The organism is Aliiroseovarius sp. B-4, assembly GCF_056857795.1.
The window spans coordinates 1-115343 of record NZ_JBSXNV010000032.1 but is presented as its reverse complement, the minus strand read 5'-3'; the positions used below and the strand labels follow the sequence as shown (position 1 = coordinate 115343).

At 59.8% G+C, this 115343-nt stretch carries 99 protein-coding genes (1 of these 99 running past the window's edge); 31 read left to right on the top strand and 68 right to left on the bottom strand.

Annotated elements, in window-relative coordinates; all coding sequences use genetic code 11:
- Both AC13C8_RS06850 and AC13C8_RS06845 read right to left on the bottom strand, forming a co-directional pair.
- Window positions 1-952, bottom strand: partial view of an oxidoreductase gene (locus tag AC13C8_RS06850; RefSeq protein ID WP_091432884.1) — the start only. 1094 nt of this gene lie to the left of the window's left edge; only the first 952 of its 2046 coding nucleotides appear in the window; its start codon is at window positions 950-952; the stop codon falls past the left edge of the window.
- Between the two features lie 10 nt (window positions 953-962).
- On the bottom strand, window positions 963-2537 hold the full coding sequence (locus AC13C8_RS06845) for a trimethylamine methyltransferase family protein (RefSeq protein ID WP_482846826.1): 1575 nt from the start codon (window positions 2535-2537) through the stop codon (window positions 963-965).
- Window positions 2538-2619: 82 nt separating this feature from the next.
- On the opposite strand from AC13C8_RS06845, the gene AC13C8_RS06840 reads away from it, so the two are divergent.
- On the top strand, window positions 2620-3249 hold the full coding sequence (locus AC13C8_RS06840) for a TetR/AcrR family transcriptional regulator (RefSeq protein WP_091432889.1): 630 nt from the start codon (window positions 2620-2622) through the stop codon (window positions 3247-3249).
- A 151-nt stretch (window positions 3250-3400) separates the two neighbouring features.
- The gene (locus AC13C8_RS06835; protein ID WP_482846825.1) at window positions 3401-4234 is read left to right on the top strand and encodes a bifunctional allantoicase/(S)-ureidoglycine aminohydrolase; all 834 of its coding nucleotides are present in this window, start codon (window positions 3401-3403) and stop codon (window positions 4232-4234) included.
- Here the strand turns inward: AC13C8_RS06835 and bhcR are convergent.
- A complete protein-coding gene (gene bhcR, locus AC13C8_RS06830) occupies window positions 4231-5040 on the bottom strand; it encodes an HTH-type transcriptional regulator BhcR (RefSeq protein ID WP_482846824.1) in 810 nt (269 codons plus the stop codon). The two genes, AC13C8_RS06835 and bhcR, sit on opposite strands and share 4 nt — an antisense overlap.
- A 199-nt stretch (window positions 5041-5239) precedes the next feature.
- Here bhcR and bhcA point away from each other — a divergent pair, with 199 nt between their 5' ends.
- From bhcA to AC13C8_RS06800, 6 genes are all read left to right on the top strand, one after another.
- Window positions 5240-6427 (top strand): L-aspartate--glyoxylate aminotransferase BhcA, encoded by a 1188-nt coding sequence (gene bhcA / locus AC13C8_RS06825; protein WP_482846823.1) that lies wholly within the window; start codon window positions 5240-5242, stop codon window positions 6425-6427.
- 10 nt (window positions 6428-6437) lie between these two features.
- Complete coding sequence (gene bhcB, locus AC13C8_RS06820; protein ID WP_482846822.1) at window positions 6438-7391, top strand: beta-hydroxyaspartate dehydratase BhcB; 954 nt, start codon at window positions 6438-6440, stop codon at window positions 7389-7391.
- Between the two features lie 15 nt (window positions 7392-7406).
- Entirely contained in the window at window positions 7407-8570 is a 1164-nt protein-coding gene (bhcC, locus tag AC13C8_RS06815) for a 3-hydroxy-D-aspartate aldolase BhcC (protein WP_482846821.1), read from the top strand.
- A 59-nt stretch (window positions 8571-8629) separates the two neighbouring features.
- On the top strand, window positions 8630-9595 hold the full coding sequence (bhcD, locus tag AC13C8_RS06810) for an iminosuccinate reductase BhcD (protein WP_482846820.1): 966 nt from the start codon (window positions 8630-8632) through the stop codon (window positions 9593-9595).
- Between the two features lie 153 nt (window positions 9596-9748).
- Complete coding sequence (locus tag AC13C8_RS06805) at window positions 9749-12025, top strand: NADP-dependent malic enzyme (protein WP_482846819.1); 2277 nt, start codon at window positions 9749-9751, stop codon at window positions 12023-12025.
- Window positions 12026-12106: 81 nt separating this feature from the next.
- On the top strand, window positions 12107-13603 hold the full coding sequence (locus tag AC13C8_RS06800; RefSeq protein WP_091432908.1) for a nucleobase:cation symporter-2 family protein: 1497 nt from the start codon (window positions 12107-12109) through the stop codon (window positions 13601-13603).
- 142 nt (window positions 13604-13745) lie between these two features.
- Here the strand turns inward: AC13C8_RS06800 and AC13C8_RS06795 are convergent, their stop codons facing one another.
- The 7 genes from AC13C8_RS06795 to puuE all read right to left on the bottom strand — a co-directional run bounded on the left by AC13C8_RS06795 (window position 13746) and on the right by puuE (window position 23926).
- Window positions 13746-14498, bottom strand: a complete 753-nt coding sequence (locus tag AC13C8_RS06795) for a sulfite exporter TauE/SafE family protein (protein WP_482846818.1) — start codon at window positions 14496-14498, stop codon at window positions 13746-13748.
- Window positions 14499-14621: 123 nt separating this feature from the next.
- The gene (gene lpdA / locus AC13C8_RS06790) at window positions 14622-16361 is read right to left on the bottom strand and encodes a dihydrolipoyl dehydrogenase (RefSeq protein ID WP_482846817.1); all 1740 of its coding nucleotides are present in this window, start codon (window positions 16359-16361) and stop codon (window positions 14622-14624) included.
- 13 nt (window positions 16362-16374) lie between these two features.
- Window positions 16375-17637: a dihydrolipoyllysine-residue acetyltransferase gene (gene aceF / locus AC13C8_RS06785; protein ID WP_091432917.1), complete on the bottom strand. Its 1263-nt coding sequence runs from the start codon at window positions 17635-17637 to the stop codon at window positions 16375-16377.
- A gap of 23 nt (window positions 17638-17660) precedes the next feature.
- Entirely contained in the window at window positions 17661-20318 is a 2658-nt protein-coding gene (gene aceE / locus AC13C8_RS06780; protein ID WP_482846816.1) for a pyruvate dehydrogenase (acetyl-transferring), homodimeric type, read from the bottom strand.
- Window positions 20319-20527: 209 nt separating this feature from the next.
- Window positions 20528-21964, bottom strand: coding sequence for a uracil-xanthine permease family protein (locus AC13C8_RS06775; RefSeq protein WP_091432923.1), 1437 nt, complete (start codon window positions 21962-21964; stop codon window positions 20528-20530).
- A 58-nt stretch (window positions 21965-22022) separates the two neighbouring features.
- Window positions 22023-22514 (bottom strand): ureidoglycolate lyase, encoded by a 492-nt coding sequence (locus tag AC13C8_RS06770; protein WP_091432925.1) that lies wholly within the window; start codon window positions 22512-22514, stop codon window positions 22023-22025.
- Window positions 22511-23926 carry an allantoinase PuuE gene (gene puuE, locus AC13C8_RS06765; protein WP_091432927.1) on the bottom strand — a complete coding sequence of 472 codons (1416 nt, stop codon included), beginning with the start codon at window positions 23924-23926 and terminating at the stop codon, window positions 22511-22513. The genes AC13C8_RS06770 and puuE overlap by 4 nt, the downstream gene beginning before the upstream one ends.
- A gap of 144 nt (window positions 23927-24070) precedes the next feature.
- On the opposite strand from puuE, the gene uraH reads away from it, so the two are divergent.
- Window positions 24071-24424: a hydroxyisourate hydrolase gene (gene uraH, locus AC13C8_RS06760; RefSeq protein WP_091432930.1), complete on the top strand. Its 354-nt coding sequence runs from the start codon at window positions 24071-24073 to the stop codon at window positions 24422-24424.
- A 9-nt stretch (window positions 24425-24433) separates the two neighbouring features.
- On the opposite strand, the gene AC13C8_RS06755 is transcribed toward uraH, so the two are convergent.
- Window positions 24434-25339: a LysR family transcriptional regulator gene (locus AC13C8_RS06755; protein ID WP_482846815.1), complete on the bottom strand. Its 906-nt coding sequence runs from the start codon at window positions 25337-25339 to the stop codon at window positions 24434-24436.
- Between the two features lie 102 nt (window positions 25340-25441).
- Here AC13C8_RS06755 and AC13C8_RS06750 point away from each other — a divergent pair, with 102 nt between their 5' ends.
- The 4 genes from AC13C8_RS06750 to AC13C8_RS06735 all read left to right on the top strand — a co-directional run bounded on the left by AC13C8_RS06750 (window position 25442) and on the right by AC13C8_RS06735 (window position 29146).
- Complete coding sequence (locus tag AC13C8_RS06750; RefSeq protein ID WP_482846814.1) at window positions 25442-26701, top strand: urate hydroxylase PuuD; 1260 nt, start codon at window positions 25442-25444, stop codon at window positions 26699-26701.
- 90 nt (window positions 26702-26791) lie between these two features.
- Complete coding sequence (locus AC13C8_RS06745) at window positions 26792-27463, top strand: SDR family oxidoreductase (RefSeq protein ID WP_482846813.1); 672 nt, start codon at window positions 26792-26794, stop codon at window positions 27461-27463.
- Window positions 27464-27821: 358 nt separating this feature from the next.
- The gene (locus tag AC13C8_RS06740; RefSeq protein WP_091432947.1) at window positions 27822-28511 is read left to right on the top strand and encodes a transglutaminase-like domain-containing protein; all 690 of its coding nucleotides are present in this window, start codon (window positions 27822-27824) and stop codon (window positions 28509-28511) included.
- Between the two features lie 14 nt (window positions 28512-28525).
- Window positions 28526-29146 (top strand): GyrI-like domain-containing protein, encoded by a 621-nt coding sequence (locus AC13C8_RS06735; RefSeq protein WP_091432952.1) that lies wholly within the window; start codon window positions 28526-28528, stop codon window positions 29144-29146.
- A 92-nt stretch (window positions 29147-29238) separates the two neighbouring features.
- On the opposite strand, the gene AC13C8_RS06730 is transcribed toward AC13C8_RS06735, so the two are convergent.
- Window positions 29239-30387, bottom strand: a complete 1149-nt coding sequence (locus AC13C8_RS06730) for a M20 aminoacylase family protein (protein WP_482846812.1) — start codon at window positions 30385-30387, stop codon at window positions 29239-29241.
- 18 nt (window positions 30388-30405) lie between these two features.
- On the bottom strand, window positions 30406-31608 hold the full coding sequence (locus AC13C8_RS06725; RefSeq protein WP_482846811.1) for a diaminopropionate ammonia-lyase: 1203 nt from the start codon (window positions 31606-31608) through the stop codon (window positions 30406-30408).
- A gap of 87 nt (window positions 31609-31695) precedes the next feature.
- On the opposite strand from AC13C8_RS06725, the gene AC13C8_RS06720 reads away from it, so the two are divergent.
- On the top strand, window positions 31696-32157 hold the full coding sequence (locus AC13C8_RS06720) for an Lrp/AsnC family transcriptional regulator (protein ID WP_482846810.1): 462 nt from the start codon (window positions 31696-31698) through the stop codon (window positions 32155-32157).
- Here AC13C8_RS06720 and AC13C8_RS06715 read toward each other — a convergent pair.
- Window positions 32154-33065 (bottom strand): LysR family transcriptional regulator, encoded by a 912-nt coding sequence (locus AC13C8_RS06715; RefSeq protein WP_482846809.1) that lies wholly within the window; start codon window positions 33063-33065, stop codon window positions 32154-32156. The genes AC13C8_RS06720 and AC13C8_RS06715 overlap by 4 nt on opposite strands.
- A 169-nt stretch (window positions 33066-33234) precedes the next feature.
- Between AC13C8_RS06715 and xdhA the strand changes: the two genes are divergently transcribed.
- The 5 genes from xdhA to guaD all read left to right on the top strand — a co-directional run bounded on the left by xdhA (window position 33235) and on the right by guaD (window position 40916).
- Entirely contained in the window at window positions 33235-34698 is a 1464-nt protein-coding gene (xdhA, locus tag AC13C8_RS06710; protein ID WP_482846808.1) for a xanthine dehydrogenase small subunit, read from the top strand.
- A 12-nt stretch (window positions 34699-34710) separates the two neighbouring features.
- Entirely contained in the window at window positions 34711-37029 is a 2319-nt protein-coding gene (gene xdhB, locus AC13C8_RS06705) for a xanthine dehydrogenase molybdopterin binding subunit (RefSeq protein ID WP_482846807.1), read from the top strand.
- Between the two features lie 3 nt (window positions 37030-37032).
- Entirely contained in the window at window positions 37033-37929 is an 897-nt protein-coding gene (gene xdhC, locus AC13C8_RS06700) for a xanthine dehydrogenase accessory protein XdhC (RefSeq protein WP_091432970.1), read from the top strand.
- A 30-nt stretch (window positions 37930-37959) separates the two neighbouring features.
- Window positions 37960-39543, top strand: coding sequence for a permease family protein (locus AC13C8_RS06695; RefSeq protein ID WP_482846806.1), 1584 nt, complete (start codon window positions 37960-37962; stop codon window positions 39541-39543).
- A 71-nt stretch (window positions 39544-39614) separates the two neighbouring features.
- Window positions 39615-40916, top strand: coding sequence for a guanine deaminase (guaD, locus tag AC13C8_RS06690; protein WP_091432977.1), 1302 nt, complete (start codon window positions 39615-39617; stop codon window positions 40914-40916).
- Window positions 40917-41020: 104 nt separating this feature from the next.
- Here guaD and AC13C8_RS06685 read toward each other — a convergent pair whose 3' ends face one another.
- The 6 genes from AC13C8_RS06685 to AC13C8_RS06660 form a co-directional block, all read right to left on the bottom strand.
- Window positions 41021-43018 (bottom strand): OmpA family protein, encoded by a 1998-nt coding sequence (locus AC13C8_RS06685; RefSeq protein WP_482846805.1) that lies wholly within the window; start codon window positions 43016-43018, stop codon window positions 41021-41023.
- 148 nt (window positions 43019-43166) lie between these two features.
- A complete protein-coding gene (locus tag AC13C8_RS06680) occupies window positions 43167-44717 on the bottom strand; it encodes a TRAP transporter large permease (protein ID WP_177179392.1) in 1551 nt (516 codons plus the stop codon).
- On the bottom strand, window positions 44717-45211 hold the full coding sequence (locus AC13C8_RS06675; RefSeq protein ID WP_482846804.1) for a TRAP transporter small permease subunit: 495 nt from the start codon (window positions 45209-45211) through the stop codon (window positions 44717-44719). The genes AC13C8_RS06680 and AC13C8_RS06675 overlap by 1 nt, the downstream gene beginning before the upstream one ends.
- A gap of 62 nt (window positions 45212-45273) precedes the next feature.
- The gene (locus AC13C8_RS06670) at window positions 45274-46359 is read right to left on the bottom strand and encodes a TRAP transporter substrate-binding protein (protein ID WP_482846803.1); all 1086 of its coding nucleotides are present in this window, start codon (window positions 46357-46359) and stop codon (window positions 45274-45276) included.
- A gap of 125 nt (window positions 46360-46484) precedes the next feature.
- Complete coding sequence (locus AC13C8_RS06665; protein WP_245744789.1) at window positions 46485-47609, bottom strand: acyl-CoA dehydrogenase family protein; 1125 nt, start codon at window positions 47607-47609, stop codon at window positions 46485-46487.
- A gap of 8 nt (window positions 47610-47617) precedes the next feature.
- Window positions 47618-48796: a CaiB/BaiF CoA transferase family protein gene (locus AC13C8_RS06660; RefSeq protein WP_091433219.1), complete on the bottom strand. Its 1179-nt coding sequence runs from the start codon at window positions 48794-48796 to the stop codon at window positions 47618-47620.
- Window positions 48797-48876: 80 nt separating this feature from the next.
- Here AC13C8_RS06660 and AC13C8_RS06655 point away from each other — a divergent pair, with 80 nt between their 5' ends.
- Both AC13C8_RS06655 and AC13C8_RS06650 read left to right on the top strand, forming a co-directional pair.
- The gene (locus AC13C8_RS06655; RefSeq protein WP_091432995.1) at window positions 48877-49770 is read left to right on the top strand and encodes a LysR family transcriptional regulator; all 894 of its coding nucleotides are present in this window, start codon (window positions 48877-48879) and stop codon (window positions 49768-49770) included.
- A 98-nt stretch (window positions 49771-49868) separates the two neighbouring features.
- Window positions 49869-50558, top strand: a complete 690-nt coding sequence (locus tag AC13C8_RS06650; protein ID WP_091433222.1) for a GntR family transcriptional regulator — start codon at window positions 49869-49871, stop codon at window positions 50556-50558.
- Between the two features lie 85 nt (window positions 50559-50643).
- Here the strand turns inward: AC13C8_RS06650 and hutU are convergent, their stop codons facing one another.
- The 4 genes from hutU to hutI are packed head-to-tail and all read right to left on the bottom strand — an operon-like array spanning window position 50644 to window position 55851.
- On the bottom strand, window positions 50644-52311 hold the full coding sequence (gene hutU / locus AC13C8_RS06645; protein WP_482846802.1) for a urocanate hydratase: 1668 nt from the start codon (window positions 52309-52311) through the stop codon (window positions 50644-50646).
- On the bottom strand, window positions 52308-53108 hold the full coding sequence (gene hutG, locus AC13C8_RS06640; RefSeq protein WP_482846801.1) for an N-formylglutamate deformylase: 801 nt from the start codon (window positions 53106-53108) through the stop codon (window positions 52308-52310). The genes hutU and hutG overlap by 4 nt, the downstream gene beginning before the upstream one ends.
- Window positions 53105-54643 carry a histidine ammonia-lyase gene (gene hutH, locus AC13C8_RS06635; RefSeq protein ID WP_482846800.1) on the bottom strand — a complete coding sequence of 513 codons (1539 nt, stop codon included), beginning with the start codon at window positions 54641-54643 and terminating at the stop codon, window positions 53105-53107. Before hutH ends, hutG begins: the two co-directional genes overlap by 4 nt.
- A complete protein-coding gene (hutI, locus tag AC13C8_RS06630; RefSeq protein ID WP_482846799.1) occupies window positions 54640-55851 on the bottom strand; it encodes an imidazolonepropionase in 1212 nt (403 codons plus the stop codon). The genes hutH and hutI overlap by 4 nt, the downstream gene beginning before the upstream one ends.
- A gap of 93 nt (window positions 55852-55944) precedes the next feature.
- On the opposite strand from hutI, the gene AC13C8_RS06625 reads away from it, so the two are divergent.
- Window positions 55945-57303, top strand: a complete 1359-nt coding sequence (locus AC13C8_RS06625; RefSeq protein ID WP_482846798.1) for a formimidoylglutamate deiminase — start codon at window positions 55945-55947, stop codon at window positions 57301-57303.
- On the opposite strand, the gene AC13C8_RS06620 is transcribed toward AC13C8_RS06625, so the two are convergent.
- Window positions 57300-57848 carry a HutD/Ves family protein gene (locus tag AC13C8_RS06620; protein WP_482846797.1) on the bottom strand — a complete coding sequence of 183 codons (549 nt, stop codon included), beginning with the start codon at window positions 57846-57848 and terminating at the stop codon, window positions 57300-57302. The genes AC13C8_RS06625 and AC13C8_RS06620 overlap by 4 nt on opposite strands.
- A gap of 64 nt (window positions 57849-57912) precedes the next feature.
- Here AC13C8_RS06620 and AC13C8_RS06615 point away from each other — a divergent pair, with 64 nt between their 5' ends.
- Window positions 57913-58818: a bestrophin family protein gene (locus AC13C8_RS06615; protein WP_091433012.1), complete on the top strand. Its 906-nt coding sequence runs from the start codon at window positions 57913-57915 to the stop codon at window positions 58816-58818.
- Window positions 58819-58824: 6 nt separating this feature from the next.
- Here AC13C8_RS06615 and AC13C8_RS06610 read toward each other — a convergent pair whose 3' ends face one another.
- The 17 genes from AC13C8_RS06610 to AC13C8_RS06530 form a co-directional block, all read right to left on the bottom strand.
- A complete protein-coding gene (locus AC13C8_RS06610) occupies window positions 58825-60801 on the bottom strand; it encodes a CocE/NonD family hydrolase (protein ID WP_482846796.1) in 1977 nt (658 codons plus the stop codon).
- Between the two features lie 238 nt (window positions 60802-61039).
- The gene (locus tag AC13C8_RS06605; RefSeq protein WP_091433018.1) at window positions 61040-61606 is read right to left on the bottom strand and encodes a fasciclin domain-containing protein; all 567 of its coding nucleotides are present in this window, start codon (window positions 61604-61606) and stop codon (window positions 61040-61042) included.
- Between the two features lie 151 nt (window positions 61607-61757).
- Window positions 61758-62453 carry an anti-sigma factor gene (locus AC13C8_RS06600; RefSeq protein ID WP_091433021.1) on the bottom strand — a complete coding sequence of 232 codons (696 nt, stop codon included), beginning with the start codon at window positions 62451-62453 and terminating at the stop codon, window positions 61758-61760.
- The gene (locus AC13C8_RS06595) at window positions 62450-62992 is read right to left on the bottom strand and encodes a sigma-70 family RNA polymerase sigma factor (protein WP_091433023.1); all 543 of its coding nucleotides are present in this window, start codon (window positions 62990-62992) and stop codon (window positions 62450-62452) included. The genes AC13C8_RS06600 and AC13C8_RS06595 overlap by 4 nt, the downstream gene beginning before the upstream one ends.
- A gap of 135 nt (window positions 62993-63127) precedes the next feature.
- Entirely contained in the window at window positions 63128-63433 is a 306-nt protein-coding gene (locus AC13C8_RS06590; protein ID WP_482846795.1) for a type II toxin-antitoxin system RelE/ParE family toxin, read from the bottom strand.
- Window positions 63423-63662, bottom strand: a complete 240-nt coding sequence (locus tag AC13C8_RS06585; protein ID WP_091433029.1) for a type II toxin-antitoxin system ParD family antitoxin — start codon at window positions 63660-63662, stop codon at window positions 63423-63425. The genes AC13C8_RS06590 and AC13C8_RS06585 overlap by 11 nt, the downstream gene beginning before the upstream one ends.
- 89 nt (window positions 63663-63751) lie before the next feature.
- The gene (gene nadC, locus AC13C8_RS06580) at window positions 63752-64600 is read right to left on the bottom strand and encodes a carboxylating nicotinate-nucleotide diphosphorylase (protein ID WP_482846794.1); all 849 of its coding nucleotides are present in this window, start codon (window positions 64598-64600) and stop codon (window positions 63752-63754) included.
- Window positions 64597-66165 (bottom strand): L-aspartate oxidase, encoded by a 1569-nt coding sequence (locus tag AC13C8_RS06575; protein WP_482846793.1) that lies wholly within the window; start codon window positions 66163-66165, stop codon window positions 64597-64599. Before AC13C8_RS06575 ends, nadC begins: the two co-directional genes overlap by 4 nt.
- A 6-nt stretch (window positions 66166-66171) precedes the next feature.
- Window positions 66172-67218: a quinolinate synthase NadA gene (gene nadA / locus AC13C8_RS06570; RefSeq protein WP_482846792.1), complete on the bottom strand. Its 1047-nt coding sequence runs from the start codon at window positions 67216-67218 to the stop codon at window positions 66172-66174.
- A gap of 92 nt (window positions 67219-67310) precedes the next feature.
- Window positions 67311-67934: a class I SAM-dependent methyltransferase gene (locus tag AC13C8_RS06565; RefSeq protein ID WP_091433039.1), complete on the bottom strand. Its 624-nt coding sequence runs from the start codon at window positions 67932-67934 to the stop codon at window positions 67311-67313.
- A gap of 1 nt (window position 67935) precedes the next feature.
- Window positions 67936-68700 (bottom strand): CDP-diacylglycerol--serine O-phosphatidyltransferase, encoded by a 765-nt coding sequence (gene pssA / locus AC13C8_RS06560; protein WP_407639082.1) that lies wholly within the window; start codon window positions 68698-68700, stop codon window positions 67936-67938.
- Entirely contained in the window at window positions 68697-69410 is a 714-nt protein-coding gene (locus AC13C8_RS06555; RefSeq protein ID WP_482846791.1) for a phosphatidylserine decarboxylase, read from the bottom strand. The genes pssA and AC13C8_RS06555 overlap by 4 nt, the downstream gene beginning before the upstream one ends.
- A 155-nt stretch (window positions 69411-69565) precedes the next feature.
- Complete coding sequence (scpB, locus tag AC13C8_RS06550) at window positions 69566-70186, bottom strand: SMC-Scp complex subunit ScpB (protein WP_482846790.1); 621 nt, start codon at window positions 70184-70186, stop codon at window positions 69566-69568.
- A 2-nt stretch (window positions 70187-70188) separates the two neighbouring features.
- On the bottom strand, window positions 70189-71079 hold the full coding sequence (locus tag AC13C8_RS06545; protein ID WP_482846789.1) for a DUF1403 family protein: 891 nt from the start codon (window positions 71077-71079) through the stop codon (window positions 70189-70191).
- A 149-nt stretch (window positions 71080-71228) separates the two neighbouring features.
- Window positions 71229-72017 carry an ATP-binding cassette domain-containing protein gene (locus tag AC13C8_RS06540; RefSeq protein ID WP_091433047.1) on the bottom strand — a complete coding sequence of 263 codons (789 nt, stop codon included), beginning with the start codon at window positions 72015-72017 and terminating at the stop codon, window positions 71229-71231.
- 1 nt (window position 72018) lies between these two features.
- Complete coding sequence (locus AC13C8_RS06535; RefSeq protein ID WP_091433050.1) at window positions 72019-73131, bottom strand: ABC transporter permease; 1113 nt, start codon at window positions 73129-73131, stop codon at window positions 72019-72021.
- Window positions 73132-73228: 97 nt separating this feature from the next.
- Window positions 73229-74179: a sugar ABC transporter substrate-binding protein gene (locus AC13C8_RS06530; RefSeq protein ID WP_482846788.1), complete on the bottom strand. Its 951-nt coding sequence runs from the start codon at window positions 74177-74179 to the stop codon at window positions 73229-73231.
- 190 nt (window positions 74180-74369) lie between these two features.
- Here AC13C8_RS06530 and AC13C8_RS06525 point away from each other — a divergent pair, with 190 nt between their 5' ends.
- Complete coding sequence (locus AC13C8_RS06525) at window positions 74370-75371, top strand: LacI family DNA-binding transcriptional regulator (RefSeq protein ID WP_482846787.1); 1002 nt, start codon at window positions 74370-74372, stop codon at window positions 75369-75371.
- Between the two features lie 90 nt (window positions 75372-75461).
- Here AC13C8_RS06525 and AC13C8_RS06520 read toward each other — a convergent pair whose 3' ends face one another.
- From AC13C8_RS06520 to AC13C8_RS06510, 3 genes are read right to left on the bottom strand one after another with little or no spacing between them, the layout of a single operon-like run.
- Complete coding sequence (locus tag AC13C8_RS06520) at window positions 75462-76595, bottom strand: Gfo/Idh/MocA family protein (RefSeq protein WP_482846786.1); 1134 nt, start codon at window positions 76593-76595, stop codon at window positions 75462-75464.
- Window positions 76596-76608: 13 nt separating this feature from the next.
- Window positions 76609-77502 (bottom strand): TIM barrel protein, encoded by an 894-nt coding sequence (locus tag AC13C8_RS06515; RefSeq protein WP_482846785.1) that lies wholly within the window; start codon window positions 77500-77502, stop codon window positions 76609-76611.
- A gap of 19 nt (window positions 77503-77521) precedes the next feature.
- A complete protein-coding gene (locus AC13C8_RS06510; RefSeq protein ID WP_177179401.1) occupies window positions 77522-78625 on the bottom strand; it encodes a Gfo/Idh/MocA family protein in 1104 nt (367 codons plus the stop codon).
- 122 nt (window positions 78626-78747) lie between these two features.
- Here AC13C8_RS06510 and iolD point away from each other — a divergent pair, with 122 nt between their 5' ends.
- From iolD to iolG, 5 genes are read left to right on the top strand one after another with little or no spacing between them, the layout of a single operon-like run.
- Window positions 78748-80616, top strand: coding sequence for a 3D-(3,5/4)-trihydroxycyclohexane-1,2-dione acylhydrolase (decyclizing) (iolD, locus tag AC13C8_RS06505; RefSeq protein WP_482846784.1), 1869 nt, complete (start codon window positions 78748-78750; stop codon window positions 80614-80616).
- Window positions 80617-80621: 5 nt separating this feature from the next.
- Window positions 80622-81596, top strand: coding sequence for a 5-dehydro-2-deoxygluconokinase (iolC, locus tag AC13C8_RS06500; protein WP_482846783.1), 975 nt, complete (start codon window positions 80622-80624; stop codon window positions 81594-81596).
- A 29-nt stretch (window positions 81597-81625) separates the two neighbouring features.
- A complete protein-coding gene (locus tag AC13C8_RS06495) occupies window positions 81626-82468 on the top strand; it encodes a 5-deoxy-glucuronate isomerase (protein WP_091433070.1) in 843 nt (280 codons plus the stop codon).
- Window positions 82465-83295 (top strand): class II fructose-bisphosphate aldolase, encoded by an 831-nt coding sequence (locus AC13C8_RS06490; RefSeq protein ID WP_482846782.1) that lies wholly within the window; start codon window positions 82465-82467, stop codon window positions 83293-83295. Before AC13C8_RS06495 ends, AC13C8_RS06490 begins: the two co-directional genes overlap by 4 nt.
- 1 nt (window position 83296) lies before the next feature.
- Complete coding sequence (gene iolG, locus AC13C8_RS06485; protein ID WP_482846781.1) at window positions 83297-84286, top strand: inositol 2-dehydrogenase; 990 nt, start codon at window positions 83297-83299, stop codon at window positions 84284-84286.
- A gap of 124 nt (window positions 84287-84410) precedes the next feature.
- Here the strand turns inward: iolG and AC13C8_RS06480 are convergent, their stop codons facing one another.
- From AC13C8_RS06480 to AC13C8_RS06440, 9 genes are all read right to left on the bottom strand, one after another.
- Window positions 84411-85496: an ABC transporter ATP-binding protein gene (locus AC13C8_RS06480; RefSeq protein WP_482846780.1), complete on the bottom strand. Its 1086-nt coding sequence runs from the start codon at window positions 85494-85496 to the stop codon at window positions 84411-84413.
- Between the two features lie 3 nt (window positions 85497-85499).
- Window positions 85500-86285 carry an ABC transporter permease gene (locus AC13C8_RS06475; protein ID WP_091433239.1) on the bottom strand — a complete coding sequence of 262 codons (786 nt, stop codon included), beginning with the start codon at window positions 86283-86285 and terminating at the stop codon, window positions 85500-85502.
- A gap of 14 nt (window positions 86286-86299) precedes the next feature.
- Window positions 86300-87286 carry an ABC transporter permease gene (locus tag AC13C8_RS06470; RefSeq protein ID WP_482846779.1) on the bottom strand — a complete coding sequence of 329 codons (987 nt, stop codon included), beginning with the start codon at window positions 87284-87286 and terminating at the stop codon, window positions 86300-86302.
- Window positions 87287-87359: 73 nt separating this feature from the next.
- A complete protein-coding gene (locus tag AC13C8_RS06465; protein WP_482846778.1) occupies window positions 87360-88469 on the bottom strand; it encodes an ABC transporter substrate-binding protein in 1110 nt (369 codons plus the stop codon).
- A 56-nt stretch (window positions 88470-88525) separates the two neighbouring features.
- A complete protein-coding gene (locus AC13C8_RS06460; RefSeq protein ID WP_482846777.1) occupies window positions 88526-89635 on the bottom strand; it encodes an NAD/NADP octopine/nopaline dehydrogenase family protein in 1110 nt (369 codons plus the stop codon).
- Between the two features lie 40 nt (window positions 89636-89675).
- Window positions 89676-90266 (bottom strand): peroxidase-related enzyme, encoded by a 591-nt coding sequence (locus tag AC13C8_RS06455; protein ID WP_482846776.1) that lies wholly within the window; start codon window positions 90264-90266, stop codon window positions 89676-89678.
- On the bottom strand, window positions 90263-90742 hold the full coding sequence (locus AC13C8_RS06450) for a hypothetical protein (RefSeq protein WP_482846775.1): 480 nt from the start codon (window positions 90740-90742) through the stop codon (window positions 90263-90265). Before AC13C8_RS06450 ends, AC13C8_RS06455 begins: the two co-directional genes overlap by 4 nt.
- A complete protein-coding gene (locus tag AC13C8_RS06445; RefSeq protein WP_482846774.1) occupies window positions 90742-92208 on the bottom strand; it encodes an NAD(P)-binding domain-containing protein in 1467 nt (488 codons plus the stop codon). The genes AC13C8_RS06450 and AC13C8_RS06445 overlap by 1 nt, the downstream gene beginning before the upstream one ends.
- 75 nt (window positions 92209-92283) lie before the next feature.
- Complete coding sequence (locus tag AC13C8_RS06440) at window positions 92284-93744, bottom strand: aminotransferase class V-fold PLP-dependent enzyme (RefSeq protein WP_482846773.1); 1461 nt, start codon at window positions 93742-93744, stop codon at window positions 92284-92286.
- 101 nt (window positions 93745-93845) lie between these two features.
- Between AC13C8_RS06440 and AC13C8_RS06435 the strand changes: the two genes are divergently transcribed.
- On the top strand, window positions 93846-94310 hold the full coding sequence (locus AC13C8_RS06435; RefSeq protein ID WP_091433098.1) for an Lrp/AsnC family transcriptional regulator: 465 nt from the start codon (window positions 93846-93848) through the stop codon (window positions 94308-94310).
- 9 nt (window positions 94311-94319) lie between these two features.
- On the opposite strand, the gene tdh is transcribed toward AC13C8_RS06435, so the two are convergent.
- From tdh to AC13C8_RS06395, 8 genes are all read right to left on the bottom strand, one after another.
- Window positions 94320-95348: an L-threonine 3-dehydrogenase gene (gene tdh, locus AC13C8_RS06430; RefSeq protein WP_091433246.1), complete on the bottom strand. Its 1029-nt coding sequence runs from the start codon at window positions 95346-95348 to the stop codon at window positions 94320-94322.
- A gap of 14 nt (window positions 95349-95362) precedes the next feature.
- Window positions 95363-96550, bottom strand: coding sequence for a glycine C-acetyltransferase (locus tag AC13C8_RS06425; RefSeq protein ID WP_482846772.1), 1188 nt, complete (start codon window positions 96548-96550; stop codon window positions 95363-95365).
- 63 nt (window positions 96551-96613) lie between these two features.
- A complete protein-coding gene (locus AC13C8_RS06420; RefSeq protein ID WP_482846771.1) occupies window positions 96614-97201 on the bottom strand; it encodes a helix-turn-helix domain-containing protein in 588 nt (195 codons plus the stop codon).
- A 1097-nt stretch (window positions 97202-98298) separates the two neighbouring features.
- Entirely contained in the window at window positions 98299-99798 is a 1500-nt protein-coding gene (locus AC13C8_RS06415; RefSeq protein WP_482846770.1) for a multicopper oxidase family protein, read from the bottom strand.
- 106 nt (window positions 99799-99904) lie between these two features.
- Complete coding sequence (gene merA, locus AC13C8_RS06410; protein WP_482846769.1) at window positions 99905-101335, bottom strand: mercury(II) reductase; 1431 nt, start codon at window positions 101333-101335, stop codon at window positions 99905-99907.
- Window positions 101332-101721: a mercury resistance system transport protein MerF gene (merF, locus tag AC13C8_RS06405; protein WP_091433114.1), complete on the bottom strand. Its 390-nt coding sequence runs from the start codon at window positions 101719-101721 to the stop codon at window positions 101332-101334. The genes merA and merF overlap by 4 nt, the downstream gene beginning before the upstream one ends.
- A gap of 57 nt (window positions 101722-101778) precedes the next feature.
- Window positions 101779-102084, bottom strand: coding sequence for a heavy-metal-associated domain-containing protein (locus AC13C8_RS06400; RefSeq protein ID WP_482846768.1), 306 nt, complete (start codon window positions 102082-102084; stop codon window positions 101779-101781).
- 15 nt (window positions 102085-102099) lie between these two features.
- Window positions 102100-102507: a mercuric transporter MerT family protein gene (locus AC13C8_RS06395; protein WP_091433120.1), complete on the bottom strand. Its 408-nt coding sequence runs from the start codon at window positions 102505-102507 to the stop codon at window positions 102100-102102.
- A 76-nt stretch (window positions 102508-102583) separates the two neighbouring features.
- Between AC13C8_RS06395 and AC13C8_RS06390 the strand changes: the two genes are divergently transcribed.
- On the top strand, window positions 102584-102997 hold the full coding sequence (locus AC13C8_RS06390) for a MerR family transcriptional regulator (RefSeq protein WP_177179394.1): 414 nt from the start codon (window positions 102584-102586) through the stop codon (window positions 102995-102997).
- 533 nt (window positions 102998-103530) lie between these two features.
- On the opposite strand, the gene AC13C8_RS06385 is transcribed toward AC13C8_RS06390, so the two are convergent.
- The 6 genes from AC13C8_RS06385 to glgX all read right to left on the bottom strand — a co-directional run.
- The gene (locus AC13C8_RS06385) at window positions 103531-104718 is read right to left on the bottom strand and encodes a cation:proton antiporter (RefSeq protein WP_482846767.1); all 1188 of its coding nucleotides are present in this window, start codon (window positions 104716-104718) and stop codon (window positions 103531-103533) included.
- A 522-nt stretch (window positions 104719-105240) separates the two neighbouring features.
- A complete protein-coding gene (glgB, locus tag AC13C8_RS06380; RefSeq protein WP_482846766.1) occupies window positions 105241-107463 on the bottom strand; it encodes a 1,4-alpha-glucan branching protein GlgB in 2223 nt (740 codons plus the stop codon).
- A complete protein-coding gene (locus AC13C8_RS06375; protein WP_482846765.1) occupies window positions 107460-109865 on the bottom strand; it encodes a glycogen/starch/alpha-glucan phosphorylase in 2406 nt (801 codons plus the stop codon). Before AC13C8_RS06375 ends, glgB begins: the two co-directional genes overlap by 4 nt.
- 46 nt (window positions 109866-109911) lie before the next feature.
- Window positions 109912-111543, bottom strand: a complete 1632-nt coding sequence (locus AC13C8_RS06370) for an alpha-D-glucose phosphate-specific phosphoglucomutase (RefSeq protein ID WP_482846764.1) — start codon at window positions 111541-111543, stop codon at window positions 109912-109914.
- A complete protein-coding gene (malQ, locus tag AC13C8_RS06365; protein ID WP_482846763.1) occupies window positions 111509-113512 on the bottom strand; it encodes a 4-alpha-glucanotransferase in 2004 nt (667 codons plus the stop codon). Before malQ ends, AC13C8_RS06370 begins: the two co-directional genes overlap by 35 nt.
- Window positions 113509-115343, bottom strand: a 1835-nt coding sequence (glgX, locus tag AC13C8_RS06360) for a glycogen debranching protein GlgX (RefSeq protein ID WP_482846762.1), incomplete at its 5' end; no start/stop codon positions are given. The genes glgX and malQ, both read right to left, overlap by 4 nt.

The window sequence follows — 115343 nt, the reverse complement described above, 5'->3', positions numbered from 1 at the left end:
TATCCAGAAGCCCAGCCTGCACCGCATGGCGCGCCGTCGCCACATCGGGAATTTTCGCGGCGTGGAAGGTCGGCATTCCAGTGGCTTTCCGGACTTCACCTGCAAAATCCAGATGCGGGGCATTTTTCATCCCCTGCACCGGGATAACGTCGGTCATCGCCGGATCGGTGTGAATGCGCCCACGGATCACGTTCAGGAAATCGACCTGCCCGGTGACGGCGAGCCGTCTGGAAATCTCGATCCCATCCTCGGCGGTGATGCCTCCTTTTTGCGCCTCGTCCGCCGTGTAGCGGAAGCCGACGATGAAGTCGTTGCCCACGCGTTTGCGGATTGCGTCAAGAACATCCATCGGAAAGCGCAACCGGTTCTCAAGCGTATCGGCACCGTATGGCCCGATCAGATCGTTGGTCAGCGGCGACCAGAACTGATCCAGCAAATGGCCATAAACCTGCAATTCGATCCCGTCCATGCCGCCCACCTGCATCCGTTCGGCGGCGTCGGCAAAATCGGTGATGATGCGGTCGATGTCCCAATCCTCGATCAGTTTGGGAAAGGCGCGGTGCGCAGGTTCGCGATGCTTTGACGACGAAACCGAGGGCAGCCAATTACCCTTGTTCCACGCGGTGCGACGACCCAGATGGGTCAGTTGGATCATCACCGCGCAACCATGGTCGTGGCAGGCATCGGTCAGGTTTCTGATCCACGGCACCACCTCGTCCTTATACGCCAGAATGTTATTGAACACCGGTGGGCTGTCTTTCGACACCGCAGCCGATCCTGCGGTCATGGTCAGCGCCACACCGGCCTTGGCGCGTTCGGCGTGATAGGCCGCATAGCGCTCCTTCGGCATCCCGTCTTCGGGGTAAGCAGGTTCATGACTTGTGGTCATGATCCGGTTCCTGAGCGTCAGGTGCTTGAGTTGATAGGGCTGGAGCAACGGATCCTTTGACATAGGCTTAACCTCAATACCACGCGTCTGGCATCGACGCTTTCTTCTTCGCCATGAACTCCTGAAGAGCTTCGTCTTTTCCGGGGTCAAGCGGGGGTGTCTGATAGGCGTTCAGTTGTTCTTTCCAACGCGAATTGGCGCGGGTGGCGGCGTCAATCCCACCTTGTTCATCCCAAGTTTCCCATGGCTGGTTGTCGTCCATTGCGCTGTCCCAATAGGCGGTCTTGTAGTGCCGCATCGTGTGCGCGGTCGAGAACAGATGCTCGCCCGGACCTTTTTCCGCCAAGGCGTCGAAGGCAAGCGTGTCCTCGTTCACCTCGACCCCTTTCAGATAGGCGTGAAGCGCGCCGCACAGGTCGGTGTCCATGATAAATTTCTCGTAGGACATCGACAACAGCCCATCGAGGAACCCGGCTGAATGCAGAACGTAGTTCGCGCCGCATTGCACCGCCGACATCATCGACATCATGGATTGCTGCATCGCCTGCGCATCGGGCAATTTCGAGGTCGAGAAATTTCCCGCACAGCGCAGCGGCATGTTCAGGCGACGGGCCAATTGCCCCATCACCAGCGACCCCAGCGCGGGTTCCGGCGTGCCGAAGGTGGGCGAGCCGGACCGAAGTGACATTGAACTGAGGAAAGATGCCAGCACCGCAGGCGCGCCGGGGCGCACAAGTTGGGTCAGCGCACAGGACACCATGCTTTCGGCAAGACATTGCGCGACGGACCCCGCCATCGTCAGCGGCGACACCGCACCGCCCAGCAGGAAAGGCAAGTGGATCGACCCTTGTCCGGCCCGTGCATAGGCGCGGATGCCTTGAGTTGTCACGCCATCAAGCACCAAGGGCGACGTCGTGTTGAAATTGCCCATTATGACACAGTTCTGGTCAACGAAGTCCGCACCGAACAGGATGCGGCACATCTCGATGCTGTCTTCGGCCCGTTCCGGCGCGGTGATCGAGCCAAGAAACGCGCGGTCGGAATAGCGGATATGGGAATAGACCATATCCAGATGCCGCTTGTTCACCGCGATGTCTGTCGGTTCGCAGATCGTCCCCCCGGAATGGTGCAGCCACGGGCTGGACTGGCCCAGCTTGATGAAATTGCGGAAATCCTCGATCGTGCCATAGCGGCGGCCTTTGTCGAGGTCCATGACGAAAGGCGAGCCATAGGAGGGTGCGAACACCACCGCTTCGCCACCAATTTCGACCGAGCGCGCGGGGTTTCGGGCATGTTGCGTGAACCGGGCCGGTGCGGTTTTCAGGATATCGCGGATCATGCCCGGTTCGAATTTGATGTTCCAACTGTCGGCGGTCAGGTCGTTGACGTGACCACCGGCGGTGCGGAACAGACGCACGGTTTCGGGATCGTCGCGAAACTCGATTCCGATCTCGGCAAGGATGCGGTCGGCTGTCGCTTCGATCTGCGCCAGACTGTCGTCGCCCAAAAGGTCATAGGTCGGAATGCCGCGGGTGATGAACGGCACCTCAAGCTGTGGGTTCTGGCCGGGAGCACCGCTGCGTGCCGCTTGATCGCCGCCCCGAGAACGCCGCCGGGCTTTGCGTGCTGTTTCTGGCACATGACCCATTGCTGTTGCCTTTCGACTCACTGTATTGACATATCTGTCCGCAGAATTGACATACCTGTCAAGCAAATCTATAACTCTGACTATGAATATCGTTGACCCCTCTCGGCCAAGCGCCACCGAAGACATCTGGCTGAAAGCGGCCTATGACGTGTTGACCGAAAGCGGGGTCGAGGCGGTGAAAATCATGCCGCTGGCCAAACGGCTGGGCCTGACCCGCACCAGTTTTTATTGGCATTTCAAAGATCGTGAAGCGCTGTTGGAGGCGATGATCCGCTATTGGGAAGACACCAACACCGGCAACCTTGTGACCCGCTGCGAAGCCTATGCCGAAAATATTTTCGAGGCGATCTTCAACCTGTTTGACTGCTGGCTTGACGACACGCTGTTCGACTCCCGTCTGGATCTGGCGATCCGAAATTGGGCCCGCAATGATCCAGCCCTGCAAATCCGGCTGGATCAAGCGGACGCGCGCAGGAAAGAAGCGATGGAGGGCATATTTCTGCGCTTCGGGTTCGACCCCGCCGAGGCCGAAATCCGCGCTCTGACCATGATCTATACGCAAATCGGCTATATCTCGATGCAGGTTACGGAAAGCCGCGCGCAACGATTTGCCCGGATGCCCGGATATGTTGAAGTATTCACAGGGCAGAAACCAACAGACGCCGATATTGAACGTTTCGTGTCGCGTCACGCCATGGGCGCGCTGGCTTGACCCCACAAACCTTTTGTCGTTTTTTGATCCGGCGCTACGACTTTCAAAAATTTGCTAATAATCCTTCATGGACAATGGGAAAGATTAATCTGTCCGTTGGCGGCATTATGGGGGAAAGCCAACCCCGAAACCCTTTGCAGAAAGCCTTGGCATGTCGAAATCGAGCTATTACGCCCCGAACGGAGGGTTGCCCCCTCAGACCCAGCTTCTGACCGACCGGGCGATGTTTACCGAAGCCTACGCGGTTATCCCCAAGGGGACGTATAGCGATATCGTGACGAGCATTCTGCCGTTCTGGGACGACGCGCGGTTCTGGGTGTTATCGCGGCCATTGTCGGGCTTTGCCGAAACCTTCTCGCAATATATCGCAGAAGTGCTGCCGGGCGGTGGCAGCAACCATCCCGAGACGGAAGCTGGCGTCGAAGCGGTGTTGTTCGTGGTCGAAGGGGGCATGACCCTGACGATTGATGGCATAGCGCATGAGATGGGTGAGGGCGGGTATGCCTTCCTGCCCCCGCACGCCAACTGGACCCTGCGCAACAACGGCTCCGTGCCGGTCCGGTTTCACTGGATTCGCAAGCATTATCAGGCGGTCGAGGGTCTGGACGCACCAGAGGCGTTCGTCACCAATGAAAATGACGTGACACCCACCGCCATGCCCGACACTGACGGCGCGTGGGCGACCAGCCGCTTTGTGGACCCCAACGACCTGCGCCATGACATGCATGTGACGATTGTCACCTTCCAACCGGGCGGGGTCATCCCCTTTGCCGAAACCCATGTGATGGAACACGGGCTTTATGTGCTGGAAGGCAAAGCGGTCTATCGCCTGAACCAGGACTGGGTCGAAGTTGAGGCCGGCGATTACATGTGGCTGCGCGCCTTCTGCCCGCAGGCGTGCTATGCTGGTGGACCGGGGCCGTTCCGGTATCTGCTTTATAAGGACGTGAACCGGCACATGACGCTGAGCGCGGCCAAATTCTAGGACGACCCAAGGCCGCGCGAAACTTGAGCGGCCACGTCCGAAACCAGTGCGCCGATCCTCTCGACCTCGCTTTTCGGTATCCGGTGGGTGGGGCCGGAGATTGAGACCCCCGCCACCGCCTCGCCATAGATATCCCGGATCGGGGCGGCGATGCAGCGCATGCCTTCGGCCTTTTCCTCGTCGTCAAACGCCCAGCCTTTTTCGCGGATGACTGTCAGTTCGTTTTTCAACATGTCCGGCAAAATGATCGTCTTCTCGGTGAACCGGGTCAATTCTGCCATACGCAAATATTGATTGGTGCGTGTCTCGGAATAACAGGAAAGCAGTGCTTTCCCGATACCAGAGGCGTGCATGGGTGACAGGGTGCCAGGCGGAAAAAACGCGCGGATGGATTCCTGCGTTTCAACCTGACTGATGAACATCACCACGCCATTGCGTTCGATCCCAAGATTCGAGGTCTCTCCGGTTGCCTCCATCAGCTCGCGCATGATGGGCCGGCTGCGTTCCACGATACTGCTGCGCCGCAGGAAGGCCGATCCCATACGGAACGCGGCCGATCCGATGTGCCAGGTCTGGGCGCGCTCATCCATTTCAACGAAATTCCTGGCATGCAAGGTGGCAAGAACCCGGTGCATCGTTGCCGGGGATTGGTCCAAATGCGCTGACAGCTGTGACAAGGTCATGCCGTTCGCATGGGCCAGCGCATCCACCACATCCAAAGCCCGATCCAGCGCCAGAATGGTGGTCTGCTTTTCATTGGAGTTGAAGTTTTTAGGGCGACCCATCCGCCGTTTCGGGGTTTCCATTTTCATTCCCTTCGAACAAAACCAACAAGACCTTCTGGAAAATATTGAAAGTCATGCGCGACAAGTGAAAAAGTCAAACCATTGATAATCAATAATAATGATATGATTACCCCAATAATGAAACACTTTTTCAAAAATATATCAAGGGATCAGCCCCTTCGCTACTGTTGTGGAAACCGCCAATTAGGAGGGCAGAATCATGAGCTTTCAGAACCCCGTTTTCATTCCCGGTCCGACCAATATGCCCGAGAGCCTGCGCAAGGCTGTCGATATGCCGACGCTGGACCACCGCTCACCCTTGTTCGGGCAAATTTTGCATCCGGCGCTGGAGGGTGTGAAGAAGGTTCTGAAAAGCGAAACCGCCAAGGTATTCATCTTTCCCTCGACCGGAACCGGTGGTTGGGAAACCGCGCTGACCAACACGCTTTCTGCCGGTGACAAGGTTCTGGCCGCGCGAAACGGCATGTTCAGCCACCGCTGGATTGATATGTGCCAACGTCATGGTCTGGACGTGCAGATTGTCGAAACCCCCTGGGGGGCCGGCCTGCCTGCCGACAAATATGCCGACATCCTGAAGGCCGACGCCGACCACGAGATCAAGGTGGTTCTGGCAACGCATAACGAAACCGCCACCGGTGTTCGCTCGGACATTGCCGCCGTGCGCAAGGCTCTGGACGCCGCAAACCACCCGGCGATGTTGTTTGTTGATGGCGTCAGCTCGATCGCGTCAATGGATTTTCGGATGGACGAATGGGGCGTGGATATTGCCGTGACCGGCTCGCAAAAAGGCTTCATGCTGCCCGCTGGTCTGGCCATCGTTGGCTTTTCGCCGAAAGCCATGGCCGCGCTGGAAACCGCCACGCTGCCGCGCACCTTTTTTGACGTGCGCGACATGGGCAATGGCTATGCGAACAACGCCTATCCCTATACGCCGGCGGTTGGTCTTTTGAACGGTCTGAACGAAGCGTGCAAGATGCTGCTGGATGAAGGTCTGGAAAACGTCTTTGCCCGTCACCACCGCATCGCGGAAGGTGTGCGTCAGGCGGTCAGCGCGTGGGGGCTTGAGTTGTGCGCCGTGTCGAAAGACGTGCAGTCGGACACGGTCAGCGCCATTCGCACGCCCGAGGGCTTCAACGCTACGGACATTGTCACCCATGCCGCCAACAAATACGGCGTCGCCTTTGGTGTGGGTCTGGGCGAGGTTGCAGGCAAGGTGTTTCGCATCGGCCATTTGGGCAGCCTGACCGACGTTATGACCTTGTCGGGTCTGGCGACCGCCGAAATGTGCATGGTCGATCTGGGGCTGGATATCAAACTGGGGTCCGGCGTTGCTGCGGCGCAGGAATACTATCGCGCCAACCAGCTTGCCATGAGCAAAGCCGCGTAAGGGGGCAAAGATGTATATCCCGACCTATCAGGACATGCTGGACGCGCATGAGCGGATCAAACCGCATATCCGCCGCACCCCGATCCGCACGTCCGATTACCTGAACGAGTTGACCGGCGCGGAGCTGTTCTTCAAGTGCGAGAACTTTCAGGAACCCGGCGCGTTCAAGGTGCGCGGCGCTTCGAACGCGGTGTTCGGACTGAATGACGAACAAGCCAAGAAGGGTGTGGCGACGCATTCGTCGGGCAACCATGCGTCCTGTCTGAGCTATGCGGCCATGCTGCGCGGTATTCCATGCAATGTGGTCATGCCGCACACCGCGCCGCAGGCCAAGAAAGACACGGTGCGCCGTTATGGTGGCAAGATCACCGAATGCGAGCCGTCGACCACCTCGCGCGAAGAGACTTTCGCCAAGGTGCAGGCTGAAACCGGCGGCGATTTCGTGCACCCCTATAACGATCCGCGCGTGATTGCGGGGCAGGGGACTTGCGCGAAAGAGATGATAGAGCAGTTGGATGGACTGGACTTTGCGGTTGCGCCCATTGGCGGCGGCGGCATGATTTCCGGCACCTGCCTGACGCTGTCCAACCTTGCGCCGGAAACCAAGATCATCGCGGCGGAACCGGAACAGGCGGACGATGCCTATCGCAGCTTCAAGGCGGGGCACATCATTGCCGACGACGCGCCCAAGACCATCGCCGACGGTCTTCTGGTGCCCCTGAAAGATCTGACGTGGCAGTTCGTGTCAAACCACGTGTCCGACATCTATACGGCCTCGGACCCCGAGATCGTCGAGGCGATGAAAATCACCTGGAAGCACCTGCGTATCGTGATGGAGCCGTCATCCGCTGTGCCTCTGGCAACGATCCTGAAAAACCCCGGCACGTTCAAAGGCAAACGTGTTGGCATCATCATCACTGGCGGCAATGTCGATCTGGACAGATTGCCGTGGCTGAACACCTGATTGGGAGACAGAACAATGAATGCACCGACTGATTATTCGAAGTTCGACGTGGGTTTCGACATTCCCGCCAAACCCGGCATGGACGAGGCGGACATCCAGACACCGTGCCTGATCCTTGATCTTGACGCGCTGGAACGCAACATCAAGAAGATGGGCGACTATGCCAAGGCGCATGGGATGCGCCACCGCGCCCATGGCAAGATGCACAAATCCGTGGACGTTCTGAAGCTGCAACAAGATCTTGGCGCCGCCTGCGGCGTGTGCTGCCAGAAGGTCTCGGAAGCCGAAGTGTTCGCCCGTGGCGGCATCAAGGACGTGATGGTTTCGAACCAAGTGACGGAACCGGCCAAGATCAAACGTCTGGCCGAAATGCCGAAACTGGGCGCGCGGGTTCTGGTCTGTGTGGATGACCCAGAGAACGTCAAAGCGCTGTCAGATGCGGCTGTTGCAGCGGGCACCGAGCTGGAGGCGCTGGTCGAGATCGACTGCGGTGCGGGCCGTTGCGGCGTCAGCACCACGCAAGACGTGGTGAACATCGCCAAGCTGATCGACGCCGCCCCGAACCTGAAGTTCGCGGGCATCCAAGCCTATCAGGGCGCAATGCAGCACATGGACCTGTATGAAGACCGCAAGGAAAAGCTGGACGCGGCCATCGCGCAGGTTGCCGACGCTGTTCAGGGTCTGAAAAGCAATGGTCTGGACTGTGACATCGTTGGCGGCGGTGGCACCGGGTCGTATTATTTCGAAAGCGCCTCGGGCGTGTATAACGAGCTGCAATGCGGATCCTATGCCTTCATGGACGCCGATTACGGCCGTATCCTCGACAAGGATGGCAAGCGCATCGACGATGGCGAATGGGAAAACGCGCTGTTCATCCTGACCACGGTGATGAGCCATTCGAAAGCTGACAAGGCAATCGTGGACGCTGGTCTGAAAGCGCAGTCGGTCGATAGCGGCCTGCCCACGGTCTATGGTCGTGACGATGTCGAATACCTGAAATGCTCGGACGAACACGGCGTGGTTGCCGACCCGAACGGCGCGTTGAAGGTGAACGACAAGCTGAAGCTGGTGCCCGGTCACTGTGATCCGACCTGCAACGTGCATGATTGGTATGTCGGCGTGCGGAACGGCAAGGTCGAAACCGTCTGGCCGGTGTCGGCGCGCGGCAAGGCTTACTAAGCTGACTTTACAAAACTGGTGGGGCTTCGGCCCCATCACTTTTCAAAGGATAGAACCAGATGTTTATCGTTCCCGAAAAAGAAATCGCCGCCCTTGTGACGCGCAAAGACAATTTCGACGCGGTCGAACAGGTTTTCGCCTCGATGGCGGGCGGGTCTGCCTATAACTTCCCGGTGATCCGCGAGGCGATTGGTCATGCCGATGCCCTTTACGGGTTCAAATCCGGGTTTGACCGGGCGGCGCTGAACCTCGGTTTGAAATCAGGTGGCTATTGGCCCGGCAATGCGGAGAAAGGCCTGACCAACCACCAATCGACAGTGTTCCTGTTTGACGCCGACACCGGCAAATGCCGCGCCGTCGTCGGGGGCAACCTGTTGACCGCGCTACGCACTGCGGCTGCGGCTGCCGTGTCCGTCGCCCATCTGGCGCGCAAAGACAGCAAGGTTCTGGGCATGATCGGGGCAGGGCATCAAGCCACGTTCCAACTGCAAGCCGTGGCCGAGCAGCGCAGTTTTGAGAAGGTCGTCGCCTGGAACCGCACGCCGGAAAAGCTGGCCTCGCTTGAGAAGGTCGCGGACGAACTGGGACTGCCGTTCGAAAGCGTCAGCCTTGATGAACTTGGCGCCCAGTCGGATGTGATTGTGACGATCGTGTCCAGCCAAGCGGCGATCCTGAAGGATGCGCAGGTCAAACCCGGCACGCACATTGCCTGCATGGGCACAGACACCAAGGGCAAGCAAGAGGTCGACGCCAACCTTGTCGCGCGTGCCACTGTGTTCACCGATGAAATCGCCCAGTCGATCAGCATTGGCGAAGCGCAACACGCGATTGCCGATGGCTCGCTGAAGCAGGCCGACATCTCGGAAATTGGCGCGGTCATCAACAGGGGCCACCCCGGCCGCACATCGGACGATGAAGTAACCCTGTTTGACGGCACCGGTGTTGGTCTGCAAGACCTCGCGGTTGCGTCAAAGGTCGTCGATCTGGCGATTGAAAAGGGCATCGCGATCGAGGTCGATTTCTAAGCAGATGACGGTTTCGGTGCAGTAGGCAGCGACCACCAATCAACACGATCCAGCCGTTTGCGGTTAGTATCAGCATGACAACAGGTGGGGGAAACCCATAACATGCTGAAAGCGGGGACCTTTTTGGCCCGCACCTTGGAGGAGGAACAGAACATGGCACTGGACAATAAAAGCGCCGACAAACGTCAGGAAGCCTTGGATTACCACGAGTTTCCGAAGCCCGGAAAACTGGAGATCCGCGCCACCAAGCCGATGGCGACGGGGCGCGACCTGTCGAACGCCTACAGCCCCGGCGTGGCCGAGGCGTGTCTTGAGATCGAAAAGAACCCGGCGGATGCCGCGCGCTATACGTCCAAGGGAAATCTGGTGGCGGTGATTTCCAACGGGACGGCGGTTCTGGGGCTGGGCAATATCGGTGCGCAGGCGTCCAAGCCCGTGATGGAAGGCAAGGCCGTTCTGTTCAAGAAATTCGCCGGCATTGATTGCTTTGATATCGAGGTCAACGAAACCGACCCCGAAAAGCTGGCCGAGATTGTTGCCAAGCTGGAACCCACTTTCGGGGCGGTGAACCTTGAGGATATCAAGGCGCCGGACTGCTTTCTGGTCGAAGAACTTTGTCGGAAGAAAATGAACATTCCGGTGTTTCACGATGACCAGCACGGCACCGCGATTGTCGCCTCGGCGGCGGCTTTCAACGCGCTGATCGTGGCGAAGAAGGATGTGGCCAAGATCAAGGTTGTGGCCCTTGGTGCGGGGGCTGCGGGCATTGCGTGTCTGAAAATGCTGATGGTGATGGGCGTCAAGAAACAACATATCACCATGTTGGACAGCAAGGGCGTGGTTCACACGGGCCGCTCTGACCTGAACAAGCAAAAGCAGGAATTTGCCCGCGACACCGACATGCGCACCACTGATGATGCGATGGTCGGGGCGGACCTGTTCCTTGGCGTGTCTGGCCCCGGCTTGCTGACCAAAGAGATGGTCGCGAAAATGGCGGATGATCCGATCATTTTCGCGCTGGCCAACCCGACACCCGAGATCATGCCGGAAGAGGCACGCGAGGTTGCGCCCGGTGCGCTGATTGCGACAGGCCGGTCGGATTATCCGAACCAAGTGAACAACGTGCTGTGTTTCCCGTTCATTTTCCGCGGTGCGCTGGACAGTGGCGCGACCGAGATCAACGACGAAATGAAGCTGGCGTGTGTCGAGGCGATTGCGGGTCTGGCGCGGGTAACGACTTCGGCGGAAGTGGGTGTCGCCTATCGCGGCGAGCGTTTGACCTTCGGGCCGGAATATCTGATCCCGAAACCGTTTGATCCGCGCCTGTTACCGACTATTGCGACCGCCGTGGCACGGGCCGCCATTGCATCTGGTGTTGCAACGCGCGAACTTGATCTGGACGAATACAAGACCACGCTTCAAGGCGAAGTCTTCCGGTCCTATTCCATCATGCGCCGTGTGTTCGACGCTGCCCGCGCCGCCAAGCGCCGGATCGTCTTTGCCGAAGGCGAGGATGAGCGCGTGTTGCGCGCGGCCCAAACAATGGCGGAAGACGGGGTCGATACGCCGATCCTGATTGGTCGTCCCGAAGTCGTTGAAGCACGATTGGAACGGGAAGGATTGAAGATCAAGCCGGGCCAGGATTTCGAACTCGTGAACCCGGAAAATGACCCGCGCTATCGCGATTATTGGGAAACCTATCACGAAGTTCTGGCACGCAAGGGCGTCACACCTGATCTGGCACGTGCCATCCTGCGCACCAATACCACCGCCATCGCGGGCGTGATGGTGCGTCGCGGCGAAGCTGACAGCATGATCTGCGGCACGTTCGGCGAGTTTCGCTGGCATCTGAATTACGCCACCAACCTGCTGGCGGAAGGCGAGCTTCACCCGGTCGGTGCGCTGTCGCTGATGATCCTGGATCAAGGACCACTGTTCATCGCGGACACCCATGTGAACATCACACCGGATGCGCAACAACTCTCGGAAATTGTCGTGGCCGCCGCCCGTCACGTGCGCCGTTTCGGAATCGAGCCACGGGTCGCGCTGTGTTCGGGCTCGCAATTCGGCAATCTGGACAGCGCGTCGGGACGGGCGATGCGCGGAGCGCTGGATATTCTGGATCAGCAGCCGCTGGATTTCGAATACGAGGGTGAGATGCACACCGATGCTGCCCTTGACCCGGAACTGCGCGAACGCCTGTTCCCGGGTGGACGTCTGACCGGCAAGGCAAATGTGCTGGTCTATGCCAACACAGATGCAGCCGGGGCCACGCGCAACATCCTGAAAGCCGTCGCCGGCGGGCTTGAAGTCGGCCCGATCCTGATGGGGATGGGAAATCGGGTGCATATCGTCACGCCCTCGATCACCGTGCGCGGTCTGTTGAATACCGCCGCGTTGGCGGGGTCTGCGGTGTCCAGCTACGGCTGACCACCCGGTCCAGGGGTTGGACAACCGCCGCAAGAGTGGTCCAGCCCCGAAAAAACCAAAAATTATCGGAGGAGAATACAAGTGTCTGCACTATCTACAGACGTGGATGCAGTTGACGAAAAACTGCCACCCGCGAAATTATTTACCTTGGGATTACAACACGTTCTGGTGATGTATGCCGGTGCCATCGCGGTGCCGCTGATCGTCGGGCGTGTCCTGAAGCTGAACCCTGAACAGGTGGCGTTCCTGATCTCGGCTGACCTGTTTGTCTGCGGAGTCGTCACCATCATCCAGTCGCTGGGGGCCTCCAAATGGTTTGGCATCAAGATGCCCGTCATGATGGGTGTGACTTTTGCATCGGTCGGGCCGATGGTGTCGATTGCCGTGGCCAATCCAGGTGTGGATGGCGCGCGAATGATCTTCGGAGCCATTATTGGCGCCGGTATCATCGCGATGCTGATTGCGCCCTTGGTCAGTCGCATGTTGCGATTCTTCCCACCGGTGGTGACAGGCACGATCATTCTTGTGATCGGTGTCACCCTGATGCGCGTCGGGATCAACTGGATCTTCGGTCTGCCTGTCGGCCCCACGGCGCCCGAGATTGTCGATCCCGCCCATACCGCATGGCTTGAAGAAGTGCGCGGCATGCTTGCAAGCGGTTCAATCCCGGCGATACCCGAAGGTCTGACCGTGGCGCCGACCGTGGACAATCCGCGTTACGCAACCCCGCAAAACATGATGATCTCGGGCCTTGTGCTGTTGACCATTATTGTTGTGATGAAATACGCAACCGGCTTTCTGGCCAACATTTCGGTTCTGTTGGGCATTATCGTGGGTGCGGTTTTTGCCGCCTCGATCGGCATGATGCATTTCGACAGTGTGGGCGATGCGGGCTGGTTTGCCCTGATCACGCCTTTCCGCTTTGGCCTTCCGATTTTCGACCCCATCATGATCCTGACCATGACGCTTGTCATGATCGTCGTGATGATTGAATCGACCGGCATGTTCCTGGCCCTGGGCGAGATGTGCGGCAAGAAGATCGAACGTCCGTCCTTGTCGGCTGGTCTTCGGACCGATGGTCTGGGCACGCTGATCGGCGGGGTGTTCAACACCTTCCCCTATACATCGTTCAGCCAGAATGTCGGCCTTGTTGGTGTGACGGGCATTCGGTCGCGCTATGTCTGCGTGGCGGGGGGTGCGATCATGATCGTGCTGGGTCTGGTGCCTAAAATGGGCGCTTTGGTCGAGGCCCTGCCGGTCGCCGTTCTTGGTGGAGCCGGTCTGGTGATGTTCGGCATGGTTGCGGCCACGGGTGTTCGTATCCTGGGTGGTGTTGACTTCAAGACCAACCGCTATAACGGTCTGATCGTCGCCATTTCACTGGGTCTTGGTATGATCCCCTTGATCGCGCCTGATTTCACCATGTGGCTTCCGCACTCGATCGAACCGCTGATCCACTCCGGCATTCTGCTGGCCGCAATTTCTTCGGTTGTGTTGAACATGGTGTTCAACGGCACCAAGGAGATCTCGGAAGAAGAGCTGGTCGAAGCCGCCTTGCAATCAGATGGTGGTCACTGATCCTCTGATCTGACAAGCTGGCAAAAAGGGAAGGGGCTTTGTCGCTTCCCTTTTTCCGTTGGGGCGCGCGTGTGTTGCTGGCGATCACGTTGTGACATGTCGGCGCGGCTTATGTATCTGCACAGGGTGATGCCGTGACCGATCAGCCGACAAGGAAACGATAGAAGAAAACGGCGCTCATCGAGAAACCGATGATGGCTATGATCAGGCGCAGCACAGGCACCGGGATCGCGCGGGCCAAGGGTGCGCCGGTGTATCCGCCGATGGTGGATGCCACCATCATCACCAGCGCCTGCGGCCATGCGACCAGCCCCGCCAGCGCGAAGATCGCGACCGAGATGGCGGACAGCGCGAAGGACAGCCCGTTTTTCAACCCGTTCATCTGGTGGATGTTGGACATGCCCCAAAGCGCGAACAGTGCCAGAAGGACAATCCCCAACCCGCCGTTGAAATAGCCGCCATAGACGCTGACCAGAAATAGCCCCAGCGCACCGTAGGGGGTGACGGATCGGCTGTGCTTCGCGCTCCAGTCGCGCAACTGATTGCCAAAAAGAAAAACCAACGTCGCGGCGAGCAGCAGAAACGGCACCACGGCTGAGAATGCTTTGTCCGATGAAATCAGAAGCAGACCAGCCCCGACAACCCCGCCCGCCAGCGTGATCAAGGTCAGCTTGACCATCAGCTTGCGGTCGAAGCTGCGCAATTCAGGTAGGAACCCCATCGCGCCGCCCAGATAGCCGGGGAAAACCGCAACGGCGCTGGTGGCGTTCGCGGCGACAACCGGCACGCCGGTAAAGACCAGCGCGGGCAGGGTCAGGAACGTGCCGCCACCGGCGATGGTGTTCAAAACGCCCGCCGCATAGGCCGCGATGGCAAGGATGATGAAGTCTTGCATGAAGGATGCTCGTGTTAGGTTTGCCCCATTCCAAGGGGGCTGGAGTAAGGGCTGGAATACGGGACAAGGCGCGCCAAGATGGGCGCGCCCTGTCTGTTTGGTTGGCCCGGCTAGGGCCGCCCATCACTTCTTGCGCTTCTTCGGCGGCATCAGGTCGGTGATTGTGCCCTCGAACATTTCGGCGGCGAAGTTCACCGTTTCCGACAGGGTCGGGTGCGGGTGGATGGTGTGACCCAGATCGACCGCATCCGCACCCATCTCAATCGCCAGCGCGACCTCGGCAATCAGATCGCCCGCGTTGGGGCCGACAATGCCCGCGCCGATCACCCGGTCGTCCTCCTCGTCGAAGATCAGTTTGGTGATCCCTTCCGAACGTCCCAGCGACAGTGACCGGCCCGAGGCTGCCCAAGGGAAGCTGCCCTTGCCGACCTTGATGCCTTGTGCCTTGGCTTCGGTTTCCGTCAGGCCGACCCAGGCCACTTCGGGGTCGGTATAGGCGACCGAAGGAATGACGCGCGCGTCAAAGAAGCGCTTTTCGCCGGCGGCGACCTCTGCGGCCACTTTGCCTTCATGCACCGCTTTATGCGCCAGCATCGGTTGGCCGACCACATCGCCGATGGCAAAGATGTGTGCCACGCCTGTGCGCTGTTGGTTGTCCACGTTGATGAAACCGCGGTCGTCCACGGCGACACCTGCCTTTTCGGCGTCGACCGTTTTGCCGTTGGGTTTGCGGCCAACCGCGACCAACACCTTGTCAAACGTATCGGTTTTTTCACCGTCCGGGCCTTCCATCGTGACCTTAAGGCCTTTTTTTTGTGCCTCGACGGCTGTGACTTTCGTCTTGGTCAGGATCGCTTCATACCGCCCCTCGATCCGCTTGTGCAGCGGTTTCACGATGTCCTTGTCCGCGCCCGGAATGATCTGGTCCATGAACTCGACAATCGTCACTTTCGACCCAAGCGCATCATAGACCGTGGCCATTTCCAGCCCGATGATGCCGCCGCCCAGCACCAGCAGGCGCTTGGGAATGTCCTCAAGCTCCAACGCGCCGGTTGAATCGATCACGCGCGGGTCGTCATGCGGGATGAAGGGCAGGGTGACGGGTTCGGAACCCGCCGCGATGATACATTGGTCAAAGCTGACTTTGGTCAGGCCATCATCGGTCTGCACCTCGATCATATTCGGGCCAGAGAAGCGGCCATAGCCGTTCACGACATGCACCTTGCGGGCTTTCGCCAGACCCGACAGACCGCCGGTCAGCCCGTTCACCACCGAGGATTTCCAGTCGCGCAGGTCGTTCAGCTTGATCTTGGGTTTGGCAAAGCTGATGCCGTGTTCGCCCATCTCTTCAGCCTCGGTGATGACCTTGGCCGCGTGCAGCAAGGCCTTCGACGGGATACAGCCCACGTTCAGGCATACCCCACCCAGCGATGCATCCTTTTCGATCAACACGACCTTTTTGCCAAGATCGGCGGCGCGGAAGGCGGCGGTGTAACCACCGGGGCCGGAGCCCAGCACGACCACTTCGCCGTGAATGTCACCGGGACCGGTCGCGGTGCCTGTGGCGGCAACGGAGGCAGGAGCCTCTGCGGGTGTAGCTTCCGGTGCTGCCTCGGCAGGCGCATCGCCCGCATCGGCGGCGTCCAGCACCATGATGACCGAGCCTTCGGACACCTTGTCGCCTTCGGACACCTTGATTTCCTTCACCACACCTGCGGCAGGCGATGGGACTTCCATGGTGGCCTTGTCGCTTTCCAACTCCAACAACGGGTCTTCTGCGGCAACCGTGTCGCCGACAGCGACCAGAATGCCAATGACTGGCACATCCGAGAAATCGCCAATATCAGGAACTTTCACATCCATGTCTTCGTTCCCCTTACAGCATCAGCCGGCGCACATCGCCGAGCAGGTGTTTCAGTGTTGCCGAGAAGCGCGCCGCCAATGCGCCGTCGATGGCGCGGTGGTCATAGGACAGGCTGAGCGGCTGCATGTTGCGCGGCACGAACTCTTCCCCGTTCCAGACGGGTGCCATTTTCGACCGGGTCAGGCCCAGAATGGCGACCTCGGGCGCGTTGACGATGGGGGTGAATGACGTGCCGCCGATCCCGCCCAAGGACGAGATCGTGAAAGTTGCCCCCGACATATCATCGCCCTTCAGCTTGCCGTCGCGTGCCTTGGCAGACAGATCGCCCAGTTCCTTGGATATCTCGATGATCCCCTTGCGGTCGGCATCCTTGATCACCGGCACCATCAGACCGTTGGGCGTATCCGCCGCAAAGCCGATGTTATAGAAATCCTTGCGGATCAGTTTGTCGCCGTCGGGGTGGATCGACGAGTTAACTTCCCAGTGCTGCTTTAGCGCCGACACGCTGGCCTTGATCACGAAGGACAGAAGCGTGACGCGATAGCCGTCTTCCTTGGCCTGCGCGTCCAGCTCGCGGCGGTAAGCGTCCAGATCGGTGATGTCGGCTTCTTCGTTATGGGTGACATGCGGGATGTTCAGCCAGGACCGGTGAAGGGCCGGGCCGGACAGTTTCTTGATACGCGGCATTTCCACATCTTCGGTGGGACCGAATTTCGAGAAGTCCACGGCGGGAATCGGCGGTATGCCCATGCCGCCGCTGACGGCACCCCCGCTTGCGGGCGCGGATTGCGATTTCAGGAAAGCGGTCACGTCTTCGCGCAGGATGCGACCCTTGCGGCCCGATCCGTTGACCCGTGCCAGATCAATTTCCAACTGGCGCGCAAAGGCGCGAACCGACGGGCTGGCATGGGCCTTGCCAAAGCCCGCATCCGTTACCGTTGCCGGAGCAGCAGCAGGTGCAGGCGAGGGGGCTGGGGTCGCGTCAGGAGTTGGAGCCGCGTCGGCAATGGGCGCGGCGGCGGAGGTGTCAGCCCCCGCACCGTCACCTTCCAGCATCAAGATCAGCGAGCCTTCGGACACCGTATCGCCTTCGGACACCTTGATCTCGGCCACTTTCCCTGCGGCGGGCGAAGGCACTTCCAATGTGGCCTTGTCGCTCTCCAGCTCGATAATCGGGTCTTCTGCGGCAATCACGTCACCCACGCTGACCAGAACGGTCACAACGGGCACGTCGGAAAAATCGCCGATGTCGGGAACTTTCACTTCGATCGTCATAATTTATTCTCCTGTCTGTCCGTTCACACCAAGCGCGGGTTGGGCTTGTTGCCGTCGATGTCGTATTTGGAAAGTGCATCTTGCAGCTGTTTCTTGGTGACATTGCCGTCACGATAAAGGTCCACCATAGCCGCCGCTGCAATGTGGTTGGCGTCCACCTCGAAGAAGCGGCGCAGGTTCACGCGGCTGTCCGAGCGACCAAAGCCGTCGGTGCCCAGCACCGTGTAGCGCCCAGGCACGGCCAGCCGGATCTGTTCGGCATAGTTCTTCATGTAATCCGTCGCCGCGATGATCGGACCTTTGGTTTTGGACAATTGCTGGGTCGCAAAGGGTTCGCGCGGCTCGGCCAGCGGGTTCAGGCGATTCCAGCGCGCCACGTCCTGACAATCGCGCGCCAACTCGTTGAACGAGGTGGCCGACCAGATTTCCGCCGTGACGCCGAAATCTTCTTTCAGCATTTCGGCGGCTTTCATCGCCTGCACCAGAATGGTGCCTGACCCCACCAGGGTGACATGTTTCTTGCCGGGCTTCTTGACCTCTTGCAGGCGGTAAAGGCCCTTGATGATCTCGTCCTCGACGCCCATTGGCATGTCGGGATGCGAGTAGTTTTCGTTCATCAGGGTCAGATAGAAATACACGTCCTCATGATCGACATACATGCGTTGCAGCCCGTTATGCACGATCACCGCGACCTCGTATTGGAAGGTTGGATCATAGGTGATGCAGTTGGGGATCGTGCCCGCCAGAATATGGCTGTGCCCGTCCTCGTGCTGTAACCCTTCGCCGTTCAGCGTGGTGCGCCCTGCGGTGCCGCCCAGCATGAAGCCGCGCGCGCGCGAGTCGCCTGCCGCCCATGCCAGATCGCCGATCCGCTGGAACCCGAACATCGAGTAGTAGATATAGAAAGGGATCATCGGCACGCCATGATTGGAATAGGACGTCGCCGCCGCGATCCAGTCCGCCATGGCGCCGGCCTCGTTGATGCCTTCCTGTAGCACCTGACCATCGGTGCTTTCCTTGTAATACATCATCTGGTCGGCATCTTCGGGGGTATAGTTCTGCCCCTTGGGGTTATAGATCCCGACCGAGCGGAACAGACCCTCCATCCCGAAGGTGCGGCTTTCATCGGGTACGATGGGCACAACGTGCTTGCCGACATTCTTGTCGCGCAGAAGCGTGGTCAGAATGCGCACAAACGCCATGGTGGTCGAGATTTCGCGATCCCCGGTGCCTTTCAGTTGTGATGAAAACTTGTCGAGGCCGGGAATGTCCAGTTTGGGTGTGTCGCGCCAGTCGCGCTTGGGAAACTCTCCGCCCAGCTTCTTGCGCTGGTCCAGAAGATAGGATTTCTGCGCATTGTTCAGCTTGACGAAGGGCGCGTTCGGCAGGTCTTCGTCGCTGACCGGGATGTCGAACCGGTCGCGGAAGGCGCGCAGTTGATCCTCGGCCATCTTCTTTTGCTGGTGGGTGATGTTTTGGCCTTCACCGGCCTTGCCCATTCCATAGCCCTTGACCGTCTTGACCAGTAGACAAGTGGGTTCGCCCTTGGTCTCGGACGCGCGTTTGAAGGCGGTATAGACCTTTTGCGGGTCATGCCCGCCCCGGCGCAGCGCCCAGATCTGATCATCGGTCCAATCCTCGACCAGCGCGGCGGTTTCAGGATATTTCCCAAAGAAATGCTTGCGGATATAGGCCCCGTCCTTGGATTTGAAGGTCTGATAATCGCCATCGACGGTTTCATCCATGAGCTGGCGCAAGCGCCCGGTGGTATCTTTTTCAAGCAGCTCATCCCAGCCCTTGCCCCACAGGAGTTTGATGACGTTCCAGCCTGCACCGCGGAAATCGCCCTCCAACTCCTGCACGATTTTCGAGTTGCCACGCACCGGGCCATCCAGCCGTTGCAGATTGCAGTTCACCACGAAGATCAGGTTGTCCAGCCCTTCACGGGCGGCAAGGTCGATGGCGCCCCGGCTTTCGGGTTCGTCCATCTCGCCGTCACCAAGGAAGACCCAGACCTTTCGGTCGGCCATGTCGATCAAGCCTCGATTGTGCATGTATTTCATGAACCGCGCCTGATAAATCGCCATTAGCGGACCAAGACCCATCGAGACGGTCGGGAACTGCCAGTAATCCGGCATCAGCCACGGGTGCGGATAGGACGACAAGCCTTCGCCAGACACCTCTGAACGGAAGTTCTCTAACTGCTCTTCGGAAATGCGCCCTTCCATGAAGGACCGCGCATAGATGCCGGGGATCACATGACCCTGAAAGAACACAAGGTCGCCGCCGTGAATGGCAGACTTCGAGCGCCAGAAGTGGTTCAGCCCGATGTCATACATCACCGCCGAGGACGCAAAAGACGCGATGTGCCCGCCATATTCCGACGAGACCTTGTTGCGGCGCACGACGGTGGCCATGGCGTTCCAGCGGTTGATGGTGCGGATGCGCCATTCCATCTCCAGATTGCCGGGGATCTCTAGCTCGTCATCCGCCGGGATCGTGTTCTGATAAGGCGTGGTGGCGGAAAACGGCAGGTTGGCCCCGGCGGCGCGCGCCTGTTGAACGGACTTGTCCAGCAGGAAATGCGCCCGATCTGGCCCATCTTTCGCGATGACGTCTTCAATCGCTTCCTGCCATTCGCGAGATTCTACTGGATCGATGTCGTTTGGAAATTCAACCATGGCGCGGTCTCCGTATTGTGCGGTTCATTAGGCAATATTGGTCTATCCTGCGGCATTTGCCCACAGGATATATGCTTTAATTGAGAGAGAGGGGCACGCGCGCATGCGCCGCATGTTCTGGGGCGGGGACGCGAGATATCCGTTGGAGCCGGATGTCATCTTTTGTTTGGTCGGACGCCCCCATATTAGGGGCGCCCGTAAAGCCTGGATCAAGCGTGATCATCATGGGGCAACGAGCCACGACCATGGCCGGCCATCCCACCCGATACTTCCTCGGTCGCTTCATCTGCCAGTTCGTGCGGCAGGACCAGGTTCAGAACGATGGCGATCACCGCTGCGGGCAGAAGGCCCGAGGTCAGCAGGATGCGGGCGGTGTCGGGCATGTGCTGAAGCGCACCCGGTTCCAGTTGCAGACCAAGACCGATGGACAGGGCAATCGCGAAGATCACCATGTTGCGGCGGTTCCAGTCGACATCCGACAGCATCGAGATACCGGCGGCCACAACCATGCCGAACATCACGATCACACCGCCGCCCAGAACCTCGATCGGAACGGTGCGGATCACGCCGCCGACTTTGGGGATCAGCCCCGCGACGATCAGGAAGATCGCCCCAAAGGTCACAACGTGGCGGCTCATCACGCCGGTCATGGCGATCAGGCCCACGTTCTGGCTGAACGAGGTGTTGGGGAACGCGCCGAACATACCGGCGACGGCCGTGCCGATACCGTCGGCATATGTCGCGCCCTGGATTTCCTTGTCGGTTGCTTCGCGGCCTGCACCGCCTTTGGTGATCCCCGATACGTCGCCCACGGTCTCGATCGCCGAGATGAAGGCCATCAGACAGAAGCCAATGATCGCAGCGGCCGACATTTCGAACCCGTATTTGAAGGGCATCGGCAGGGCGAAAGCGCTGGCGCGGCTCCACGATCCGGTGATGGCTTCAATCGACAACATGCCGACCATGATCGCATAGATATAGCCGACGATCAGACCGATCAGCACCGCCGAGATCGACAACATGCCCTTGGTGAAGAATTTCAAACCAAGTGTCACCAAGATAACCACCAAGGCGGCGGACCAGTTCAGCAGCGAGCCGTATTCCGGCGTGCCAATCGCAGGAACACCGCCCGCGGCATACTGAATGCCCACCTTCACAAGCGCCAGACCGATCATCGTCACCACAAGCCCGGTCACAAGCGGGGGCAGGGCAAAGCGAAGCTTACCGACGAATGTCCCGATGAAGGCATGGAAGATACCACCGATGATGACGCCGGTGAACAGGGCGGCCAGCGCGTCAACGCCTTTGCCCGCCACAAGCGGGATCATGATCGGCAGGAACGCAAACGACGTGCCCTGCACGATGGGCAGCGCCGCGCCGACCGGGCCAATCGTTATGGTTTGCAGAAGCGTGGCAACACCCGCAAACAGCATCGACATCTGGATCAGATACAAGAGTTCCGGAAAGTCGGGTGAGTTCGACCCGAACCCGAAGCCCGCCGCACCCGCGACGATGATCGCAGGTGTGACGTTCGAAACGAACATTGCCAGGACGTGCTGGATGCCCAGCGGAATCGCCTTGTGCAAAGCGGGTGTATAGTTTGGGTCGCGAAGTTGCTCCGCTGTCCCGATGGAATTGTCAGCCATGTGGTTTCCTCCCAATTTGACTGTTCGCGCCAGGCCGCTGCTTCTGTGACAGGGTGCCTTATTTCACTGATTGAACGATGTAAGGATCGTCGAACCAGTGTTCGTCCAGGTTGGGTCCATCGCCGATACGATCAACGACGATAAACTGTCCCGGTTTTTCGATGGGGGCGAGCACGCCGTGCCAAACACCCCGCAAAAGATTGATGGATTGGCCCGGTTGCGACACGAAGGCCTTGAGGTTCACCGGCACCCCGTTCTGATCTTCGGCCACGATGACCAGCATCGGCACGCCGGACACCGGAATGAACGCCTGACTTCCCTCCGGGTGACGTTCGACCATGTCGACCACATGGGGAAACTGCCGCGCCTTGGCGTCAAACAGGCTGATCCCGGCACGCCCGTCGGCAAAATCCATGCGCGCAAGGTCATGGTGACGCCCGCACATGCCTTGATTGATCAGCTTGTCGGGTGCGCCCGAGACCTCGATCACGTCACCGAACGGCGCGAAGGCGGCCGCGGTCAGGGGCTGCGGGGTCAGTGCCCGGCTCACGGCAGCAGGTCCCTTAGGCGGAACTGGGCGATCCGTTCGACCTGTCGGCAGGCTTCGGCAAATTCGGTGTCGCGATCATTGTCGATACGCGTGTGGAAATTGGCAAGGATGGACGCCTTGTCGTGATCGCGCACCGCGATGATGAAGGGAAAGCCGTGCTTGTCCACATAGGTGGTGTTGAGCTTGGTGAAGGTCTCGCGTTCCTCGTCGGTCAGGTAATCCAGACCCGCGCCTGCCTGTTCCGACGTGCTTTCGGCGGTCAATTCACCTGCTGCGGCCAGCTTGCCCGCCAAGTCGGGGTGAGCGGTCAGAACGCCCAGACGCTCATCCTCGGACGCGGTGCGGAAGGCGCGGCAAAGCGCGTTGTGGACCCCTGCGGCGCTGTCATGGGCCGGGCCGAGCTCCAGATCATACGCGCGTTCGGCGATCCACGGGGAATGTTCAAAGATCGAGCCGTAAAGCGACACGAACCGCGCCTTGTCCATCTGGCTGGGCCGCTCGAACCGTTTGGGTGGATGGGTTTTCGCCCAATGCTCGGCAATGTCGATGCGGCGCGGGGTCCAGACGCCATCATGCGCCTGAATATGATCGATAAACCGTTTCAGACCTGCGATTTTGCCCGGTCGCCCCACAAGGCGGCAGTGCAGACCGATGGTCATCATGGCGGGACGCCCGGCATCACCTTCGGCATAGAGCGTGTCGAACGCATCGGTCAGATAGCGGCCAAAATCGTTGCCTGTCACCCAACCCGGCGCGGTGGCGAAACGCATGTCGTTGGCTTCCAGAGTGTAAGGGATAATCAGCTGATCGCAGTCGCCGACTTCCAGCCAATAGGGCAGGTCGTCGTCATAGGTGTCGGACACATAGGCGAACCCGCCTTCTTCGGCGGCCAGACGCACGGTGTTTTCTGAACAGCGCCCGGTATACCAACCGCGCGGGCGTTCGCCCACGACCTCGGTGTGCAGGCGGATCGCCTCGGCGATCGAGGCACGCTCGGCGTCTTCGGGCATGTCTTTATGTTCGATCCATTTCAGGCCGTGGCTGGCAATCTCCCAGCCTGCATCCTTCATCGCCTGAAGCTGTTCGGGGCTGCGCGACAGGGCGCGAGCGACGCCATAGATCGTCAGCGGAATATCCGCGCCGGTGAACAGACGATGCAGACGCCAGAACCCGGCGCGCGCGCCGTATTCATACATGCTTTCCATGTTCCAGTGGCGTTTGCCGGGCCAGGGGGCGGCGCCGGGAATGTCGGACAAAAACGCCTCGGACGCGTCATCCCCATGCAGCACGCAGTTTTCCGCGCCCTCTTCATAGTTTAACACGAACTGAACCGCGACCTTGGCGTTGCCCGGCCATTGCGGGTGGGGTGGCGTCGGGCCGTAGCCGCGCATGTCACGAGTGTAGCGTTTCAACTCGGGTCTCCTCATTTTCTTTCTTATACCGCAAAATAATTGCGGTCACTTTCACATTTTTTTTGAAAGAGCTTTTTGTCACTTCTCTATGTATTGATAACAAAACGCAGGACATTAATGGGACAACTCAGAAGGAGACGCCATATGACCGGATATCTGACCACGCATGTTCTGGACACTGCACGGGGCTGCCCGGCTGAGGGACTTGAGATCGACCTGTATCGCATCGAAGGGGACAAACGCATCCATCTGCGCAGCCTCACGACCAATGATGACGGGCGCACGGACGAGCAAATTCTGCCCGCTGATGAGTTTGAAATCGGCACCTATGAGTTGGTGTTCCATGCAGGCGCGTATCTGGACGCGATCGGCACACCGCCGGAAGAACCGCGTTTCCTGGACGTGGTGCCACTGCGCTTCGGGATGTCCGAGCCCGCGCATTATCACGTGCCGCTGCTGCTTTCGCCGTTTGGCTATTCAACCTATCGCGGCAGCTAGGGCGCGGGTCTATTTGGGCATCGACGCCTGAATGTGGTCCACCATGAAATCGATGAACAGGCGGGCCTTTGGGTCTTGCCTGCGCCTGTGCATGTAAAGACAGGCCAGCTGAATGGGCAGGGGGGGTTCATCGACCAGCACCGGCACCAGTCGCCCCTTGGCCAGATGCTCGGAAATTTCGAACACGGCTTTCAGAACGATCCCCTGACCATCCAGTGCCCAACTGGTCAGAATCTCGCCGTGATCGGATTCAAATGGGCCGGAAACAGTCACGCGCTTGACCCCGTTTGCGGTTTGCAGCGGCCATTGGAACTCTGGCGCGCCGGGATAACGCAGGTTCAGGCAATCATGCATATCGGTGCGCAACTCTTCGCTGGATGTCGGCATGCCGTGGTTCTTGATATAGTCCGGCGAGGCGCACAGAACACGCGGACAATCGGTAATCTTGCGAATGCGCAGATTGCTGTCTTCGGGCACACCCAAGAAGAACGCGGCATCCAAACCCTCGGCGGCCAGATCAAGTTTGCGGTCCGAGGATCGCAAGCGGATGTTGATCAGGGGATAGGCCTCTCTGAACGTCGGTACTGCCGGGGCGATAAACCGTTGCGCGATGCCGATGGGTGCGGCCACGTGCAAGGTGCCACGCGGCGACCGGGTGATGTCGCTGATGTCAGCCTCGGCGGCTTCGACCGCCTCAAGAATTTTACTGGCACCCTTGTAGAAGGTATTGCCCTGTTCCGTCGGGTTCAGCAGCCGCGTGGTGCGCTGAAACAGGCGGATGCCCAGATGCCCCTCAAGCTGCGATATACGCGACGACGCTACGGCGGCCGAGATGCGCAGATCGCGCGCGGCAGCCGACATGCTGCCCAATTCATAGACCCGTACAAAGGTTCTGATATTGTCCAGATAGGCCATGTCGCCATTCTTCCACTTTTTTTGAAGCAGCTAGATATTTTTTCCTAATATACGATAATGAGCCAGTGAGCTACTTTTTATAAAAGCTCGGAGGAACACCCTATGCAAGATCTTGCAATCATGTGGGATTGGCTGGCCTTTGCGGTCCGTTGGTTGCACGTCATCACCGCGATGGCCTGGATTGGCTCGTCATTTTACTTTGTCGCTTTGGACCTCGGTCTGCGCAAAGCGCCGGATCTACCGGTGGGTGCCCATGGCGAGGAATGGCAGGTTCACGGCGGTGGATTTTACCACATCCGCAAGTTTCTTGTGGCCCCCGAAAACATGCCCGAGCATCTGATCTGGTTCAAATGGGAAAGTTATACGACATGGTTGTCGGGCGCGGCTCTTTTGATGATCGTCTATTGGGTGGGCGGCGAGCTTTACCTGATCGACGCCCAGAAAGCTGACCTTGCACTGTGGCAGGGGATCGTGATCTCGGCCGTGTCGTTGTCGATTGGCTGGCTGGTTTATGACCGGCTGTGCAAATCGCCCCTGGCTGAAAATCCGACGGTTCTGATGGTGCTGCTGTTCGTGCTGCTGGTGGCCATGGGCTATGGCTATAACCAGATCTTCACGGGCCGGGCGACGATGCTGCATCTGGGCGCCTTCACTGCGACGATCATGACGGCGAACGTGTTCTTCATCATCATGCCCAATCAGCGCATCGTCGTGAAAGACTTGCAAGAAGGCCGCACGCCGGACGCCAAATACGGCAAGATCGCCAAGCTTCGCTCGACCCACAACAATTACCTGACGCTGCCCGTGATCTTCCTGATGTTGTCGAACCACTATCCGCTGGCGTTCGCGTCGGAATACAACTGGATCATCGCCGCATTGGTGTTCCTGATGGGTGTGTCGATCCGCCACTACTTCAACTCGAACCATGCGGGCACGAGCGACCCGAAGTGGACATGGCTGGTGACAGCGGTTCTGTTCATCCTGATCATGTGGCTGTCCACGGCACCGTTGGAAAACGACACGCTGGAAGAGGCCGAAGCCCGCCCCTTGAGCAAGACCGAGCAGATCTTCGCAGATGCTGAAGGGTTCGAGGAGGTCCAGGATATCATTCTGGGCCGCTGCTCCATGTGTCATGCGCGCGAGGTGTTCTATGACGGTATCCGACGTGCGCCCAAGGGTATTCATCTGGAAACCACAGGCGACATCACCCGCGCGGCACGGCAGATATATATTCAAGCGGGGGTGTCAGTGGCCATGCCACCCGCAAACGTGTCTTTCATGGAAGACGACGAGCGCAAGAAGATCATCAAATGGTATCGAAACGCAGCGAAGGATTTACCGTTCTACATCGCGTCGAACTGAACTCGCCTTGCGAACAGGTGATGCACGAATGGGCCTGCGCCAATGCAGAGGCCTTTTGCCTGTCCTGACCCCGGACCGTATGATCGGAGTATGACAGAATCAAAGAAACGCGCGCTTGTCATTGGGTCGTCCGGCGGGGTGGGGCAGGCGCTGATGAGTGCCTTACAGGGGCGTGGCTTTGATGTCACGGGCCTGTCCCGCACCGGCCAAGGGCTGGACATCACCAACGAGGGAAACGTGTCCGATGTGTTTGGGCAGCTTGACGGTTCCTTCGACCAGATCGTCGTCGCAACGGGCATACTGGCCGCCCGGTCCGGTCCCGAAAAATCCATCGGCGCGGTGACAGGTGATGAACTTGCCGCGCTGTTCGCAGTGAACGCCATAGGCCCTGCACTGATCCTTAAACATTCCAAACACCTGATGCCTCGCGACCGGCGTGTAATCTTTGCGGCGTTGTCTGCCCGCGTGGGATCCATTGGCGACAACAGGTTGGGCGGCTGGTATTCCTATCGCGCGTCGAAAGCTGCGCTGAACCAGTTGATCAAGACCGCGTCGGTCGAGCTGCGCCGGACGCACAAACACCTGATCTGCGTCGCGCTGCATCCCGGCACGGTCGCCACACCTTTCACCCGCGATTATCCCCAGCACACATCCGTCGCGCCCAAAGAGGCCGCCGACAATTTGCTGAATGTCATGGAAGGGCTGACCCCAGAGGATAACGGGTCCTTTTTTGACTGGGCGGGGAAGCAGGTGCCCTGGTGACGGATTTGTTGCAACCAAGTGGACAAGTGGAATTGTCACCAGTTGTGTAAAGCAGAAATGTCAGCATGAGCGCTGACGGTAGCAAAGCCTGACAGAGCGGAGACCTCACATATCGCAGCCCTGGCTGGCTTTGCGGCGGCAATGAATGCGAACCTTCTTGCAAAGTGCGGCGAAAGGGGCAAAGCGCCCTAAGTGACGGATGCTGTGCATCGTTGAAAAGGCGGGCTAGCGCAGTTAACCGCCCTTCGGCCTCGCAGCGAGTTCTTCGTTTGGCGCTTGGCAAGCGATGACTCCAAGCCGGACTGAATCATTGACGTGGGTCAATGCGATAGACGATCGGATCCGATAGGTTGCACCTATGGGTAAACTTGCTGACTACGATCATCCGGCCATCAGCGAGCTTGCGGCCCGCTTGACCCGATCCGAGACAACGCCGCGCCGCAAGCTCGACCGAATTTTCCACTATGTGCGCGATGAAATCCGGTTTGGATTTCCGATGAACGGCGATTTCGTCAAGGCATCGGAAACGATCCAGCTGGGATACGGACAGTGCAATACCAAGGCGACGCTCTTGCTCGCCCTCTGTAAGGCGGCAGGGATACAAGCGCGCATCCATTTCTCACTGATCACCAAGGATATCCAAAAGGGCTTCTTCACGGGCCTCGCCTATTGGCTGATGCCGAATGAAATCTCTCATTCGTGGATCGAGGTGGAAATCGAGGGCCAGTGGCGGCGGATCGACACATTCATCAATGACAAGTCCCTGTTCGACGCAGCCAAGGCCAAGATCAAACGTCTGGGCTGGTCGGTGGGCTATTCGGTGGCGTTGGAAGACGGTGAGGCCAGTGCCGATCTGAACCTCGATCATGCGGCCTATCAACAGATGGCGGCAGTCACCGATGACCACGGCGCCTGGGATGATCCGTCCGACTATTACGAAAGCGAGAAGTACAGAAACCGGCCAGACGGTGTACGCATGTGGTTCTATCGCCACCTCATCGGGGGAATAAACCGCCGTGTGGAAGCTGTGCGCTCGGAACCCGTTTGATTTGAAGGCTGCACATGAAGAAAATTGATATCAAGAAGCAGATGACCGCCCTTTATGGCACCACCTTGAAACAGGGGATGGTCATAGTTGATGTGCCCAAGATGAACTACCTGATGGTTGACGGCGACGGGAATCCAAACACATCGCAGGCTTTTGCAAATGCGGTGGAAGCTCTCTATTCTCTCTCTTACCCGCTAAAGTTCATGGTCAAGAAAGGCCCGCTTGCCATTGATTATGGGGTCATGCCGCTTGAAGCATTGTGGTGGACCGATGACATGAACAACTTCTCGTCAACCGACAAGGATTCCTGGAAATGGACGGCGATGATCAGCCAACCGGAATGGATTACGAGTGAGATGGTCGAAATTGCGCGCACGGCGACTGCCAAAAAGAAGGACCTCCCCGCGCTTAAGCAGGTTCGATTTGAGGCGTTGGAAGAAGGACCGGCTGCACAGTGCCTCTACATCGGTCCGTATGCGGGGGAACCGCCGACAATCACCGCCCTGCATGAGTTCATTGCGGACAACGGATGTGATCGTCGCGGTAAACATCACGAGATTTATCTGAACGATATGCGGCGCACGAAGCCAGCCAATCTCAGGACGATCATTCGCCAACCGATGGCGAGTAGGTAATTGTCGCAACCCAGCTTAGCATGTGCCCGGCTACAGCCCTTGCATCGCATAATGGGAGTTATGTTAACAGAGACGATAGGCCAACCGCAGTTTCAGGAGCTTGGAAGGCGTTGACGGGCGATGGCGACAAAAACGCCGCTGCCATGGCACAACGCCGCGTCATTGAAATCATAGGTTGGGCTGTGAAGCGGTGCTGACGCATCACCGTTGCCGATGAACGCAAAGCAGCCCGGGACGTGGTCAAGAAAGCGGGCGAAATCCTCGGAGGCGGTCATGGGTTCGGGCCTCACCGTGACTCGGGCAGAGACGGTTTCAACGGCGGTCAGAAGCTCGGCGGTCAGGTCAGCGTCATTGACCAGGGGCACGAATTCGCGCGAATATGTTACGGTCGCCTCAATGCCATGAGTTGCAGCGATGCCGCTTGCAATCCGGCGCATCTCGGCTTCGATCCGAGCAGAAATATCTGATCGGAAACTTCTTGCATCACCAATGATACGGGCTTGCCCAGGCAAGGCATTGCGCGTTCCATCGGTCCGCAACTCGGTGACGGAGACAACGGCAATGTCGGTGGGATCAAGGCGACGCGCCACGATTGTTTGCAAATCCAGCACCAGCGCGCAGGCGGGCACCATTACCTCGCGGGTCGTATGGGGCCGTGCTGCGTGCCCTCCCTGACCTTGCAGCGTGATTTCAAAGATATCCTCGGCAGACATGATTGGGCCAGCGCGTGTTTCCAGATGTCCGACGGGCAGACCGGGCAGGTTGTGCAGGCCGAAGACCTCGTCAAACGGGAAGCGTGCCATCAGCCCGTCGTCGATCATCGCCTGCGCGCCCCTGCCCCACTCCTCGGCGGGTTGGAACAGAAAGCGGATGGTGCCGTCAAACCCGCCGTCCGCTGCCAACACCTGTGCCGCACCCAGAAGCATCGCGGTGTGCCCGTCATGCCCACAGGCGTGCATGGTCCCGTGATTGGCGGAGGCCCAGCCTGTGTCATTGGCCTCGGTGATGCGCAAAGCATCCATGTCGGCACGCAGCGCAATGGCGCGGTTCGACGTGCCCCGCTGCAAAGTTCCGACCACCCCGGTGCGGCCGACGCCCTCGGTCACATCAACACCGAAGCTGCGCAGCTTTTGTGCGACGAACCCCGCTGTGCGAACCTCTTCGAAGCCAAATTCCGGGTGCTGGTGCAGATCACGGCGCCACGCTGTCATCTCGACTTCAAGTGTCGTTGGATCGTTCATCCAGTTACCCTCCGCGCTTCAGGCTATCCGTTCGGCTTGCAGAACAGCCTCGGGTGTGCGGCCGATGAGACTGGTATAAAGCGCAGGATCGGTTGCGCCTTCGGTGTTGATCACCAAAAGCCGCGCATCGGCGCCAAGACCGATGCGGGCGGCCAGTTCGGGGTCGTTCAGAACGGTGATTGCTCCCGCCAACCCCACGCCTCCACTTTCTCCGGCGACGACCGCAGGATCACCGGCAATCGGGTCTGCAAGGCGTCGCATGACCGACACCGCATCATCCTCATCCACGGTCATGAACCCATCCGCGACACGTTCCAGAACACGGAAGGCGACCAAGGACGGCTCGTAGCATTCCAGCATCGCCATCACGGTCGGCTCGGTCTCGTCCACCTTCACCGGTTGGTTCTGCTTGGCACTGGCGAGCACGCAGGCCGCCCGCGCCGGTTCAACCACCGTGATGTGGGGGCGACCCTTGCCCAGCAGCACCGCCAGATGTCCGGCAACGGCCGCCGCGAAGCCGCCGACCCCGGCCTGAAGGAACACATGCGTCGGAGGCATCGGTAGCTCTGCCAGCGCTTCGCGGACGATGGCGGTGTAGCCCTGCATGACCAATCCGGGGATGTCTTCATAGCCGGGCCATGATGTGTCGGACAGCACGGTCCAGCCCTTTTCTTCGGCAACGCTTGAAGCTTCGGCGACCGAGTCGTCATAGTTCCCAGCCACGCGCGTGATCTGGGCGCCAAATCCGGCGATGGCATCAATACGCGACTGGCTGACCCCGGCGTGAACAAAAATCACCGCCTTTGCCCCCATCAATCGGGCACCTTGCGCGACGGACCGACCGTGGTTGCCATCTGTGGCACAGGCAAAGGTCATGCTGCGCGCGATGTTGCGCACTTCATCAGACAATATTGCGTCGATGGGGATTGAGCGCCCCAGCTGGCGTTCGGCCCTGTCCTGCACAAGTCGCATCAGCGCATAGGCCCCGCCAAGCGCCTTGAAGCTGCCAAGGCCAAGCCGATGTCCCTCGTCCTTCAGGTGCAGCGCGCCGAGGTTCAGCCCTTTCGCAAGACCCGGAAGCGCGACCAGTGGTGTGGGCGCGCTGTTCTTTCTAAGGGTCAGGAGACGGGCAACGTTATTGGCCCCGGCGATCCCAAGCGTCTCGGCATCGCGTGGATCAAGGGGGTGGTCATGGTTCGGAAGGGTGTTGTGCAGATACATGGGGAACTCCGTGGTTGCAGAAATATTATTGCAAGCACGGTGAAATTTGCGCTGATTTTTGAGAGGTATTGTGCAAGTTTGTTTCACATGACCCCACTCGACGCATTCGATCTGGCCATTCTGCGCATCCTTCAGCGCGACAACACCTCGCCGCAGCGGCAGATTGGCGCGACGGTGAATCTGTCTGCGCCGTCCGTCCAACGCCGCATTCGCCGCATGGAAGCCGACGGTGTCATCACATCGAACGTGGCCGTCATTGACCCGGACAAGGTGGGGCTGCCATTGACCATATTCGTGCAAGTCGAACTGGTCAGCGAAACCCCTTCAGAAATTGACCTGATGAAGCGTCGGTTCCGTGACGCACCCGAGGTGCAGCAGTGTTTTTATGTCACCGGCGAGGCGGACTTCATGCTTGTCGTCGTGGTCGAAAGCATGGCGGCGTATGAGACATTTACCCGCCAGGTCTTTTTTCAGGACAGCAATGTCCGCAAGTTTCGCACTTTTGTGTCCATGGATGCGGTGAAGACGGGAACGGGACTGAACGTCTAGCGCCGTTCGCCCAAAAGCGGCTTGCTGTGCTCGATCACAAAGTCGACAAACAGGCGGATCTTGGGGTCTTGCAGTTTTTTGTGGGGATACAGGCAGCCAAAAATCGTCGGGACCGGTGGCGTTGCCGGCAGAACTTCCACCAGATTGCCATCGCGCAGATGCTCGGCCACGTCGAAGCGCGGTTTGTTTACGATGCCGCGCCCGTCCAGCGCCCAAGCTGTCAGCACGTCCCCGTCATCGGCATCGTACTTTCCCGCTACCTCCAGCTTGCGCAGTCCGGTCTTGGTTTGCAGTACCCAGAAATACTCGGGCGAGCGCGGATATCTGAGCAGAAGACAGTTGTGCTGGTCGCTCAGCAGGTCGTCGGGTGTCTGGGGCGTGCCGTTCTGGGACAGATAGGCGGGCGAGGCACACAAGACCCGGTCACAATCCCGGATCTTGCGCAATTTCAGGTTCGAATCGCTGGGGGTGCCGATGAAAAAGGCGATGTCCAACCCGTCGGCCATGATGTCGACCTTGCGGTCGGACAGGCGCATTTGCACCCGGGTATCGGGAAACGCCTCGACAAAACGGGGCACCAAAGGTGCAATAATCCGACGACCAGCCCCCAATGGCGCGGTCACACGGATGGTGCCGCGCGGCGCGTGCGAGAAGTTTGCGACCTTCGATTCCGCAATGTCCACGGTTTCCAGCACCGCTCTGGCTTCGTGGTAAAACAGCTCCCCAACTTCGGTCGGTGACAGCGACCGCGTGGTGCGATTGAACAACCGCACCCCCAGATGTTTTTCCAATTCTTTGATACGTTTACTTGCCACCGCCGGAGTCAGGCGCAGATCGCGCCCACCGGACGTGATGCTGCCCAGATCGACGACGCGCACGAAGACGCGCAGGCTTTCGATATAGGACATGCGGCCCCTTTCCGTGACGTGGATGCTGACCCCCGGACTGTGCCATGAGGCGCCGCCATTATCAACGATCTGTTGAAAGTCTTTGCCGATTCCGCCCCTGTGTGAGGGCAATAGCCTGCGATATGGTGCTTGGGCAAGGTCCAACATGATCCGTTATTCAGGAGCCACCATGACACATCGCAGCCACATCCACTTCCTTCTGAATGGGCAAACCGTCAGCATTGCAGATGTCGGCGCGGACCAGACCTTGCTGGACTACCTGCGCCTGAACCGGCGTCTGACGGGCAGCAAGGAAGGCTGCGCGGAAGGGGATTGCGGGGCCTGCACCGTGCTGGTGGGGCGTTTGACGGATGACGGTCTGACCTATGAGCCGGTGAATGCCTGCATCCGTTTTCTGGCCTCGCTGGATGGTTGTCACGTCGTCACAGTCGAACATTTGTCCGGCCCCGAAGGCCGATTGCACCCGGTGCAACAAGCGATGGTCGACCACCACGGCAGCCAGTGTGGCTTCTGCACGCCGGGCTTCGTGATGTCGCTTTATGCGCTGTGGATGGCGACACCCGAGCCGACGGAAAAACAGGTCGAAACCGCGCTGCAAGGCAATCTGTGTCGCTGCACGGGGTATGAGCCGATCATTCGCGCCGCCATTGCCGTCAGCCGTTATGGCACGCCGGCCGCAGACCATCTGACCACTGAACGCGACCAAGTGCTTGACCAATTGCGCGGCCTGCGGGATGGCCAGCGCGTTGTGACCGGGCCTGCCGACAACCAAGCCATTCTGCCCGCTGATGTAGACGATCTGGCAGAGGTGTTGTTGGCCCACCCGAAAGCGACCATCGTGGCGGGCGCCACCGATGTCGGCCTGTGGGTCACGAAGTTTCTGCGCCCGATCAGCCCCGCCGTGTTCATCGGTCATCTGGACGGTTTGAAGACCGTGCGTCAGGACGATGACGCCATGGTGATCGGGGCTGCCGCCACCTATACTGAATGTCAGGACGCCATCGCCGAAATCTTCCCGCATCTGACCCCCTATTGGGACCGGATCGCCGGATGGCAGGTGCGTAATATGGGAACCGTGGGCGGCAACATCGCCAACGGCTCGCCCATCGGGGACACACCGCCTGTACTGATCGCGTTGGGGGCCGAGATCACGCTGCGCCACGGCACCACCCGGCGCACCCTGCCATTGCAGGATTTCTTCATCGACTATGGCAAGCAGGATCGCAAACCGGGTGAGTTCGTCGAAAGCATCCGCGTGCCGCGCCCGGCACCCGGCCAACGCGATGCGGCCTATAAGATTTCGAAACGTCGGGACGAGGATATTTCCTCGGTCGCTGTCGGGATCAGCGTGACGCTGGCTGACGACGTGATCACCGGCGCGCGCATTGCCTTTGGGGGCATGGCCGCCACCCCGAAACGTGCCGCTGCCGCCGAAGCGGCCCTGCTGGGACAGGCGTGGAGCGAAGAGGTCTTCGAGACCGCCGCCAAGGCGCTGCCGCAGGATTTCAAACCGCTGACCGATTGGCGCGCGTCGGCGGACTACCGGATGCTGTCGGCCCAGAACCTGCTGCGCCGGTTTTTTCTCGACCAAGATGATGCCTCGTCTGATCTCGTTCAACTGGCCACCGCGTAAGGAGTGGATGATATGAAAGACAACGTCTCGATCCGTGGGGCTGCCCATACCGACCGCATCCACGACAGCGCCACCAAACATGTCACCGGGGCGGCCGACTATACCGACGACATCGTTGAACCCGTCGGCACGCTGCACGCCTATCTGGGTGTGTCGGACGTCGCCCATGCCAATATCCGAAGCTTGGACTTGAGTGCCGTGCGCGCTGCCCCCGGTGTGGTGGGCGTGCTGACCGCAGACGATATTCCCGGCCGTAATGACATCAGCCCGACCGGCCTGAACGACGAACCCGTATTTCCCACCGACAAGATCCAGTTTCACGGCCAGCCCCTGTTCGCTGTCATCGCCGAAACCCGCGATGCCGCGCGTCGGGCCGCTGAACTCGCCGATGTTGATTGCGAAAAGCTGCCCCACGCGCTGGACCCGATTGCCGCACAGGAAGCGGGCTATCCTCATGTCACCGCGCCCCTGAAGCTGGAACGCGGCGAGGTGGCTCCGGCGTTTGCCAAGGCGACCAACCGCATCAAGGGTCGGATGAGCGTCGGCGGGCAGGATCACATGTATCTGGAAGGTCATATCGCCTTCGCCATTCCCGGTGAGGATGACGAAGTGATCGTCCACTGTTCGACCCAGCACCCAAGCGAGGCGCAGCATATGGTCGCCCATGTGCTTGGCGTGCCCTCGAACGCGGTCACGGTGAATGTGCGCCGGATGGGCGGTGGGTTCGGCGGCAAGGAAAGCCAGATGAACCTGTTCTGTGCCGTCGCGGCCATTGCCGCCAAGAAATGGGGTCGCGCGGTGAAAATCCGCCCCGACCGCGATCAGGACATGACCGCGACCGGCAAACGGCATGATTTCGTCATCGACTATGACGTGGCGTTCGACGACGCGGGCCGGATCGAGGCGGTGAACGGTGTCTTTGCGGCACGTTGCGGGTTTTCGTCCGACCTGTCCGGTCCTGTCACCGACCGCGCATTGTTTCACGCTGACAATGCTTATTTCTATCCGAATGTGCGGTTGGTTAGCCATCCGATGAAGACCAACACCGTCTCGAACACTGCGTTTCGCGGCTTTGGCGGGCCGCAGGGTGTGATCGTGGCCGAACGCATCATGGAAGAGATTGCTTATGCCACCGGCCAGGACCCGCTGGATGTGCGCAAGGCGAATTTCTATGGCGGCAAGGGGCGTGATCTGACGCCCTATCACCAAGAGGTCGAGGACAATATTCTTGACCGTCTGGTGGGCGAGCTTGAGGAAAGCGCAGACTATCGCGTGCGCCGCAAAGCCATCATCGACTTCAACGCTACATCGCGTGTTCTGAAAAAGGGCATCGCGCTGACCCCGGTCAAGTTCGGGATCTCGTTCACCGCGACGTGGTATAATCAGGCGGGCGCGCTGATGCATGTCTATAATGACGGGTCGATCCATCTGAACCACGGTGGCACCGAAATGGGTCAGGGTCTGAACACCAAGGTTGCCCAAGTGGTGGCCGAGGCGTTTCAGGTCGATTTCGAACGCATCAAGATCACCAGGACCACGACCGAGAAGGTGCCTAACACATCCGCCACTGCCGCGTCGTCCGGCACCGATCTGAACGGCATGGCCGCGCTGAACGCGGTCGAGCAGATCAAGGCGCGGCTGGTGGAATTTGCCGCCGGGAAGTGGAAGGTCTCGCCTGACGCCGTGGTGTTTGAACCCAATCAGGTGCGCATCGGTAACGAAGTTCTGAGCTTCGATGCCTTCATCAAGCAGGCTTACATGGCGCGCGTGCAACTCTCTGCCGCAGGCTTCTACAAGACGCCGAAAATCCACTGGGACCGCGCGGCAGGAAAGGGGCGACCGTTCTTCTACTACGCCTATGGCGCGGCCTGTTCCGAGGTCACAATTGACACGCTGACCGGTGAATACCGGGTAGAGCGGACGGATATCCTGCATGATGTGGGTCGGTCGCTGAACCCGGTGCTGGACAAGGGCCAGGTCGAAGGTGCGTTCATTCAGGGCATGGGCTGGTTGACCACCGAGGAATTGTGGTGGGACGATGCTGGCCGTCTGCGCACCCATGCGCCGTCGACCTACAAGATCCCGCTGGCGTCCGACCGGCCGCGCGTGTTCAACGTGAAGCTGGCCGATTGGTCAGAAAACCGCGAGTTGACGATCAAACGCTCCAAGGCTGTGGGAGAGCCGCCCTTCATGTTGGGCATCTCGGTGTTCGAGGCGCTGTCGATGGCGGTCGCCTCGGTCGCGGATTATCGCATTTGCCCGCGTCTGGATGCGCCCGCCACGCCCGAGCGTGTGCTGATGGCCGTCGAACGCCTGAAAGCGGCGGGCTGACCCATGGCCCAGCCCCTGCGCGATCTGTCTGACTTTCTGTCCCTGAACGGACCGGTCATTCGCGTGACCCTGAGACGGGTGCGCGGATCATCGCCGCGCGATGAAGGGACCGAGATGTTCGTGGCCCAAGATCGTCTGTGGAGCACCATCGGAGGTGGGCAGTTGGAATACATCGCCATCGACCGCGCCCGTGAAATGCTGCGCAAGGGCGTGCTGAACCTTGATCTGGACGTGCCGCTTGGCCCCGAGATCGGTCAGTGCTGCGGGGGGCGGGTTGAATTGTCTTTGGCGCGAATGCGGCCGTCGGACAAGCGTGAAGCCCTGACGCATGCGCAGGATCAAGCCGCGCATCTGCCCCATGTCTATGTCATGGGTGCTGGCCATGTGGGCCGCGCGTTGGCGGAATTGTTCCAGCACCTGCCGGTGCGCTGCATCCTGATCGACAGCCGCGAGGAGGAGTTGGTCCGGTGCCGGGCGGATGTGGAAACGCGGTTAAGCGCGATCCCGGAAGTGGACATCATGAACGCCCCTGCGGGCAGCGCCTTTGTTGTGCTGACCCATGACCATGCGCTTGATTTCCTGCTGACTCTGGCGGCCCTTGAAAAAGGCAACGCGGCCTATGTTGGCATGATCGGGTCCGCCACCAAACGGGCCAAGTTTCGCAACTGGGTCCGCCAGCATGGTGACGACCACAGCACCGGACAATTGATTTGCCCCATCGGGGCAAGCGGCAGCCGCGACAAGCGGCCCAGCGTCATCGCGGCCTTCGTGGCAGCGGAAGTGATCGCTGATTTGACCTCTGAAACTGCCGCAAATTCCCAGCAATGGGACATGGGAGCGCCCGTTCCGGGCAATCAAACAGACCGGAAAGACCCCGCCGCCAAACGCGCGCGGGACTGATTTCCGGTCACAGTGGAGGAGGAGTCCGTCATGGACGGTGGAACTTACAACTACAGGCTTTTTGCGCGCAATGACTTCAGCGCGTTCTGGGCCTTGTTTACCGATAACCTGATCAACCTGATCGTGCTGGCAGGCGTCTGTCAGTTCGTCTTCAACATGCCGGCCGAGATCGTGTTTGGCCGCATTCTGCCCGGCGCTGCCGTGGCCATCATGGCCGGTGTCGGGGCCTACACCGTTCTGGCCAAACGCGCCGCGCAAAGGCACGGGCGTGATGTGACCGCCCTGCCCTATGGCATCTCGACACCCGTTATGTTCGTCTATCTGTTCGGTGTGATCGGCCCGATCTACTGGTCCACCAATGATGCGACACTTGCGTGGCAGGTGGGCATTGGTGCGGGTTTCATGGGTGGCATTGTCGCTGGTCTTGGGGCTATCGTTGGCCCATGGCTGAAACGTGTGACGCCTCGCGCCGGGATGCTGGGCACGCTTTGTGGTATCGCGTTGGTGTTCATCGGCACCGTTCCGTTGGCCACCGTGTTCGAAGACCCGTTCGTCGGTTTTGCCTCGATGATCATCATTCTTTGGGGTCTGGTCGGCCGTTTCCGCCTGCCGTTCAACATACCCGCCGGTCTTCTGGCCCTGATCGTCGGCACCGTGGTCGCTCTGGGCATGGGCAAAGCCTCGATCAGCTTTGAAGGCGTGGGCTTCTATCCGCCCGTGCCCTATTTTGGTGATCTGATCGCCGGTATCCAACACCTGTTCGCCAATCCCGAGCTGTTCCTGGTTCTGGTGCCGGTGCAGATCTATAACTTCATCGAAACCATGAACAACGTCGAAAGCGCGGAAGCAGCGGGCGATCATTACCCGGTCGCGACCTGTCAGGTGACAGACGGCGTGGGCACGATGATCGGTGCGGTCTTCGGGTCGCCCTTCCCCACGACCGCCTATATCGGCCACCCGGCTTACAAGCGGATGGGGGCGCATACCGGCTATATCATTGCGGTTGGGCTGGTCATTCCCTTCGCCGCGTTCTTCGGGCTGCTCGCCTTCCTGAACAACCTGATTCCCGTGGCCGCCGCCGCGCCGGTTCTGGTGTTCGTGGCGCTGAGCCTGATCACCAACACGGCGCATTCGGTCAAGACCGAGCATATGGCCGCCGTGACCATCGCGATGATGCCACACGTGTCTTCCTTCCTTGTGACCAAATGGGGGTCGCTGATGGGTGCCCTTGGTGCCACCGGGGTCGAAGGGCTGCCGCAATTGGGTGACGAAGCCCTGACCGCCGCCCTTTTACAGCAAGGCGCGCATTTCGAAGGCCATCTGGCGCTCAGCCAAGGGGCCATTCTGACCGGGCTGATCTGGGGTGCCATCGTGGCCAGCGTGATCGACGGACGGTTCCGCAACGCGGGTGGGTTCGCCCTTGCTGCCTGCGGCATGTCGCTGGTCGGTATCATCCATTCGGCCAGCCTGCATTGGCCCAGCCTGAGCGGTGTCAGCATGGGGTATCTGATCGCGGCGGCGTTCCTGTTCGTCTATCCGTATTTCCACAAGGAAGACGCGTTGGTGAACGACAACCTGCCGACCGACGAACCGCAACCAACTCCGGGCGAATAATTCCTCCCTTCGCCCGAACTCAGCACAGGGCGCGCGCTGCGTCCTGTGCCTTTTCTTGAACGGAATATGCAATGACTTCGCCGCAAACCCTTCTGCGTGGCCGCACACTTACCTTCACTGCCGAACCAAACGGCCCCGATGACACCCACGCCCATGAGTATCGCGAGGACGGTGCAATATTGATGGCCGAGGGCAAAATCATCGCCTCGGGCGACTATGCCGATGTCAGTGCGCAGTCAACCGGCGCGCGGGTGATCGACCACCGCCCCCACCTTCTGATGGCCGGGTTTATCGACACCCATATACACTTTCCGCAGGTGCAGGTGATTGCCTCTTGGGGTGCGCAGCTTCTGGATTGGCTGAACACCTATACTTTCCCCGCCGAGACCCAATATGCCGACCCTGCACATAGCGCCACGATGGCAGGCAAGTTCTATGACCAGATCACCGCGCATGGCACCACGACCGCGGTCGCCTATTGCTCGGTCCACAAAACCTCGGCCGATGCGTTCTTTACCGAGGCCGCCCGGCGCAACATGTGCATGATCGGCGGCAAAGTGATGATGGACCGCAACGCGCCGGACGGGCTGCGCGACACGCCACAATCCTCTTATGACGACTCAAAGGCGCTGATCGACACGTGGCACGGGAAAGGGCGCGGTCACTATGCGATCACGCCGCGCTTCGCCATCACCTCGACGCCAGCCCAGATGGAGATGGCGCAGGCCTTGGTGCAAGAGCATCCCGATTGCTATGTCCAGACCCACCTGTCGGAAAACCATGACGAGATCGCCTATACCACCGAGCTTTACCCAGAGGCCCGCGACTATCTGGATGTCTATCAATCCTATGGCCTGCTTGGCCCAAAGATGCTGCTGGGGCATTCCATTCACCTGACACCACGCGAAATCGACGCGCTGGTCGACACCGGCGCACACCCGGTGTTTTGCCCGACCTCGAACCTGTTTCTGGGCAGTGGGCTGTTTGATGACGCAGGCCTGCGCGGGCGCGGCATCACCAATGCGATTGCGACAGATGTGGGCGCTGGCACCAGCTATTCCATGCTGCAAACGCTGAATGAAAGCTACAAGGTGCTGCAATTACAGGGCCAATCCCTGCACCCCCTGCGTGCCTTCCACTGGATCACGCGCGGCAATGCCGTCGCGCTGGGGTTGGAAGACAAGATCGGCACACTCGCCCCCGGCTCGGATGCCGATATCGTTGTGCTGAATGCCTCTGCCACAGACGCCATGGCCCTGCGGATGGAGCGCGCGACCACCCTGTCGGAAGAGTTGTTCGTGCTGATGATGATGGGTGATGATCGCGCGGTGGAACGGGTTTACGTGGCGGGGGCGCCACCTGAACCTATCTGAACCAATGCGGGTTGACCCGACCACCGCTGCCCGCCCGCAAAACGCGAACGGGCAACGGTGGTGATCTATGATTGAACGAACCTATGAGCGCCGTCGCGGCCCGATCAGTTAGACGCCTGACGCAACAACGGCGTGATCCGACGGACACTGGCGCGGCGGTTGGCCCGTTCTTCCAATTCGGTATCTACCTTCAGGAAGGCCTCACCATAGCCTTGCACGATCAGATTTTCCGGCGGCACATCGAAATACTCGGTCAAGGCCAATGCGACCGATTCCGCCCGACGGTCCGACAGGGCCAGATTATAGGCGGCAGACCCCACCGCATCGGTGTGACCTTCGATCAGGAACACCTCGTTCCGGTCATTGGCGACATAGCTCTGGATCAACTTGCCCAAACGCGCCAGTGACCGCGCCTGATCCGGGCGGATCGCAGCCGACCCGGTTTCGAAGGTGACAGCATTCAGGTCGATCACCGGCACAAGATTGCGCACCTGTGGGATGTGTCGGATCTGTGCCAGACTGAAGCGACGATCGAAAACAGCTTCACGGGCCAGGGCCCTGCGCAAGGCGTCTTCGTCGGCGTCAGCGGTCAAATCCTGTTGCGCAACGGGGTCAGGCAGAGTGGTGACATCGACAGGTTCAACAGCAACTGTATCGTCGATCAATACCGTTTCAGTGCCGTCCTCGGCCACGTGAACCCGGCGCAGCACGCGATATTCAGGATCGCGGACAGTGACGATTTCTGTGCCATCGGGTCGGATCACGGTCGTGCGGGTCGATCCATCGCCAAAAGTCTCGGTCCGCAGCCTTGTGCCCGGTTGGCGTAAGAGGGCGTTATCATCCTTGATGATCTCATAGCTGCCATCCTCGCGGCTAACCACGACCCGATCACCAGAGTTCAGTGCCACTTCGCGATTGTTGGACAGGATCGCACCTACCGCGACTGCGCCCAGGCCCAAGAGGATGGCCTTTTCGCCTTTGGACAGCCCTTCATCGCGTTTGGCGCTCGCCGTGGCGTCTTTTTGCTCGATCACCGTCTTCACGGCTTCGTTGACCTTGTTGGCAAAATCTTCGTCGGACGATCGGGCGGTTTCTTCCGTCACCACTTCCTCGGTCACTTCAGCCGAGGTGTCCGCTTCGACCGGGGCGGCGGCGGCGGCAGCCACTGGGGCTTCACCACTTTCAGCCGCGGGTTGAACGGGAAGCTCAGGCACCGGCTCTGACGTTACAACCTCTTCGGCGGTCGGTTCGGTGTCGGTCAACGCATCCGCAAGCGCTGCTTCCTCTTCCGGCGATACGTCAGACGCTTGTTCGACAGGTTGCTCTGCGGTCTGCTCAACTGGCGCTTCGACAGGCTCCGCTTCGGCGGTTTCAGTCGAAGTATCAGCGCTCTGTGCGGGGGTTTGCGCATCGGGCGTTTCGGCAACTTCGCCCGTCGGTTCAGCTTCCGGCGCGACGATACTTTCGTCTGTGGTCGCTTCGGTGACTGTATCGCTTTCAACCGTGTCGGGTGCCGGTTCTTCGGTGGGTTTCGCTTCTGCGGTCTCGGCCTCTGGGGCTTTTTCCGTCACCTCCGCTTTAGCCTCTGGTGCCGCTTCAACCGGTGCAGCATCGGCGGGGGCGGCTTCGGCTTCGACCGCTGGCGCTTCTTCTGCGGGAGCTGCCTCGACCGTGCCGGTGTCAGTCGCAACCTCGGCGGCAGGTTCGGCGGCGCCACCCTCGGGGATCGGCAAGTTCAGAGCTTGCGCAATCTCCGGCGTCATACCGCTTTCACGCAATGCGGTCAGCATCCCCGCCATGTCTGGGCGCAGACTGGCATCCACACCTTCGCCACAGGGAAGCGGCGCGCCATCGGCACAGATCATCGCGCTTTTCGGAACCGCAATCACGCCCTCGCCACACGGCAAGGCTGCGCCGTTTTCGCAGATCATACTTTCCGCCGGTATCTCCGGGACGCCACTTGCGCAGGGCGTTTCACTGCCATCAACGCAAAGCACACTTGGGGCAGCGCCGGACGCGTTTGTCTGTGCAACAATCGGCGCGGGAAACGCCATTGAAAGGGTCGCCACAAGGGCGGTCGAGGATTTCCATGTTATGGGCATTCTGCGGTCTCCAACCTGGTGGTTTGCAATTATCACTGTGATGATAACGCAACCCCTGGGCATTCGGTTCCCCGACGATCAGACTCAAGCGGGCTTTCGCCATCGGTCTGTCCATCCAGGCCGAGCACCCATCGGACAGAAGTGAATGTCAGAACAGGACCGACGGCAACCATGTTGCCAGCACCGGCAACAGCCAGATCAGCGCGATCCCGACAATCTGAAGACAGATGAACGGCAAAACGCCGGCATATATCTGGCCGGTCGTGACCTCTTTCGGGGCCGCGCCCCGCAGATAGAACAGCGAAAAGCCGAAAGGCGGCGTCAAGAACGAAGTCTGAAGGTTTATCGCGATCAACACGCCCAGCCAGATCGGATCATGGCCCAGCAGGATCAGGGATGGTGTGATCAGCGGCAGAACGATCACCGAAATTTCGACGAAATCGAGGAAGAAGCCCAACACGAAGATCACGATCATGCAAAAGACCAGCGCGCCGTTTGCACCGCCTGGCATCCCGGCCAGAAGACGCGCCACGCGCTCTTCTCCGCCCAGCCCGATAAAGACCAAGCTGAAGAACCCGGCGGCAATGATGGTGGCGAAGATCATGGCCGTCATCGTCATGGTCGAGCCGACCGCCTCTTGCACCACGCGTTTTTGCAACGCGGCGCGCAGGGCCAGAAGCACGGACAGCCCGCCCACTACCGCAAGTCCGGCATAGAAGATGCCAAGCCCAAAAGCGCCCGAAGTCAGGTCGTTGCGCTGAAACCGCACCGGGAAGGCCCCGGCAAGAATACCCAATGCGATCAGGGCAATTGTGCCCAGAAGTATAAAGCGCGGGGCGGTGCCGATGCGATAGCCGGTCATCAACAACGCGCCGATGGCACCGACCGACGCGGCTTCGGTCGGGGTGGCGACGCCGCCCAGAATGGCGCCCAGCACGGCGAAGATCAGCATGACCGGCGGGATCACCGCGCCAACCACCTCGCGCCAGTCAGGCTTGGCCAGATCAAGGGGCGCAGGCGGCATGTCCTGCGGGCGCAACCATCCGCGCGCCACGATATAGATCAGGTAAAGACAGACCAGCACCAGACCGGGGATCACGGCGGCTGCAAAGAACTGGCCGACCGACAATGCCTCGACCGAGAACTTGCCCTGCTCGTATTGCGCCTGCTGGAACGACGTGGACATCACGTCCGCCAGAATGATCAGAAGGGTCGAGGGGGGAATGATTTGCCCCAGCGTGCCCGCAGTGCAGACGATGCCCGAGGCAACCCGTGCGTCATATCCGGCGCGCAGCATCGTGGGCAGTGCGATCATCCCCATCGCGACCACGGTCGCTCCGACGATCCCCGTGGACGCTGCCAGCAACGTGCCGACCAGCACGACCGAGATACCCAGCCCGCCGCGCAACTGTCCGAACAGCCGACCCATCGTGTCAAGCAGCCCTTCGGCGATACGGCTTTTCTCAAGCAACGCGCCCATCATCACGAACAGGGGAATGGCGATCAGCACCGGGTTGGTCAGGACGCCAAACACCCGCTGGCCCAACGCGCCCAGCAGTGTGATATCCATCTGGCCCAGCATCCAGCCCAGATAGGCAAAGATCACCGCCACACCGGCGATGCTGAACGATACAGGGAACCCCAGAAGGATCGCGCCCATCAGGGCTGCGAACATGATAAGGTCGAGATATTCGATCATCAGGTTTCTTTCACGGCCAGAAGGCGGATCAACAGGGCAAGTGATTGCAGCATCACGAGGACGCTAAAGGCTGGGATCAGGGATTTCAGCAGGAAAACCGCCTCGATCCCGCCCACCGAAATCGGGCCCTCAAGGATTGCCCAGGAATTGCGCACCGATGGCCATGACCAATAGATCAGCGCGATCATCGACGGCATCAGCAGGAACAGATGACCGAAAATGTCGATCCGCCGCCGCACCTCGGGCGTCGCCTTGGCATAGAACACGTCAACGCGTACATGTTTGTCGACAAGTAGCGTATAGCCTGCCGCCAGCATGAACAGGGCGGCGTGCATATATAAAACGCTTTCCTGCAACGCGATTGAATTCGCGCCGAACGCGTAGCGCCCGACAACGATGGTGAATTGCACCAACATCATGGCCAGCGCCAACCAGCGCACCACATAGGCCACGCCCATGTTCACCTTGTCCAAGGCATTCGCCAGATGCTCCATCGCCCGCCCCCGCTTGACTGTCGGTCAGGGCGCGGTCATCGCTGCGCCCTGACCGAGAGGTCTTAGTAACCCATGACCAGATTACGTGCGTTCATCTGGCCGTTGTCAGCATAGACCATGTATTTGCCGACCGAGTCGCGATACGCCACAAAGCTTTCGGTGATCCGTTTCACCAGTTCGTCGTCATCCTGACGCAGATCGTCGATGACTTCTGCGGCGGCTTTGCCCATGGCCGTGATGACATCCTCGGGGAACATCTTCACCTGAACACCTTGCTCGGCAACCATCGCTTGCAGCGAAAGGGCGTGCTTCGTCGTGTATTCGGTCCAGACTTGGTTATACAGGCTGTCACTGGCCGCCTGCACCACCTGTTTCAGGTCGTCCGGCAACTCGTTGAACACATCTGCGTTGACGCCACATTCCTCGGCTGAAGACGGCTCGCCCACACCGGGCCAATAGTAGTTCTTGGCAACCTGGTAATATCCAAGCGCACTGTCTGTCCAGGGGCCGATAAACTCACCCGCGTCCAGAGCACCGGTTTGCAACGCCTGGAACATGTCCGGGCCACTCATCGCTTCCGCTGCCATGCCCATCTTTGCCGCCATCTCAGACGCAAGACCCGTGGTGCGGAACTTCATGCCCTTCAGGTCTTCGGCTGAATTGATCTCGTTGCGGAACCAACCGCCCCATTGCGGGCCAGAGTTGCCGCACAGGAACGGCTTGATGCCGAACCGGCCATACATCTCGTCATAGAGCGCCTGCCCGCCGCCGTGCACCATCCAGCCAACTTGCTCATCCGCACGCAGACCGAAAGGTTGCGAGCCGAACAGCAAAATGCCCTTGGACTTCGACCCCCAATAGGCGGGGACGGCGTGATACAGCTCGGCAGTGCCTTCGCTGACCGCGTCAAAAACGCCGCGGCCGGGAACGAGTTCACCGGCGGCGAACAGCTTCACCTCGATCCGTCCACCCGACAGGGTGGTGATCCGGTCGGCCAACTGCTGTGCAGCCACGCCCGGCCCCGGCAGGTTTTTGGGCCACGCCGTCACCATCTTCCACTGGCGTTTATCTTGCGCGATGGCTGGTGTTGCCAGTGCTGTTGCTGCGGTGCCGATGGCCCCGGCTGTCAGAAATGTCCGTCTTTGCATGCGCCTATCCTCCAATCGGCAATTGCGACCATGGAACAGGCATTTGTCGCGCCATGGTCAAATCCGTGCATATAGCTATTATGTAAATACATAATAGAGTCAATCTTTACGACGCAAAAAGCTGTCTATGCCAACAATCCTCGCGCAATGATTGTGCGCTGGATCTCTGATGACCCTTCATAGATGCGGAAGATCCTGAGATCGCGCAGATATCGCTCCAAGGGGAAATCACGGGTGTAACCATATCCTCCGTGAATTTGCAGCGCCCGATCCGCGATCCGCCACGCCGCTTCGCTGGCGTAAAGCTTGGCAAAGGCGGATTCGCTGGAATATCGCACGCCGGTCCCGCGCAGGGTCGCCGCCTGCATCGCCAACGCGCGGGCTGCCGCCAGTTCGGTGGCGCTGTCGGCCAGCATCCATTGCAGACCTTGGAATTCCGCAATCGCATGGCCGCTGACCTGCCGTTCCTTGGCATAGGAAATCGCGGCCTTCAACGCGGCGTCGGCGATGCCTGTCGCCTGCGCGGCCACTTCGATCCGGCCATTGTCCAAGACCTTCATCGCGGTGCGGAACCCTGTGCCCTCGTCGCCCAGACGGTTTTCTTCCGGCACCCAGCAATCAAAGCTGATGCCGAAGACATGCCCACCCTTCAGGCCCATCGTCTTCTCATGCGGCGCGACCAAGACACCGTCGGTCTTCTTCGGCTCGACGATGAAGGCGCTGACGCCCCGCGCGCCGGCGTCTGGGTCGGTCTTGGCATAAACCACCATGAAATCCGCCGCCCCCGCGTTCGATATGAAGCATTTGGACCCCTTGATCCGGTATCCATCCCCTTCGCGTTTCGCCGTGGTGCGCATGTCCGCGGGGTTCGACCCCGCCTGCGGTTCGGTCAGGGCAAAGGCGCCCAGCGACGTGCCCGCCGCCGCATCGGGCAGTATCCGCGCCTGCAAATCGGCATCCGCACCCAACAGCAGTGAATCCGTCGCCAGAAAATGCGCCGTCAGCATCGAGGCGGTCGAGCCGCAAGCCCCCGCAATCGCTTCGACCGCAGCATAAAGCGCCGGGCCGGACAGGCCGATGCCGCCATGGTCTTCCGGCAGGTTCAGGCCCAGCAGGCCCATTTCAGCCATCGCGTCCAAGTGGCAGGTGGCAAACAGTGCCTCTTCGTCGATCTGCGCGGCTTTCGGCGCCAGCACTTCGGTCGAGAACCGCTCGATCTGCGCGACCAACGCGCGTTCGTCGTCGCTCATGGGATAAGTCATGCGCCTTGTTCCTTATTCAAAGAGTTCAGAATATCGTCAGCGTCCGCGTTCAGGGCCGGAGCCGCCTTGCGCCCCCCGCGCCCAATGCCGCTAAAATGCACCGGCTGTTCTGGCACGTTCAGAACGCCCAGATCAGGGTGCGTGACAGTGGACGCCAACCTGCGTTCAACCGCCTGCCGCGACGCCCAAGCCTGTGCCACGGACTGAATGCTGGACGCGGGGATACCCGCTGCGGACAATTGTTCAACCACCGCGTCCACGGGGCGCGTATCCGCCCATTCGCCGATATACGCGGCCAAGGCCGGTTCGTTTTCACGGCGCAGTGTGTCCGTGGTGAACCGTGCGTCCTGCACCAGATCGGGCTGCCCGATCACCTCGCAGAACGTGGCAAACAGTCGGTCATTCAGAACCGCCAGCGCGAAATGCCCGTCCGCCGCCGGATAGGTGCCAAAGGGGGCAGACAGCGGATGCCGGTTGCCCGTGCGCGTGGGGGTCTCGCCGCCCATCAGAGTGCGACAGGCAAGGATCGGCATCATCGACACCAGACCGTCAAACAGCGCCACATCCACATGACGCCCCTGCCCGGTGCGGCTGCGTTCAAACAGGGCCACCATCGTGCCCCAGGCCGCGAACAGCCCACCGGCCACATCGCCCAAAGCCTCGCCCACCATTGTCGGCGCGCCATCGGGTTCGCCGGTGGCGTCCATCAACCCGCTCATCGCCTGAACGATGATGTCATAGGCAGGCTTTTTCGTGTTCGGCCCGGTCTGACCAAACCCGGACAGCGAGACATAGACCAAATGCGGAAACGCCTCGCTCAGCGCGTCATAGCTCAACCCCAGCTTTTCCATCACGCCGGGGCGGAAATTCTCGATCAGCACATCACACTCCGCCAACAACGCCTTGACCGTCGCAATCGCGTCCGCCGATTTCAGGTCCAGAGCGATGGACCGTTTGCCCCGGTTGATCGCCTGAAACAACAGGCTTTCACCATCCTTGAACGGGCCGATATGGCGGTAATCGTCGCCGTGGGCGGCTTCGACCTTGATCACATCCGCGCCCAGATCAGCCATCATCGCCGTGCAATAGGGGCCGGCCAGAACGCGGGTGAAATCCAGCACTCTGACGCCGCTCAGGGGCTGGGACGCTTGGGGGGTGGGGGGCTGGGTGGGCATATGATCCTCCGGGTTTGATCGGTTGAGCATAGGGGCGTGCATGCTATAAGCAGAAATATACAATGCTAATATGGTGATAAATGCACGCTATACCTATAAGCCTTCGCCAGATCGACTATGTCATCGCCGCTGCGGAAACAGGCAGCACCGCCGCCGCCGCGCGGGCGCTGAATGTCTCGCAACCATCGGTGTCGCTGGCGATTGCCAAGGTCGAAGACCACTTTGGCCGCCCGCTGTTCGTGCGTAGCGCCGGGCAGGGCATCGCGCCCACCGCCTTCGGGTTGCGCAAACTGGGGGCCTTGCGCAGCCTGCGCGCGCAGGCGCAATCGGCTCTCAGCAACGAAGGCAACGGTGCCGAGGTGCTGAACCTTGGCGTCTTTTCCACCCTTGGCCCACGTTATGCGCCCGCTCTGGTCAACGGCTTTCAAAAAACCATGCCAGACGCGCAAATCAAACTGCACGAGGGCGATCTGGATCGACTGACCCGATGGCTGTTAAACGGTCGGATTGATCTGGCGCTGATCTATGATTTCGGCCTGCCCTCGTCGCTTGAGATCACGCCGCTGGTCGATGTGCGCCCCTATGGTCTGGTCGCGCGCGCCCACCCGCTATCGGGTCGCGGCACCGTCACCATGGCCGAGCTGCTGACCGACCCACTGATCCTGATGAGCCTGCCGCACAGCCGCGATTATTTCCTGACGCTGGCGCAGATGAACGGTATCCGTCCCCGCATCGCGCATGAGACCGGCTCGGTCGAGATGTTGCGCGCCATGGTTGCCAACCACATGGGCGTAGGGTTAATGGCGACCGACATTGCACAGGATACCGCCTGTGACGGCCAGCCCGTCACCCGGTTGGAACTGACCGACCCACTGGTGCCCCACCGCATCGCGCTGGCCCGTGCGCCGCACCCCCATATCGCGCCGCTGGTCGCGTCTTTTCAGGACCACGTGGCGCGCAGCTTTGACGTCTGACACGGTATGTCTGGCCATTTGTGCCTTATGTCTATATCTTTCCACGCCAACACGACGGATTGGCCAAGACCCATTGCCGCCATATCGGAGATCGCATCATGTCCATAACCTACCGCGAGGTAAAAGCCGATATCCTGCGCCAGATCACGCAAGGCGAGCTTGCCCCCGGCAGCGCGATGCCGAACGAGGTGGATCTGGCCGCAAGCTATGGCTGCGCGCGGGCCACTGTCAATCGGGCGATGCGCGAACTGGCTGATGACGGCATCATCGAACGCCGCCGAAAGGCCGGCACTCGGGTCCGGCAGAACCCGATCCGACAGGTGCGGCTGAACATCCCCATCGTCGGGCAGGAGATTGCGGAGCTGGGCGCTGCCTATCGTTATGCGCTGGTGAAGTGCAAAGCCGAACCCGCCCCCGATTGGCTGCGCGCGCGTATGGCGCTGGGGCGCGATGACAGGGTGATGCATTTGATTTGCATGCACTACGCCGATGGCGCGCCGTATCAGCACGAGGATCGCTGGATCAACCTGAAGGCGCTGCCCGAAGCCGAGCTGCACGATTTTTTGGATGTAGGTCCCAACGAATGGTTGGTGTCGACAGTACCATTTACCGATGCACAGATCAGCTTTCATGCCGTTCAGGCCGACGCCGCGACAGCCGAATACCTGGATTGCAGCGAAGGCGACGCCCTGTTCCAGACCGAACGCACCACTTGGCTTGAAGGGCAGACGATCACCTTCGTGCAACTGACCTATCGCCGTGGCCACCGCGTGACGATGCAGTATTGACCGCCCGGGAATAACCCCGGACAGGTCAGTGATCAGCTTACGTTTGACTGCAAAGGCCGGACGAAGGGCGCAGACCCCCCGGCCCTTACAAAATACCCGGCAGGTTCAACCCGTTCTCGCGCGCGCAGTCCATGGCGATCTCGTAGCCCGCATCGGCGTGGCGCATGACCCCCGTCGCCGGATCGTTCCACAACACACGCGCGATGCGGCGATCTGCGTCCTCGGTCCCGTCACAACAGATCACCATGCCCGAATGCTGGGAAAAGCCCATGCCAACCCCGCCGCCATGGTGCAGCGACACCCAAGTCGCGCCCGACGCGGTGTTCAGGAGCGCGTTCAGAAGCGGCCAGTCCGACACCGCGTCCGAGCCGTCCATCATCGCCTCGGTCTCGCGGTTGGGCGAGGCGACGGACCCTGAATCCAAGTGGTCACGACCAATCACGACCGGCGCTTTCAGCTCGCCATTGCGCACCATTTCGTTGAACGCCAGCCCCAGCTTGTGACGCACGCCCAGACCGACCCAGCAAATACGTGCAGGCAGGCCTTGGAACGCGATCCGCTCTTTCGCCATGTCCAGCCAGTTGTGCAGGTGGCTGTCTTCGGCCAGAATTTCCTTCACCTTAGCGTCGGTTTTATAGATGTCTTCCGGGTCGCCCGACAGGGCTGCCCAACGGAACGGGCCGATGCCGCGGCAAAACAGCGGGCGGATATAGGCGGGCACGAAGCCGGGGAAATCAAACGCATTCTCAAGCCCTTCTTCCAGCGCCATCTGGCGGATGTTGTTGCCGTAATCGACGGTCGGAATACCGGCGGCGTGGAAATCGACCATCGCCTTGACCTGCACCTTCATCGACACACGGGCGGCCTTTTCAACGGATTTCGGATCGCTTTCGCGCTTCTCGCGCCATTCGGCCATGGTCCAGCCCTGCGGCAGATAGCCGTTCACGGGGTCATGCGCGCTGGTCTGGTCGGTTACGATATCGGGGCGGATGCCGCGTTTGACCAACTCGGGGAACACGTCGGCGGCATTGCCCAACAGGGCGACCGACTTGGCCTCGCCCGCAGCGGTCCAGCGTTCGATCATCGCAAGCGCTTCGTCCAGACTGTCGGTCTTTTCGTCCACGTAACGGGTGCGCAGGCGGAAATCGATGCTGTCTGGGTTGCACTCGACCGCCAGACAGCAGGCACCGGCCATCACAGCCGCCAAGGGCTGAGCCCCGCCCATGCCGCCCAGACCACCGGTCAGGATCCACTTGCCGGTCAGGTCGCCGCCGTAATGCTGACGCCCGGCCTCGACAAAGGTTTCATAGGTGCCCTGCACGATGCCCTGCGATCCGATGTAAATCCACGAACCAGCGGTCATCTGGCCATACATCGCCAGACCCTTCTTATCCAACTCGTTGAAATGATCCCACGTCGCCCAATGTGGCACGAGGTTCGAGTTCGCGATCAGAACGCGCGGTGCGTCCTTGTGGGTCTGGAACACACCAACGGGCTTGCCGGATTGCACGAGCAGCGTCTGGTCATCCTCCAGATCGCGCAAGGACGCGACCATCTTGTCAAAGTCATCCCATGTGCGCGCGGCACGCCCGATGCCGCCATAGACGACCAGCTCGTGCGGGTTTTCGGCCACGTCGGGGTGCAGGTTGTTCATCAGCATCCGCAGCGGGGCCTCGGTCAGCCAGCTTTTTGCGGTGATCTCGGTGCCGGTTGCGGGATAGATATCACGGGTGTTCTTGCGCGGATCGCTCATGATGTTCCTTTCAGGTCAGATGCCATGTCGGCAAGTGTTGTCAGAATGGTTTTCAGATGCCTGCGCAACCGCGCGGCTTTTGCTTTGTCATAGGTCCAAGGCGTCGCCTCGTCCGTCAGGTAGGTGCTTTGCGCCAGCTCCATCTGGATTGCGTGTATCCCCTCGGCCGGGCGCCCATAATGCCGCGTGGTCCAGCCGCCTTTGAAGCGCCCATTGGTAACAGAGGAGTAGCCCTCGGCCTGCTGGCACAGGCTTTGAACGGCGGCTTCGATCTGCGGCGCGCAGGTGGTGCCCAGATTGGTGCCGATGTTGAAATCCGGCAGGGTACCGTCAAACAGGAACGGAATGCCCGACCGGATCGAGTGGCAATCATACAGGATCGCGACCCCGTGCAGGGCGCGCACCCGCTCAAGCTCGGCCTCGAGTGCGGCGTGATAGGGGGCGTGATAGGCTTGGCGGCGTGCCTCGACTTCATCCTCGGTGGGCGGCGTGTCCCAGATGTCTTGCCCATCGAAATCGGTCAGCGGCACAAGCCCGGTGGTGTTCTGCCCCGGATAAAGCGACACGCCCGACGGGTCGCGGTTGGCGTCGATCACATAGCGATGGAAAGTCGCCCGCACCGTGGTCGCGCCGGGCAACAGCCCGTCATAGAGCGTGTGGATATGCCAGTCGGTGTCGTCCAGCCCCTGCCCGCGCGCGTTCAGCCGCGCCTTTATGTCGTCAGGAACATACGTTCCCGTATGCGGCAGGCCCAAAACGATGGGGCTGTCGCCCTGATGGACCTCGACAGGGGTCATGGGCGAAGCTCCGGCATCGACGTTTTCGTGGCCGCCACAACCGCGTTCGACGCAACCAGCGCCGCCGCTTTTTCCAGGTCGGGCGCAAGGTAACGATCCTCCCCAAGCGACTCGACCCGCTTACGCACGGCGTCAATCACGGCCGCCAGCGGACCGCTTGTCGCCAGCGGTGCGCGGAATTCGATACCCTGTGCGGCGCACAGAAGTTCGACGCCAAGGATACGCTCCAGATTGGCGACCATGCGCGACAGGCGTACCGCGCCATGCGCGGCCATGCTAACGTGGTCTTCCTGGTTGGCCGAGGTCGGTGTCGAATCCGTCACGCAGGGATTCGCCAGATGCTTGTTCTCGCTCATCAAGGCGGCGGTGGTCACTTCGGCGATCATGTAGCCCGAGTTCAGGCCCGGATTGGGCGTGAGGAACGGCGGCAAATCGTGGCTCAGAACCGGATCGACAATCAAAGCGATACGCCGCTGCGCAATCGCGCCGATTTCAGCGATGGCCAGCGCGATCATGTCGGCGGCAAATCCCACCGGTTCGGCGTGGAAGTTTCCGCCGGACACAATCAGCCCCGCCTTGCTCAGCACCAGCGGGTTGTCGGTGGCGGCGTTCGCCTCAATCTCCAACGTGCGGGCGGCCATGCGCAGCATGTCCATCGCGGCCCCCGTCACCTGCGGCTGGCAACGGATGCAATAGGGGTCTTGCACGCGGGTATCACCTTCGCGGTGGCTTTCGCGAATGACTGACCCATCCAGCAGCGCGCGCATCGTCGCGGCGGCTTCGATCTGGCCGGCATGACCGCGCAGTGCGTGAATTTCCGGCTGCAACGGCGCGGTCGATCCCATGATCGCATCGGTCGACATGGCGGATGTGACCAGCGCCGCGTTCATCGCGCGCCACGCGCCAAACAGCCCGATCAGGGCATAGGCTGTGGTGAATTGCGTGCCGTTGATCAGGGCCAGCCCCTCTTTCGCGCTCAGCACGATGGGGTCAAGCCCCGCGCGCTTCAGCGCTTCGGCACCGGGCAGAACCTCACCTTCATATGTCGCCTGCGCTTCGCCGATCATCACTGCGGCCATATGCGCCAGCGGCGCCAAATCGCCGGACGCGCCGACTGACCCCTGCACCGGGATCACCGGCGTCACGCCGCGGGCAAGCATCCCTTCCAGCAGCTCGACCAGTTCCATCCGCACACCGGACGCGCCGCGCCCCAGCGACAGAAGCTTCAACGCCATCATCAGGCGCGCATGGGGCACCGGGATCGCCTCACCCACGCCGCAGCAATGGGACAGGATCAGGTTGCGTTGCAGGGTGGCGGTGTCGGACGGGTCAATCTTGACCGAGGCCAGTTTGCCAAACCCGGTATTCACGCCATAGACCGCGTCCGTCCCACTGGCGGCAGCAGCAATCTGCGCCTGCGCCGCACGGATGCTGTCATGGCAGGCCGGGTCCAATCGGGCAGCAATCCCATCGCGCCAGATCGTTTCCAGATCGGCCAGAGTGGTCGCGCCGGGGGTCAGGGTCAGAGTGGTCATGCGGTCTCTCCAGTGATGCGGAATGCGAGCGGGTTGAAACCGATGCGGTAAGATAGTTCCGCCGGCTCCGCGATGTCCCACACCGCCAGATCAGCCACCTGCCCCGGCGCAATCGTGCCCAGATCGGTCAGCCCCAGCGCGGCAGCCGCGTTTTGCGTCACGCCCCGCAGCGCCTCTTCCGGCGTCATGCGAAACAGGGTGCAGCCCATGTTCATCGTCAGCAGCAGTGAATTCAGCGGCGAAGAACCGGGGTTGATATCCGTGCCCAAAGCCATCGGCACGTTGTGCTTGCGCAAAAGCTCGACGGGTGGCTGTTGCGTCTCGCGCAGCGTATAAAACGCACCGGGCAGGATCACGGCAATCGTGCCCGCCTGCGCCATGGCCTTCACGCCGTCTTCGTCCAGATACTCGATATGATCGGCCGACAACGCGCCATAGCTTGCCGCGAGCTTCGCACCGCCCAGATTGGACAATTGTTCGGCGTGCAGTTTGACGGGCAGGCCCAGTTCTTGCGCCACATCGAAAACGCGCGCGATCTGAGCAGGCTGAAAGGCGATGCCTTCGCAGAACCCGTCGACCGCATCCACCAGCCCCTCGGCGTGGGCGGCACGCAGGGCGGGGATGCACACCTCGTCGATATAGTCATCATCGCGACCGGCATATTCGGCAGGGGTTGCATGGGCACCCAAGAAGGTCGTCTTAGCGCGGATGGGTCGCTGCTCGGCAATCGCTCGCGCAACGCGCAGCATTCGTAGCTCGGTCTCAGTATCCAGACCATAGCCCGACTTGATTTCGATGGTCGTCACGCCCTCGGCGATCAACACGTCGACCCGCCGCAGCGCCAATTGCAAAAGCTCGCTTTCGCTGGCCGCGCGGGTGGCTTTGACAGTCGAGACAATGCCACCGCCTGCGCGCGCGACTTCTTCGTAACTGGCCCCGTTCAGGCGCATCTCGAATTCAACGGATCGGTCCCCGCCATGCACGATATGGGTGTGGCAGTCGATCAGACCCGGCGTCACAACACGCCCGCCCAGTGAACGTTGATCCAGCCCCGCGAATTCCTCAGGCACCTCCGTTTGCGGCCCGACCCACGCGATCTTGCCATCCTGAATGGCGATGACCGCATCGCGGATCATCCCATAGGGCGCATCGCCCCCCGCCATGGTCGCGGCATGCAGATCGGTCAAAAGCTGAGGCATAGCTGTCATGAGATCAGTCCTTTTCGCGAAGATTCGTCTTTTCTAGTATAATTTAATGTGTATTATGTCTATACATAAAATGCAAAACACAGGACCAAGACCATGATCCACGCCCGTCAGGCCCTTCTCGCGTCCGGTTGGGCGCAGGACGTTCGCATCACCGTTGAAAAGGGCCGCATTGATCAGATTACGCCCAATGCGGACACCCAGCCGGGCGACGCCCGCGTCGATACCTTGCTGCCTGCGTTGGGCAACCTGCACTCGCACAGCTTCCAGCGCGCAATGGCGGGGATGACCGAGTTCCGCACGGTCGGGCGCGACAGTTTCTGGACGTGGCGCGACCTGATGTATCGCTTTATGGACCGCCTGACGCCCGAGCAGATCGAAGCAATTGCGGCGCTGGTCTTCGTCGAAATGCAGGAAGCCGGATATTCCAGCGTGGGCGAGTTTCACTATGTCCACCACCAGCGCGGCGGCGCGCCCTATGATGCGCTGGCCGAACTGTCCCTGCGGGTGATGGCGGCGGCGCGGGAAACCGGCATCGGCCTGACCCATCTTCCGGTGCTCTATACCTATGGCGGGGCGGGAAAGGTGCCGCTGGATCAGGGGCAACTGAGGTTCGGCAATGACGTGGATCGCTTCGCTGAACTGGTCCAGGACGCACGCGCGGGGCTTTCCGACCTGCCCGATGACGCCCGCGTCGGCATCGCGCCGCATTCGCTGCGTGCCACATCCCCCGACGACCTGAGCCGCGCGTTGGCGGACCATCAGGGCGGGCCGATCCACATCCACATTTCGGAACAACCCAAGGAAGTTAAGGATATCGGGACCTGGCTGGGCGCGCGCCCGGTCGATTGGCTGCTGGCCAACGCCCCCGTCGATGATGGCTGGTGCCTGATCCACGCCACCCATATGACCGAAAGTGAGACGCGCGCCATGGCCGCATCTGGCGCCGTCGCGGGCCTGTGCCCGATCACCGAGGCAAACCTGGGTGACGGCCCCTTCAACGGCCCCACCTATCTTGAGGCAGGCGGCGCCTTCGGCTTCGGCTCTGATTCCAACATCAACATTTCCCTGACCGAGGAGCTGCGCATGCTGGAATATTCCCAACGTCTGCGCGACGTGGCGCGCAACGTGATGGTGGTCGGCGAAGGGTCGGTCGGGGCGACGCTTTACACCGGGGCCGCCCGTGGCGGTGCGCAGGCTTTGGGGCGTGAAGCAGGTGAAGTCGCGCAAGGCCGCCTTGCCGATCTGGTCGCCATTGACACCACCGACCCGACGCTCTGCGCGCTGACGCCTGACCAAATCCTTGACGGTCTGTGCTTCGCCGCGAAGGACAATGTTGTCACCGACCTGTGGTCTGCCGGGCGGCACAACGTCACCGGTGGGCGACATATCGCGCGGGACGCGGTGGTCTCACGCTACCAGGGCGCGGTGGTGGACCTGCTGGCGTCGCTTTAACCTTTCGGGTGCAGGGTAATGGTCAGCGCGGCCGCATCCTGCGCCAGATCGAAACGCAACGGCGTTGCGCTGCTGATCGCTGTGTCTCCCACGCCCAACTCCGCGCCAGCCACCGCGGCGGCCCCCGCGATCACATGCAGCATGCAGGTCTGCCCCGGCTGCCCGACTTCATGCGCGCCGGGATCACGCACGACCTGCGCATCGCCCTCGCACCGCGCGGTGTCGAACATCAGATTGAAATCGCGGATTGGCCCCAGGCTCAGCGTGGCTGTCACCGGCGCCGCGCCGTCGAACCGCACGGGGGCAGCATAACGCGCAGGCATCATCCCATCAGGCCCATGCAGCATCATGCCGTCGCCCTTGATCACCGTCAGGATACGCGTGAGGCCCGGAAAACTGGAAAACGCCCCGTCGCCATCCACATCCGCCATGCTCAGCCGCCACAGCGCGCCATGGTCGTCGCGTTCCTCGGCGATATTGCGGGTAATGCCGCCGCCGTTCTTCCAAGGTGTCTCAACCAGATCACGTTGTCGGATTATCTGCATGTCTTTCCCCGCTTCTTGATACTGCCCCTTTATGTCTGATCTCACCTGGCGATAGAACCGCGACATGATTGTTCGAACGCCTCCTTCCGCACTGCGCCTGTTTTTCATCATGCAAGGCTCTGTCGTGCCCCGCATTTACGGTAAGATGGTCTCGGTCTTGCTGCTGACCCTGACGGTCGTGCTGGTGGATGAAATGCTGCTTCCGCTGCCGCGCATATCGCTTGCCGCGATGAGCGTCTTTGGCGTCGCGCTGTCCTTGTTTTTGGGCTTTCGCAACAATGCCGCCTACGATCGGTGGTGGGAGGCGCGCAAGCTCTGGGGCGGCCTGATTGCCGACACGCGCAGCTTTGCCCGCCAGTTGGAGCTGTTTGCGGTTTCACCCGATGACAGGTTCGCACTTCTGAACATGGTTGCCGCCTTCACTCACGCGCATCGCGGCAGCCTGCGGTCGTGCAATGTCGAGCGCGACATCGCGGCATGGGTCGGAGATGAGAAGGCCAAGGCGCTGCTGGCGCGCGCCAATCCAGCCGATGCCGCACTCAGCGACATCGCGCATCGACTGGCGGGCCTGCGGCGCAAAGGTTCGCTGGACGGGTTTGCGCAAATGGCGTTGGCGGACACGCTGTCGCGGCTGGCCTTGTCACAGGCCGGGTGCGAGCGGATCCAGACCACTCCCCTGCCCTTCGTCTATTCACTGCTGGTGCGTCGCACAACGTACCTGTATTGTGCGTTGTTGCCCTTCGCACTTCTGGGATCCGTCGAATGGTTCGCGCCGGTCTTTGCGGTTGTCGTGGCCTACGTGTTCTTTGGCCTGCAAGCGGTGACAAACGAGCTGGAACACCCGTTTGAACCCCGCCCGAACGGTCTGCCGTTGGATGCCATGAGCCGTGTGATCGAACGCAGTTTACGCGATGCGCTTGGAAAAAATATTCCACCAGCGTTGCAACCCAAGGATCACCTTCTCAGCTAACGCGATCTATCGCTTGACCTGATGCGCCCATGCTTGATCGAACAGCGTTTCATCGCCCATGTTGGCCACAAGCCGTTGCGTGATCTGGAAATGGTCCCGTGCGCCCCGCATCCCGGTTTCCGCAAGCGTTGATACGTTCCAGTCACCGCGACCGAAGCTGCGCCGCCAATTGATCTGCGCTTCTGCGTCGGCCGGGTTCGCGGGGTCAATCGACCAGACTTCCCGCACCGCACTTTCCGTGATGATACCGGTTTCAAGATCCTCAATCCTGCCATGATCGGATGAGATCGTCAGAACGATCCGACCGGTTTTCCGGTCGATTTCCCGTGTCTTTTCATCCTGTCCCTTGCGAAGCAGGCGACTGCTCCGTGGCGGGGCAGAGATCGGGGGCGGGAACGTCCATTCATTCCCCTCTGACGGGTCACGCAGCGGCAAACCAAGACGCCCGCTTTCAATCGTCAGGGTTGCAGGATCGGGTTCCGGCCAGGAATAGGGCCAATAGCTGCCTGCAACCGCCAGCCGCAGGCGATGACCTTTCGGCAGATGATAGGCGGCTTCATCGAGGCCCAGTGCCACCTCGACCGGCTGGCCAGGGATCAGATCGCGTTTTGCGTCAAACCCATCCCGGTTGCGCAAATCCAACAACCCCATGGTGATCAGCATCGAGGTCCCATCCGGCCTGAGATCACACAGCCGCACCACAAGCTGGGCGCGGACGCGGTCGGCGGACAGGCGCAATCGCACTGTGGGGCGTCCCACGATATCGGTCCCGTGATCCAGCGCCTGACTGTCAAAACAAGCGCTGCGGGCATCGTCTGGCTGCTGATCATCTGGCAGCTCGCCTGACCCGAAGCCGAAGGTGAAAAACTCGCCGCATTGTTCGCCGTGGCGCAGGTCCGGCGCGACTGTTGCGGGCAAGTTTCCCGACAAGGCATCACCCAGTGCCATATCCCGAACCGTCACACAGGCCGATGGCAATTTTTGGTCGCAAACCCAACGCCCGTCGCGATGGCGTGCCGATGAGTCAGGCTTTGCACTGCCCATAACATATTCACGCCATGCCGGGTCTTGGTCTGCACCATTGTCAATTTCTTTCAACCAACGGTCCCACCACCGCAATGCCTCCTGCAAATAGCCAATCGACGGGCCGATTTGCGAGATATGCGGGTATTTGTGCCCCCACGGTCCGGCCACGCCCTTGACCGGAGCGTCAAGGTTCTCGACCAAATGGCGCATGGTGTTGCGATAGCCATCATGCAGCCCGCCAAAGGCCAGAACCGCCGCTTTGATCTTGCTGTAATCCTCGCAAATCGACCCATGCTTCCAATAGGCGTCGCGATCCCGATGCTCGGTCCAGATGCGCGGCAAGGGGGGCGTGTTCTCCAGCCGCTCAAGCCACATCGTCCGCCACCTGTCACCGACCTGATCGGGATCGGGCGGCATCGAGAACCACGACAACACTGTCGCCGCCCAGCTGATGTTGTCCGAATGCTGGATGCCGCCCTTGTAATGCACGTCGTCGGCATAGCGATCAACCGTTGACCCGATGGTGATCACGGCTTTCAGCGCATGGGGTGCGCGGGCGGCAATCTGCAAACTGTTGAACCCGCCCCAGGATATGCCCTGCATTCCAACAGCCCCGGTGCACCAGGGCTGGCTGGCGATCCAGGCGATCACATCTTCGCCGTCCTGCAATTCCTGCTCTGAATATTCATCGTCGAACAACCCTTCGCTTTCGCCGCAGCCACGCCGATCCACGCGCAGACAGGCATAGCCACGCTGTGCGATCCATGGATGCATTCCGGCATCGCGCTCGGCAGTCCCATCCGTTTTTCGGTAGGGCAGATATTCAAGGACGGCCGGGACCGGATGGTCCAACGCGTCCACCGGCATCCAGACCCGCGCCGACAAACGTGTGCCGTCCGGCAGTGTTATCCCCAGATCGCGATCATGGGTGAGCTCGTGAAGATGAGGGTCGATCATGTTCCAGCCTTACGTCAGTATAACCAACGGTCCCAGAACCAAACCCACGCGTCAACGCCAACCAAGCAGTTTGACAGCCGGCAGACATGAAAGTGGCCTGCCCAAACAAATTGGACAGGCCGTGTGGAGAACGCCGTGGGACTGGTCAACCTTTACAATCGTTCTACGGTTGGCGTTGCCACATTCTTTTGGCGGATCCGGCCCCCAACTGGGAAAGGGTGCCGGGTCTGCCAGATGCTTACATGGCGGGCATAAGCACCTTGTCGATCACGTGGATCACGCCGTTCGATTGCTTCACATCGGCGATCGTCACGGTCGCCTTGTTGCCTTGCTCGTCCTCGATCCAGATGTTGTCCCCATCATAAGTCGCTTGCAGCGTGCAGCCGCCAACGGTGGGTACAGGGTGCTTGCCACCATCATCGTCAACCATGCCGCGAATGGCGTCCGACATCGCGTCGGCCGCGACAACGTGACAGGTCAGAACCTTGGTCAGCATCTCTTTGTTTTCAGGTTTCAGAAGCATTTCAACGGTGCCCTCGGGCAGCGCATCAAACGCTGCATTGACCGGTGCGAACACGGTGAACGGACCGTCGCCTTGCAGGGTTTCGACAAGACCGGCGGCCTTGACAGCGGCAACCAGCGTGGTGTGGTCAGCCGAATTTAACGCGTTCTCGACAATATTCTTATCGGCAAACATGGCCGCGCCGCCCACCATCGGATTCTTTTGCGAATGACTGTCTGCGAATGCCGTTGTTGCAACCAATACAAAGGCTGCTGCGGTGTTCAGGACATTAAGTTTGGTCATGGTATCGTTCCTTTCAAAGTGAGCCGAGCTTCTTACCCGGAGACATAAGGAACCACGAAAGACTGTCAGAAAAAGTTTCGGCTTTCTTAAAGAAATTTCTCAGAAAAATAAATCCTGCATAAATTTCAACGCATTACGCACTCAATTATATTTACAGCATCTGAATTGGACCTGCCGCCAGAACCGCGCCCGTGGGTTGTCCGGTGGGGGAGCCGCCCTTGGGCTCATCACTGATCGCAAAGGTGGCCGCCGTCAGGCGCGCGCGCAATGCGTCAGGCAGAGTGATCCGGGCATCGTCCTCGTTCGGCACGATGCCAAGCGAGATCGGTGCCTCGGCTCCGTCGGGAATCAGCCACATCTCAAGATCGCGTCCGCTTGCCGGACCACCGGCGACCCGGCGCACGGTGAATTCCCCGCTGTCAGCCGAGAATGCGGCCGTGACAATCAGTGACCGGTCCTCAGAACTGATCTCGGCTGTATGGGTCGGGGCAAGCGTTTGCGGTTCCATGAACAGAGGCATCACCGCCACAAGCGAAAGAGCCAACACAGCCGCCACTCCGCCGCCCAGAAGCCAGCCAAACGCGCCGCTCAGCGGTGACGGCTTCTTGACCTCCCCGAACAATCGCTTATGGATCGCAGCTTTTACATGTGCGGGGGGCGCGACGCTGTCAAACTCGTCTGACAGGGCGTGAAACTGGTGATCCCAGTCGCGCACAAGCTCGCGAAGCGCGGCATCATCCTGCATCCGGGCTTCGAACGCGCGGCGATCGTCAGCCGACAGCAAATGAAGGGCATATTCTGCCGCAAGGACATCATCGTCCCGATCAAATGTGTCTGTCGTGCTCATCGCGTTAAACACTCTCTCAGTTTCAGCAAGCTGCGCCGCAGCCAGGTTCGCATCGTATTCACCGGCACCGCGTATCGCTTGGCCAGTTCGTCATATGTTTCGCCCAGTAAATAGGCACCGCGCACGGCACCTGCCTTGGGATCATCCAATTCGTCCAGACAGGCATTGATCCGGTCCCGTTCCGACGAGGCAAGCGCCGCCTGTTCGGGTGTCGGACCTGCATCGGCGATGTCTTGCCGCGCCGCAATATCGTCGGTTGGGGCTTTGCGGGCGCGCAGCCGGTCGATCGCCTGATTGCGCGTCACCGTAATCAACCATGTCATCGGGCTGTAGCCGTTTGCCTTGAACCGCTGGGCGTTTTGCCAGACGCGCACAAAGGCATCTTGCAAGACCTCTTCAGCTTCAGCCCGATTATTCAAGACACGCAAACACACGCCAAAAAGTTTCGCTGATGTTGCGTCATATAGTGCTTCGAAGGCCGCACGATCTCCAAGGCCAGTCCTGACTATCCAGTCTTCCAGTTCGTTCAGGTCAGCCATGAATTTCCCGTATCCGCGTCAACAGACAGCAATGGCGGGCAAGATGCGCGCGCGCCGATCATGCGGCAATCAGTGTAGAAATACAAAGCCTTCATTGTGTTCCATGCGGATCAAATCGTCTGGACCAGCCGATGATCAACTGTCCAACGCCGCCAGCAGATCGCGCCGATTGTGCAGCACGCGCAGGATCGTCACGCCATCTGCACCGACCTGATAGACCACAAGATGCGCCCCGGTCGGAAAAATGCGCACAGGTGGCGTAAACTCAACCCGCAACCGCGATATTTCAGGTTGGTCAGCGATCAGTTCAAATCCAGTGATCAAGATATCAAGATAGCGATCCGCCTGATCGGCTGACCAGGTTCGGGTGCCGTATCGCCATATGTCCGCAAGATCATTTTCCGCCGCCGGGGTCAGACGATAGGTCGCCCTAGTCGGCATCTTGTCGCATCCGGGTCTTGAACGCGCCTGCATCAAATGGGGTTGCCGGGCCAGAGGCAAGGGCTGCATCAACCGCAGCCTGCACCTCGGCAATGGCGGCGGCGCGTTCCTGATCACGCCGGATCAGATCGCGCACATAATCGCTGGAATTGGCAAACCGGCCGGATCGGGATTGTGATTCGACCCAGCTTTTCATCTGCTCTGGCAGAGATATATTCATCGTAGACATGGTTGGCCTCCTGTCCGGAATATATGGCAAACTTTGCCAATATTCAAGATACCGGACTCATGGACGCCACTCCGACGTGTCGCAGAACCTCAGAAATCCAGCCCAAGGTCCACCGTGCGCGCCGAATGGGTTAGCGCGCCGGACGAGATGTAATCGACTCCGGTCGCCGCGATCGAGGCGACACGATCAAGTGTCACGTTCCCGCTGGCTTCGGTTTTCACGGCACCGTCCACCATCGCCACGGCCTTGCACAACGCGTCGTTATCCATGTTGTCCAGCAATACGACCGAAGCACCGCCAACCTCAAGCACCTCGGCCAGTTGGTCCAGTCGGTCCACCTCGATCTCGACCGCCATCATGTGGCTGGCATGGGCTTTCGTGGCCTCAAGCACCTGACGCACCCCGCCGGCGGCAGCGATGTGGTTGTCCTTGATCAGGATAGCATCCGACAGGGAATAGCGGTGGTTGAACCCGCCACCATGCAACACCGCCAGCTTTTCCACCAGCCGCAGCCCCGGCGTGGTCTTGCGGGTGCAGGTCATGCGGGCATGGGTGCCTTTCGTTTCGGCCACGAATCCGGCCGTCTTGGTGGCAATCCCCGTCAGACGTCCCGCGAAGTTCAGCGCCACACGTTCGCCTGACAGGATCGACGCCGCTGATCCCTTGATGGTCATCAGCGTGTCACCCTTTCTGCACGGCTGACCGTCCGCGATATGAGTGATGACCTCAAGCGTCGGGTCCACCAGCCGAAAAGCTATCGTGGCCACCTGCATCCCAGACACCACCGCATCTTCGCGCGCATTCAGCCGGGCGTCATAGGTGGTGCCCGCCGGGATAACGGCGCGGGTGGTGACATCGCCATAGCTGCCCAGATCTTCCATCAGCGCATTGCGGATCATCGGTTCCAGAACCAGATCGGGGACGGAAGCAAAGCTCATGACAACTCCTTCACGGCCTGCGCGCGCACGGCAAGCGCGTCGGCCAGATACAGTTCGGACCGCTGGCCCGGCCCAACGGCGGTTTCAGGGAAATCGGACCGTTCATGCGCGCCGCGGCTTTCTTCACGAGCCAAAGCCCCCGCTGCGATCAGCGTCGCAGTGGCGCACATGTTCAGAAAGGACGGACTGTCGCCATGGGCCGCTTCCAGCCCTGCGATGGTGGCAAGCGCGCGGGTCAGCCCGTCCCGGTCGCGCACCACGCCGACATGCTGCGTCATGGTCTGACGCAGGGCCTGGACCGCCTCGGGTGCGGGCGGGGTGCCGCCGTCGGGAAAGGTGATGTCCAGCGGCGCGGCGTTGGTCACGTCCGTCAGGGTCTGCGCGATCCCTTCAGCACAGATGCGGGCATAGACCAGCGCCTCCAACAGCCCGTTCGAGGCCAGCCGGTTGGCCCCATGCAGCCCGGTCGAGGAGGCTTCGCCGCAGACCCAAAGCCCCTTGAGTGTGGCGCATCCCTGCGTGTCGGTTGCGATGCCGCCCATGTGGTAATGTGCGGCGGGGGCCACTGGGATCGGCTCCTTGGCCGGGTCGATCCCGTTGCGGGCGCAATATTCCGCAACGGCCGGGAATTGCGTGTTGATCGCCTCGCCCAACACCGCGCGGGTGTCCAGCATCGGGCGGTTTCCGGCTTGCACTTCGGCATATATCGCACGCGCGACAACATCGCGCGGGGCCAGTTCGGCATCCGGGTGGATCGCTTGCATGAACCGCTCACCACGCTTGTTGATCAAGGCCGCACCTTCCCCGCGCAGGGCTTCGGTCGCCAGTGGGGCCGGGTCTTCGCCCACGTCCATCGCGGTGGGGTGGAACTGCACGAACTCGGCATCTGCAATCAACGCACCCGCCCGCGCCGCCATGCCGATCACCTGGCCGCGAATGCGTGGGGGGTTTGTCGTCAAAGCATACAGCCCGCCCGAGCCACCCCCTGCAAGCAGCACCGCCGACCCGCGTAGCAGAACCGGACCCGACCGGCCACCATCGGCCTCTTGCAGGACCACGCCGGTCACGCGTCCGTCCGTCACCTCAAGATCGCGCGCCATGGTGCCTTCCAGCGCCTGAATCGAGGGCGTGTCGCGCACCTGCGCGATCAGGGCGGCCATGATCTCGGCCCCAGCCTGATCGCCCTTCACCCGCACCACCCGCGCGAAACTGTGTGCCGCCTCACGTGACAGGACATAGCCGCCATCGCTGGTCCGGTCGAAGGGCGTTCCCATCGTGGTCAGATCAAGGATGTAGTCGCGCGCTTCCCGCGTCACCATATCGGCAACTGTTGTGTTCACTGTCCCTGCCCCGGCCTTCACCGTATCGGCGGCATGGCTTTCCGGGCTGTCGGCCATGTCCATCGCCGCAGCAACCCCGCCCTGCGCCCAGGCCGAACTGGCCCCTTCACCCAACACCTCGGGCGAGATCATCACGACCGGGAGCGGTGCCAGTTTCAATGCCGCATAAAGCGCGCCCAGACCGGCCCCGACGATGATGACACGATCCGTTTCAACAACCTGCATGACCCGTCAAAGACCCAGCTTGCGCGACAGGTCGATCATCGCTTGAACGGAGTGACGAGCCTTCTCCGCGACGTCGGCATCCACCTCGACCTGTCCGTCCATCGTGTGCAGAACATACAGGATCTTCTCAAGCGTGATCTTCTTCATGTAGGGGCACATGTTGCAGGGGCCGACAAACTCGACCTCGGGCAGTTCATCCGCAATGTTGGACGCCATCGAACATTCAGTGATCAGCATCGCTTTCTCGGGTCTCGTGTCGGTCACGTATTTCAGGATACCACTGGTCGAGCCGGAAAAATCCGCCTCGGCCACCACGTCGGGCGTGCATTCGGGATGCGCGATCAGCTTGGTGCCCGGGTTCCATTCGCGGAAATCGCGCAAATCCTGTGCGGTGTATTGTTCATGCACGATGCACGAGCCAGGCCAGTAAACCACATCTTTGTGGCTCTCATTGGCCACGTTCTGCGCCAGATATTGGTCGGGCGTCATGATCACCGTGTCCGCATCCATCGCATTCACGATCTGAACAGCATTCGAGGACGTGCAACAGATGTCCGACGCCGCTTTCACCTCGGCGGTTGTGTTCACATAGGACACAACTGGCGCACCGGGATATTTGGCGCGCATCTCGTCGATTCCGTCCGCGGTGATGCTTTCAGCCAATGAGCATCCGGCTTCCATATCAGGCATCAGCACGATCTTGTCAGGGCTGAGTATTTTCGACGTCTCGGCCATGAAATGCACGCCCGCCTGAACGATCACATCCGCCTCGACTTCGCTGGCCTTCATCGCCAGTTGCAGACTGTCGCCCACAAAATCCGACACGCCGTGAAAAATCTCGGGCGTCATGTAGTTGTGGCCCAGGATCACCGCGTTCCGTTCTTTCTTCAGGGCGTTAATCGCCTTGATGTATGGCGCATGGATCGCAAAATCCGGCGGCGTCACCACCCGATCCATACGGGCATAGATGTCCTGCATCTCGTTGGCCAGCTCGACCGAGGGCGCAAGGTCATAATGTTCGGACAGAACTGTGCGAACGTTCGAAAGATCCAACAACGGGCAGGCCTCCAATTAATTGGCTAAGTGGCTAACACACAGGGCTTGGTACGAAAAGCCACATCAAGGGTTCGGGCCATTGTTGGGCGCTAAACTGCATCTGCTTTGGTCAGCACCAGAAACGTCATCATACCAAGCGGCGGCAACGTCTTATGTTGCTCGACCTCCAACTTGCGTTCCTGCAAAACGGTTTCGATATGGAAATCGGAATGCCACCCGATTGTGTTGGCAAACGGTGCGGAAAGACGTTCCAAAAGCGCCAATATGCCTTGGGTGCGCATGAAATGGTTGGTGATGACCACCCTTCCACCGGGCTTCAAAACACGCGCAATCTCGGACATGACGCGTTCCGGTTCGGGCACGACAGACAGCACATGCATTGCGGCAATGGTATCGAAATTGTCATCAGGGAAGTCCAGCACACGGGCATCCATCTGCCTTAGCGCCACCACGTGCTTCAGTTTCAGCGCGCGCACCTTCGCTTGCGCTTTGGAAAGCATCTGCGCGCTGAAATCAACACCTGTCACCTTCAGTCCGGGATCATAATGTTCCAACGACAGCCCCGTGCCCACGCCAACCTCCAACACCGAGCCAGCCCGGCTGTTGATGTAATCAACCGCTCGTCGTCTGCCGGAATGGGTCACAGCTCCGAATGTCCTGTCATAAATCGGTGCCCAACGGGCGTAAGAGGTTTTAACGGCTTCGATATCCAATTCAGCCTCGCTTTCCGTGGTTCGTCCGACGATTGGCAATTCCGCACCAGATAATCATCGCGATATAGCCGATGCCAAGCATCACCAATGTGATCCATGCGTAGGTCAGCGCCGCTGCGCCGACGACCGCGAATCCGACCAGAAAGAATTTAACGTTCTCACGCGACACGCGGTTGGTCTTGAACGACCAGATCGGCGTCCGGCTGATCATCAACAGCCCGATGGCAACCATATATGCGCTAATGGCCAGGTCAGGTGGCATCGGGACGCCGTCGAACGCAAAGGATGCCGACATCGGTAACAACACCAACAACGCCCCGGCCGGTGATGGAACGCCGGCAAAGAACGCGTTGGGTGTGTTCTGCCCGTTCTCATTCTTCGCATCGTTGCTGACATTGAACCGCGCCAGGCGCAGCACGCAGCAAACGGTATAAACCAGAACCGAAATCCAGGCCAGGTTGCGCGAATCCTGCAACGCCCAATAGTATATGACCAATGGTGGGGCGACGCCGAAATTCACAAAATCTGCGAGGGAGTCCAATTCGGCGCCCATCTTGCTGCCGCTCTTCATCAAGCGGGCAATGCGCCCATCCAACCCGTCCAGAACACAGGCCACCAGTATTAGCTGAACCGCCAACCTGAAATCGCCTTGCACACCGAAACGGATCGCCGTCATGCCCGCACAAAGGCCCGCTATGGTCAGCATGTTCGGGATCAGCTGGATCAGCGCAAATTCAGACGCGGGCTTATCAGCCGATCTGGTCACGATGCGCTCACCTGTTCATCGACCGGGCCGTTTTCCGAGTTCCCCTCCGTATTTGGCATCTCGGCAATCACGGTTTCACCTGCAATCATCGTCTGGCCGATGCTGACCAGAGGCGTCACTCCAACTGGCAGATACACATCCAGCCGAGACCCAAAGCGAATGAGCCCGAAGCGTTCACCCGTTTTCATCTGCGCGCCGGGTTTCACGAAACAGACAATGCGGCGCGCCACCAGCCCGGCGATCTGAACCACGGCCAGATCCTGCCCATCCGGCATTCGAATGCACAGGCTGTTACGTTCGTTATCCTTGCTCGCCTTGTCCAGCGACGCATTGAAGAACTTGCCGGGTCGATAGGCGACGGCGATGATCTCGCCGGCGATCGGCGTGCGGTTCACATGGCAATTGAAGACGTTCATGAACACACTGACACGGGTCAGCGGCGTATCGGCCATACCCAGCTCTTCCGGTGGAACAGCGGGTTCGATCAGCGACACAACCCCGTCTGCCGGGCTGACAATCAGCCCCGGTCGCGTTGGCGTCACCCGCTTGGGGTCACGGAAAAAATAATAGCACCAGATGGTCAGACCGACACCAATCCAACCCAAAACCGATGAAATCAGGAACAAAAGGGCGGTCACACCCGCAAAAACGGCAACAAACCTGATGCCTTCAGGGTGCATCGGTTTGATGAACGTACGCATCATTTGCATTGAGGTTTTCCTTGGGGCAATTCACACCACTCTCATAAGGCGGTTGGGTTCAAGTGCAAGAAAATTCCTGATGGCGGGAGCCGTCGAGCACCACGATGCGTGGGGAACAGCTTTGTCAGCCTGTCATGCGTGGTGCATGAATATCCTATTGACGATCACTCCCCAAGCCAACCCGGTGAACCCTGGTTCACTCCCGCATCCTCCATCTGTTCGCGGTCCGGCAAGTCGCGCAGGCTTTTCAGGTCGAAGGCAACAAGGAAATGGTCGGTGGTGACGAACGTATAGGGTGCACCACGGCGGGGCGCGCGGGGGCCGGTGGCGATCAGGGTGCGGGAGTGCAGCCGCCCGATCAGGTCGCGGCTGATTTCCTTACCGAAGATGTCTTTCAGCCCGTCCCGCGTGATCGGTTGGTGATAGGCGATGGCGGCCAGAACCGCGATATCGAATGGGTTCAGGTCCAGAAGCTGATCGTCCACATCTGCCGCCGTGCGGATCGCGGGCGCATAGGCCGGACGAGTGCGCAGCATCCAGCCCTCTCGCAGCTTGGCAACTTCAAAGGACCGCCCTGCCAGATCGGTGGCAAGGTCGTCGATCAAAAGGTCCACCGATGCCCCCTGCCCCACCACCTTCGCCAGATCCTCGCGCGCGACCGGGGTTCGACTTGCAAACAACACAGCCTCGATCCGGCGCATCCATTCCCGCCAGCGCAGCTCTGGCGGTAGATCAGGCAGTTCGCGGTCCAGTTCCGGCTCGGATGGGTTTTCGGCCACATTCATGGTCACACCCCGTAAAGCCGGAACGTGTCACGCCCCGTCAATTCGCGCACGGCGCCAAGATCGACCAGTCGGTCGCACAATCGTCGCGCGGCGCGATCAGACATCAGCGGGGTCAGCGCCGTCGGGGCCAGCCCATCCTGGGTTAGAAACATCTCAACCGCCGCGCCCGCCCCCCTGGCGCGAAGTTTTGGGGTCACTGCACGTAGATATGCGGCCCGGCGCGTCAGATCGGCGGCCAGACGCAGGATTTCAGCCGTGAACCGTATTACCGCTTGGTGGCAGGCGGTGGTCAACTCTGCGCCGGTGCTCTGCAAATCCCGGCGCTTCAGCCCGCCTGCCAACAGTGGCATCAGATGGGTCCACCCCACGCCGCGTGCGAGCGCGGCATCGGCCAGGATCAGGGCGGCGGCCTCCTCGGTCGGGTGGTCGGTCAGCACGGCTTCCAACACCGCCGCCGCCCTGCGCACCGGTCCGCCCTGCACCGCAGCCAACCAAATCGGCACATGCGACGCCAACGCATCCGGCATCGCACGCTTCAACACAGCGGCCGAGATTGGCCGCACCGCCGCCAGCCGCCACTGGCGATAAATCTCGCCCGCCGGTCCCGGATGATCGCCGGGGCGCATCAGGTGCAGCGCGTCCCGCAAGTCCGATGCCCGCTCAGGGCGTCCTGACATGACCACGCAGGCCTCGGCGGCCGACAGCGCCAACCGCGCGCGCAACAAATCATGGGGAACGTCACCTTGGGCCAGCGCAACATGCAGATGCGCCAAGGCTGCGCCCGACAAAAACGCTATGTCTTCAGATGTTTCCGCGCGACCCGCGATGACCCAGGATGGCATCCGGGGGATCGTGTCTGCATCATCACTATGGGTCTGTTTGGCAAATGTCATGCCCGGATACTAGTCACGCGCGGCGCTTTTATCCAGACGGTTCGTTCAAAACCGCCGCTGCCTTCGGCTGCACTACGACGCGCCGCGACCGAGACAACCAAACACCGCCATCAACCCGACGGCGGTGCTCTCATTCGCATGGCATTTGCCTAGACCGTGCCGCCGAGGCTTCCTTCCAAGGCGACAAGCTCTTGCCCGCCTGCCATCAGGTCTTGCAGTTCTTCCGGTGTAATCTGGCCGCGCTGCGCGGTGCCCAGCGTCTGGCCACGGTTCAGCACAGTAAAGCGATCGCCCACGGCCATTGCGTGCCGCACGTTATGGGTGATGAACACAACCGCGATCCCCTGTTTGCGGACCTTGTCGATAGTCGCAAGAACATTGGCCGTCTGCCGAACGCCAAGCGCCGACGTCGGTTCGTCCAGGATCAACACCTTGGCACCGAAATGCACGGCGCGCGCGATGGCGACGGTTTGACGCTCACCTCCTGACAGGGTGCCGACCGCCTGATCGGGGCCACGCAGGTTGATGCCCATCTCGCGCATCTCGTCCATTGTGACCCTGTTGGCATAGTCATGGTCGAAAAACTTCAGCGGCCCAACCTTCTTCACCGGCTCATTCCCCATGAAGAAATTACGACTGACCGACATCAGGGGGATCATCGCAAGATGCTGGTGCACAGTCGCAATGCCCGCCGAGATCGCATCTCGTGGATCCTGAAACTGCATCGGCTTGCCTTCAAAGTAGATTTCGCCGCGCGTGGGCTGATGCACACCGGACATCGTCTTGATAAAGGTCGACTTGCCCGCACCGTTGTCACCCAACAGGCAATGGCACTCCCCCGGGAAGACTTCCAGCGACACACCTGCCAGCGCGATCACGCTGCCAAAGTGTTTCTCGATATTCTTCATTTGAATGATTGGCGCTTTTTCCGGATTCATATCAACGTTCCCCCGTGATGATGCGACGGATATAGGTGTTCAGAATGACCGCAAACAAAAGAATCACACCAAGGAAAACCCTGAACAACGAACTTTCGACACCGGCAAAAAACAGACCTTGCTGGACGACACCGAAGATCAACGCACCAAGTGCAGCGCCCAGGACCGAACCGTAGCCACCAGTCAGCAACGCACCGCCGATAACAACGGCGATGATCGCCTCGAACTCTTTCAACAGACCCCGGTCGGCACCGGCGGATCCGAATTCCATCACCTGGCAGACGGCAAGAACCGTTGCGCAGAAGGCCGTAAGCGTAAACATCAGGATCTTGACCTTGTTCACCGGCACACCCGAGTTACGCGCCGCTTCGGGATCACCACCGGATGCAAAAATCCAGTTGCCGAATTGCGTGCGTGTCAACAGGATATGTCCCAACGAGATCAGGACAATTGCCCAGACAATCAGCATGGGTATGCCGTCAACGACGGGCTGACCTTCGCGCGCGCCACGTTCGAACACCGAAATAACGCCCGCATCCCCCAGCCACTGGAAAACGGGCTTCCCGATCGTGCCGCCGAAGAGCGGTGCCAACCAATCTCCTTCTGCGGCGTCACGAATGCCACCAATGATCGTTTTACGCTCGATCGTTTGCGGGATGTAGATGGTAAAGCCGCGCAGGATGAACAGAAAGGCAAGCGTCACAATGAAGCTGGGCAAGCCCGTTTTGATGACAATCCAGCCATTCAGGGCACCAAGCAAACAACAAATCACAAACGTAACGATAATCGCGATCCACATGGGCCAGCCCAGAACGACACCGAACACGGCAATCATCATACCTGCAAAACCGATCATGGATCCGACCGACAGATCGAATTCTCCGGCGATCATCAGCAGGCACGCGCCGACAGCGATGATCATGAACTGGGCGGAAACGACCGACCAGTTCAGAACGCCCTGCGAGGCAAACATACCGCTGTCAAACGCAAACAGCAAAAACAATGTAAAGACAGCGACGGTGCCGACAATACCGCCAAGCTCCGGGCGGATGAGAGCCTGCCGGAAGGATGATATTTCCTTGACACGTTCGTCAGATTGGATGGTCTCAGCCATGACTGGCTCCTCCTCAAGTCCAATGCGGAAGATGGGTGAGAAACGGGCGGCGCTGAAGGCCGCCCGCACTGATCACTCGTTTACTGACACACGAAAGTTAGCGGTATTCGCCCGCAAACTCTTCAACCTTGGCCAAGCCGTCCTTGGTGACGAAACCCGGACCAGAATTGATGTTGTTGCCGGGCAGAACCCCGTAACGGTCCCAATTGGCCAGAATAATGACCGGCATATAGGCTTGCAGGAACGGTTGCTGGTCGATGCCCCAGTTGATGATGCCGTCCTTGATACCTTTGACGATCTCTTCACCCAGATCGAACGTGCCGAAGTGAATCTCTCCGGCCATTCCGTTTTCCTGCAACGCGGCAATGGTGGGGTCAGCCGAAACCGGGCCAAGGGTCAGGATACCATTGACATCAGGATTTGCCGACAGATAGGCCAGCACCTTGTTCTTGATTTCCGACGGGTCGGTGCCTGAATCCATCATCGAGTTCCCCAACTCGATCCCCAGACCATCCGCATAACCACGGCAACGCTCGCCCACGGTGGGCTGCTGAATGGCATGATTGACGCACAGGAATTTGGTCACACCTTCATCTTTGGCGCGCTGCCCCGCCGCGAAACCTGCGTCATATTCAGGCTGCCCAACATACATCAATGCCCCGACTTCACGGGCCTGCTCAGGCGTGCCGGTGTTCATGATGATCACATCGATGCCCTGATCAACCGCGGCGCGGATCGGCCCTTTCAGAACGTCAAAGTCAGCCAGCGTGGTGATGATTCCATCGGGGCTGGACGCGGCGGCCTGATCGATAATGCGGGCCATGTCGGCAACGTCCCCGGTGGGCGGATTGCGGTATTCGACTTCGGCACCAACTTGTTCGCCAGCCAGCGCGATACCGTTCTTGATCGTGTTCCACCAGCTATCGCTGTCCGGAGCATGGCTGACAAGAATGTATTTCTCACCCTCGGCCATCGCGCCGGTTCCGACCATCAGCGGCGCTGCGGCGACGGCCGTGGCTAATACGACCTTTTTCATCAGTGATTTCATTTGATCCTCCCAAGATCCACTAATTTTGGCATCTGTTCTAAGAGCGGGTAGTCCCGGCCTCCGACTCGGAGTTAAGCATATTCATCTTCTTTTTGCAACCGGTTGCAATCTGACCCTCTTCTTTTCCTGATGCCCTTAAGGAAGAACTGTTATAAAAGTGGATAAACAGGCAGTTCCGGGTCAGGCTGACATGGCAGTAACATTGAAAGAGGTTGCAGAACGTGCCGGGGTTTCACGCTCCGCCGTGTCACGCACCTTTACGCCAGGCGCTTCAGTTTCGGACAAAACACGACGAAAGGTCGAAAAGGCCGCCGACGAGCTTGGATACAGCCCCAACGCGCTGGCTTCGTCGCTGACCACAGGGCGCACGAAGCTGATCGGCCTTGTCTCGAACAACTTCCACAACCCGATTTTTCTCGAGGTCTTCGACCTGTTCACCCGTGGCCTTCAGGACCGTGGCCTGCGACCGTTGCTGGTCAACCTGACAAATGAAACCGATCCCGAACATTCTGTGCGGATGCTTCGGCAATATTCGGTCGATGGCGTTGTCGTCGCCTCGTCCACCCTTCCGCCGGGGTTCTCAAAAGCGTTCCGCGATGCGGGAGTCCCCGTCGTGAACTCGTTCGGCCGCTATTCCTCCACGCCACAGGTCCATGTGGTCGGGATCGACAACGTTGAATGCGGGCGGATGGCCGCCCGAACCTTGGTGGCTCGTGGCTACAAGCGCGTCGCGTTTCTGGGCGGCCCGCAAAGCGCAACATCGACGCAAGATCGCCACAAGGGGTTCATGGCCGAAATGTCAGAACACCGTGAAATCAACACCACCTGCTCATATGCCGAGGCGTATTCCTTTGAGGCCGGGCGGCGTGAGATGATGAGATTGCTTGAGAGCACCCCGGCCGAGGCCTATTTCTGCGGCGATGACGTGCTGTCGATCGGTGTTCTTTCAGCCATTCAGGACAGCGGTCTGTCGGTGCCAGAGGACATCGGATTGATCGGACTGAACGACATGGAGATGTCGGGATGGGAGAACATCAACCTGACCACGATCCACCAACCGATCCGCCAGATCGTCACATCGTCTATCGAGCTTATGGTCGCGATGTTGGACGAGCCGGACCGCTATCCCGAAGCGCGCATTTTCCCATGTTCAATCGTCGAACGTGGAACGCTGCGCCCACTGAAAAGCTGACGCGAAACCTCCGAAAGCAACGCACGGAAAAACCGGGACACTGCCCCGGTCTCTCACAAGATCAATATGCGACATGCTTTGCACGCGTGACTATCGAAACATCGGTGGGCGGGCGTCAACCCATGTGCCGCCAGCTTTCGCAGACGACACCGCCATATGCACAGCCGCCATCGACCGCACCCCGTCCGCCGCCGACGGCAAGCCATCCCGCACTTCGCCACGGATTGCATCCGCCAGATCGCAATAGATATTGGCCACCGCCAACGGAAAGCCTTCGGGATGGGCGATGGCCACGCGGCTCAGACGCTGGGCGTCTTCATGCAGACCGCCTTCGCCCTTCTCGATGATCTGGGTGCGCCCGCCAACTGGCGTATAGATCAATTGGTTCGGCTGCTCCGACGCCCAGCGAAGCCCGCCGGTTTCGCCGAATACCTGAATGTCAAACCCGTGCTGACGACCGATTGCGACGGACGAGGTCCAAAGCCGCCCGACCGCCCCGCCTTCCATGCGGAAGTTCACCATGGCGTCGTCTTCCAGCTCGCGGCTGGCGATGGTCGAGGCAAAATCGGCGGACAAGGTTTTAACCTCGTCATCAGCAATGAAGCCCGCCATATGCAGCGCGTGAATGCCGCAATCGGCAAACTGGCCGGACACCCCTGCCATCGCGGGGTCATAACGCCACCGCACGCGCGGATTGTCCGCGTCTGTCGCATCGCCATGATGGCCGTGGCTGAAATTCGTGACAACAAGACGCACCTTGCCGATCTCGCCCGCCCGCACCATAGCGCGGGCCTGACGCACCATCGGATAAGCGGAATAGCAATAGTTCACCGCGCAGATTTTGCCGGTTTTTTCCGCCACACGCACGATTTCTTCACCCTGTTCCACGGTCATGGTCATGGGTTTTTCGCACAAGACGTTGAAGCCTGCTTCCAGAAAGGCCTTGGTAATCTCGAAGTGCGTTGAATTGGGCGTCGCCACGGTCACCAGATCAACCTTGTCGGCGCGGCCCTTTTCACCCGCCAACATCTCGGTCCAATCGCCATAGGCGCGATCTTCGGCGATCCCAAGGCGTTGGGCATATTCGCGCCCTACGTCAGGACGATGATCCAGCGCACCGGCTGCAAACTCAAACCGTCCATCGGCCAAAGCACCCAATCGGTGCGCCGGGCCGATCTGACTGCCTTCGCCGCCACCGATCATGCCCCATTTCAGTTTTGCCATGGCTCGTATCTCCTCAGTTAAAGCCAATGCTTTCCAGATATTCACGGTTCAAGCGCGCATCACCCACAGGGTCCGGGTCAAGCGTCGGGTCGCAATCCTGTTCGACCGTGCACCATCCCTGGAACCCGGCATCCACCAGCACTTGGCGCACGGCAGGAAAATCGACATCCCCGTCGCCCAGATTGCAGAAAATGCCTTGGCCGCAGGCGTCATAGAACCCGGTGCGTTTCTCGATCACCTCGGCTTTGACAGCGGGATCAATATCCTTGAAATGCATGTATGAGATCCGGTCCATGTGCCGCTTCATGAACGCCACCGGATCAAACCCCGCATAGGAATGGTGTCCGGTGTCAAAGCAGATTTTCAGGATCTTCTCGTCCACTTCATTCAGCAGACGCTCCAATTCGGGCTCGAAATCCAAGAAACCCGCCGCATGGGCATGAATGCCAACGGTCAGCCCATATTCCTCGGCCCCGATCCGCGCACTTTCCGCGATCCGGTCACGATAGGCCGTCCATTCCGCCTTATCCATCTGCTCGGCTTCGGTCGCCCGCCCCGCTGTGGGTGCACGACGAGGCGAGATCGAGTCGATCAGCACAAGATGCTGCGCCCCATGCGCCTTCAGCGCCCGCGCGGTGCGGTGCGTTGCATCCAGCACGTCGTCCCACGCGGTCGGATCGTGATAGGGGCGAAAGACCACGCCGCCGATCAGTTCCAGATCGTTCTCCGCCAGCGCATCCGCTAAGACCGCAGGGTCTTCCGGCATGAAGCCGACAGGCCCAAGCTCGATCCCCTTATAGCCCGCGGCTGCACAGTCTTTCAGCACGGATTGCCAGGTCGGATTGCGCGGATCATCCGCAAATTCCACACCCCACGAACAGGGGGCATTGCCAATTCTGATGGTCACTTGGTTCGCCTTTCAAAGCTCAGAAATTGTTGATGTCCTGCCAGCCGCCAGACTGGTCCGAGGCAAGCGCCGCCGCGATCACGCGGTTGACCTCGTGCCCGTCCCGAAAGGTTGGCCAACGGTTTTCTTGTGTCTCGATCGCGGCCAGAAAATCGCGCGCTTCGATGATGATCTGATCCTGATAGCCGGTGCCATGCCCCGGTCCCTGACAGAAAGCCTCATAGTCGGGATGCGCCGGTCCGGTCAGGATCTTGGTGAACCCGCGCGTGGCATCCGGCCCCTCGGTGCGATAAAGCCAAAGCGCATTCTGATCTTCCTGATCAAAGCGAATAGCGCCTTTTGTGCCCGTGATTTCATAGGCATAGCCCATCTTGCGCCCGGTCGCGATGCGGCTGAAATACATCTGCCCCATTGCGCCGTTTCCAAAGCGGCACATCACTTGGCCATGGTCGTCATTCGTCACCTTGCCACCGGGGCGGGTTTTGTGAACCGTTTCAACCTCGGCCATGACGCGGCTGATTGGCCCCATAAGGGCCAGAGCTGCGTTGATCATATGCGGGGCCAGATCGCCCATCGTGCCATTGGCCATGCCAACTGTGCGCCAATTGGCAGGTGTCTCGGGATTGGCCAGAAAATCTTCGGTATGTTCACCACGAAACCATGTGATGTCGCCAATCGTCCCTTCTGCAATCAGGTGACGCGCAAACTGGCTGGCCGGCGTGCGGATATAATTGAACCCCACCATGTTCACGACCCCGGCCCGTTCCGCAGCGGCGGTCATCGCCGCGCTGTCTTCGATCGAAGCGCCAAGGGGTTTTTCGCAAAAAACCGGCTTTCCCAAGGCAAAGGCGGCTTCAGCCACATCGCGATGGGTTTCCTGCGGGGATGCAATCACAACCGCACCGACCGCGTCATCATTGACCAAAGCGCGCCAGTCATCCGTGCCACGTCGGAACCCATAGGCCTTGCGATACCGTTCAGCACTTTCCGGGGTTGTGGCGCAGACCATCTCTAGCCGCGGGCGCAGCCCCGTGTTGAACACCGCCCCAACAGACGACATGGCGACCGCGTGCGCCTTGCCCATGTAGCCGCCACCAAGGATTCCGATACCGATCTCGGTCATGCTTTGAAGCTCCATCATGAAATACGGTTTGCAACCGGTTGCAAATTTTGTATCGTAAGAATCAAATTCTCGCAAGCTGCATTCGGTGACACGCCGGAAAATCTCGAAGGGTTCGCGCCAACATGACGAAACAACCAGACACCATTCGCCTGACCACGGCCCAAGCCATCATTCGTTGGCTGTCAAACCAGTTCATCCAGATCGACGGGCAAGAAATGCGCCTGTGTGGCGGAGGGTTCGGGATCTTCGGCCACGGCAACGTGACTTGCCTGGGCGAGGCACTTTACAATGTGCGGGACGAACTGCCGCTTTATCGCGGTCAGAATGAACAAAGCATGGGATTCGCGGCAGCGGGCTATGCCAAGCAATGGCTGCGCCAGCGGTTCATGTTCTGCACGGCATCAGCCGGGCCGGGCACCGCAAACCTTCTGACCGCTGCGGGACTGGCACATGCCAACCGCCTGCCCTTGCTGCTTTTGTGTGGCGACACATTCATCACACGCCTACCCGACCCGGTGTTGCAGCAAATGGAGAACTATGGCGACCCAACCCTTGGCGTGAATGACGCGTTCAAACCCGTTGTGCGGTATTGGGATCGCATCAGCCACCCGGCGCAGATCATCCAGTCGCTGCCAAATGCCATCGCCACCATGCTGGACCCGGCCGATTGTGGCCCCGCTTTCCTTGGTCTGCCGCAAGACGTGCAAGGCTGGACCTATGACTATCCAAAGGTATTCTTTGAGAAAAAGATGCATCGCATCCGTCGTCAGACCCCCGACTCAGACGAGGTTGCAGATGCGATTGCCCTTCTCAAAACAGCTAAGCGCCCGATGATCATTGCGGGCGGCGGCGTGCAGTATTCCGGCGCGGTCGATGAACTGACTGCTTTTGCTGAAGCCCACCAGATCCCTGTGGTTGAAACCATTGCGGGTCGGGCCAACATGCTGGCCACCCACCCTCTGAATATCGGCCCGATTGGCGTCACCGGATCAAACAGCGCCAATGCGATTGCTGAAAAGGCCGACGTGATCGTCGCTGTGGGCACGCGGTTGCAGGACTTTACCACCGGATCTTGGACGGCGTTTTCCAAGGACGCGCGCTTCATCTCGATCAACGCAGCCCGCCACGATGCAGGCAAGCATATGTCGCTGCCTGTTGTTGGCGACGCCAAACTGGCTTTGACCGCTCTCGGCGCGGCGCTGGACTTTCGGGCACCTGCCGACTGGGTTCAAACCGCACAGGACGAGCGCAAGACATGGGATGCCTATGTCGCCGACAACGTGTCTTATGGCAATCGCCCGAACTCCTATGCCCAAGCCATCGGCGCGGTGAACGAGTTGTGCGACCCCCGCGACCGTATTGTTGCTGCCGCAGGCGGCCTGCCTGCGGAGGTGACGGCCAACTGGCGCACACTTGATGTCGGCACCGTGGATGTGGAATTCGGCTTTTCCTGCATGGGCTACGAGATCGCCGGCGCCTGGGGCGCACGTATCGCGCAGGCCGAGCGCGAGCCGGACCAGGATGTCATCACCTTCTGCGGCGACGGCTCCTACATGATGCTGAACTCGGATATTTATTCCAGCGTGTTGAGCCGTAAGAAGTTGATTGTGATGCTGCTTGACAATGGCGGTTTCGCCGTCATCAACAAGCTGCAAAACAACACCGGGAATGAGAGCTTCAACAACCTGATCGCCGATTGCCCGACCGTGCCTGAACCCTTTGGCGTGGATTTCGTGGCCCACGCGGCGTCAATGGGGGCCGAGGCCGAGAAAGTGTCGAACCCGTCCGAACTGGGCGAAGCGTTCAAACGCGCCAAGGCATCGGACAAAACCTATGTGATCGTCATGAATGTGGACCCCTATGAAGGCTGGACCACCGAAGGTCACGCGTGGTGGGAGGTGGGCACCCCACACATCACCAACAGCGACCGGGTGCGCGAGGCGCATCAGGATTGGGAAAGCTCCCGCCCGAAACAGCGGAAGGGAGTGTAAGGCACATGCTCCTCGACGGCATCAGACAGAACAAATTCGTGGTCTTTGGTCGCGCGGGTATGGACCTTTACGCGGACCCCGTCGGCACCAAATCGGAACATGCCGACATGTTTCATGCTGACCTTGGCGGCTCATCCGCCAATATCTGCGCCGGGCTGGTGAAGCTGGGGGCAAAGGCCGCTTTGGTTACGTCGGTATCCGATGACGCGGTGGGGCGGTTCTGTATCAATCGCTTGTGTCACTATGGTGTCGACACCCGTTATGTTCAGTCCGTGGGGGGCGAGGCGCGCACATCGCTTGCCGTCTATGAAAGTGTGCTGGAGGATTTTCAGAACGTGATCTATCGCAATGGGGCGGCTGATTTTCAGGTGCCCGATGCAGATGTCGACCAAGTTGACTACTCTGCCTTCGGTGCACTGATCACAGCAGGCACCGTGTTTGCCGCCGAGCCGTCCCGCAGTTCCACTTTCCGTGCCATCGACCATGCGCGTGCCGCCGGGTTGCCAGTGATTTTCGACATTGACTATCGCCCCTACAGTTGGCCATCCGCCGAAATTGCCGCTGATGTCCTGTCTCGCGCTGGTGCAGTCAGCGACATGATCGTCGGCAATGATGAAGAGTTCGGTTTCATGGCGGGCGGCATCGAAAACGGTATGGAAAAGGCACGGGAACTCGCCGCCGAAGGCAAACTGATCATCTACAAGATGGGCCACAAAGGTGCGATCACACTTTGGCAGGGCAACGAAATTCATACCGGGATTTACCCGGTTACGGCCGTTAAACCCAACGGTGCAGGTGACAGTTTCATGGCAGGGCTTCTGGCCTCGATTGCCGATGGACACAGCTTGCACGATGCCGTTCTGCGCGGCTCGGCCTGTGCATCCATCGTGGTCAGCCAACCCGGCTGCGCCCCAGCCATGCCGACCACTTTCGAACTCGACGCCTTCCTTGCCCAACATCCCGGCGCAAGCGCTGCTTAAGCGCGCCGCCCCTGAAAAGGACCAAACCCATGCACATCGCCCCGTACGACAACAAGAACACACCCATCGTTGATGCAGATCACGATCTGGTGCCGCTGAATTATTTCAACATCGTCAAGCTGAAGAAGGGCGAGACGTTCGAATACCAGGTGCCCGGCTATGAAACCTGCGTCGTTCCCGCCACCGGAACGGTGGACGTAGAGGTGGAGGGGATGAGCTTCCCCGCTCTGGGAAACCGAACCGTTGACGTCTGGGATGGCGAACCCGAAGGCGTTTATGTCCCCGTTGGCGCGAAAGTGACAATCACCTGCGTGACGGACGAAACCGAAACCTTCATCGCCGGGGCGAAATACGACAAGGTGCTTGATCCGTTTGATGTGCGCGCGGATGAGCTTGACCTTGTGCAATACGGGTCGGACGACACGAAAACCCACCGCAAGATCAAGCATATCCTTGGGCAGAAACATCACGACAAAGTGGGCCGTCTGCTGGTCAGCGAACTCTACACCGTCGGTCAGGGCGGCTGGTCCGGCTTCCCCTCGCACAAGCACGACACTGACCGCCTGCCCGACGAGACACGGCATGACGAGACCTATAATTTCCGCTTCCGCCCCAACTATGGCTCGGGCGTTCAGATGTTGCAGCGCGAAGACAACAAGCCGGGGGATGCTTATCATATCATGGACGGGTCCACGATTGTTCTGGACAAAGGCTATCACCCCTGCGCGGTGCTGCCCGGTTATGAAATGTATTATTTCACCATTCTGGGCGGTCTCAGCCAGCGGTCGCTGGTGCAGTATTTTCAACCAACACATGCAGGACAGATCGAAACCATCCCCGGCATCAAAGACATGATCGCGAAATTCAAATGACACTTACAACGCTTGCTGATGTGCTTCAGCCCGCGCTGAAGCAAGGCTATGCCGTGGCTGGGCTGGTCACATTGGGCTGGGAAGATATGCGCGCCTATGTCGCCGCCGCCGAAGCCGAAGACGTTCCCGTGATCCTTCAGGCGGGTCCGTCCTGCCGCGCGCACACGCCCCTGCCGGTGCTGGGCAAGATGTTCCGTTATCTGGCGGAAGGTGCCAGCGTGCCCGTCGTGGCGCATCTGGATCACGGCTATACGATGGATGAATGCCGCGAAGCGATCGACAGTGGGTTCACATCGGTCATGTTCGATGGTTCGCGCAAGCCCATTGCGGACAATATAGCCGCGACCAGGGCGATCGTCGAACTTGCCCATGCCGCAGGCGTCTCCTGCGAAGGCGAGATTGGCTTCGTCGGATATTCCGGCGGCGAAGGGTCATCGGGCACAGACCCTGACGACGCAGCCCGTTTTGCGCGCGAGACCGGCGTGGACGCGATGGCGATCTCGGTTGGCAACGTCCATCTTCAACAGGACAAGGAAGGCGGGCTGGATATACCCCGCATCCGGGCAATCGAGGCCGTGACCAGCGTGCCGCTTGTCATCCATGGCGGCTCTGGCGTGCCGGTCGAACAAAGACGATTGCTGGCGACAGGTTCAAGTATCTGCAAATTCAACATCGGCACCGAGTTGCGCATGGCCTTCGGACACGCCCTGCGCAAGGCGGTGAACCGCGACACATCCCGCTTTGACCGGGTCTTGATCTTGAAAGAAACTCACGACCCCGTCATGGATGCCACGCGCCGGGTACTGCGCGCGTTCAAAGGAGAATGACATGTTGAACATCGGACTTCTGGGCTGTGGCCGTATCGGGCAGGTTCACGCCCGCTCGATCAGCCAGATCGACGGCGCGCGCGTCGCGGCTGTCTCGGACGCGTTCGCCGACCCCGCCCAAGCCTTGGCATCAAAGATTGGCGCACAGGTCATGGACAGTGACGCGCTGATCAACAGCAAGGATGTCGACGCCGTGGTGATCGGAACACCAACGGACACCCATTACGACCTGATCCACGCCGCCGCCCGCGCGGGCAAGGCGATCTTTTGTGAAAAACCCGTCGACATGTCCGCCGACCGCATCCGCGATTGTATCAAGGCAGTCGATGCGGCAGGCGTTTCCTTCATGACCGCATTCAACCGTCGCTTTGACCCCAACTTCGCCAACATACGATGCCGTATAGAACAGGGAGAGATCGGGGACGTCGAGATCGTGACAATCATGTCGCGCGATCCGTCGCCGCCCCCCGTCAGCTATATTGAAAGTTCGGGTGGGCTGTTTCGGGACATGATGATCCATGACCTTGACATGGCGCGGTTTATTCTGGGCGAGGAACCGGTCAGCGTCTATGCCGTCGGTGCCGCCCTTGTTGATCCGGCCATTGGACGCGCGGGCGATGTTGATACCGCTGCTGTCACGCTGACCACGGCGTCCGGCAAAATCTGCCAGATTTCCAACTCCCGCCGGGCGACCTATGGCTATGACCAACGGCTGGAAGTGCACGGGTCCGCTGGAATGCTCCGCGCGGAGAATATACTGGAAACCACGGTTGAAGCCGCAAACGCTTCCGGGTTTCGCAAGGCACCCGCGCAGCATTTCTTCCTTGAGCGCTATGAAGCGGCGTATCGCAACGAAATGGTCCACTTTGTCGAAGCCGTTGCGTGCGGGGGTCTGGTTGCCCCGGACATCATGGACGGGCTACGCGCCCAGGTGCTTGCGGATGCAGCATCTATATCTCTTTCCACGGGGCAGCCAATCAGGATCGACTGACCCTTCCGTGTCACCAATACGCGCGTTGGCAAGCAGATCGCGTCGGCCAACGCGGACATCGGTTATGGTGCCGTTGTTCGGGGTCTGCGCGCTCTAAATGGCTACAGGAGTGGTCCGATGCCGTTCAGTTTTTCAGCACTGCCATATTGTCCGCCTCCCAGCCGACCCAGACCGGATCGCTGCCGAGCGACTGGCCGGTCTCGGCATCAACATAGGCCTTGAGCACCGCATCGCCGTTCTCGCCCACAGCGATCTCCATCGTCATGCGAGATCCGAGGAAGGTTCTGCCCACCACGCGCCCCAGCACCGCATTACCGGTCTGCGGGCGCTCGGTGTGGAAGTCGAGCTTCTCTAACCGCACTGAAGCGGTGATTGGCTGACCCGCGTCCGGCAATCTGTCAGGCGCCTTGCCCATAAGGGTTGTTCCCTCCCAGTCCATCACCACCTTGTCGCCTTCGGTGCCTCGCATCCGGCCTGACAGAAGGTTGGTCTCGCCGATGAACTCGGCCACGAACCGGCTGGCGGGCCGGAAATACAGCTCTTCCGGTGTGCCGTCCTGTTCCACCCGACCCTGGTTCATCACCACGATCCGGTCGGACATGGTCAATGCTTCTTCCTGATCGTGGGTCACGAAGAAGAAGGTCTTGTTGGTGCGCCGCTGGATCGATTTCAGCTCCTGCTGGACCTGTCCGCGCAGCTTGGCATCCAACGCACCCAGCGGTTCGTCCAGCAACAGCAGTGCCGGATCGGGCGCCAGCGCGCGGGCCAGTGCCACCCGCTGACGCTGACCGCCGGACAGTTGCACCGGATAGCGGCCGCCAAAGGCGTCAAGTTCCAGAAACGACATGATCTCGTCCGAGCGGCGCTTGATGTCCGCCTTGCCCATCCCTTTCAGCTCCAGCCCGAAGGAAATATTCTGCGCCACGGTCATATGTGGAAACAGCGCGTAATCCTGAAATACCATGTTCACATGGCGCTTCTCGGGCGGCTGGTCGGTCACGTCCTCGCCGTCAAGGATCACCCGGCCGGTGGTCGGACGTTCGAACCCGCCAAGGATGCGCAGCGTGGTGGACTTGCCGCAACCCGACGGGCCAAGAAAGGTCACGAACTCGCCCTGTGCGATGTCCAGTGTCAGGTTGTCCAGCGCGACGGTCTTGCCGAAATGCTTGGACAGTCCCTCGATGCGGACAAGTGGCGTCTGATCGGTCATGGTTCAGCTTTCCTTGTTCATGCGGCGGGTGAAACGCTCGGCCCAAATGCCGACGGCGGCGGTCAGGATCAGCGCGACAGTTGCGATGGCGTTAATCTCCGGGCTCATGCCGGACCGAAGTTTGGCAAAGATCAGCACCGGCAGCGTCGGTTCATACCCGCCCAGGAAGAACGATCGGACGAAATCGTCAAACGACAACAGCAGGCAGAAGATCGACGCGCCGAGAATGGCGGGCACCAGATAGGGCAAAGTGATCCGGATGAACGTGACCAGCGGGTCGGCACCAAGGTCGCGGGCGGCCTCGATCTGGCTTTTCGGCAGGGTCGACAGGCGTGCCATCACCACCAGCACCACGAAGGGCACGTTGTGCACCGCGTGCGCCCAGACGATCGCGCCCATGCCGGGCTCGATCCCCAGATAGCGGGCATAGATGCGAAACGCGATGGCCGAAATGATCCCCGGCACCAGCGCAGGCAGCACCGTCATTCCGAAAATCGCAGTGCGGCCAAGGAATTTTCGCCCCTCCAGCAACACGGCGATCCACGTGCCGACCATCACTGAAATCAGCGTCGACAGAACCGCGATGGCGATGGAATACCCAAAGGTCGACAAGACCTCGGCATCGGCAAAGACTCCCGTGTACCAATCCAATGTCCATGACCGGATCGGAAAGCCAATGAACTTCGAATCCTTGAACCCCATCATGATCATGAGGAACAGCGGCACGAAGACGTAAAGGACAAAGGCCCAATAGATGCAGCTCAGGAAGATCCGGTTGCCCCGGAACAGCTCTGGACGATCGTTCATTCCTGCTCTCCTTTACGCAGCGAATTCATCACTTTCTGGAACGTCGCCGTAATGACAAGCGCCGCCATGAACATGATCGTGGCAAAAGCGGCTCCGGTGGGCCATTCGTCACCGGCCACACGGAAAAAGCCCGCGATGGTCTCGGCAAACACCGTGGTCGATGGCCCGCCCAGCAGAACCGGAGTCGCGTAGAGCCCGGTCGAGATCAAAAAGACCAGCGTGCAGCCTGACGAGATACCTTCGATGGTCAGCGGAAGCGACACCCGGCGGAACCGTGTCCATGCCCCTGCGCCCAGATCGGCTGCGGCCTCGTTCATGCTTTGCGGCAATTTCTCAAGCGCCGAATACAGCGGCAACAGCATGTAAAGCGCAGTCAGATAGACAATGCCGACCCCCATCGAAAAGCTCGTGTACATGAAGGGTATGGGTCGGTCGATCAGACCCATCCATTTCAAAACAAGGTTCACAGCGCCCGTGTTGCCCAACAGGATCATGATGGCATAGGTGCGCACAATCTCACCCACCCAGAACGGGATCAGCAGAAGCAGCAGAAACAACATCTGGTTCTTGCGGCTGACATGGCGGGCAAGGAAATAGGCCACCGGATATGTGATGATCAGCGTGCAGAAGGTGAACACCCCGGCAAAGGCCAGTGTCCGAAAGAACGGCATCCAGAAGATACTATCCCCGAAAAAGCGGGCATAATTGTCCAGGGTGAAATTCTGTTCGACCCCCGGTGCGACCGGATAGGCATCGGTCAGCGACACCCGAACCATCTGCAACATCGGCCCGAGGTGTTGGGTCAGCACCCACAGGACCGGAAAGGCGGCAAGGATCAGGAACTGGCGGCGCGGCGAGGCCGTCGCCAGACGCATCAACGTGTGATACGGGCCCCATCCGACCAGGCGGCCCCAGAATGTGCGGTCGGAAGCGTCATGTGCCTCGGCGCGCTTGCCCCGCTGCGAGGATGCGTCATAGGTCATTCAATGGTCTTTCGGAAGGTCAGGGCCCCTGCCCCGCACCGGGCGGGACAGGAACAGGTTTCCTAACATGGTATCAGGCGGCCTTGATCGCCTCGACCGCCGGGTCAACAAGCCCGTATTTCATCTCGTTCGCTTCGGCACGGAAGAATTGCAGGTTCGCCAACTGCTCTTCCGGGAACGAGGTCGACTTCTTCTCGAGATCGCTCAGATATTGCGAGGCATCCTTGTATGTCGAAATGAAGCCCGATGCCTTGGTCATCGCCGCACCGATCTCGGGCGAGGCAAGGATCGCGTCAAGGAAGGTATAGGCGTTGTCCGCATTGGGCGCGTTGTTGGCGATATTATAGGTATAGACAAAGCCATATGACCCTTCGCGCGGGATCGTCATCGCCAGCGGGAAGCCATCATTGATCAACGCTGCTGCCGGGCCGTTCCACGAATGACCCAACGCAATGTCCTGGTTGACCATCATCTGCTGGAACTCGGCCCCGCCGTCGTAATATTTGCGCACCAAAGGCTTCTTCTCGATCAGGAACTGCTTGGCCTCCTCGACGATCTGTGCGGCCTTCTCGGGGTCATCCATATATTCGACCATATTGCCGTCATACCCCTTCATCAGCATCACGATCGACATCATGTCCTGAATGATATAGGCCGTCTGACCGCTGTATTTCTCGCTGAACAAAGTGTCCCAAGTCAGCGCTTCTTCCTCGCTCACCAACTCGGTGTTGTAGGACAGGACTTCCATTCCAGACAGGATCGGCGCACCCCATTTGTTGCCGTTGATCGTCGACCAATCGCTTTCCGAGAAGGTCGGGTTGATCTTGCCCCAGTTGGTCAGCCGGTCAGTGTCAAGCGGCGCCAGAAGGTCGCTGTCGATGAATTGCAGGAACCGGTGGCCGGCGACAGTCATGATGTCGACCGTCGGGTTCGGCTGTTCGGCGGCCAGCAGGTTGAACTGTTTGCCCTGATCATCCACCAGACGCACATTCACCTTGATACCGGTTTCGGCCTCGAACTGCTCCTTGAACGCTTCGGGCACGAAATCGTTATAGGTCCAGATGTTCACCTCGCCACCCGACTGGGCCGCAGCGCGACGCAGATAGAAGGGCGATGCCAGCGCAGCTCCCGTGGTGGCGGCGGTGCCAAGAAAACGGCGGCGGCTATAAAGCAGTTTTGACATATCAGGTCTCCTTGTTGGTTCAGTGGTCTTCTTCTTGGTTATTATCTTGTCGTCGTTCAGGCGCTGGCGGGGTGGCGCAACAACCCTGTCTTTGCGGCCTGTTTCAGATCATCAAGGTCATAGCGGCGAAGGTCCAGCGCTTTCAGGATCTCGTTCTCTCCTTCGAAATCCCGACCATACATGGCCGAAAAAATCCGGATGCCAGCCTCGTGCAGCGGTGCGGGGTGGCCGGTCAGCCGCCCCAGCTCTGCCGTCAACACCAGACCGTAAGGAACATCTTCGGTCACATAACGGCTGTCGGCAGTGGCCGGACCGACACCGCCATTGCCCTGTTCATGCATCTGCTGGTTCATCTCGGAAATCGAGGCGACGGGCACATGAAACGACAGGTGGAAATGCTCAAAAATCGTCTTGACCTCCAGCCCCAGCGCCTGCGCGATCTCCAGCCGTTCACGGTCCAGCTCTTCCAGCAAACGACCCACTTTGGGGGTGACGTTCTGACCTTGCGACCATGTCTCGCCCTGCTCCATCCGGGTGATGTTGCCCAAGGCGATCCCCATATGGTTTTGCGGGTTCAGGTTTGACAGTGAAATGGCCAAAAGCCCGTCGCGCGGTTGGAACCGGTCGCCGAACAGGGTCTGGCACAGGCTCAATGCCTCTTCGGATCGGTCATCCGGCACAGTGCACAGATCAACCCGGCTGCGCACCGTGTTCACCTTCACCTCGGTGCCAGATTGCCGCCGCCCGGTGCAGATTGTTGTGCCCCAGGCGGTGATCGGAATGCGCACACCGCGCGCGGCCAGCACCTGTGTCAGATACACCGCCCCAAGCGAGGCGTGGGAGGACATGATCACCTGATGCCGTGGCTCAATATGCGGGGCCAAAGCGTCCAATACGGTCTTGTGCCCATAACCGGGCAGCGCGATAATCAACACGTCATTGTCGCGCGCCAGCATCGCGGCACTATCGGCAATGCGGGGCGTCAACGTTGTCTCGACAGCACCAGTGGCAGTCAAGATTGCCCCGTCAGCAAGCTCTGCCGTGCCCTTGCCCGAAGGCGACCACAGCATCGGATCGTGGCCAGCCTTATGCAACAGCGCCGCCGTCCCGAACGCAATCGAGCCTGCGCCCGCCAATCCAACCGATTTGCCCACGTCTCCTCCCATCGTATTTGCCAAACCTTTCATCGCGACGCTGATCTTCGCCCTACGCTGCGTCTTCCGGCACCCGCACCGGATCGCCCAGAACATGCATCAGCCGGTTGGCCCAGCCAAACAGCGCGGCGGACAGGGTCAGATCCAGCATCTCGGTCTCGTCCAACCCGGCAGCCTTCAGCGCGTCCATATGCTCCGGCCCCGCATTTGACGGTGCTTCGGACAGCGCCACCGCAAAATCAAAGATCGCCCGGTCGCGTGGTCCTAGGTCTGCCTTCGCGCCGTCGCGGAACAGTCTGTCCGTCGCCTCGGTCGATTTCTCTAGCTGCGCATGGCGCGCGGCATGGACAGCGGCGCAATAGATGCAATGGTTGACCATCGAGGCTCCCAGCGCGCCCAGTTCCCGCTCTGCCCGGCTCATCCCGCCCCTGTCATACATAATGGCATTAAACAGCGGCGAACGCACCTTCAGGCTTTCGACGTCATGCGCAAGGGTCAGAACATATTCCGACACCTTGGTATTCGACGGCGTGACCTGCATCGCATCCAACTGCGCGTCGGTCGCTTCAGACAGGTTCACCGGGGTCACGCGCGGCTGCCAATGCGGCACATTGCGGGTGAATTTCGTGACCACCGTGCTCATGCGAACATCCCCTTCATCAGACGCAGCCCGGCAATCAGCCGAATCTGATAGGCCAGAAATGCGTTCAGTTCCGCCAACCGAACGATGTCGGCATCCGCCACACCTGTCGCTTGCAGACCCGAGATGTCAGTCGCCACGACATTGCGCGTATCCACCGCCACCTTGTCCATGAAATCCACGACCTCAGCCAAGCCGTGTGCAGCGCCGTCATTGGCCGGATCGGCCAGATCGGCAAACGCGCCGGCTCCTTCGGCATAGCACGCGGCAAGGTCGGTTTCTGCATTCAGCGCCACAATCCGCGCCGCCAGAGCCGCCCGCAATTCATGCGACCACGGGCCTTTGTCCTTGGGGCGCAGTACCGCTTCTTCCGCGGCCTGCGTCATCTCGAAGATATTCGCGCGGCCCTCGACGGCAGCCCCCACTGCGGCATCCGTCATGACACCTGCAAATCTCAAAGCGGTCGTCTCCAACGCCATCAGGCCACTTTTCCTTTCTTGTCGTCCGTCACCAGTTCGGAGGGCACCCATTCGCTGCCATCCAGTTCCGGCTTGTCGTAATCCAGCATCGCCTGCCAATGCGCGTCTATATCCTCGGCATACAGTCTCGCCGCGATCTCGCGCACCATCCAATTGGCACCTTCCGAGATCCCGGGAATATCGCCCGACACCTTGCCCAGGCTGGCCGAGGCGCCGTAGTTGAAGCAATAGACATTGGACAGCCACGGCGCGGTGCCCGGCACCTTTTCGCGGAAGGTGAAATCGTCATTCAAATAGGGGAACCGTCCCAAATCGCGTGAGTGCTCGTCCGCTGGTGGTGCGTAAACATCCTGCCACAGCAGAATATCGCTGGCCGCATCGCCGAACTCGGTTCGTGACAGCGGGTCGATCGTGAAGCCGGTGCCAAGGATAACGAAATCCGCCTCATAAGCCGTGCCATCGGCGAAACCCACTTTGACCGCGCCGTTCTTTTCGACCGTCGTTTGCACCGCTTTGCCGAAATGGAAATAGGCATTCGGATGACGGCTGACCCGGTTGGTGGACCCGTGCGGCGGTGGCGTTTGAGTGGCAAAGGAATACTGCATGAAGCGCCAGCGCCATTCATCGGGCAGGCGGGCATATCCGGCGGTGAACCCGAACGAGCCGATCCCCATCATCTTGTTGATCGTCGGCATTTCAGCGCGGCGGATCAGGTGGCGCACTTCGGCCGCGCCATGTTCCAGCGCCTCGGCGGCATTGTCCACGGCGGACGCCCCCACGCCCACCACCGCCACGCGCTTGCCTTTCAGCGTGGCAAAGTCGATCTCGTCGGCACTATGCGCCCAATACTTGCGGTCCAGACCCTGCACGAAGCCCGGAATGTTCGGCTGCCCCGTGCCATCGCGCCCGGTGGCAAAAACCAGTTTGCGGCACAGGATTGATTCTTCCCTGGCCCCCGAAAGATGCAGCCGCAACAAATCCCCCTCAGGTTCGACCAGATCGACGGCCAAGTTGTTCTCGGTCGGGATGTCCAACACCTGACGATACCATTGCAGGTATTCCATCCACATCGGGCGTGGGATTTTGTCCAACGCGTCCCATCCCTCCGTGCCAAACTGCGCGCGAAACCACGCCTGAAAACTCAGCGCGCCATGGCCGAAGGCCGGGCCGGTCAGTTCCTTGGGCGAGCGTAACGTCTCCATCCGCGCATAGGTCAGCCACGGGCCTTCCAGCCCCTCGGGGCTGCGGTCCAGCACCCGCATGTTGTGAATGCCGCCGGTTTTCAACGCCAACCACGCCACCATGCCGCACATGCCACCACCGATGATCACTACATCGCTGACCCCGTCACGCACCGGCACCCAATCCTTGCCCGGCCAGCACAGGAACTTCAGATCCTCGCGCAGCCGCGCCTCCAATGCAGGCAGCCCTTGGCCGTCTATCGGGGAATCTGTGTCATGTGTCATGTTGGTTGTCCTTCAAGTGTCGTGGTCCGTCACGTCGTGATCAATCCGCACGGATGCGGACCGGCCAGTGTTTTGTTATGAAGCAAGCGTATCCTTGGGCAAGGCTTGGGCTTTGAAACGGGCGGTACTGGTATCGACGTTATACTGTGCCGCATAATCCTGGGCGATCCGCGCCAGATCGTCCACCGCATCAATGATTAAATCTGCCTTCTCGTCCGTCATCAGGGCAGAAAGGTTCAGCCGCACCCAGCCGGGTTTGGCGGTTTCCTGGCCCAGTTCCAACGCCGCCATAGTGGCATCCGAATCGGACTTGCCCAGACCCAGCAAACGGTGGCCATAAGGCCCGGCGCAGGCGCAACCGCCACGCGCCTGAACGCCTGTCAGATCGCTGAGCAACCGGGTGAAAAACTGGTGGTGGACCTGCGCGCCCTGCCCGTCCCGTATCCGGAACGAAAAAATTGGCAGCGCATCGGCTTCGGGTGTGCCCAGTATCTGGATACGATCATTGGCCGCCCAGACCTTCAAGGCACGCGCCCTGAGCGCCGCTTGCCGTTTATCCAACCAATCCTGCCCCAACGCTTCTTTCACCAGCATCGCCAATGCGGCGCGAATGTCGCCGGTCACATTGGGCGTGCCGCCCTCTTCGCGCGCGGCAAGGTTTTCGGAATACACATGCCCCCAAGGCGACACGAAACTGACCGTGCCGCCGCCAGGAAGGGTCGGCGTGGCACGGCGGGCAATTTCGTCACGGATCACCGCAACACCGCTGGATCCAGGACCGCCGGGAAACTTATGCACGGAAAAGACGATGGCATCTTTCTGGGCATCGCTGCCCTGTCTCATGTCCATCTCGCAGTAAGGGCCGGCGCAGCCGTAATCCCAAACCGCCAGCGCCCCATGGGCACGCAACATCCGTGTAACCGCATCCGCGTCGGTCAGAATGCCGGTGACGTTTGACGCCGCCGAAAAGGTGCCGACGATGCGCGCAGCCCCTTTGGCCGCCCACAAGGCGCGGGCCAGATCATTCATGTCCACACCGCCACCTTGCGCTTCGGCAATTTCAACCACCTCGGCCCCGGTCTCGCGCCACGGCAGGATGTTGGAATGATGCTCATACGGGCCGGTCAGAACCACCACCCGCTGCCCGTCCCTCACCATTTTGGTCAGATCCAGCAGACCGACGATCCGGTTGATCCCGGCGGTCGAACCTGCGCCGGTAAACACCACGCTCATCCCCTGCCCCGCGCCGGTCAGGCGGGCAATCTCGGTCCGCGCAGCCTCGCGCAGTTTGGTCATGTATTCACCACAGAACGACGCCTGTGTGTGGGTGTTGGCATAATAGGGCAGCACTCGGTCACGGATGAAATCCTCGACTTGTGCCAGCGCCCGGCCCGAAGCCACGTAATCGGCATAAATTAGCGGCTTTGGACCGAACGGCCCGTCTATCTGCACATCCTCACCGATCAGCCCCTTGCGGATCTGGTCGTGAATATCGGAACCTGTCAGCGTAGCCTTGAAATCGTCGAGAGCCGTCATGTTATCTCCTGATTTGATGCAAGCATTATGACGCAATATCAACAAATTTATTCACAGTTTTTAGCCGTTGTATTTCATTTTTTGGGTCATATAATCGGTATATGGCAGATAAATTCGATCAATTTGATTACCGCATCCTGGAAGAACTTCAGCGTGACTCGGCACAGTCCCAACGGGCGCTTGCCGACAAGGTTGGCCTGTCGCAAAACGCGTGCTGGCGACGGCTCAAGACGTTGGAGGCGAAGGGGGCTATCCGCAACCGAACCGTGGTCATCAACCGCGAGAAACTGGGCGGTGGCTTCGTCGTGTTTTCGCTGATCAAAACGCGGCATCATTCGTCGGATTGGCTGCGCCAGTTCCGCAATCATGTCTCGGCAATCCCCGAGGTGATCGACTTCTTCCGCATCGGCGGTGAATATGATTATCTTCTAAAGATTGTTGTCAACAACATGGCCGGGTATGACGAAGTCTATAAGCGCCTGATCGGCAATATCGAGCTTGAGACCGTCACGTCCTATTTCGCGATGGAGGCGATCGAGGAGCAGCGCCCCATCCCGCTCAGATAGCCTCCGGCCCTACCGCCAGTTCAACACCACCTTACCCGACAAGCCGGATTTCATCGCAGCGAACCCCTCTTTGAACTCGTCCACCTTCATCCGGTGGGTGATCACGCGGCTCACATCCAGCCCGTTTTGTAACATGGCGATCATCTTATACCAGGTCTCAAACATCTCGCGCCCATAGACGCCCTTGATGGTGATCGCCTTGAATACGATGCGCGACCAGTCAACCGGAGACTTGCCGGGCGGAATGCCCAGAAGCGCGATCTTGCCGCCCATGATCAGACCTTCTACCATCTGATCCAGCGCCTGCTGACTGCCCGACATTTCCAAGCCGACATCAAAACCCTGCTTCATCCCCAACTCGCGGATCACATCGCGCAGGTCTTCTGTTGTCACATCGACCGTTCGGATGTTGTGGCAGACATGTTCGGCCAGCTTCAGGCGATCCGGATTGATATCGGTGATCACCACATGCCGCGCCCCGGCATGACGCGCGACTGCTGCGGCCATGATGCCAATCGGCCCGGCACCGGTGATCAACACATCCTCGCCCAGCAGATCGAAACTCAGCGCCGTGTGCACCGCGTTTCCCAACGGATCAAGGATCGCACCAATCTCGTCCGGAATATCATCCGGCAACGGCACCACATTGAACGCGGGCAGGCGCAGATATTCCGCAAACGCCCCCTGCACATTGACTCCGATGCCCCGCGTTCCGGGGTCCAGATGGAACTTGCCCGACCGGCTCTGGCGGCTTTCCGTGCCGACCACATGGCCTTCGCCCGAACACCTTTGACCGATCTCAAGCCCGGTGACATTGCGGCCAAGCTCGACGATCTCGCCGGCAAATTCGTGACCCGTGATCATCGGCACCGGCACCGTGGCCTGCGCCCAGTCGTCCCAGTTCCAGATGTGAATATCGGTGCCGCAGATACCCGTGGCATTGATGCGGATCAGCACATCATCCGGCCCGATCTCGGGCACCGGAGCGCGCACCATCCACAACCCTTCTTCGGGCTTGGATTTTTCCAGGGCTTTCATCGTGTTCGGCAGGCTCATTCGATCACTCCCAGGTTGCGACCCACTTTGCCAAACGCGGCCAGCGCGCGGTCAAGCTGTTCGGTGGTCAATGCTGCGCTCATCTGGGTGCGGATGCGGGCCTTGCCATGCGGCACCACCGGGAAGAAAAAACCCGAGACATAGACACCTTCGTCAAACAACCCGGCGGCCATCTTCTGCGCCAGCGGGGCCTCGCCCAGCATCACCGGAATGATCGGATGTTCGCCCTCCAGCAGGTTGAAACCCAGCTTGCTCAGCCCGTCCCGCCAATAGCGCGCGTTCGCGTAAAGTCGCGCCCGCAGATCGGCACCCGCTTCGACCAGACGGATCGCCTCCAGACCTGCCGCGACAATCGACGGCGGCAAGGCGTTCGAGAATAGGTAAGGCCGCGCGCGTTGACGCAACAGGTCGATCACCGGTTGCGGTCCGGCGATGTAACCGCCAAGCGCCCCGCCCAGTGCCTTGCCCAATGTGCCGGTCAGAATATCAACATCGATTCCGAAATGATCCGGCGTCCCTGCGCCCTTCGGTCCCATGAAACCGGTGGCGTGGCAGTCATCCACCATCACAACCGCGTCATATTCCTTTGCCAACCGGGTGATCTCCGGCAGGTTGGCCAGATAGCCATCCATCGAGAACACGCCGTCGGTGGCGATCATCACATGGCGCGCACCGCCTTCGCGCGCCTCTTTCAGCTTCGCCTCAAGATCGCCCATGTCGTTGTTGGCATAGCGAAAGCGTCGCGCCTTGCACAGCCGGATCCCGTCAATGATCGAGGCATGGTTCAGCGCATCCGAGACAATCGCGTCCTCCGGCCCCAGCAGCGGTTCAAACAACCCGCCGTTTGCGTCGAAACAGGCCGCGAACAGAATCGAGTCGTCCTTGCCCAAAAACGCCGCCAGCTTCTGTTCCAGCTCGCGGTGCAGGTCCTGCGTGCCACAAATGAACCGGACCGAGGCCATGCCAAAGCCCTTGTCCTCCATCACATCCCGCGCAGCCCGGATCAGGTCCGGGTGGTCGGCCAGCCCCAGATAGTTGTTGGCGCACAGGTTGATCACCTCGCGATTCCCCACAGTGATCTCGGCCCCCTGCGGCGAGGTGATCAGGCGCTCGCGTTTCATCAAGCCATCAGCCTCGATCCCGGCAAGCGTGGTTTTCAGATCTGCGATGAAACGGTCGGACATGAGACGACTCCTGTGATTTGCCTGATCTGGATACGATAGCGGATATTATTCCGCAATATAGGACTACTCGTTGTGATTACGCTCTGCGACTGGCTGCATACCCTTGACGACAAGAAACGCCCGTGCCTGCCCCTCTGCCTTTAGCCGATGCGGCACATCGGCCGCATATCGCGCAGTTTCACCCGTGTTCAACCGATCGGACGCATGCCCGCTGGTCACAGTCAGAACCCCTTCAATCACCGTCAGGTTCTCTTTCGTGCCGCAAGCATGTGGGGCAGAGTCGAGCATACCCCCATCGGCAAAGCGCAGCTCATACACCTCGTGGCGGCCCGCATCTTCGGGCGGGGACAGGATGCGGATCGTGCAGCCGTCACCATGGTTCTCGATGGTCGGCACTTCTTCGGCGCGCAGCAGCTCGATCCGGCTGCCCGCCTGGTCTTCCAACAGCCCCGCGAAATCCACCTGCAAGGCGCGGGTCAGGTTCCAGAGCGTCGACACCGTGGGCGAGCTTTCGCCCCGTTCGATCTGGCTGACCATGCTGCGCGACACGCCCGACAGCTTGGCCACCGCGTCCAGCGACAACCCCTGCGCTTGCCGCGCCTGCTTCAGGCGGGCGGAAAGACGAGAGAGGATCGAGTCTGGTTTTTCCATGTTCGGAGGGTAAGGCTGACTCGGATGGCCTTCCAGTGAAAAATTTGGTCATCAGACCGGTGCGCGGGCGTTCGTCACACATCCACCCTGGTTGCAATCGATCTGAATGCAAATGGGTTTTGTGATTTTGCATTTGACAGCGACGGCCCGCCAAACGGTCGAACGCCCGGGCAACCAACCGCGACGCGTGTTGGAAGGAAGGCCGCGCCCGAGGTTGCATTGATTCAGAAAAGACTGGTGTGCGGTATCAACTGACGTTCCCGGAGTGCTTTTCAATGTCAGTTTTCAGCTTTCTTGCTTCAAAACAGTAAACGGCACACTGTTTGGCGATGGACCCTCATAGCTGTGACAAGACACGCTGTGCCGCACGTCGGGAAAGTTAAGCGTCATGGACTATGCAGGAAGAACATCCACTCACGATGCGCACGGAAACCTGTTGGCAGCCATTAAGGTGAGGCTTGAGACACAGGGCATCAAGGAAGTGCGCTCTCTCTGCCGTTTGAAGCAGAACGGTTCGATGGCGCGTTCATGGTACATGTTGGGATGAACATCCAGGACAAGCAGACCCTGATGCGGGCGTGCGCGTGTTCTCAAACCCGGAGCGAAATTGGGCATCTCTGACATCATGAAGACCAATGATGAAAAGCTGATTTACCCCGTCCCTTGGGCAACCACGCCTGAGAAAAGCTGGTTGGCTGACCCAGAACACTACCCGAGCGCCGTTTGAAGGCAATGGATTTACCCTAGCAAAAGAAAACAATAGCCGTGAGTTTGCCATGGAGTTTTTCGGAAAAATGACGGCAGCAAGCGAAGCCGCAAATGGCCTTCCGCCTTTGGGCTTGCACGTTCTCATGCAGTAATCGAGCGTATAAAGGTCCCGAACATGGTTGCGAAGTTCGCTGCAAATCGAATTTCGCACATCAAGATGATTGCGGTAAAAGGCGAATGAATTCGACAGTCCTGGCGCGCTATTTGCTGGTGATTGACGTGATCGTTTTGAAGAACGGCGCAATTGCCGACATTCGCCGCACCTATGGCAGTCGAAATGGGCGGGCCGCCCCCGGCGTTGGTCGCGGCGGTGACAGCGGCCCAGATATTCAGACGTATTCGACCGTTGTCATCATCCCGGCCGCCATGTGGTACATATTGTGGCAATGCAGCGGCCATTCACCAGGGTTGTTGGCATCAAAAGCGATCGTGACGCTTTCCATCGCCGGGACCAGCACGGTGTCGCGCATCGCCCCGGACAATCTGGCGCGCCCCAGGCCGACAACCTGAAAATGATGGCCGTGCAAATGCATGGGGTGTGACATCATCGTCTGGTTACGCATTGTGATTTCAACCCGCTGACCGGCGACAACCTCGACCGGATCGCGATCCGCGAATGACTTGCCGGAAATGCCCCAAGTGTAACTGCTCATGTCGCCGGTCAGATCAATGGTCAAGGCGGCGTCCGCGGATTTTGGCTTCAGGCCGTCTGTTGCAAGCAACTGGCGTTCAAGATCAAGCAGAACGGGCGGAGCGGTCACATCGGCTGTATCGGAAATGCGGTCGATCTTTGCGGACGCCGACGCCAGAACGATGCCGGTGCGATCCTTGCCGCCTTCAAGTTGGGCAAGGATCGGGTAAGCACCGCCATTCACGGGAATCGAGACGTCGATATCCAGCCGTTGCGCCATTGCGATTTCAAACCGGGTGCCCCCAATCGGTGAGATATCCATGCCGTCGACCGCCACAAGCCGCCCGGGCAAGTTGCCGGTGTCGATCCAGAAATTGCTGGACGAGCCAGCGTTGATGATCCTCAACCGGACCTGACTGTTCTTCTCGACCTGCACGATCTCGGGATCGGACAGATCGCGGTCGTTCGCGAGAAAGGCGTCGAACCCGACATCGTTCAGATCCATCGGCATCCCGGCCATGGTCATTCCGCTGCCATCCATCCCTTGCATGTTACCCATGTCCATATTGCTATGGTCCATCCCGGCCATGCTGCCATTCCCGCCGCGGACCATTCCCATATTCATCGCAGCTGCACCGGACCCGATCAAAGCCATTGGTTCCGCTTTCAGTCCTGCCAGAATTTCCTCGGGCGCGGTAAAGCTGAAATCATGCAGCAAGATAGTTACCGCTTGTCGGTCGGCCGACGCATCTTCTGCCGTCTCCACAATCAAGGGGGCGGCCAGAAGCTGTGCCTCCTGCAAGCCAAAATGCGAGTGCATCCAGTGGGTGCCGGGCCTTTTCAAATCGAAAAGGTAGTCGTGCATGCCGCCTGTCGCGATGGGCACCTGAGAAACGTTGCTTCCGTCAAAGGCGACCGGTGGCGTCAGACCGTGCCAGTGAATGACGGTCGGATCAGCAAGCGTATTCAAGACCCGCACATCAAAAGGTGCCCCGACAGGTAGAACCAGTCCGGTTTCCCCAGCGTCGTTCGTGATGCCATAGACAGTCGCGGCCCGCCCCCGAATGTCCAGCGTGCGGGTGCCGACGGTCAGAGTGTGTTGCGGGGTGCTCTGGGCAGAACTGCGCATCGGCAACGCCAATGTTCCACCAAGGGCGGCAGCCCCTTTCAGAAGCGTTCGTCGGGAAATATGCACCACTCGTTTTATCCTTGTCAGAAGATTTCTGTCGGCAAGATGACCAAGGCATGCGCCCAAGACGATCAGGGCCAGACCTCGCCTATAAATCCTTCCTTGTTTCGATTCGTCATCCGGCGCAACAACTGAGCTTGGCCACGTCCACCTCGAAGCTCTGAGCGGCAAGTTTCAGCCCCTCTACGGTGGTCAGATAGGGAAAGATCGTGCCGCCCAATGCCCGGGCCGTCATGCCGAACTTCAGCGCCATGACCAGTGTCTGGATAGTGTCCGATCCTTCGGGTGCAGTGATCTGGCCACCCAGCAACCTGTCAGTTTTCCTGTCCGCCACCAGCTTGATCAAACCACGCGTATCACGGGCGGCCAGTGCGCGCGGCACCTGGTCCAGCGGCACGATAGAGGTCTTGACCTCGAACCCGGCATCCCGCGCCTGTTGCTCGCTCAGACCGACCCCCGCAACCTGCGGGTCACAGAACACGACCCAGGGCATGACGGAGTTGTCATATCGCCTGTCCTCGTTCAGAACCGCGTTGCGCGCGGCCAGCTTGGCCCCATAAGCTGCCATGTAAACAAACTGGTCGCGGTCGGTCACGTCGCCCGCCGCATAGATGCCGGGCACTGTGGTTTGCATGTCGTCGCCGATGACAATGGACCCGCGTGCGTCGGTCTCCACGCCGATCTCTTCCAGACCCATACCGTCGGTATTGGCGCGCCTGCCAGCGGTCGAGACAAGACGATCCGCTGTCACCTCGACAGGTTCGCCGCTCTGCATGACCCGCAAGGTCACGCCCGCTGCATCACGGCGCACGCTCTGATAGCTTAGTCCTGACAGCAGGGTGATTCCCTCGCCCTCGAAGGCATCCGCCAATTCCGCAGACACTTCCGGTTCGGCACCGGACAGCAAATGTGACCGTGTCACCAGCGTGACCTTCACACCCATTCTGCTCATCATCTGCGCAAGTTCCGCGCCGATGTAGCCCGCCCCGATAAAAATCAGGCTTTCCGGAAGGGTTTCAAGCTCCAGCAGGCTGGTGCTGTCGAGCACGCCGATATCCTCGATCCCGTCAATCGTCGGCAGAACCGGATGACCTCCGGTCGCGATGATCAGTTTCGGTGCGGTTAGAATGCGACCGCCGACGATAGCGCCACCCTCGGTCAACCGCGCCGGACCGGTGTCGATATAATCCACACCCGCGTGTTCCGGCAGTAAGTCGGCGTATTTCTTCTGGCGCAGACTCGCCACCAGATCTTCCTTGGACTGGATCAGCGTAGGCCAGTCATCGACTTGGGCGTGACCCGACAGGCCGGGAAACCGCTTGGCCGCATGTGCGCCATGGATCGCTTCCGCCGCGCGGATCATCGCCTTGGACGGCACGCATCCGACGTTCACGCAAGTGCCACCGATGGTGCCATGCCCGACCAGCGCGACCCGCTTTCCCGCGTCCGCCGCCGTGATCGACGCGGAAAAGCCCGCCGATCCGGCCCCGATGACGATCAGGTCGTAACCGTCGTGTCCGTCGGCATTCTTGTCGATATCTTTCATTTCAGCAAATCTCCTGCCGGTTTCGTTCGGTTGAGAAAAAAGGCGTATGCGCCGACAGCCAATACCGCGCCGACGGTGATGCGTAGGGCAAAGCGGAAGTCGATCCAGATGATGATCGCGGACAGCGCAGCGGCAATCAAAGTCGCCCAGAGTTTTGGGCTTGGTCCAAATTGCCCTGCCCGCAGCCAAAGCCCCTGCGCTACGACGGCGAGGCAGAAGAACAATAGCGGGAACAGTGCATAGTCCAGCCAGCCGGTGAGGGCAGACAGGCCGACACCTGCGACGACAATGACCAGAAGAGGGGTGAAGCAGCACACGGCGGCAAAAATCGTGCCGCCCAGCCCCCATTTCAGCAAACGGTCGGGGTTTTTATCTGTTTGTGTCAAAAGGCGTTCTTTCGTTCTGTGCGATTTCGGCGTGAGAAGTTGCAGCCCGGCACTTTGTCACGACGCAGGGTCGGGCAGCAGTTCGGCGGGATAGCCATTCGCCGTCACGGCCTCGATGATGCTTTCAACAGTGGCTTCGGTATCATCGAAGGTGACGCTGTAGACGCCACGATCATCCTCGGGGCCTTCCACGAAATCGTTGATCTGGACCGATGGAACACTACGCAAGGAACTGGCGACAATGAAAGAGCATGAAGGACAGGTCAGCTCGCTGACGGCGATCTCGACTGTGCGCTCCTCTGCGAGGGCTGTCGAACCAAACGCGGCCACGACCAGTGCCGTTGATAGAATGATGCGTTTCATGATTTTGATCCTTGCTCAGAATGTCAGGATGAAGGGCGTGAGGTAGGGAAAGATCATCGCCACAAAGACGAGTGCAGCCGCAACCCAAAGGGTTGCACGCATGGCTTTGCGGGTGATCGGGCGGGCGCAGGTTCCGTCCGCGCAGGCTCCTGTGGTCACAGGCTTATAGGCCTTGTAAAACCCATATCCAAGGAACGCGGAACTAAGCGCGAAAGTATACCACTTATAGGCATAAAGCGCACCAAGCTGCGCGATGAAAACACCGGTCACACCGAAGCTTACCAGCACCAGCGGCAGAATGCAGCACGAGGTCATCGCCAACGCGCCAAGAACACCGACGCCGGTCGCGCCCCACCCTGTCGCCGCATCATCGCCAATCTGGCGTGTCTGGTCGGGTGTCTGTGTCGTGACGCTCTGTCCCATAGTATCGCCCTTGTTCTGTTAACTCCTCCGTTGTAAGGTCTGTAGTTGATACAGGCTCAAGGGATATCTGCGAAGTATGGATAACAGAGGCGTGAAAGCCCTGCGGCGGGTCGATCTGGCGCGTGCCACGGGCTGTAATCTTGAAACCATCCGCTATTACGAGAGGGTCGGCATCATGCCAGACCCGCCCCGCACTGCAAACGGGTATCGCAGCTATGATGATGCCCATGTCAAACGGTTGAAATTTGTCATACGGTCCCGTGACCTCGGTTTTTCACTGGAAGAGATCCGGGGATTGCTTGGATTGGTCGATGACCAAAGTCAGACCTGCGGCGAAGTCCAGACCGTCGCCAAGGCGCACCTTGAAGATGTGAAGGCAAAAATTGCCGATCTCGTGCGAATTGAACGTGTCCTGTCTGAAACTGTCGCCCGATGCACGGGGGATGACGCCCCGGAATGTGCGGTTATCGATGCACTTCTGGACCCATAGGTTTCGGTGACAGCGGATATGACGTTCTGCCATGACATTCGCGGTAATGACCTCGTTGAACGTGGTTCGGGATTTGTCTAGAAATACCAGCGCAGCGCTGGCGCGGGCCTGTTGGACAGCATGGCAACCACGATTATCCGCAGGCCAATGGCTCTGACTGGAATGGTTTTGACAAAGCGATGGGCCGCCGATTTGGCGCAGGGGTCGATCCGCGCAGGCATCTCGGGTGCGAAGCGGACCAAGCCAGCGGACAGCACAGTCTGCGCCGCATTTCGGAACAACCGGAGCGAAGCCCTTTGTTGGTCGGGCCACGAAAAGAAAATGACGCAGCCGGGCTCTGAATGCGGCTGAACCAGCTTTTCGGGACCCGGGCCATGACCTTACCAGCGTCGAGGACATCGCCCGGTGGGTGGGATTGACCCTCCGCAACACATGTTGCACCGCAGCTCCAGCGGTTTACGTGATGTCGTTTGTGGCCACACCATGCCCTTGAACTTGCCCGCCCGGACGGTGCGGGAACCGTATCGCGGGCGTCACCGGTCTTGTTCCGCGCGTTCGACGTGGCGTAGCGCCACAAGCGTAGCAAGAGGACCGACGATTTCAAAAAAGACAGTGGCCGAAATGGTCAGCGTCATGATTGCCGCCGCCCAATCGGGAAACGATTCAGCAGCCACCAGCGCCATTCCGACGGCGACCCCTGCCTGCGGCAACAGCGCCGGCCCATAGATATGCAGCTGCGCGCGTGGCACGCCGCCAATACGGGCACCGATTGCACCACTTGCAAGCCGGGCGGCGATACGAAGACCGACATAGGCCAGGCTGATCCAGCCAAGCGCCCAAAGTGCACCCAATTCAAGCGACGCCCCGGCAAACAGGAAGAAAAGCAGCATGAAGGGCCATTCTATATATTCGATCTCGTGAAAGGCATGATCGTGATGGCGCGCGAAATTGGCGATCATCGCGCCGGCAGTCATCCCAGCCACAAGGAACGAGACTTCCAGCCAGATCGCAACGCCCGCCGTCAGAAGAACGACGCCAATCGCCTCGGTCTGAAGCGGTTCGCCCTGTTTCAGGCGTCCGGTCAGGAACGCGGAGGGGATGCCGACACCGATACCAAGCAAGATGCCGCCTCCGATGTCGCGACCAGCCCCCAACAGTGGCGCAGCCCAACTGCCGGACTGGTCTATGAGTGCAAGGCAAAGGCTGAACACCAGCAGCCCCCAGACATCGTCGATAGCGACGATGCCGCTGAGGGTTTCAGTAAACCCGTTGCGCAGGCCCGACTGGCGGATGACATCCGAAATTGCTGCCGGATCCGTCGCCGTGGCAATCGCGCCGAGCAGAAGCGCCAGGCCGGGGTCGAGGCCCAGCATCGTGAGGCCGCCCCAGACGATGACAGTCGTGCCGACCACGATACTAAGAGAAATCGAGGAAATGGCACGACCATGACGCGACAAGTTTTTGCGTGTCAATTCCCCGCCAAGCAGGAACGCAACCATCGTCAAGGCGACGACAGAAATCGGTTCGAACAACTCGGTGACAGAGGTGGGCAGCAAGTTCAGACCGGACGGACCGACAAGAAGACCGAGAAGCAAAAGCATCGTAACACGCGGCAACCGTGTGAGGTGGCCAACCTTATCTGCCAGCAAGCTGCCAAGAAAGATCAGGCCAAGCGTAATAAGAAATAGCGCCTGTTCCATCGCGTGCGGTTCCTGTGTCAAGCTGTGCCATTGGCCGGCACCGGGTCACTTTGAAACTCTCTCGTGCGGGCCGGGTTTCTTGGGTGCCTACTTATTCACGTCGATGATAGCAACCAGATCAGAAATATCCCAGAGGCGGTCAGTCAGGCCAGCGCAGCCAGCCAGGGCTCCGTTAGTTGAGGTCTCCACCCTGTCAGGCTGCGCTAATGTCACATCCCGGGGTGACGCTTCTGCTTTGCACAAACAGTGACATTTCTACTTGGTTGCAACTGTTCACATCGCCACCAAACGCGCCCTTTACGGCGTCCAGATAGGCTTTGTGGCTACGCGCAGTGCAGGATCGGATGGAAGGCGCATGTGCAGCTCGCGGTGCAGTCTTGCGGCTTTCTCTCTGTCGAATGTCGGGATCGTGCATTCCCTTAAGATCAAAGTCCAAGGAAACCACTGAACCTGTCAAAATTGGCGGGGCCCACACGCACTTTCTACGAATTCGAACACCAAATCCTCGAAATGCCCGGCGAACCCTTTGGATGGAATTGCTGGTCAGTCAGCATCCAGGTCGCCCAGACGAAAGAAAAGCGCCGTGTTGCCGGGCAAATCAAAACCGATGGATTGGGTCTGTCCACTCCACGCGATGTCTTCGCTGTCGCAAGAAATCGGCCCATGTCCTGAACCGCCAAACGGGGTGTCGTTGCTGTTCAGGGCAACCTGCCATAGCCCAGCGTTGGGAACGCCCAGACGGTAGCCTTCGCGGGGCGCAGGGGTCATGTTGCAAACCACGATAACCGGATCTTCCCCGTCTTCACCTTGGCGCACCCAAGCATAGACGGACAGATCCGACTGATCGACTTCCAGCCAGTAAAACCCTGACGGATCACTATCGGTGGCATAGAGCGTGGGCGTCTCTCGATAGAAAGTGTTCAGCGCCTTGACCCAGGCTTGCACACCGCAATGCCAGTCGTGATCCAGCAGATGCCAGTCAAGCGACCGCTCGTGGTTCCATTCTGCGCCTTGGGCGAACTCCTGTCCCATGAACAGAAGCTTCTTGCCCGGGTGTCCCCACATGAACCCATAATAGGCGCGCAAACCGGCGAACTTGTCAAAACCGTCGCCCGGCATCTTGCTCAGCATCGACCCCTTGCCGTGGACCACCTCGTCATGGCTGATCGGCAGGATGAAGTTTTCCGAGAACGCGTAGGTCAGGCCAAAGGTCATCTGGTGATGGTGATGTGAACGATGGATCGGGTCACGGCCCATGTAATCCAGCGTGTCGTTCATCCAACCCATGTTCCACTTGAACCCAAAACCAAGCCCGCCCTGATCGACAGGTTTGCTGACACCGGGGAAGGATGTGCTTTCTTCGGCAGCCATCAGCACCCCGGCATCCGCGTCATAAACCAATTGGTTCGTGCGTTGCAGGAAGGCGATCGCCTCAAGGTTCTCGCGCCCGCCATGTTGGTTGGGGATCCACTCGCCGTCTTTGCGCGAATAATCGCGGTAGAGCATGGAGGCAACGGCATCGACGCGCAAACCGTCGATGTGGAATTCCTTGATCCAATAGAGCGCGTTGGCGCAGAGGAAGTTTTGAACCTCGCGGCGGCCATAGTTGTAAATCAGAGTGTTCCAGTCCTGATGGAAACCTTCGCGCGGGTCGGCGTGTTCGTAGAGCGCGGTGCCGTCGAAATTGCCCAGACCATGCGCGTCCGTCGGGAAGTGACCCGGCACCCAGTCCAGCAGCACGCCAAGTCCCGCAACGTGAGCGGCGTTGACGAATGCGCGGAACTCATCGGGTGTGCCAAAACGGATTGTCGGGGCGAAAAGCCCGATGGGCTGGTATCCCCAAGAGCCATCGAAGGGAAATTCCGAGATCGGCATAAGCTCGATATGGGTGAAACCCATGTCGCGCACATAATCGACCAGTTCCGAGGCGAATTCGAGATAGCTGAGCGGGCGATCACCGTCTTCAACCTTGCGACGCCACGAACCAAGATGCACCTCGTAAATCGACACCGGTTTGTCGTGGCGATTGCGGTCAGCGCGCGTGGTCATCCATTCTTCGTCGCTCCATGCGTAACCATTAAGGTCCCGCACGACCGAGGCTGTTGCCGGCGGATGTTCTGCACCAAACCCAACAGGGTCCGCTTTCAGCGGCTGAATGGTCCCTGCCCCGTCGCGAATTTCATATTTATAGACCGTGCCTTCACCCAGATCCGGAACAAAGATTTCCCAAATGCCGGTCGATCCGCGCGCGCGCATCACGTGCCGCCGACCATCCCATTGGTTGAACTCGCCAACGACAGAAACGCGGCTCGCGGCAGGTGCCCAGACTGCAAAATGCACACCAGCGGTTCCTTGATGGGTCATCGGATGCGCACCCATACGGTCCCAAAGCTGCAAATGCGCACCTTCCGCGATCAGGTATTCGTCCAGCTCGCCCAGAACGGGGCCAAAACGATAGGCGTCGTCTTGTTCCCACTCGGCTTCCCCACTGCGGGCGCGCAAACGATAGCTACCGGTCGCAACGTCTTTACGGACAAAACCGGAAAACAATCCGCGCCCGTCCAGCCGTTCCAGCGTGGCCTCGGGTTTGCCTGTCTTGCCGTCCAACACATCGACGCTCTGCGCGCCGGGCAAAAGCGCCGTGACGCTCCAGCGACGGCCATTCTTGTGTGGTCCAAGGACCGAGAACGGGTCGGACATCGTGCCTGTCAGCAACGCTTCCGCAGTGCTGGCATCAAAGGTCGGTGTGTAGGTCGCGGTGTTCATTTGTCGTCCTCCAACAGCGATGAGACGCCCCAGATATCATCGGCATAGCCCTGAATGGTGCGGTCCGATGAGAACCAGCCGGAATGCGCGGTGTTAAGGACCGCCATCCGCGCCCAGCCATCGCTGTCGGCGAAACCTTCATCAACCTTGCGCTGCGCGTCCCAATAGGCGTCGAAATCCGCGGCTACCATGAAATAGTCGTCGCGCAAGAGCTTTTCGAGAACGGGCCAGTGGCGCGTCGGATCACCGGGTGAGTAGAACCCGGTGCGGATTTGGTCGATCACCTCGCTCAGGATCGGGCTTTGGTCGATATAGTTCTGCGTGACATATCCTTCGCGCGCGCCCTCGACCTGATCCGCCGTCATGCCGAAGATGTAGATATTGTCGTCCCCGACACAATCGCGGATTTCGACATTCGCGCCGTCCAGCGTGCCGATTGTCACCGCTCCGTTCAGCGCAAACTTCATGTTGCCGGTGCCCGAGGCTTCCTTGCCTGCGGTCGAAATCTGTTCGGACAGGTCTGCGGCGGGGATCAGGATTTCCGCCATGGAAACGTTGTAATTGGGCGGATAGACCACCTTGAGCCGATCACCGATGACCGGGTCATTGTTGATCGACTTGGCAATGTCGTTGATCAGCCGAATGATATTCTTGGCGTCGATATAGGCGGGTGCCGCCTTGCCTCCGAAGAACTTGACGCGTGGGGTCCATGCCGCGCCGGGATCGCGGCGGATCGCATTGGCAAGGGCCGCCGTTTCCAGCGCGTTCATCAGTTGGCGCTTGTATTCGTGAATGCGCTTGATCTGGATGTCGAACATCGCGTCTGGCGCGATGTCGACCCCCAATTTGTCGGAAACCCAGTCCGTCAACCGCCGCTTGTTTTCCTGTTTCACCGCCATGAACCGCTGGCAGAAATCCGGGTCGTCGGCCAAGGGTGCAATCCGTTTCAACTGCTCCAGATCGCGCACCCATTCGGTGCCTATGGTGTCGTTCAACAGATTGCGCAGGCCGGGATTGCAGCCATGCACCCAACGACGCGGAGTCACACCATTTGTCTGGTTCAGGATACGGTCGGGATAGACCGCGTGCAGATCGCTGAAGACGGTCTGTTTCATCAAGTTCGTGTGCAGTGCCGACACCCCGTTGACCTTCCGCGCACAGGTGAAGGCAAGTGTCCCCATGTTGACCTTGCCGTTATCAACGATATGGGTGTTGACGCCCGTTTCGGACGCTTTCACATCGCGGGCCAATCGGTTGTCAATACGTTCGATCAGTTGCATGTGCCGGGGCAGGATTGCGCCCATCAAGGACACCTCCCATGCCTCCAGCGCTTCGGGCAAAAGCGTGTGGTTGGTATAGTGCAGCGTTCCCTGAGCGATGTCGAAAGCCGCGTCGAAGCCCAGTCCGTGAACGTCCATCAACTGTCGGATCAACTCAGGCCCCGCAATCGCGGGGTGAGTGTCGTTCATCTGGATGGCGACCTTTGACGGCAGTGCCCGTAAATCGCCGTTATGCGCCAGAAAGCGGCGCATCAGGTCTTGCAGAGAGGCCGAGGTGAAGAAAAACTCCTGCTTCAGGCGCAGCTCCTTTCCGATCTCGGTGCTGTCGTCGGGATAAAGCACACGAGAGATCGTTTCGGCCAAAACCTCGGGGGCGGCGGCCTGCATGTATTCCCCACGGTTGAACGGGTCCAGATCGAAGATTTGTCGGGGCTTGGCAGACCACAGGCGCAGCGTGTTGGTCCAGCTTGCGCGCCACCCCGGAACGGGCGTGTCATAGGCTTGTGCCATCACGATGTCGGACGGCGTCCAGACCGCGCTTTTGCCGTTCTCTGTGACCTGACCCCCAAACCCGATGTCATAAAGACATTCAGAGCGTTCAAATTCCCAGTTGTGCTGGTGGCGCAGCCAATCTTCGGCCATTTCCATCTGGCGGCCATCTTCGAAGGATTGCCGGAACAGACCATGCGCATAGCGAATGCCATAGCCGTGGGCCGGGATGCCAAGGCAGGACAGGCTGTCGAGAAAACAGGCGGCAAGCCGACCCAGCCCGCCATTGCCCAATGCGGCGTCGGGTTCATCCCCCACAACATCGACAAAATCCACATCGTAAGCCGCAAGCGCCTCTTTCGCTTCGTCCTCAAGGCCAAGGTTGTTCACCGCGTCTTCAAGGATACGGCCCAACAGGAATTCCATCGAAAGATAGTAGACCCGCTTGCGGTCCTTCGCGTAGGTTTGATGCGTTGCATCGAACCATGGCGTGATCAGCCTGTCACGGACGGCTCGGGACAGGGCCAGACGCCAATCGGTGATGGATGCGCTGTCCGGCGTCTTGCCCACGCTATGGGCAAGATGGAAGTCGATCGCGCTGGCAAGTGTGCCTGAGGCATCGAAGTCTTTCATGGTTTTTCCAGTCAAGGTCATGTTTGTTTCAGGCCTGCGCGATGCGTCATGTGATGACGTCTGCGCTGCTTCGGCCAGTGTGTTTGGTTATGTCTGCAAGGGTTTCCGCCGCTGCGATCACAGGGGCAAGGGCCGCCTGCACGTCCTGCGTATGATCCCCGCTGCGGTCGACGAAGCGTTCCAGATAGACGCGAAGCGTGGCCCCTTGGGTTCCAGTGCCGGAAAGGCGCATCACGACGCGAGAGCCATCGGTGAAACCGATGCGCACGCCCTGTGCCTCGGTCAGGCTTTGATCAATCGGATCACGGTAGGCAAAGTCATCGGCGGTGCTCACTTCCAATCCCGCGACCACCGTGCCGGGCAGGTCCGCCAGACGTCCGCGCAGCGCCGCCATCAGCGCCTCGGCAGCTTCCGTCGGGATTTCTTCGTAATCGTGGCGCGAGTAGTAGTTGCGCCCAAAGCTGCGCCAATGGTCACTTTGCAATTGGACAATATCGCGCCCGTCACGCGCCAGAATATTCAGCCAGAGAAGCACCGCCCAAAGCCCATCTTTCTCTCGAATATGGTTTGATCCGGTGCCGGCACTTTCTTCTCCGCACAGCGTGGCTTTGCCCGCGTCCAGAAGATTGCCGAAAAACTTCCATCCGGTCGGCGTTTCAAAGCAAGGGATGCCAAGACGCACGGCAACCAGATCGACCGCCTGACTTGTGGGCATGGAGCGTGCCACACCCGCAAGTTTGCCCGAATAAGCGGGGGCCAGATGCGCATAAGCTGTCAGCAAGGCAAGACTGTCGGACGGCGAAATGAATGTGCCCTTGCCCATGACCATGTTGCGGTCGCCATCGCCGTCCGAGGCAGCCCCGAAATCGGGTGCGTCATCGCCGTTCATGATCGCCACCAGCTCGCTGGCCCAAACCGGGTTCGGGTCGGGATGCCCGCCGCCAAAATCCGGCGACGGCACAGCGTTGATGACCGACCCTTTGGGCGCGCCCAACGTTCCTTCAAGGATGCGTGTGGCATAGGGGCCGGTGACCGCATGCATGGCGTCGAAACAGATACGAAAGCCGCCCGCAAAAAGAGTGCCGATTGCGTCGAAATCAAAGAGTTCCTGCATCAGCGTTTCATAGTCACCGACGGGATCAACAACGTCGATCCGACAATCGCCAACTGTGAAGGACCCTGCCCTGCCGATATCTTCAGGCTCTTGTTCGGCAATCTTGTATTCCGTGATCTCAAGCGTCTTGGCAAAGATCGCATCGGTGATCTTTTCGGGCGCTGGCCCCCCATTGGGGGCGTTGAACTTGATACCGAAATCGCCGTTCTCGCCGCCGGGATTGTGGCTGGCTGACAGGATGATCCCGCCATCGGTTTGGTATTTGCGGATCAGGTTTGACGCGGCGGGTGTGGACAAGATGCCGTCTTGCCCGACGATCAGACGCGCAGCTCCGTTGGCCGCGGCCATCCTGATGATCACGCCGATTGCCTGCGTGTTGAAGAACCGACCGTCACCGCCAATGACATAGGTCTTGCCCGCCGCGCCGCCCGTGCCGTCAAAAATGCACTGCACGAAGTTTTCCAGATATCCTGGCTCACGGAAAACAGCCGTTTTCTTGCGCAAACCGGATGTTCCGGGCTTTTGCCCCTTAATGGGCGTGGTCTGAACAGTCTTGAAGACCATCTTTTTTCTCCATTCTTCTGGGGTTCGACCGAGCCTGAGCGCGCATGTCTTCGGCAAGCCTTTTGAAAGCCTCCGACTTTGCGATCTCATCGACGGTGAAAGGGGCCTTCAGCCGCCAGTTCGGATAACTGTCGACCGTGCCCGGCAGGTTCTGTTGGGACGTGCGCCCCGCGATATCATCAAGCTGGATCGACACCATGCTGGCATTCGCGCGTGCCAGTTGACGATGAATTTCCGGCACCGGGTCCGAGGAGCCGAGTGTTTCGCGCGCACGTGTGCGATCCGCGCGGGTTTTTTCCAGCATCTGCGCATCAATGACGCCGAGCTGATGCCTTACGCGCGCGTCTTCAGCGCTGAAAAATCCGGCGACGGTGGGCGTGTCATGGGTCGCAAATCCACAAATCGCCAAGCGTCGTGTCTTTGCGGTATCAGTGAAACCACCGGTCGTCGTGCGCATATATTGCAGCACGTCCAGACCGTAGACACCCGAGGCAGAGAGCTTTTCGCGCAGCCCCTCGGGGACCAGACCCAGATCCTCGCCCACGACGATTGTATTGCTGCGCACACTTTCAATTGCCACAACCGCAAGAAGCGCGTCGAACGGATAGCTGACGTAAGTGCCCTCGGTCCCGCCATCGGGGATCCAGAAGCTGCGCATCAGGCCCAAAACATGGTCGATCCGGATCATGCCCGCGTGCCGCATGACGGACCGAAGCAGGCGTGCGAACCCGGCATACCCTTCAGCCCGGAGTTTCAGCGGCGATTGCGGCGCAAGGCCCCAGCTTTGACCAACGGGACCAAGAGGATCAGGCGGCGCACCAAGTGTGGCACCGGTGATCAAAGAGCTGTCCTTCACCCAAGTCTCTGCCCCGCCAAGACGCGGACCGACTGCGAGATCGAGGTAAAGACCAACGCGCATCCCGGCTTTGCATGCCCTGACCTGCGCGTCTGCAAGTTGCATGTCAGCCCGCCATTGCTCCCATTTGGTGCGGGCGATTTCTTCTTCATGGGTTGTTTCGAAAGCCGCGAGGGCATCCGCATCATGGTCGCGGTATGGCGCGGGCCAAGTGCGCCAATCTGCGCCAAAACTGGTGGACAGCGCTTCGAACAGAGCAAATTCGTGAAGGGCGGTCCCTGCCCGTTCAACATAGGTTTCAAAAGCGCGTCGCTGTGGCGCGCTGTCGGGAAGGTCACAAAAGCTGGCAAACTGATCTGCAAGCGCGTGCGCTGTGTTTCGCAATGCGGATGGGTAATCAACAAGTTCCGCATCGTCACCCCTGTGGCCGCCACCGACATCACAATGCCATATGTTCAAAAACCCACGATGGCTGGGGGAATACGGGCTGATCACATCGTCAGGCCGGACGTGTCCCATCGCATGCACGGGGTTGATACCCACAAAGTCCGCGCCATGCGCCGCCATCGCAGCGGCATAGTCACCAAGCAATCCATAGCTTCCAATCTGCGCGGTATCTCCGTCGGTCAGACCATAGAGCGGTGCCAGCACACCCCAGATGCGCCGTTCGGCGATATGATCTTCCAGCCGAACAGCACCGACCGGACGAGCCAGAACCCATGTGGTGAAATCGCGCACACCAGAACGTAAGCGCAAGCGATGGATGCCCAGTGGCAGGCCGGGAAGCGAAATCCTGTTCGTCGGCTGCCCTTGGGCAAGCGTTTCACCGGTGCCTTCGGCCTCAAGCTTCCATTCCGCAGGTTGGGTCAACGTCAGCGCACAAGCCTCGCCGGCGTCGACGACAACTTCAGGCGGCAACGGCTGTGCGGCGTCTTCGGTCTGCATTTGCTGCAACAGCACCTGCGCATCCGTATCCGAGCAGACATCCAACTGCATCGCCTGCAACACTGCGATCTGAGTGTCGCGCGGCACCAAGATCGTCTGGCCATCAAACCCGCGATAGTGCCCGTGCACGCCGACATGGGTGCAAAGCTGGGATATCCAGTCTGTCATGCTGTGACCTGCGTGCCGACAAAGACCACCAGAGAATGGGCAGCAACCGGCTGCCTGTGACGTTCGGTGACGATTGCGGCGGGAACGGTGGGGGCGGCAGTGTCCAGCACACGTTCCCATTGTTGCTCTGAACCCGGATCAGGCAGCATCGCACATTTGTCGCTTGCCCCGCCATTCACCACGATCACAACCATACCCGACTGTGACAGCGTGCTTTCCACGCCGCCACGGATAAGCAGACAAAATCCGTCAAGCGAGGAATCGCGCCAGTTCAACGCGCCACCCTTCAAACTGTACCAAGCGACATCCGGCAGCTCATCTTGCCGCAAACGCCCGTGCAGGTAATGGCCCTGTCGCAAAACCGTGTTGTCCCGGCGCAACGCAATCAGGCGCTTGGCAAAGTCCAGAAGGCCGCTGTCAGCGTCTGCCCAATTGATCCAACTGGTTTCATTGTCCTGACAATAGGTGTTGTTGTTTCCACGCTGCGTGCGCCCCAGTTCGTCCCCGGCCAGAAGCATGGGCGTTCCTTGGGACAGGAAAACCGTCGCCAAAAGATTGCGCGCCCGCTGCGCGCGGCGGGCCAGGATAGCGGCGTCCCGCGTATCACCCTCGACACCGCAATTGTCGGACAGGTTATGCCCATGGCCATCGGCGTTGCTTTCGCCGTTGGCTTCGTTGTGCTTTTCGCGATAGCGGGTCACATCGGCCAGCGTGAAACCGTCATGGGCGGCGACGAAATTGATCGAACTGTAAGGCTTGCGCCCGGAGTGATCGAATATCGATGCCGTGCCCAGCAAATTGCCCGCCAGTTCCCGCGCCGCATGTGCGTCGCCACGCCAGAATTTGCGTGTGGTATCGCGGAACCTGTCGTTCCATTCACCCCAATCGGCGGGAAACCCACCAAGCTGGTAGCCCCCGGGGCCGATATCCCATGGCTCTGCAATCATCTTGCACCGGCTCAGGACCGGGTCCTGACGGATTGCATCAAAGAATCCGCCGCGCAAATCAAAGCCATGCTGTTCGCGCCCCAACGTCGTGGCAAGATCGAACCGGAACCCGTCGATCCCCATGACTGTCACCCAATATCGCAGGGAATCCAGAACCATACGCAGAACATAAGGATGATGGACCGCCACGGTGTTTCCGCAGCCGGTATCGTTCACATAGTACCGGGCATGACTGGCCTGAAGCGCATAGTAAGCTGCGTTGTCCAACCCGCGAAAAGACAGGGTCGGCCCGCGATGATCACCTTCGGCGGTGTGATTGAAGACGACATCCAGAATGACCTCGATGCCCGCGGCATGAAGCCGGTCGACGGCATCACGGAACCCATCTACACCGTTCGGCCCGAGATAGCGGGGTTCAAGGGCAAAAAAGCCAAGGCTGTTATAGCCCCAATAATTCGTCAGCCCGCGCTCGACCAGGAAACCATCGTCGAGAAACGCGTGCACCGGCAACAGCTCCAGCGCGGTTACACCCAGATCGCTGAGATGTGCGATGATGGCATCACACCCAAGCGCCTCGTAGGTGCCACGCAGGTTTTCCGGCACATCGGGATGAAGTTGGGTCAGGCCTTTGACATGGGCCTCGTAAATGACGGTTTCCGACCACGATCTGCGCGGGGCTGGCGTTCCGCTCCACGGCATGTCGGGTTCCGGCACGATGGATTTGGGAACAAAGGCGGCGCTGTCTACCTGGCTTGGCCCAGCGTCGCGTTCAGGCATCGCAATGTCATAACCCAATGTTTCCTTGGCTGCACGCCACTCACCATGAAACGCGCGGGCATAGGGATCAGCAAGCAGTTTCTTCGGATTGAAACGGTGGCCCCGAT

Excerpts from the sequence above, each read along its gene's own strand:
- AC13C8_RS06845 (WP_482846826.1), bottom strand. The coding sequence starts at position 2,537 with ATGGGTCATGTGCCAGAAACAGCACGCAAAGCCCGGCGGCGTTCTCGG.
- AC13C8_RS06840 (WP_091432889.1), top strand. The coding sequence starts at position 2,620 with ATGAATATCGTTGACCCCTCTCGGCCAAGCGCCACCGAAGACATCTGG.
- AC13C8_RS06835 (WP_482846825.1), top strand. The coding sequence starts at position 3,401 with ATGTCGAAATCGAGCTATTACGCCCCGAACGGAGGGTTGCCCCCTCAG.
- bhcR (WP_482846824.1), bottom strand. The coding sequence starts at position 5,040 with ATGGAAACCCCGAAACGGCGGATGGGTCGCCCTAAAAACTTCAACTCC.
- bhcA (WP_482846823.1), top strand. The coding sequence starts at position 5,240 with ATGAGCTTTCAGAACCCCGTTTTCATTCCCGGTCCGACCAATATGCCC.
- bhcB (WP_482846822.1), top strand. The coding sequence starts at position 6,438 with ATGTATATCCCGACCTATCAGGACATGCTGGACGCGCATGAGCGGATC.
- bhcC (WP_482846821.1), top strand. The coding sequence starts at position 7,407 with ATGAATGCACCGACTGATTATTCGAAGTTCGACGTGGGTTTCGACATT.
- bhcD (WP_482846820.1), top strand. The coding sequence starts at position 8,630 with ATGTTTATCGTTCCCGAAAAAGAAATCGCCGCCCTTGTGACGCGCAAA.
- AC13C8_RS06805 (WP_482846819.1), top strand. The coding sequence starts at position 9,749 with ATGGCACTGGACAATAAAAGCGCCGACAAACGTCAGGAAGCCTTGGAT.
- AC13C8_RS06795 (WP_482846818.1), bottom strand. The coding sequence starts at position 14,498 with ATGCAAGACTTCATCATCCTTGCCATCGCGGCCTATGCGGCGGGCGTT.
- lpdA (WP_482846817.1), bottom strand. The coding sequence starts at position 16,361 with ATGGATGTGAAAGTTCCTGATATTGGCGATTTCTCGGATGTGCCAGTC.
- aceF (WP_091432917.1), bottom strand. The coding sequence starts at position 17,637 with ATGACGATCGAAGTGAAAGTTCCCGACATCGGCGATTTTTCCGACGTG.
- aceE (WP_482846816.1), bottom strand. The coding sequence starts at position 20,318 with ATGGTTGAATTTCCAAACGACATCGATCCAGTAGAATCTCGCGAATGG.
- AC13C8_RS06775 (WP_091432923.1), bottom strand. The coding sequence starts at position 21,964 with ATGGCTGACAATTCCATCGGGACAGCGGAGCAACTTCGCGACCCAAAC.
- uraH (WP_091432930.1), top strand. The coding sequence starts at position 24,071 with ATGACCGGATATCTGACCACGCATGTTCTGGACACTGCACGGGGCTGC.
- AC13C8_RS06755 (WP_482846815.1), bottom strand. The coding sequence starts at position 25,339 with ATGGCCTATCTGGACAATATCAGAACCTTTGTACGGGTCTATGAATTG.
- AC13C8_RS06750 (WP_482846814.1), top strand. The coding sequence starts at position 25,442 with ATGCAAGATCTTGCAATCATGTGGGATTGGCTGGCCTTTGCGGTCCGT.
- AC13C8_RS06745 (WP_482846813.1), top strand. The coding sequence starts at position 26,792 with ATGACAGAATCAAAGAAACGCGCGCTTGTCATTGGGTCGTCCGGCGGG.
- AC13C8_RS06740 (WP_091432947.1), top strand. The coding sequence starts at position 27,822 with ATGGGTAAACTTGCTGACTACGATCATCCGGCCATCAGCGAGCTTGCG.
- AC13C8_RS06735 (WP_091432952.1), top strand. The coding sequence starts at position 28,526 with ATGAAGAAAATTGATATCAAGAAGCAGATGACCGCCCTTTATGGCACC.
- AC13C8_RS06730 (WP_482846812.1), bottom strand. The coding sequence starts at position 30,387 with ATGAACGATCCAACGACACTTGAAGTCGAGATGACAGCGTGGCGCCGT.
- AC13C8_RS06725 (WP_482846811.1), bottom strand. The coding sequence starts at position 31,608 with ATGTATCTGCACAACACCCTTCCGAACCATGACCACCCCCTTGATCCA.
- AC13C8_RS06720 (WP_482846810.1), top strand. The coding sequence starts at position 31,696 with ATGACCCCACTCGACGCATTCGATCTGGCCATTCTGCGCATCCTTCAG.
- AC13C8_RS06715 (WP_482846809.1), bottom strand. The coding sequence starts at position 33,065 with ATGTCCTATATCGAAAGCCTGCGCGTCTTCGTGCGCGTCGTCGATCTG.
- xdhA (WP_482846808.1), top strand. The coding sequence starts at position 33,235 with ATGACACATCGCAGCCACATCCACTTCCTTCTGAATGGGCAAACCGTC.
- xdhB (WP_482846807.1), top strand. The coding sequence starts at position 34,711 with ATGAAAGACAACGTCTCGATCCGTGGGGCTGCCCATACCGACCGCATC.
- xdhC (WP_091432970.1), top strand. The coding sequence starts at position 37,033 with ATGGCCCAGCCCCTGCGCGATCTGTCTGACTTTCTGTCCCTGAACGGA.
- AC13C8_RS06695 (WP_482846806.1), top strand. The coding sequence starts at position 37,960 with ATGGACGGTGGAACTTACAACTACAGGCTTTTTGCGCGCAATGACTTC.
- guaD (WP_091432977.1), top strand. The coding sequence starts at position 39,615 with ATGACTTCGCCGCAAACCCTTCTGCGTGGCCGCACACTTACCTTCACT.
- AC13C8_RS06685 (WP_482846805.1), bottom strand. The coding sequence starts at position 43,018 with ATGCCCATAACATGGAAATCCTCGACCGCCCTTGTGGCGACCCTTTCA.
- AC13C8_RS06680 (WP_177179392.1), bottom strand. The coding sequence starts at position 44,717 with ATGATCGAATATCTCGACCTTATCATGTTCGCAGCCCTGATGGGCGCG.
- AC13C8_RS06675 (WP_482846804.1), bottom strand. The coding sequence starts at position 45,211 with ATGGAGCATCTGGCGAATGCCTTGGACAAGGTGAACATGGGCGTGGCC.
- AC13C8_RS06670 (WP_482846803.1), bottom strand. The coding sequence starts at position 46,359 with ATGCAAAGACGGACATTTCTGACAGCCGGGGCCATCGGCACCGCAGCA.
- AC13C8_RS06665 (WP_245744789.1), bottom strand. The coding sequence starts at position 47,609 with ATGAGCGACGACGAACGCGCGTTGGTCGCGCAGATCGAGCGGTTCTCG.
- AC13C8_RS06660 (WP_091433219.1), bottom strand. The coding sequence starts at position 48,796 with ATGCCCACCCAGCCCCCCACCCCCCAAGCGTCCCAGCCCCTGAGCGGC.
- AC13C8_RS06655 (WP_091432995.1), top strand. The coding sequence starts at position 48,877 with ATGCACGCTATACCTATAAGCCTTCGCCAGATCGACTATGTCATCGCC.
- AC13C8_RS06650 (WP_091433222.1), top strand. The coding sequence starts at position 49,869 with ATGTCCATAACCTACCGCGAGGTAAAAGCCGATATCCTGCGCCAGATC.
- hutU (WP_482846802.1), bottom strand. The coding sequence starts at position 52,311 with ATGAGCGATCCGCGCAAGAACACCCGTGATATCTATCCCGCAACCGGC.
- hutG (WP_482846801.1), bottom strand. The coding sequence starts at position 53,108 with ATGACCCCTGTCGAGGTCCATCAGGGCGACAGCCCCATCGTTTTGGGC.
- hutH (WP_482846800.1), bottom strand. The coding sequence starts at position 54,643 with ATGACCACTCTGACCCTGACCCCCGGCGCGACCACTCTGGCCGATCTG.
- hutI (WP_482846799.1), bottom strand. The coding sequence starts at position 55,851 with ATGACAGCTATGCCTCAGCTTTTGACCGATCTGCATGCCGCGACCATG.
- AC13C8_RS06625 (WP_482846798.1), top strand. The coding sequence starts at position 55,945 with ATGATCCACGCCCGTCAGGCCCTTCTCGCGTCCGGTTGGGCGCAGGAC.
- AC13C8_RS06620 (WP_482846797.1), bottom strand. The coding sequence starts at position 57,848 with ATGCAGATAATCCGACAACGTGATCTGGTTGAGACACCTTGGAAGAAC.
- AC13C8_RS06615 (WP_091433012.1), top strand. The coding sequence starts at position 57,913 with ATGATTGTTCGAACGCCTCCTTCCGCACTGCGCCTGTTTTTCATCATG.
- AC13C8_RS06610 (WP_482846796.1), bottom strand. The coding sequence starts at position 60,801 with ATGATCGACCCTCATCTTCACGAGCTCACCCATGATCGCGATCTGGGG.
- AC13C8_RS06605 (WP_091433018.1), bottom strand. The coding sequence starts at position 61,606 with ATGACCAAACTTAATGTCCTGAACACCGCAGCAGCCTTTGTATTGGTT.
- AC13C8_RS06600 (WP_091433021.1), bottom strand. The coding sequence starts at position 62,453 with ATGAGCACGACAGACACATTTGATCGGGACGATGATGTCCTTGCGGCA.
- AC13C8_RS06595 (WP_091433023.1), bottom strand. The coding sequence starts at position 62,992 with ATGGCTGACCTGAACGAACTGGAAGACTGGATAGTCAGGACTGGCCTT.
- AC13C8_RS06590 (WP_482846795.1), bottom strand. The coding sequence starts at position 63,433 with ATGCCGACTAGGGCGACCTATCGTCTGACCCCGGCGGCGGAAAATGAT.
- AC13C8_RS06585 (WP_091433029.1), bottom strand. The coding sequence starts at position 63,662 with ATGTCTACGATGAATATATCTCTGCCAGAGCAGATGAAAAGCTGGGTC.
- nadC (WP_482846794.1), bottom strand. The coding sequence starts at position 64,600 with ATGAGCTTTGCTTCCGTCCCCGATCTGGTTCTGGAACCGATGATCCGC.
- AC13C8_RS06575 (WP_482846793.1), bottom strand. The coding sequence starts at position 66,165 with ATGCAGGTTGTTGAAACGGATCGTGTCATCATCGTCGGGGCCGGTCTG.
- AC13C8_RS06555 (WP_482846791.1), bottom strand. The coding sequence starts at position 69,410 with ATGCAAATGATGCGTACGTTCATCAAACCGATGCACCCTGAAGGCATC.
- scpB (WP_482846790.1), bottom strand. The coding sequence starts at position 70,186 with ATGAATGTGGCCGAAAACCCATCCGAGCCGGAACTGGACCGCGAACTG.
- AC13C8_RS06545 (WP_482846789.1), bottom strand. The coding sequence starts at position 71,079 with ATGACATTTGCCAAACAGACCCATAGTGATGATGCAGACACGATCCCC.
- AC13C8_RS06540 (WP_091433047.1), bottom strand. The coding sequence starts at position 72,017 with ATGAATCCGGAAAAAGCGCCAATCATTCAAATGAAGAATATCGAGAAA.
- AC13C8_RS06535 (WP_091433050.1), bottom strand. The coding sequence starts at position 73,131 with ATGGCTGAGACCATCCAATCTGACGAACGTGTCAAGGAAATATCATCC.
- AC13C8_RS06530 (WP_482846788.1), bottom strand. The coding sequence starts at position 74,179 with ATGAAATCACTGATGAAAAAGGTCGTATTAGCCACGGCCGTCGCCGCA.
- AC13C8_RS06525 (WP_482846787.1), top strand. The coding sequence starts at position 74,370 with ATGGCAGTAACATTGAAAGAGGTTGCAGAACGTGCCGGGGTTTCACGC.
- AC13C8_RS06520 (WP_482846786.1), bottom strand. The coding sequence starts at position 76,595 with ATGGCAAAACTGAAATGGGGCATGATCGGTGGCGGCGAAGGCAGTCAG.
- AC13C8_RS06510 (WP_177179401.1), bottom strand. The coding sequence starts at position 78,625 with ATGACCGAGATCGGTATCGGAATCCTTGGTGGCGGCTACATGGGCAAG.
- iolD (WP_482846784.1), top strand. The coding sequence starts at position 78,748 with ATGACGAAACAACCAGACACCATTCGCCTGACCACGGCCCAAGCCATC.
- iolC (WP_482846783.1), top strand. The coding sequence starts at position 80,622 with ATGCTCCTCGACGGCATCAGACAGAACAAATTCGTGGTCTTTGGTCGC.
- AC13C8_RS06495 (WP_091433070.1), top strand. The coding sequence starts at position 81,626 with ATGCACATCGCCCCGTACGACAACAAGAACACACCCATCGTTGATGCA.
- AC13C8_RS06490 (WP_482846782.1), top strand. The coding sequence starts at position 82,465 with ATGACACTTACAACGCTTGCTGATGTGCTTCAGCCCGCGCTGAAGCAA.
- iolG (WP_482846781.1), top strand. The coding sequence starts at position 83,297 with ATGTTGAACATCGGACTTCTGGGCTGTGGCCGTATCGGGCAGGTTCAC.
- AC13C8_RS06480 (WP_482846780.1), bottom strand. The coding sequence starts at position 85,496 with ATGACCGATCAGACGCCACTTGTCCGCATCGAGGGACTGTCCAAGCAT.
- AC13C8_RS06470 (WP_482846779.1), bottom strand. The coding sequence starts at position 87,286 with ATGACCTATGACGCATCCTCGCAGCGGGGCAAGCGCGCCGAGGCACAT.
- AC13C8_RS06465 (WP_482846778.1), bottom strand. The coding sequence starts at position 88,469 with ATGTCAAAACTGCTTTATAGCCGCCGCCGTTTTCTTGGCACCGCCGCC.
- AC13C8_RS06460 (WP_482846777.1), bottom strand. The coding sequence starts at position 89,635 with ATGGGAGGAGACGTGGGCAAATCGGTTGGATTGGCGGGCGCAGGCTCG.
- AC13C8_RS06455 (WP_482846776.1), bottom strand. The coding sequence starts at position 90,266 with ATGAGCACGGTGGTCACGAAATTCACCCGCAATGTGCCGCATTGGCAG.
- AC13C8_RS06450 (WP_482846775.1), bottom strand. The coding sequence starts at position 90,742 with ATGGCGTTGGAGACGACCGCTTTGAGATTTGCAGGTGTCATGACGGAT.
- AC13C8_RS06445 (WP_482846774.1), bottom strand. The coding sequence starts at position 92,208 with ATGACACATGACACAGATTCCCCGATAGACGGCCAAGGGCTGCCTGCA.
- AC13C8_RS06440 (WP_482846773.1), bottom strand. The coding sequence starts at position 93,744 with ATGACGGCTCTCGACGATTTCAAGGCTACGCTGACAGGTTCCGATATT.
- AC13C8_RS06435 (WP_091433098.1), top strand. The coding sequence starts at position 93,846 with ATGGCAGATAAATTCGATCAATTTGATTACCGCATCCTGGAAGAACTT.
- tdh (WP_091433246.1), bottom strand. The coding sequence starts at position 95,348 with ATGAAAGCCCTGGAAAAATCCAAGCCCGAAGAAGGGTTGTGGATGGTG.
- AC13C8_RS06425 (WP_482846772.1), bottom strand. The coding sequence starts at position 96,550 with ATGTCCGACCGTTTCATCGCAGATCTGAAAACCACGCTTGCCGGGATC.
- AC13C8_RS06420 (WP_482846771.1), bottom strand. The coding sequence starts at position 97,201 with ATGGAAAAACCAGACTCGATCCTCTCTCGTCTTTCCGCCCGCCTGAAG.
- merA (WP_482846769.1), bottom strand. The coding sequence starts at position 101,335 with ATGAAAGATATCGACAAGAATGCCGACGGACACGACGGTTACGACCTG.
- AC13C8_RS06400 (WP_482846768.1), bottom strand. The coding sequence starts at position 102,084 with ATGAAACGCATCATTCTATCAACGGCACTGGTCGTGGCCGCGTTTGGT.
- AC13C8_RS06395 (WP_091433120.1), bottom strand. The coding sequence starts at position 102,507 with ATGGGACAGAGCGTCACGACACAGACACCCGACCAGACACGCCAGATT.
- AC13C8_RS06390 (WP_177179394.1), top strand. The coding sequence starts at position 102,584 with ATGGATAACAGAGGCGTGAAAGCCCTGCGGCGGGTCGATCTGGCGCGT.
- glgB (WP_482846766.1), bottom strand. The coding sequence starts at position 107,463 with ATGAACACCGCGACCTACACACCGACCTTTGATGCCAGCACTGCGGAA.
- AC13C8_RS06375 (WP_482846765.1), bottom strand. The coding sequence starts at position 109,865 with ATGAAAGACTTCGATGCCTCAGGCACACTTGCCAGCGCGATCGACTTC.
- AC13C8_RS06370 (WP_482846764.1), bottom strand. The coding sequence starts at position 111,543 with ATGGTCTTCAAGACTGTTCAGACCACGCCCATTAAGGGGCAAAAGCCC.
- malQ (WP_482846763.1), bottom strand. The coding sequence starts at position 113,512 with ATGACAGACTGGATATCCCAGCTTTGCACCCATGTCGGCGTGCACGGG.